The sequence below is a fragment of the Wolbachia endosymbiont (group A) of Brachyopa scutellaris genome (assembly GCF_964026995.1).
Lineage (GTDB): Bacteria > Pseudomonadota > Alphaproteobacteria > Rickettsiales > Anaplasmataceae > Wolbachia > Wolbachia pipientis.
Window position 1 is genome coordinate 519,045 of record NZ_OZ034720.1, and the last position, 115,343, is coordinate 634,387.

Annotated in this window: 117 protein-coding genes, 3 tRNA genes and 8 pseudogenes (1 of these 128 only partly in view); 82 read left to right on the forward strand and 46 right to left on the reverse strand. The window is 35.8% G+C overall.

The features are described from left to right. Positions 1-71 precede the first annotated feature (71 nt). On the forward strand, positions 72-503 hold the full coding sequence (locus tag AAGD93_RS02570) for a transposase (RefSeq protein ID WP_341819785.1): 432 nt from the start codon (positions 72-74) through the stop codon (positions 501-503). Positions 504-578: 75 nt separating this feature from the next. Further along, positions 579-1,952, forward strand: a complete 1,374-nt coding sequence (gene lpdA, locus AAGD93_RS02575; protein WP_065094779.1) for a dihydrolipoyl dehydrogenase — start codon at positions 579-581, stop codon at positions 1,950-1,952. Between the two features lie 5 nt (positions 1,953-1,957). On the opposite strand, the gene AAGD93_RS02580 is transcribed toward lpdA, so the two are convergent. Further along, positions 1,958-2,350, reverse strand: coding sequence for a hypothetical protein (locus AAGD93_RS02580; protein WP_006279962.1), 393 nt, complete (start codon positions 2,348-2,350; stop codon positions 1,958-1,960). 69 nt (positions 2,351-2,419) lie between these two features. Between AAGD93_RS02580 and murG the strand changes: the two genes are divergently transcribed. Then, positions 2,420-3,451: an undecaprenyldiphospho-muramoylpentapeptide beta-N-acetylglucosaminyltransferase gene (gene murG / locus AAGD93_RS02585; protein WP_341819786.1), complete on the forward strand. Its 1,032-nt coding sequence runs from the start codon at positions 2,420-2,422 to the stop codon at positions 3,449-3,451. Here murG and gshB read toward each other — a convergent pair. Then, entirely contained in the window at positions 3,444-4,364 is a 921-nt protein-coding gene (gene gshB / locus AAGD93_RS02590; protein WP_341819787.1) for a glutathione synthase, read from the reverse strand. The genes murG and gshB overlap by 8 nt on opposite strands. A 60-nt stretch (positions 4,365-4,424) precedes the next feature. Beyond that, positions 4,425-5,021 carry a BON domain-containing protein gene (locus AAGD93_RS02595; RefSeq protein WP_006279461.1) on the reverse strand — a complete coding sequence of 199 codons (597 nt, stop codon included), beginning with the start codon at positions 5,019-5,021 and terminating at the stop codon, positions 4,425-4,427. 140 nt (positions 5,022-5,161) lie between these two features. Here AAGD93_RS02595 and AAGD93_RS02600 point away from each other — a divergent pair. From AAGD93_RS02600 to lon, 5 genes are all read left to right on the forward strand, one after another. Continuing rightward, positions 5,162-5,243 (forward strand) — tRNA-Leu (locus AAGD93_RS02600). A gap of 158 nt (positions 5,244-5,401) precedes the next feature. Beyond that, positions 5,402-6,736: a trigger factor gene (gene tig / locus AAGD93_RS02605; protein ID WP_341819894.1), complete on the forward strand. Its 1,335-nt coding sequence runs from the start codon at positions 5,402-5,404 to the stop codon at positions 6,734-6,736. 11 nt (positions 6,737-6,747) lie between these two features. Next, positions 6,748-7,374 carry an ATP-dependent Clp endopeptidase proteolytic subunit ClpP gene (clpP, locus tag AAGD93_RS02610; RefSeq protein ID WP_006280254.1) on the forward strand — a complete coding sequence of 209 codons (627 nt, stop codon included), beginning with the start codon at positions 6,748-6,750 and terminating at the stop codon, positions 7,372-7,374. Next, positions 7,374-8,651, forward strand: coding sequence for an ATP-dependent Clp protease ATP-binding subunit ClpX (gene clpX, locus AAGD93_RS02615; RefSeq protein ID WP_341819788.1), 1,278 nt, complete (start codon positions 7,374-7,376; stop codon positions 8,649-8,651). Before clpP ends, clpX begins: the two co-directional genes overlap by 1 nt. Before the next feature lie 15 nt (positions 8,652-8,666). Further along, positions 8,667-11,120 (forward strand): endopeptidase La, encoded by a 2,454-nt coding sequence (lon, locus tag AAGD93_RS02620; protein ID WP_341819789.1) that lies wholly within the window; start codon positions 8,667-8,669, stop codon positions 11,118-11,120. Here lon and AAGD93_RS02625 read toward each other — a convergent pair. Next, a pseudogene (locus AAGD93_RS02625) lies at positions 11,117-11,682 on the reverse strand (ABC transporter ATP-binding protein); the annotation flags it as partial. The gene lon and the pseudogene AAGD93_RS02625 sit on opposite strands and share 4 nt — an antisense overlap. Positions 11,683-11,743: 61 nt before the next feature. Between AAGD93_RS02625 and AAGD93_RS02630 the strand changes: the two are divergent. Continuing rightward, a protein-coding gene (locus tag AAGD93_RS02630) for an IS630 family transposase (RefSeq protein WP_341819790.1) occupies positions 11,744-12,603 on the forward strand; the annotation gives its coding sequence in 2 pieces (ribosomal slippage) (positions 11,744-12,068 and positions 12,068-12,603; 861 coding nt in all). Between the two features lie 25 nt (positions 12,604-12,628). On the opposite strand, the gene AAGD93_RS02635 is transcribed toward AAGD93_RS02630, so the two are convergent. From AAGD93_RS02635 to AAGD93_RS02645, 3 genes are all read right to left on the reverse strand, one after another. After that, entirely contained in the window at positions 12,629-13,390 is a 762-nt protein-coding gene (locus AAGD93_RS02635; RefSeq protein WP_341819791.1) for an ABC transporter ATP-binding protein, read from the reverse strand. Positions 13,391-13,405: 15 nt separating this feature from the next. Next, positions 13,406-14,265 (reverse strand): IS630 family transposase gene (locus AAGD93_RS02640; protein ID WP_341819792.1). Its coding sequence is split into 2 segments (ribosomal slippage): positions 13,406-13,941 and positions 13,941-14,265, totalling 861 coding nucleotides; the frame shifts between segments, so codons are not numbered across the junction. Positions 14,266-14,362: 97 nt separating this feature from the next. Then, positions 14,363-14,809 (reverse strand): ABC transporter transmembrane domain-containing protein, encoded by a 447-nt coding sequence (locus AAGD93_RS02645; protein WP_341819793.1) that lies wholly within the window; start codon positions 14,807-14,809, stop codon positions 14,363-14,365. Positions 14,810-14,994: 185 nt separating this feature from the next. Between AAGD93_RS02645 and AAGD93_RS02650 the strand changes: the two genes are divergently transcribed. From AAGD93_RS02650 to AAGD93_RS02685, 8 genes are all read left to right on the forward strand, one after another. Continuing rightward, positions 14,995-16,290 (forward strand): Na+/H+ antiporter NhaC family protein, encoded by a 1,296-nt coding sequence (locus AAGD93_RS02650; protein ID WP_341819794.1) that lies wholly within the window; start codon positions 14,995-14,997, stop codon positions 16,288-16,290. Between the two features lie 34 nt (positions 16,291-16,324). Next, positions 16,325-17,575, forward strand: a complete 1,251-nt coding sequence (locus AAGD93_RS02655; protein WP_341819895.1) for a cbb3-type cytochrome c oxidase subunit I — start codon at positions 16,325-16,327, stop codon at positions 17,573-17,575. A gap of 604 nt (positions 17,576-18,179) precedes the next feature. Continuing rightward, the gene (locus AAGD93_RS02660) at positions 18,180-18,386 is read left to right on the forward strand and encodes a hypothetical protein (protein WP_341819796.1); all 207 of its coding nucleotides are present in this window, start codon (positions 18,180-18,182) and stop codon (positions 18,384-18,386) included. Between the two features lie 18 nt (positions 18,387-18,404). Next, a complete protein-coding gene (locus AAGD93_RS02665; protein ID WP_010962507.1) occupies positions 18,405-18,638 on the forward strand; it encodes a hypothetical protein in 234 nt (77 codons plus the stop codon). A gap of 60 nt (positions 18,639-18,698) precedes the next feature. After that, positions 18,699-20,438: a single-stranded-DNA-specific exonuclease RecJ gene (gene recJ / locus AAGD93_RS02670; protein ID WP_341819797.1), complete on the forward strand. Its 1,740-nt coding sequence runs from the start codon at positions 18,699-18,701 to the stop codon at positions 20,436-20,438. Between the two features lie 118 nt (positions 20,439-20,556). Beyond that, the gene (locus AAGD93_RS02675; protein WP_341819579.1) at positions 20,557-20,850 is read left to right on the forward strand and encodes a transposase; all 294 of its coding nucleotides are present in this window, start codon (positions 20,557-20,559) and stop codon (positions 20,848-20,850) included. Between the two features lie 147 nt (positions 20,851-20,997). Further along, positions 20,998-21,294, forward strand: a complete 297-nt coding sequence (locus AAGD93_RS02680) for an IS3 family transposase (protein ID WP_341819896.1) — start codon at positions 20,998-21,000, stop codon at positions 21,292-21,294. Positions 21,295-21,297: 3 nt separating this feature from the next. Next, positions 21,298-21,462 carry a DDE-type integrase/transposase/recombinase gene (locus AAGD93_RS02685; RefSeq protein WP_264705614.1) on the forward strand — a complete coding sequence of 55 codons (165 nt, stop codon included), beginning with the start codon at positions 21,298-21,300 and terminating at the stop codon, positions 21,460-21,462. A gap of 89 nt (positions 21,463-21,551) precedes the next feature. Here AAGD93_RS02685 and AAGD93_RS02690 read toward each other — a convergent pair. Beyond that, positions 21,552-22,411 (reverse strand): IS630 family transposase gene (locus AAGD93_RS02690; protein WP_341819798.1). Its coding sequence is split into 2 segments (ribosomal slippage): positions 21,552-22,087 and positions 22,087-22,411, totalling 861 coding nucleotides; the frame shifts between segments, so codons are not numbered across the junction. Between the two features lie 49 nt (positions 22,412-22,460). Between AAGD93_RS02690 and AAGD93_RS02695 the strand changes: the two genes are divergently transcribed. Then, positions 22,461-22,619: an IS3 family transposase gene (locus AAGD93_RS02695; protein WP_341819799.1), complete on the forward strand. Its 159-nt coding sequence runs from the start codon at positions 22,461-22,463 to the stop codon at positions 22,617-22,619. Here the strand turns inward: AAGD93_RS02695 and AAGD93_RS02700 are convergent. Further along, positions 22,617-22,979, reverse strand: a pseudogene (locus tag AAGD93_RS02700) (transposase); the annotation flags it as partial. The gene AAGD93_RS02695 and the pseudogene AAGD93_RS02700 sit on opposite strands and share 3 nt — an antisense overlap. Positions 22,980-23,204: 225 nt before the next feature. Next, positions 23,205-24,011 (reverse strand): YgfZ/GcvT domain-containing protein, encoded by an 807-nt coding sequence (locus tag AAGD93_RS02705; RefSeq protein ID WP_182319069.1) that lies wholly within the window; start codon positions 24,009-24,011, stop codon positions 23,205-23,207. Between the two features lie 167 nt (positions 24,012-24,178). On the opposite strand from AAGD93_RS02705, the gene AAGD93_RS02710 reads away from it, so the two are divergent. The 7 genes from AAGD93_RS02710 to AAGD93_RS02740 all read left to right on the forward strand — a co-directional run bounded on the left by AAGD93_RS02710 (position 24,179) and on the right by AAGD93_RS02740 (position 32,267). Next, positions 24,179-24,460 carry a co-chaperone GroES gene (locus AAGD93_RS02710; protein ID WP_173862895.1) on the forward strand — a complete coding sequence of 94 codons (282 nt, stop codon included), beginning with the start codon at positions 24,179-24,181 and terminating at the stop codon, positions 24,458-24,460. 100 nt (positions 24,461-24,560) lie between these two features. Next, positions 24,561-26,210: a chaperonin GroEL gene (gene groL / locus AAGD93_RS02715; protein ID WP_341819800.1), complete on the forward strand. Its 1,650-nt coding sequence runs from the start codon at positions 24,561-24,563 to the stop codon at positions 26,208-26,210. Between the two features lie 682 nt (positions 26,211-26,892). Continuing rightward, complete coding sequence (locus tag AAGD93_RS02720) at positions 26,893-27,051, forward strand: hypothetical protein (RefSeq protein WP_341819801.1); 159 nt, start codon at positions 26,893-26,895, stop codon at positions 27,049-27,051. A 45-nt stretch (positions 27,052-27,096) separates the two neighbouring features. Then, on the forward strand, positions 27,097-27,396 hold the full coding sequence (locus AAGD93_RS02725) for a protein-disulfide reductase DsbD domain-containing protein (protein WP_341819897.1): 300 nt from the start codon (positions 27,097-27,099) through the stop codon (positions 27,394-27,396). Between the two features lie 502 nt (positions 27,397-27,898). Continuing rightward, a complete protein-coding gene (locus AAGD93_RS02730) occupies positions 27,899-29,242 on the forward strand; it encodes an alanine:cation symporter family protein (protein WP_341819802.1) in 1,344 nt (447 codons plus the stop codon). A gap of 35 nt (positions 29,243-29,277) precedes the next feature. Then, a complete protein-coding gene (locus tag AAGD93_RS02735) occupies positions 29,278-29,436 on the forward strand; it encodes a hypothetical protein (RefSeq protein ID WP_153296804.1) in 159 nt (52 codons plus the stop codon). A 152-nt stretch (positions 29,437-29,588) separates the two neighbouring features. Then, the gene (locus AAGD93_RS02740; RefSeq protein ID WP_341819803.1) at positions 29,589-32,267 is read left to right on the forward strand and encodes a hypothetical protein; all 2,679 of its coding nucleotides are present in this window, start codon (positions 29,589-29,591) and stop codon (positions 32,265-32,267) included. Here AAGD93_RS02740 and AAGD93_RS02745 read toward each other — a convergent pair. The 6 genes and pseudogenes from AAGD93_RS02745 to AAGD93_RS02770 form a co-directional block, all read right to left on the reverse strand. After that, entirely contained in the window at positions 32,259-32,855 is a 597-nt protein-coding gene (locus tag AAGD93_RS02745) for a Maf family nucleotide pyrophosphatase (RefSeq protein ID WP_341819804.1), read from the reverse strand. The two genes, AAGD93_RS02740 and AAGD93_RS02745, sit on opposite strands and share 9 nt — an antisense overlap. Beyond that, entirely contained in the window at positions 32,833-33,096 is a 264-nt protein-coding gene (gene infA / locus AAGD93_RS02750; RefSeq protein WP_007550159.1) for a translation initiation factor IF-1, read from the reverse strand. Before infA ends, AAGD93_RS02745 begins: the two co-directional genes overlap by 23 nt. A gap of 112 nt (positions 33,097-33,208) precedes the next feature. Continuing rightward, on the reverse strand, positions 33,209-35,686 hold the full coding sequence (locus tag AAGD93_RS02755; RefSeq protein WP_341819805.1) for a hypothetical protein: 2,478 nt from the start codon (positions 35,684-35,686) through the stop codon (positions 33,209-33,211). Positions 35,687-35,937: 251 nt separating this feature from the next. Beyond that, positions 35,938-36,666, reverse strand: a pseudogene (locus AAGD93_RS02760) (IS5 family transposase). A gap of 103 nt (positions 36,667-36,769) precedes the next feature. After that, positions 36,770-38,047, reverse strand: a complete 1,278-nt coding sequence (locus AAGD93_RS02765) for an adenylosuccinate synthase (protein WP_341819898.1) — start codon at positions 38,045-38,047, stop codon at positions 36,770-36,772. A 176-nt stretch (positions 38,048-38,223) separates the two neighbouring features. Continuing rightward, a protein-coding gene (locus AAGD93_RS02770; protein WP_341819116.1) for an IS630 family transposase occupies positions 38,224-39,083 on the reverse strand; the annotation gives its coding sequence in 2 pieces (ribosomal slippage) (positions 38,224-38,759 and positions 38,759-39,083; 861 coding nt in all). Positions 39,084-39,179: 96 nt separating this feature from the next. Here AAGD93_RS02770 and AAGD93_RS02775 point away from each other — a divergent pair. From AAGD93_RS02775 to AAGD93_RS02785, 3 genes and pseudogenes are all read left to right on the forward strand, one after another. After that, the gene (locus tag AAGD93_RS02775; RefSeq protein WP_341819806.1) at positions 39,180-40,589 is read left to right on the forward strand and encodes a hypothetical protein; all 1,410 of its coding nucleotides are present in this window, start codon (positions 39,180-39,182) and stop codon (positions 40,587-40,589) included. A 59-nt stretch (positions 40,590-40,648) separates the two neighbouring features. After that, positions 40,649-41,508 (forward strand): IS630 family transposase gene (locus AAGD93_RS02780; RefSeq protein WP_341819807.1). Its coding sequence is split into 2 segments (ribosomal slippage): positions 40,649-40,973 and positions 40,973-41,508, totalling 861 coding nucleotides; the frame shifts between segments, so codons are not numbered across the junction. A gap of 27 nt (positions 41,509-41,535) precedes the next feature. Beyond that, a pseudogene (locus AAGD93_RS02785) lies at positions 41,536-41,736 on the forward strand (hypothetical protein); the annotation flags it as partial. On the opposite strand, the gene AAGD93_RS02790 reads toward AAGD93_RS02785, so the two are convergent. Together AAGD93_RS02790 and ccmC are read right to left on the reverse strand one after the other, a co-directional pair. After that, positions 41,690-42,016, reverse strand: a complete 327-nt coding sequence (locus AAGD93_RS02790; RefSeq protein ID WP_015589103.1) for a hypothetical protein — start codon at positions 42,014-42,016, stop codon at positions 41,690-41,692. The pseudogene AAGD93_RS02785 and the gene AAGD93_RS02790 sit on opposite strands and share 47 nt — an antisense overlap. A gap of 26 nt (positions 42,017-42,042) precedes the next feature. Next, positions 42,043-42,753: a heme ABC transporter permease CcmC gene (gene ccmC, locus AAGD93_RS02795; protein ID WP_065095173.1), complete on the reverse strand. Its 711-nt coding sequence runs from the start codon at positions 42,751-42,753 to the stop codon at positions 42,043-42,045. A gap of 150 nt (positions 42,754-42,903) precedes the next feature. On the opposite strand from ccmC, the gene AAGD93_RS02800 reads away from it, so the two are divergent. Genes AAGD93_RS02800 through AAGD93_RS02810 form a run of 3 tightly spaced genes read left to right on the forward strand, consistent with a single transcriptional unit; the run spans position 42,904 to position 44,276 of the window. Next, the gene (locus AAGD93_RS02800) at positions 42,904-43,734 is read left to right on the forward strand and encodes a pyruvate, water dikinase regulatory protein (RefSeq protein WP_065095172.1); all 831 of its coding nucleotides are present in this window, start codon (positions 42,904-42,906) and stop codon (positions 43,732-43,734) included. 49 nt (positions 43,735-43,783) lie between these two features. Next, the gene (gene ykgO, locus AAGD93_RS02805) at positions 43,784-43,912 is read left to right on the forward strand and encodes a type B 50S ribosomal protein L36 (RefSeq protein ID WP_341819808.1); all 129 of its coding nucleotides are present in this window, start codon (positions 43,784-43,786) and stop codon (positions 43,910-43,912) included. A 49-nt stretch (positions 43,913-43,961) separates the two neighbouring features. Beyond that, a complete protein-coding gene (locus AAGD93_RS02810) occupies positions 43,962-44,276 on the forward strand; it encodes an FtsB family cell division protein (RefSeq protein WP_010962526.1) in 315 nt (104 codons plus the stop codon). Positions 44,277-44,695: 419 nt separating this feature from the next. Here AAGD93_RS02810 and AAGD93_RS02815 read toward each other — a convergent pair. Further along, positions 44,696-44,851 (reverse strand): annotated as a pseudogene (locus AAGD93_RS02815) (IS4 family transposase); the annotation flags it as partial. Between the two features lie 63 nt (positions 44,852-44,914). On the opposite strand from AAGD93_RS02815, the gene AAGD93_RS02820 reads away from it, so the two are divergent. Beyond that, a protein-coding gene (locus tag AAGD93_RS02820; RefSeq protein ID WP_341819182.1) for an IS630 family transposase occupies positions 44,915-45,774 on the forward strand; the annotation gives its coding sequence in 2 pieces (ribosomal slippage) (positions 44,915-45,239 and positions 45,239-45,774; 861 coding nt in all). A gap of 36 nt (positions 45,775-45,810) precedes the next feature. Here AAGD93_RS02820 and AAGD93_RS02825 read toward each other — a convergent pair. Next, positions 45,811-46,746, reverse strand: a pseudogene (locus tag AAGD93_RS02825) (IS4 family transposase); the annotation flags it as partial. 81 nt (positions 46,747-46,827) lie between these two features. On the opposite strand from AAGD93_RS02825, the pseudogene AAGD93_RS02830 reads away from it, so the two are divergent. Continuing rightward, positions 46,828-47,067, forward strand: a pseudogene (locus AAGD93_RS02830) (IS66 family transposase); the annotation flags it as partial. A gap of 28 nt (positions 47,068-47,095) precedes the next feature. Here AAGD93_RS02830 and AAGD93_RS02835 read toward each other — a convergent pair. Continuing rightward, a protein-coding gene (locus AAGD93_RS02835) for an IS630 family transposase (RefSeq protein ID WP_264705388.1) occupies positions 47,096-47,955 on the reverse strand; the annotation gives its coding sequence in 2 pieces (ribosomal slippage) (positions 47,096-47,631 and positions 47,631-47,955; 861 coding nt in all). A 61-nt stretch (positions 47,956-48,016) separates the two neighbouring features. Here AAGD93_RS02835 and AAGD93_RS02840 point away from each other — a divergent pair. Next, a pseudogene (locus AAGD93_RS02840) lies at positions 48,017-48,548 on the forward strand (IS66 family transposase); the annotation flags it as partial. 36 nt (positions 48,549-48,584) lie between these two features. Here the strand turns inward: AAGD93_RS02840 and AAGD93_RS02845 are convergent. The 3 genes from AAGD93_RS02845 to dnaG form a co-directional block, all read right to left on the reverse strand. Beyond that, the gene (locus tag AAGD93_RS02845; protein WP_341819809.1) at positions 48,585-49,667 is read right to left on the reverse strand and encodes an efflux RND transporter periplasmic adaptor subunit; all 1,083 of its coding nucleotides are present in this window, start codon (positions 49,665-49,667) and stop codon (positions 48,585-48,587) included. A gap of 209 nt (positions 49,668-49,876) precedes the next feature. Then, positions 49,877-50,959 carry a Fic family protein gene (locus tag AAGD93_RS02850; RefSeq protein WP_341819810.1) on the reverse strand — a complete coding sequence of 361 codons (1,083 nt, stop codon included), beginning with the start codon at positions 50,957-50,959 and terminating at the stop codon, positions 49,877-49,879. A gap of 237 nt (positions 50,960-51,196) precedes the next feature. After that, positions 51,197-52,936: a DNA primase gene (gene dnaG, locus AAGD93_RS02855; RefSeq protein ID WP_341819811.1), complete on the reverse strand. Its 1,740-nt coding sequence runs from the start codon at positions 52,934-52,936 to the stop codon at positions 51,197-51,199. A gap of 222 nt (positions 52,937-53,158) precedes the next feature. On the opposite strand from dnaG, the gene AAGD93_RS02860 reads away from it, so the two are divergent. Together AAGD93_RS02860 and ubiG are read left to right on the forward strand one after the other, a co-directional pair. After that, complete coding sequence (locus AAGD93_RS02860; RefSeq protein WP_341819812.1) at positions 53,159-53,527, forward strand: hypothetical protein; 369 nt, start codon at positions 53,159-53,161, stop codon at positions 53,525-53,527. A 98-nt stretch (positions 53,528-53,625) separates the two neighbouring features. After that, the gene (gene ubiG / locus AAGD93_RS02865) at positions 53,626-54,801 is read left to right on the forward strand and encodes a bifunctional 2-polyprenyl-6-hydroxyphenol methylase/3-demethylubiquinol 3-O-methyltransferase UbiG (protein WP_341819813.1); all 1,176 of its coding nucleotides are present in this window, start codon (positions 53,626-53,628) and stop codon (positions 54,799-54,801) included. Positions 54,802-54,812: 11 nt separating this feature from the next. On the opposite strand, the gene AAGD93_RS07640 is transcribed toward ubiG, so the two are convergent. Further along, complete coding sequence (locus tag AAGD93_RS07640) at positions 54,813-55,265, reverse strand: TrbC/VirB2 family protein (protein WP_410529891.1); 453 nt, start codon at positions 55,263-55,265, stop codon at positions 54,813-54,815. 157 nt (positions 55,266-55,422) lie between these two features. Between AAGD93_RS07640 and metG the strand changes: the two genes are divergently transcribed. Next, positions 55,423-57,060 carry a methionine--tRNA ligase gene (gene metG / locus AAGD93_RS02875; protein ID WP_264374186.1) on the forward strand — a complete coding sequence of 546 codons (1,638 nt, stop codon included), beginning with the start codon at positions 55,423-55,425 and terminating at the stop codon, positions 57,058-57,060. Between the two features lie 73 nt (positions 57,061-57,133). Here the strand turns inward: metG and AAGD93_RS02880 are convergent, their stop codons facing one another. Further along, positions 57,134-58,291 carry a hypothetical protein gene (locus tag AAGD93_RS02880; protein ID WP_341819814.1) on the reverse strand — a complete coding sequence of 386 codons (1,158 nt, stop codon included), beginning with the start codon at positions 58,289-58,291 and terminating at the stop codon, positions 57,134-57,136. 114 nt (positions 58,292-58,405) lie between these two features. Next, positions 58,406-59,857, reverse strand: coding sequence for a replicative DNA helicase (locus tag AAGD93_RS02885; RefSeq protein ID WP_064124936.1), 1,452 nt, complete (start codon positions 59,855-59,857; stop codon positions 58,406-58,408). A gap of 114 nt (positions 59,858-59,971) precedes the next feature. On the opposite strand from AAGD93_RS02885, the gene AAGD93_RS02890 reads away from it, so the two are divergent. The 7 genes from AAGD93_RS02890 (at position 59,972) to AAGD93_RS02920 (ending at position 64,499) form a co-directional block, all read left to right on the forward strand. Further along, a tRNA-Leu gene (locus AAGD93_RS02890) sits at positions 59,972-60,054 on the forward strand. A gap of 24 nt (positions 60,055-60,078) precedes the next feature. Continuing rightward, positions 60,079-60,675 (forward strand): RDD family protein, encoded by a 597-nt coding sequence (locus tag AAGD93_RS02895; RefSeq protein ID WP_341819815.1) that lies wholly within the window; start codon positions 60,079-60,081, stop codon positions 60,673-60,675. A 142-nt stretch (positions 60,676-60,817) separates the two neighbouring features. Continuing rightward, positions 60,818-61,048, forward strand: a complete 231-nt coding sequence (locus AAGD93_RS02900) for a hypothetical protein (protein WP_341819816.1) — start codon at positions 60,818-60,820, stop codon at positions 61,046-61,048. Further along, the gene (locus AAGD93_RS02905) at positions 61,020-61,556 is read left to right on the forward strand and encodes a RadC family protein (protein WP_341819817.1); all 537 of its coding nucleotides are present in this window, start codon (positions 61,020-61,022) and stop codon (positions 61,554-61,556) included. Before AAGD93_RS02900 ends, AAGD93_RS02905 begins: the two co-directional genes overlap by 29 nt. A 352-nt stretch (positions 61,557-61,908) precedes the next feature. Further along, positions 61,909-63,969 carry a recombinase family protein gene (locus tag AAGD93_RS02910; RefSeq protein WP_341819818.1) on the forward strand — a complete coding sequence of 687 codons (2,061 nt, stop codon included), beginning with the start codon at positions 61,909-61,911 and terminating at the stop codon, positions 63,967-63,969. Between the two features lie 63 nt (positions 63,970-64,032). Further along, positions 64,033-64,149: a JAB domain-containing protein gene (locus tag AAGD93_RS02915; protein WP_410529897.1), complete on the forward strand. Its 117-nt coding sequence runs from the start codon at positions 64,033-64,035 to the stop codon at positions 64,147-64,149. Between the two features lie 161 nt (positions 64,150-64,310). Further along, positions 64,311-64,499 (forward strand): hypothetical protein, encoded by a 189-nt coding sequence (locus AAGD93_RS02920; RefSeq protein WP_341819819.1) that lies wholly within the window; start codon positions 64,311-64,313, stop codon positions 64,497-64,499. 39 nt (positions 64,500-64,538) lie between these two features. Here AAGD93_RS02920 and AAGD93_RS02925 read toward each other — a convergent pair whose 3' ends face one another. Beyond that, positions 64,539-68,147 carry a UvrD-helicase domain-containing protein gene (locus tag AAGD93_RS02925; protein WP_341819820.1) on the reverse strand — a complete coding sequence of 1,203 codons (3,609 nt, stop codon included), beginning with the start codon at positions 68,145-68,147 and terminating at the stop codon, positions 64,539-64,541. 81 nt (positions 68,148-68,228) lie between these two features. Here AAGD93_RS02925 and AAGD93_RS02930 point away from each other — a divergent pair, with 81 nt between their 5' ends. The 13 genes from AAGD93_RS02930 (at position 68,229) to AAGD93_RS07645 (ending at position 75,872) form a co-directional block, all read left to right on the forward strand. After that, on the forward strand, positions 68,229-69,095 hold the full coding sequence (locus AAGD93_RS02930) for a 4-(cytidine 5'-diphospho)-2-C-methyl-D-erythritol kinase (RefSeq protein WP_341819821.1): 867 nt from the start codon (positions 68,229-68,231) through the stop codon (positions 69,093-69,095). A 4-nt stretch (positions 69,096-69,099) separates the two neighbouring features. Continuing rightward, a complete protein-coding gene (locus AAGD93_RS02935) occupies positions 69,100-69,456 on the forward strand; it encodes an Mth938-like domain-containing protein (protein WP_174516000.1) in 357 nt (118 codons plus the stop codon). 1 nt (position 69,457) lies between these two features. Beyond that, positions 69,458-70,267: a metal ABC transporter permease gene (locus AAGD93_RS02940; protein ID WP_264718789.1), complete on the forward strand. Its 810-nt coding sequence runs from the start codon at positions 69,458-69,460 to the stop codon at positions 70,265-70,267. A 124-nt stretch (positions 70,268-70,391) separates the two neighbouring features. Continuing rightward, complete coding sequence (locus tag AAGD93_RS02945; protein ID WP_341819822.1) at positions 70,392-70,577, forward strand: hypothetical protein; 186 nt, start codon at positions 70,392-70,394, stop codon at positions 70,575-70,577. 5 nt (positions 70,578-70,582) lie between these two features. Further along, complete coding sequence (gene holA / locus AAGD93_RS02950; RefSeq protein ID WP_341819823.1) at positions 70,583-71,575, forward strand: DNA polymerase III subunit delta; 993 nt, start codon at positions 70,583-70,585, stop codon at positions 71,573-71,575. A 169-nt stretch (positions 71,576-71,744) separates the two neighbouring features. Beyond that, positions 71,745-72,779 (forward strand): Fic family protein, encoded by a 1,035-nt coding sequence (locus AAGD93_RS02955; protein WP_209472855.1) that lies wholly within the window; start codon positions 71,745-71,747, stop codon positions 72,777-72,779. 29 nt (positions 72,780-72,808) lie between these two features. Beyond that, positions 72,809-73,039, forward strand: a complete 231-nt coding sequence (locus AAGD93_RS02960; RefSeq protein ID WP_341819824.1) for a hypothetical protein — start codon at positions 72,809-72,811, stop codon at positions 73,037-73,039. A gap of 154 nt (positions 73,040-73,193) precedes the next feature. Further along, the gene (gene dapB / locus AAGD93_RS02965) at positions 73,194-73,979 is read left to right on the forward strand and encodes a 4-hydroxy-tetrahydrodipicolinate reductase (RefSeq protein ID WP_010962542.1); all 786 of its coding nucleotides are present in this window, start codon (positions 73,194-73,196) and stop codon (positions 73,977-73,979) included. Continuing rightward, on the forward strand, positions 73,976-74,734 hold the full coding sequence (gene pstB, locus AAGD93_RS02970) for a phosphate ABC transporter ATP-binding protein PstB (RefSeq protein ID WP_006280935.1): 759 nt from the start codon (positions 73,976-73,978) through the stop codon (positions 74,732-74,734). Before dapB ends, pstB begins: the two co-directional genes overlap by 4 nt. A gap of 78 nt (positions 74,735-74,812) precedes the next feature. Next, the gene (locus AAGD93_RS02975; RefSeq protein ID WP_341819579.1) at positions 74,813-75,106 is read left to right on the forward strand and encodes a transposase; all 294 of its coding nucleotides are present in this window, start codon (positions 74,813-74,815) and stop codon (positions 75,104-75,106) included. A 147-nt stretch (positions 75,107-75,253) separates the two neighbouring features. Continuing rightward, positions 75,254-75,550 carry an IS3 family transposase gene (locus AAGD93_RS02980; protein WP_341819899.1) on the forward strand — a complete coding sequence of 99 codons (297 nt, stop codon included), beginning with the start codon at positions 75,254-75,256 and terminating at the stop codon, positions 75,548-75,550. Between the two features lie 3 nt (positions 75,551-75,553). Then, a complete protein-coding gene (locus AAGD93_RS02985; RefSeq protein ID WP_010082071.1) occupies positions 75,554-75,715 on the forward strand; it encodes a DDE-type integrase/transposase/recombinase in 162 nt (53 codons plus the stop codon). Then, entirely contained in the window at positions 75,708-75,872 is a 165-nt protein-coding gene (locus tag AAGD93_RS07645; protein ID WP_010082072.1) for an IS3 family transposase, read from the forward strand. The genes AAGD93_RS02985 and AAGD93_RS07645 overlap by 8 nt, the downstream gene beginning before the upstream one ends. A 179-nt stretch (positions 75,873-76,051) precedes the next feature. On the opposite strand, the gene prfB is transcribed toward AAGD93_RS07645, so the two are convergent. Next, a protein-coding gene (gene prfB / locus AAGD93_RS02990) for a peptide chain release factor 2 (RefSeq protein WP_141456981.1) occupies positions 76,052-77,156 on the reverse strand; the annotation gives its coding sequence in 2 pieces (ribosomal slippage) (positions 76,052-77,080 and positions 77,082-77,156; 1,104 coding nt in all). A 153-nt stretch (positions 77,157-77,309) separates the two neighbouring features. Here prfB and mgtE point away from each other — a divergent pair. Beyond that, positions 77,310-78,680, forward strand: coding sequence for a magnesium transporter (gene mgtE, locus AAGD93_RS02995; RefSeq protein WP_341819825.1), 1,371 nt, complete (start codon positions 77,310-77,312; stop codon positions 78,678-78,680). Here mgtE and AAGD93_RS03000 read toward each other — a convergent pair. Both AAGD93_RS03000 and AAGD93_RS03005 read right to left on the reverse strand, forming a co-directional pair. Next, a complete protein-coding gene (locus tag AAGD93_RS03000) occupies positions 78,655-78,894 on the reverse strand; it encodes a hypothetical protein (RefSeq protein ID WP_341819826.1) in 240 nt (79 codons plus the stop codon). The two genes, mgtE and AAGD93_RS03000, sit on opposite strands and share 26 nt — an antisense overlap. 181 nt (positions 78,895-79,075) lie before the next feature. Next, positions 79,076-80,536, reverse strand: coding sequence for a TrkH family potassium uptake protein (locus tag AAGD93_RS03005; RefSeq protein WP_341819827.1), 1,461 nt, complete (start codon positions 80,534-80,536; stop codon positions 79,076-79,078). A 141-nt stretch (positions 80,537-80,677) separates the two neighbouring features. Between AAGD93_RS03005 and AAGD93_RS03010 the strand changes: the two genes are divergently transcribed. Continuing rightward, positions 80,678-81,799 (forward strand): hypothetical protein, encoded by a 1,122-nt coding sequence (locus AAGD93_RS03010; protein WP_341819828.1) that lies wholly within the window; start codon positions 80,678-80,680, stop codon positions 81,797-81,799. A gap of 72 nt (positions 81,800-81,871) precedes the next feature. On the opposite strand, the gene AAGD93_RS03015 is transcribed toward AAGD93_RS03010, so the two are convergent. From AAGD93_RS03015 to AAGD93_RS03025, 3 genes are all read right to left on the reverse strand, one after another. After that, on the reverse strand, positions 81,872-82,888 hold the full coding sequence (locus AAGD93_RS03015) for a substrate-binding domain-containing protein (protein ID WP_341819829.1): 1,017 nt from the start codon (positions 82,886-82,888) through the stop codon (positions 81,872-81,874). Between the two features lie 102 nt (positions 82,889-82,990). Further along, positions 82,991-83,170: a hypothetical protein gene (locus AAGD93_RS03020; protein ID WP_341819830.1), complete on the reverse strand. Its 180-nt coding sequence runs from the start codon at positions 83,168-83,170 to the stop codon at positions 82,991-82,993. A 14-nt stretch (positions 83,171-83,184) separates the two neighbouring features. Then, the gene (locus AAGD93_RS03025) at positions 83,185-83,415 is read right to left on the reverse strand and encodes a hypothetical protein (RefSeq protein WP_341819831.1); all 231 of its coding nucleotides are present in this window, start codon (positions 83,413-83,415) and stop codon (positions 83,185-83,187) included. A gap of 99 nt (positions 83,416-83,514) precedes the next feature. Between AAGD93_RS03025 and dcd the strand changes: the two genes are divergently transcribed. From dcd to AAGD93_RS03040, 3 genes are all read left to right on the forward strand, one after another. Further along, complete coding sequence (gene dcd, locus AAGD93_RS03030; RefSeq protein WP_006280485.1) at positions 83,515-84,072, forward strand: dCTP deaminase; 558 nt, start codon at positions 83,515-83,517, stop codon at positions 84,070-84,072. 417 nt (positions 84,073-84,489) lie between these two features. After that, positions 84,490-87,705: a glycoside hydrolase TIM-barrel-like domain-containing protein gene (locus AAGD93_RS03035; protein ID WP_341819832.1), complete on the forward strand. Its 3,216-nt coding sequence runs from the start codon at positions 84,490-84,492 to the stop codon at positions 87,703-87,705. A gap of 57 nt (positions 87,706-87,762) precedes the next feature. Next, entirely contained in the window at positions 87,763-88,578 is an 816-nt protein-coding gene (locus AAGD93_RS03040) for a hypothetical protein (protein ID WP_341819833.1), read from the forward strand. Here the strand turns inward: AAGD93_RS03040 and AAGD93_RS03045 are convergent. Further along, positions 88,556-88,705 carry a hypothetical protein gene (locus AAGD93_RS03045; protein WP_265034296.1) on the reverse strand — a complete coding sequence of 50 codons (150 nt, stop codon included), beginning with the start codon at positions 88,703-88,705 and terminating at the stop codon, positions 88,556-88,558. The genes AAGD93_RS03040 and AAGD93_RS03045 overlap by 23 nt on opposite strands. A gap of 275 nt (positions 88,706-88,980) precedes the next feature. Between AAGD93_RS03045 and AAGD93_RS03050 the strand changes: the two genes are divergently transcribed. Both AAGD93_RS03050 and AAGD93_RS03055 read left to right on the forward strand, forming a co-directional pair. After that, on the forward strand, positions 88,981-90,171 hold the full coding sequence (locus tag AAGD93_RS03050) for a multidrug effflux MFS transporter (protein ID WP_341819900.1): 1,191 nt from the start codon (positions 88,981-88,983) through the stop codon (positions 90,169-90,171). 112 nt (positions 90,172-90,283) lie between these two features. Continuing rightward, the gene (locus AAGD93_RS03055; RefSeq protein WP_341819834.1) at positions 90,284-92,494 is read left to right on the forward strand and encodes an ankyrin repeat domain-containing protein; all 2,211 of its coding nucleotides are present in this window, start codon (positions 90,284-90,286) and stop codon (positions 92,492-92,494) included. 326 nt (positions 92,495-92,820) lie between these two features. Here AAGD93_RS03055 and AAGD93_RS03060 read toward each other — a convergent pair whose 3' ends face one another. Both AAGD93_RS03060 and tkt read right to left on the reverse strand, forming a co-directional pair. Beyond that, entirely contained in the window at positions 92,821-92,973 is a 153-nt protein-coding gene (locus AAGD93_RS03060) for a hypothetical protein (RefSeq protein WP_341819835.1), read from the reverse strand. A gap of 17 nt (positions 92,974-92,990) precedes the next feature. Further along, positions 92,991-95,063 carry a transketolase gene (tkt, locus tag AAGD93_RS03065; protein WP_341819836.1) on the reverse strand — a complete coding sequence of 691 codons (2,073 nt, stop codon included), beginning with the start codon at positions 95,061-95,063 and terminating at the stop codon, positions 92,991-92,993. A 105-nt stretch (positions 95,064-95,168) separates the two neighbouring features. Between tkt and rpsD the strand changes: the two genes are divergently transcribed. The 3 genes from rpsD (at position 95,169) to iscX (ending at position 96,110) form a co-directional block, all read left to right on the forward strand. Further along, entirely contained in the window at positions 95,169-95,783 is a 615-nt protein-coding gene (rpsD, locus tag AAGD93_RS03070) for a 30S ribosomal protein S4 (RefSeq protein WP_010962555.1), read from the forward strand. Between the two features lie 9 nt (positions 95,784-95,792). Then, a tRNA-Leu gene (locus AAGD93_RS03075) sits at positions 95,793-95,879 on the forward strand. A 30-nt stretch (positions 95,880-95,909) separates the two neighbouring features. After that, the gene (iscX, locus tag AAGD93_RS03080) at positions 95,910-96,110 is read left to right on the forward strand and encodes a Fe-S cluster assembly protein IscX (RefSeq protein ID WP_341819837.1); all 201 of its coding nucleotides are present in this window, start codon (positions 95,910-95,912) and stop codon (positions 96,108-96,110) included. 242 nt (positions 96,111-96,352) lie between these two features. Here iscX and AAGD93_RS03085 read toward each other — a convergent pair whose 3' ends face one another. Then, entirely contained in the window at positions 96,353-96,586 is a 234-nt protein-coding gene (locus AAGD93_RS03085) for a WPE palindromic element domain-containing protein (protein WP_341819838.1), read from the reverse strand. On the opposite strand from AAGD93_RS03085, the gene AAGD93_RS03090 reads away from it, so the two are divergent. From AAGD93_RS03090 to AAGD93_RS03120, 7 genes are all read left to right on the forward strand, one after another. Beyond that, positions 96,564-96,734 (forward strand): hypothetical protein, encoded by a 171-nt coding sequence (locus AAGD93_RS03090; protein ID WP_341819839.1) that lies wholly within the window; start codon positions 96,564-96,566, stop codon positions 96,732-96,734. The two genes, AAGD93_RS03085 and AAGD93_RS03090, sit on opposite strands and share 23 nt — an antisense overlap. 160 nt (positions 96,735-96,894) lie before the next feature. Then, complete coding sequence (locus AAGD93_RS03095) at positions 96,895-97,236, forward strand: DUF721 domain-containing protein (RefSeq protein WP_064125521.1); 342 nt, start codon at positions 96,895-96,897, stop codon at positions 97,234-97,236. 37 nt (positions 97,237-97,273) lie between these two features. After that, positions 97,274-97,588: a 50S ribosomal protein L28 gene (rpmB, locus tag AAGD93_RS03100; RefSeq protein WP_006279619.1), complete on the forward strand. Its 315-nt coding sequence runs from the start codon at positions 97,274-97,276 to the stop codon at positions 97,586-97,588. Continuing rightward, positions 97,581-98,444 carry a lipoyl synthase gene (lipA, locus tag AAGD93_RS03105; protein ID WP_264702646.1) on the forward strand — a complete coding sequence of 288 codons (864 nt, stop codon included), beginning with the start codon at positions 97,581-97,583 and terminating at the stop codon, positions 98,442-98,444. The genes rpmB and lipA overlap by 8 nt, the downstream gene beginning before the upstream one ends. A 60-nt stretch (positions 98,445-98,504) precedes the next feature. Beyond that, positions 98,505-99,221 carry a bifunctional demethylmenaquinone methyltransferase/2-methoxy-6-polyprenyl-1,4-benzoquinol methylase UbiE gene (ubiE, locus tag AAGD93_RS03110; protein ID WP_341819840.1) on the forward strand — a complete coding sequence of 239 codons (717 nt, stop codon included), beginning with the start codon at positions 98,505-98,507 and terminating at the stop codon, positions 99,219-99,221. Beyond that, on the forward strand, positions 99,218-100,336 hold the full coding sequence (locus tag AAGD93_RS03115; protein WP_341819841.1) for an FtsW/RodA/SpoVE family cell cycle protein: 1,119 nt from the start codon (positions 99,218-99,220) through the stop codon (positions 100,334-100,336). The genes ubiE and AAGD93_RS03115 overlap by 4 nt, the downstream gene beginning before the upstream one ends. 68 nt (positions 100,337-100,404) lie before the next feature. Beyond that, a complete protein-coding gene (locus AAGD93_RS03120) occupies positions 100,405-102,111 on the forward strand; it encodes an ABC transporter ATP-binding protein (RefSeq protein WP_341819842.1) in 1,707 nt (568 codons plus the stop codon). A gap of 129 nt (positions 102,112-102,240) precedes the next feature. Here AAGD93_RS03120 and AAGD93_RS03125 read toward each other — a convergent pair whose 3' ends face one another. Then, positions 102,241-102,366, reverse strand: a complete 126-nt coding sequence (locus AAGD93_RS03125; RefSeq protein WP_256469370.1) for a hypothetical protein — start codon at positions 102,364-102,366, stop codon at positions 102,241-102,243. A 614-nt stretch (positions 102,367-102,980) separates the two neighbouring features. Further along, a protein-coding gene (locus tag AAGD93_RS03130; protein WP_341819843.1) for an IS630 family transposase occupies positions 102,981-103,840 on the reverse strand; the annotation gives its coding sequence in 2 pieces (ribosomal slippage) (positions 102,981-103,516 and positions 103,516-103,840; 861 coding nt in all). Positions 103,841-103,889: 49 nt separating this feature from the next. On the opposite strand from AAGD93_RS03130, the gene AAGD93_RS03135 reads away from it, so the two are divergent. The 7 genes from AAGD93_RS03135 to AAGD93_RS03165 all read left to right on the forward strand — a co-directional run bounded on the left by AAGD93_RS03135 (position 103,890) and on the right by AAGD93_RS03165 (position 109,251). Beyond that, positions 103,890-104,336, forward strand: coding sequence for a hypothetical protein (locus AAGD93_RS03135; RefSeq protein WP_341819844.1), 447 nt, complete (start codon positions 103,890-103,892; stop codon positions 104,334-104,336). Positions 104,337-104,422: 86 nt separating this feature from the next. Then, complete coding sequence (locus tag AAGD93_RS03140) at positions 104,423-105,280, forward strand: hypothetical protein (RefSeq protein ID WP_341819846.1); 858 nt, start codon at positions 104,423-104,425, stop codon at positions 105,278-105,280. A gap of 95 nt (positions 105,281-105,375) precedes the next feature. Continuing rightward, entirely contained in the window at positions 105,376-107,082 is a 1,707-nt protein-coding gene (argS, locus tag AAGD93_RS03145; protein WP_341819847.1) for an arginine--tRNA ligase, read from the forward strand. Positions 107,083-107,176: 94 nt separating this feature from the next. Further along, positions 107,177-107,401 carry a hypothetical protein gene (locus tag AAGD93_RS03150; RefSeq protein WP_010962565.1) on the forward strand — a complete coding sequence of 75 codons (225 nt, stop codon included), beginning with the start codon at positions 107,177-107,179 and terminating at the stop codon, positions 107,399-107,401. After that, positions 107,379-107,681, forward strand: a complete 303-nt coding sequence (locus AAGD93_RS03155) for a type II toxin-antitoxin system RelE/ParE family toxin (protein WP_341819848.1) — start codon at positions 107,379-107,381, stop codon at positions 107,679-107,681. Before AAGD93_RS03150 ends, AAGD93_RS03155 begins: the two co-directional genes overlap by 23 nt. Positions 107,682-108,007: 326 nt before the next feature. Then, entirely contained in the window at positions 108,008-108,163 is a 156-nt protein-coding gene (locus AAGD93_RS03160) for a hypothetical protein (protein ID WP_167513690.1), read from the forward strand. Positions 108,164-108,391: 228 nt separating this feature from the next. Continuing rightward, a protein-coding gene (locus tag AAGD93_RS03165; RefSeq protein ID WP_341819182.1) for an IS630 family transposase occupies positions 108,392-109,251 on the forward strand; the annotation gives its coding sequence in 2 pieces (ribosomal slippage) (positions 108,392-108,716 and positions 108,716-109,251; 861 coding nt in all). Between the two features lie 367 nt (positions 109,252-109,618). Here the strand turns inward: AAGD93_RS03165 and AAGD93_RS03170 are convergent. After that, positions 109,619-110,914 (reverse strand): Na+/H+ antiporter NhaC family protein, encoded by a 1,296-nt coding sequence (locus tag AAGD93_RS03170; protein ID WP_341819849.1) that lies wholly within the window; start codon positions 110,912-110,914, stop codon positions 109,619-109,621. Positions 110,915-111,117: 203 nt separating this feature from the next. Here AAGD93_RS03170 and AAGD93_RS03175 point away from each other — a divergent pair, with 203 nt between their 5' ends. Then, entirely contained in the window at positions 111,118-111,285 is a 168-nt protein-coding gene (locus AAGD93_RS03175; RefSeq protein ID WP_341819850.1) for a hypothetical protein, read from the forward strand. 336 nt (positions 111,286-111,621) lie between these two features. Here AAGD93_RS03175 and AAGD93_RS03180 read toward each other — a convergent pair whose 3' ends face one another. The 5 genes from AAGD93_RS03180 to AAGD93_RS03200 all read right to left on the reverse strand — a co-directional run. Then, positions 111,622-113,424 carry a recombinase family protein gene (locus AAGD93_RS03180; RefSeq protein WP_341819851.1) on the reverse strand — a complete coding sequence of 601 codons (1,803 nt, stop codon included), beginning with the start codon at positions 113,422-113,424 and terminating at the stop codon, positions 111,622-111,624. Then, complete coding sequence (locus AAGD93_RS03185) at positions 113,333-113,608, reverse strand: hypothetical protein (RefSeq protein WP_017532679.1); 276 nt, start codon at positions 113,606-113,608, stop codon at positions 113,333-113,335. Before AAGD93_RS03185 ends, AAGD93_RS03180 begins: the two co-directional genes overlap by 92 nt. Positions 113,609-113,714: 106 nt before the next feature. Next, positions 113,715-114,185, reverse strand: a complete 471-nt coding sequence (locus AAGD93_RS03190) for an ankyrin repeat domain-containing protein (RefSeq protein WP_264954074.1) — start codon at positions 114,183-114,185, stop codon at positions 113,715-113,717. 38 nt (positions 114,186-114,223) lie between these two features. Continuing rightward, on the reverse strand, positions 114,224-114,934 hold the full coding sequence (locus AAGD93_RS03195; RefSeq protein WP_341819852.1) for an ankyrin repeat domain-containing protein: 711 nt from the start codon (positions 114,932-114,934) through the stop codon (positions 114,224-114,226). Between the two features lie 168 nt (positions 114,935-115,102). Continuing rightward, positions 115,103-115,343 carry the 3' end of a phage tail protein gene (locus AAGD93_RS03200; RefSeq protein WP_135352803.1) on the reverse strand. Its footprint extends 920 nt past the window's final position, so 241 of the gene's 1,161 nt are visible here — the last part of the coding sequence; the start codon falls outside the window, past its right edge; its stop codon occupies positions 115,103-115,105.

Consider the following 115,343-nt stretch of genomic DNA (forward strand, 5'->3'; position numbering starts at 1 on the left):
GTCGCCTGCAAAGTGCGACGGGAAAAGCTAGAGAATACATAGAAAGACAGATAGGGTTTGCTGAAAAACAATTGAAAGAAATTAGGCAAGACATAGAAGACACAATAGATTCTGACCCTGAATTGAAAGGAAAAAATGAGCTTTTAATCAGCTATAAAGGTATTGGGTCAAAGACGGCGAGCATTCTACTGACAGAGGTGCCTGAGCTTGGTAGATTAGAGAATAGAGAAATTGCATGCTTAGTTGGAGTTGCACCTAAAACTAGTGAAAGTGGAAGAAAAGTTGGCAAAGCTCAAATCAAAGGAGGCAGGTTTTATGCAAGGAAAGCACTATACATGTCAGCTCTTGTTGCTATGCGCCACAACAGAAAAATGAAAGCGTTTTATCAGCGTTTGGTTGATTCTGGCAAAGCTGCTAAGGTTGCATTAGTTGCTGTCATGAGAAAAATTATCGTTTGTTTAAATGCCATGATAAAAAATAACAACTTTTATCTTGACTCTTAAGACGGTAGATGACAGACCATTGATTGTATGGGTTCCATCTGTTATATATAATCTTTTTGAATACGAAGAAAACTGATGAATGAGTATGATATTACGGTTATAGGTAGCGGTCCTGGTGGTTATATAGCGGCAATTAGGGCGGCACAGCTTGGGTTTAAAACTGCAATTGTGGAAAAAGAAAAAAATTTAGGCGGTATATGCTTAAATTGGGGATGTATACCAACAAAATCACTGCTTAGAGCATCTGAGGTTTATAGGCTAATAAAAAGATCAAAAGAGTTTGGTATAGAAGTAAAGGGAGCGAATTTTGATATACAATCAATAGTGAAATACTCAAGAAACGTTGTTGATAAATTGTCAAGCGGTGTTGCATATTTGATGAAAAAAAATAATATCAAAGTTCATCAAGGTTTTGGTAAACTTGCAGGCAATAGTACTATAAAAGTCGTTAGCGATAAGGAAGAACAAGAAATTGTTTCCAAGCATATCATTTTAGCAACAGGCGTGAGGGCACGGAATCTGCCTGGAATAGAGGCAGATGGAGATTTAATATGGAATGCGCAGCACGCTATGACTCCAGAGAGATTACCAAAATCGCTACTAATTGTAGGGTCTGGTGCAATTGGAATAGAATTTGCAAGTTTTTATAGTACTTTGGGGGTTGATGTAACAATCATAGAGATAAAGAGCACTATTTTGCCGCTGGAGGATAAGGACATTTCAGATTTAGCACAAGAAATATTCACAAAACAGGGGATAGAAATATATACAAGCAGTAGCGTAAAAGCTCTTACTAAAAGTAAAGACTCTGCTCAAGTGCTACTAAGTAGTGGTGAGAGCAAAGAATTTGAGAGGGTGATTGTTGCGGTTGGAATTCAAGCAAATATTGAAAATATAGGTTTAGAAAATACAAAAATTAAATTAAGCCCTTCTGGCTTTATTGAAACGAATGAATGGTATGAAACTAGTGAATCAAATGTGTATGCAATAGGTGATGTAGCTGGACCACCATGTTTAGCACATAAAGCGAGCCATGAAGCCGTGATCTGCATTGAAAAGATTGCTGGTAAAAATGCTCATGCGTTAAAAAAAGAATGCATACCAAATTGCACTTATTCTCATCCACAAATAGCGAGCATCGGCCTTACTGAGGAACAGGCAATAAAAGGTGGGTATGATATAAAAATAGGAAAATTTCACTCTAACTTTAATGGTAAGTCTGTTGCACTCAGTGAAACTGAAGGGTTAGTGAAAACGATTATAGATAAAAAAACCGGAGAAATTCTGGGTAGCCACATGATAGGTGCAGAAGTAACGGAGTTAATTAGCAATTTTGCTCTTGCAAAGCAACTAGAAGGAACAGACTTCGACATAAAATCTACGATTTTTCCTCATCCAACCATTTCAGAGATGATACATGAATCAGTGCTTGCTGCAGATGTTAAATAGTTGAACTAACGTTCCATCGTTTTAGAGTTGTCAATGTCTTGAGTAGTAGTTTGATTAGGCACTTTAGTTTCAATAGATTGATTACCACCAGCATCAGAATTCTGTAACTCTTCTTTCAATCCCTTAGCTGCTTCTTTAACTTCAAGCTTTGCCTTTGGATGAAGATCTTCTGGGCCTTTTCCTTTAGTATCCAAACCTTGTTGTAGATTAGTGCTTTTCATTTTATTATGCTGCTCGTGCTCAGGTAGGTCAACGACCGAATTGAAAAGAATTTTTATTATATTTTTTAGCAGTTCTAAAAAACCTCCGCTTCTGCCTTCTCTTTGTTCTTGAGGTTTATTTTTCTCATTAGGTTCTTTTTTACTATTACTTTTAGGCATTTTTAACTCAACTATCATAACGCTTAATAAAATTCTACGTGCAAATTGTTAAATAACAGTTAACAATCTAGGATTTATTATTTACAGATGGATATTATTTTAGCAACAGGTGGCACAGGTGGGCATATCTTTCCGGCCATAGCTTTAGCAAAAGCACTAAAGACACAAGGATACAATTGCATATTATTCACTGATAAAAAAACAAATAAAAATACCGACATAGAAAGCTACACCTTACCATTACGTAGACCAAGCAGCAACAAATTTAAGTTTTTCCTTTTCTTGATATACAGCTCTATGTTAGCACTGTATCAAGTAAGAAAATTAAAACCAAAATCGGTCATTGGTTTTGGTAGCTATGCTTCTTTTCCAACTCTTCTTGCAGCAAGAGTTCTTTCTATACCTATAATTTTACATGAACAAAACACAGTTTTAGGGAGAGTAAATAGATTCTTTTTCAAGAGTGCAAAATTAATTGCAACCAGCTTTCCGGAGACTAAATATGCAGAGGGCAATAAATGTATTTTTACAGGAAATTTTGTTGATATAAAAGCACAGAGCCATTCTAGCACTGAGAAAATCCTAAATATATTGGTCATAGCAGGCAGCCAAGGTGCAAATTTTTTTGATGATGTAGTAAGCAGCGTAATTTGTGATTTACCTATTAAAATGAAAAAGAAAATTAGAGTGACGCAGCAATGTACGAAGAAAAATGTAAACAAGGTCAAAAGTCTATACAAAAGTGAAAAGATCGATTGTGAATTGAGTGAATTTTTTGATGATATGGAGAATAGACTGGCCGATGCTCACTTGGTAATTAGCAGAGCAGGAGCAACTTCAATAGCAGAGATCACTCTTGCTAGGCGTTCTGCTATATATATTCCTTACCCTTACTCAAAAGATAATCACCAATTTTATAACGCAAAATATATTGAAGACTCGAGAGCAGCTATAATAGTTGAGCAGAATAGTGAAGCAAAAAAAAATCTAACAGAGGTACTATTTGATCTATTAAATAATTCTCAAAAATTGCGTGATATGACCAATAGTACAGAAAAAACAGGGATAAAGAATGGGACTACTGAGTTTGTTAAGGTGATTGTTCACAGGTTTAGTTGAGGCTGCTTGCTTTTTCTTCAAACATGTCCCAAAGATCCTTTTCTAGCGATATATTATACAATTTATTGATATAAACTACTCCCGTGGGTGAAGTTGTGTTAATTTCGAGCAGGAAGTCATCTATAATATCAATACCAACAAATATTAGCCCTCTTTTCTTTAATTCAGGACCAATTTTGTTACATATTTCATTGTTTCTATCGTTCATTTGAGCGGGCTCAAAACTTGCTCCAAGTCGCATGTTTGTTCTGATCTCTCCACTGATTTTTGGAATTCGTTTCATTACACCAATTGGTTGGCCATAAAGTAGCAATATTCTTTTATCTTTATCTATGTTTTTACAAAATGATTGTGCAATCACAGGGCATTCGTATTTTGCTATCATGAGATCCACTACTACTTGAATACTATTCTCATCTTGTATTCTTATCACATCGTTTCCTCCATAACTATACAATGGCTTCAGAATAATATCTTGATAGTTGTAGTAGAAATCTCTAATCATTGATATATTTTCAGTAATCAAAGTTGGCGGAATTAGCTCTGGAAATAATGAAGTTATCAATTTTTCAGGACAATTTCTTATTTCTGTTGGATTGTTAATTACCAATGCGCTGGTTTTTTCTAAGATATATGTTGTTGTAATATAACGCATATCAAAGGGTGGATCCTGTCTGATAAATATGATGTCCATTTCATTCAAGTTGATTGCTACATCCTCTTTAGAGATAAAACTAAAATCATCAACGCTGACTTTCTGAGCCAGAGCAATTGGATGGTTTAGCTTTAGTGCTAAATTGTTAGGAGCATAGACAAAAACTTCGTGCTTCCTCCTTTGTGCTTCCTTTATTAGCACGAATGTAGTGTCAGTTTCAAAATTTATATTTTCATCCATCTGAAAGGCAATTTTCATTTATGTTCTCTACCTATTGTCACAACTGTACAAATGTTATAATTTGAAAGCGATTTTTGCCTAATGGCGTAACTTACTGTACCTGTATCGTACATAACTTACAACTTGTTTTACTCCCTTTACTTTTCTTGCAATTGCTATTACAGCTTTTAATTCCGCTTTATTTTGGGCTATACCCATCAAATAAACAACTCTATCAACCGTATTAACGCTATAATTAATTGACTTAATATTTCTTTTTCCCAGGAGTCTTGTTCTTATTTCCGCTGTTATCATGCCATCTACAGTGGTGTCTAGCATGGAAGCCATTTGAATTGGTATTACTCTTATTTCATTTATCACTTCTTTAATTTCTTTTTGCTGCCAAGCTATTTTTTCTGCTGTAAGTTGTTTTTCAGGAGTGTCAACACTTCCAATGAGCAATACTCTTCCTTCACTTACTTTAACCTTTATGGATGAAAATAGCCCATGTTTTAAGAGCCCCTTATTAATTCTGATGACCATAGTCGTATCATCAATGATATTTCCCAAGGATTTGTCCTGCATTGTTATTGCTGTTGCTGTCGCTGTAGCCACCACACCACCTATTATAAGGGTTGTGCAACCACTTTGTGTAATCAAAAAAATTGCGAGTAAGAAGCTTGTTATTAATCTCATTATTGATTTTCATGGTTTAGAGCTTTCATTAAGAAATGTTAATAAGCTTTTTTGATTGTGTAAATACCATAAATTAAGTAAGACTTTAAACCTTGAATATTTTTAATGGAATACCTATAATAGGGTACTGAAAATTTCTTGCGGATATGGCGGAATTGGTAGACGTGCCAGGTTTAGGTCCTGGTGAGCTTGCTCGTGGGGGTTCAAGTCCCTCTATCCGCACTTTAAAGTCATGTAACTTAGGTTTTAAGGGAAAATTTATAATCACTAAATACACTTTTGTTTGTATAAAAACCTGTTCTTAAGGATTGTGTTTAACTTAAATTCTGGTAAAATGACTCTATTAAGATATGAATTAAAATGTTAATAAATGAATTATGATGTCTAATAATATACCTCAAAATACAGTCGAAGTAAGTAGCGTATATACCTACAAAGAGCTTAGTATAGATAAACTAAAGTATGAGTATGAAATCACAGTTGGTAGTGATTATATAAAACAAAAGGTAAATTCCAGGTTGCAAGAGATAGCAGAAAATGCAAAATCACCTGGATTTAGGGCTGGAAAGATGCCCTATGACCTTGTTGTTGCAAATTATAAAAACGAGGCTTTGGAATATGTGATAAATAATACAATTGATTATTGCTCAAGTGATTTGATGAAAAAATTTGAAGTCAAGTCTCACATTTATCCTAAGGTTGATGTTATATCATTACCAGATCTGGGCAAAGAAAATGAGGAGGGCAATTTTGTATACAAGCTATCTTTTGAGTCGATGCCTGAAGTACCGATGATAGATCTTGACAAAATAAACTTAAAGAAATTTGAAGCAAAGATTGAAGAGGAAGATATAAAAGAATTTATTGATTCTATTAAAACAAAGTTCCCCAATTTCGCCTCTGTTGATGATGCTTCTTATCAAGCGAAAGATGGGGATAAATTGATAATTGATTTTGAAGGGCGGATTAGGAATAAACTCTTTCAGGGTGGAAGTAGCAAAAATTTTGCCGTTAATTTAGGGTCTGGCACATTTATTAATGGTTTTGAAGATCAATTAACTGGTATGAAAAAGGGAGAAACAAAGGACTTTAAGTTGCAATTTCCTGAAAATTACCAAGCCATTTCCCTTGCAGGACAGGAAGCTGATTTTTCTGTGCGAGTTAATGAGATTCAAGTTGCCAAAGATTTTGAAAATGATGATGAAATAGCTAGGAGTATTGGGTTTAAAGATTATTCTTTGCTAATAAATCATGCAAAAAAAATGATTGGTGATCAGTGCACCGAAATGAGAAATCTCTTAATTAAAAAGGAGCTGTTTGATTATTTGGATGCTAATTATAGTTTTGATTTACCCACAGACATAGTAAAACAGGAGCAACAAAGAATGGAAGGAGAATTGGGTGCTCAAAATGATTCTCGTAAAGAAGCTGAAAAACGTGTAAAGCTTGCTATGTTATTTATGAAATTTAGTGCAGAACATAAAATATCATTAACTCAAAATGATGTTTTGAGTGTTATTGTAAATCAATATGTCAGTAAAGATGTGCAATTTGACAGAGTACTTAAGCATTTTGAATCAAATAAACAATTTCAAGAATTAGTTAGAGGGCAAGCGCTTGAGTATAAAGTGACAGATTATATAATAGAAAAAGTTAGTAAAGAAGAGCAGATTGTTTCTGTGAAAGAATTAAAGGAATTATTTGATAATATTTAATAGGAAAAGGTATGACTCTTATACCAATTGTAGTTGAACAAACTAGTCGCGGTGAGCGCGCTTATGACATATATTCAAGACTAGTGAAAGAAAGAATAATTTTTGTAACAGGTCCTATTGAAGACAATATGGCCAGTGTAATAGTAGCACAGCTTTTATTTTTAGAATCGGAAAATCCCGATAAAGACATTTGTATGTACATCAACTCACCAGGTGGTGTTGTAACTGCTGGTTTGTCGATCTACGATACAATGCAGTATATAAACCCAGACGTTTCAACTTTATGTATAGGTCAAGCTGCGTCTATGGGTTCTTTATTGCTTGCAGCTGGTACAAAAGGTAAGCGCTACTCTCTACCTCATTCAAGAATTATGATACATCAGCCATCTGGTGGTTATCATGGTCAAGCAACTGATATAGAAATACATGCTAATGAAATTTTGCGGGTTAAGAAAAAACTAAATCAAATTTATGAAAAACATACTGGAAATTCACTGAAGAAAATTGAAGGAATGATGGAAAGAGATAAATTCATGGATCCTGAAGAAGCAAGGAAAATTGGCTTAATTGACAGGGTGATAGCTGAGCGTACAGATATTGAAATTGAAAATATTAAAGTTAAACAAAAGGTGGGTTAATGGATAACAATAATGATTTACACTACTGTTCTTTTTGCAACAAGGCGCAAGATGAAGTAGATAAATTGATTACTAACTCTTCGGATGGTTTAAAGGTGTTTATTTGTAATGAGTGCATAGAATTATCCCATAAAGCAATAAGTCAAAAGAAAGATAGATCTTTTAATTCAGATCATATATCTGATATGAAGCTATTACTAAAGAAACCTGAGGATATAAAAAACTTTCTCAGCAAGCATGTTGTAGGTCAAGAACACGCGCAACACGTTTTATCTGTAGCTATGTATAACCATTGTCAATCCATGGTACAATTTCATGCTATAAGTGATATTGAAATCGAGAAGTCAAATATAATGCTTATTGGTCCCACTGGTTCTGGTAAGACTTTGCTAGCCAAAACACTTGCTAAAGTTTCAGATGTGCCATTTGCTATGGCTGATGCGACAACTTTAACTGAGGCAGGTTATGTGGGTGATGATGTAGAAAGCGTGTTGTCGCGTTTATTACAAGCTGCAAATTATGACGTTGTAAAAGCACAGCGTGGTATAGTGTTTATAGATGAAATAGACAAGATTACAAGAAAATCTGAAAGCACTTCAATAACCCGTGACGTTTCAGGTGAAGGGGTCCAGCAAGCTCTGCTTAAGATTATGGAGGGTACAGTTGCTTATGTTCCGCCACAAGGAGGGCGAAAACACCCACAACAAGAGTTTATACAAGTGGATACTAGTAACATACTGTTTATTTGTGGAGGAGCTTTTGAAGGCCTCGATAAAATTATTGAAGCGAGAAAAAAGGGAACGTCAGTTGGCTTTGGAGCAGATATAAGTCAGTCTAAAGAGCAAAAGAAAAAGAATGCTTTACATGATGTTCAACCTGAAGATTTAATCAAATTCGGTTTAATACCCGAATTTGTAGGGCGGGTTCCAATAACTGCTGTTTTAGATGAGCTGGATCATGAAGATTTAATACATGTGTTGACAGAGCCAAGGAATGCACTAATAAAACAGTACAAAGCATTGCTTGCGTTTAGCAAAGTAAACCTCGAGTTTTCAGATGAAGCAATATCAGCTATTGCTAAAAAGGCTATAAGCTACAAGACAGGTGCAAGAATGTTACGTGCTATCTTGGAGTCACTTTTGCTTGACATTATGTATACATCTGGAAACGGAGGCTTTGAAGGTAGCACTATAGTAATCACTAAGAAAATGGTAGAATTAGGAAAAGCAACGGTTAATCATAATAACAATGGCAATGTTATAACGGTTAATGATTAATTTGAGGCATATATTATGAACATTGAACGTGCTGTAAGCTCTAGTTTTACTGCATTGCCAGTATTACCTTTAAGAGATGTAGTAATTTTTCCAAATATAATGGTGCCTTTATTCATAGGCAGAGAAAAATCTGTTAATGTACTAGAGTATGCAATAAGTAGTAGTAATCACCAAAATGAGATTTTTCTTGTAGCACAGAAAGATGGCTCTGTTGATAATCCAGAGCCTGAAGATCTTTATGAAGTAGGTGTGTTAGCAAGCATTGTACAACCGTTAATAAAATTACCTGACAATGCAGTAAAAGTTATAATCCGGGGGATAAGAAGGGGAAGAGTTGTAGAATATATTAGCTCTCATACTTTATTACAAGCCAGGGTAGAGTTAGACAATCATTATAAAGAAGATGAAGACAATATTGATTTAGAAGCTTTAAGGCGGTCTGTTGTAGACGCGTTCGATAGCTGGTGTAAGCTAAACAAGAAAAATCAACCCGAGGTTGCCATTAACTCCATTGATCAAATCAAAGAAGTTGATCAACTTGTAGACACAGTAGCTTCACATTTAAATATAAAAGTATCAGATAAACAAAGTATACTTGAGGCTTATGACCCAGAAGAGCGTTTAAAAAAAGCTTTTGCTTTTATTGAGAGAGAAATGAGTATTTTGAACGCACAAAACCGTTTATATAAGACAATTAAATCGCAAGTTGAAAGCACTCAGAAAGTTTACTACCTTAACGAGCAATTGAAAGCTATACAGAAAGAATTAGGCGAATTTGAGAATGGTGATGAAGGGAATATACTCAATGAATTTGAAAAAAAGATAAATGAAACAAAGCTTTCTCAGGAAGCAAGAGAGAAAGCTATAACTGATTTGAAGAGATACAAGAAAATGAATCCCATTTCTCCTGAAGCTACAGTTATATCTAGTTACTTGCATTGGTTGCTTGAGTTGCCATGGGGAAAGTACAAAGATGCAAAAATTAACTTAAATGCAGCTAAGAAAATCTTAGATGAAAATCATTATGGCATAGAGAAAGTAAAAGATAGAATAATAGAATTTTTAGCGGTATTAAAAAGAGTAAAAGAGATAAAAGGTCCTATACTTTGCTTAGTTGGACCGCCAGGTGTTGGTAAAACTTCTTTAGCTAAGTCTATGGCAAGAGCAGTAGGAAGAGATTTTGTTCGCATAGCTCTTGGTGGTGTGCGTGATGAGTCTGAGATACGAGGGCATAGGAAAACTTATATTGGCTCAATGCCTGGTAAAATCATTCAACACATGAAAAAAGCTAATTCATGCAACTCGCTTTTTCTGCTTGATGAAATAGATAAGATGGGTTCTGATTCGCGTGGCGATCCTGCATCTGCATTACTTGAGGTTTTAGATACTGAGCACAATAAACACTTTACGGATCATTACTTGGAAGTTGAGTTTGATCTTTCAAGTGTAATGTTTGTAGCTACGGCAAACAGCTTAAATTTACCACATCCTTTGCGTGATAGGATGGAAATTATACAATTGTCCGGGTATACTGAAGATGAAAAAATCAGTATTGCTACACACCACCTTATTCCGAAGTTAAAGAAGGAGCATGGTTTGTATCAGAAGGAATGGGACATAACTAATGAGGCGTTATACGAGTTGATACGTTTATATACACGTGAAAGTGGTGTGCGGAGTATGGAAAGGGAGCTTGCAAAGCTCATGAGAAAGGCAGTTAAAGAAATATTGACTGATAAAAATAAGAAAATATCCGTAGGGGTTGACAATTTACAAGATTATTTAGGGGTACGTAAATATACCTTTGGCATTGCGGAAAATGAGAGTTTAGTAGGAATAGTAACTGGGCTCGCCTATACTGAAACAGGTGGTGATATTTTGATGATAGAATCAGTCCTAATTCCGGGCAAGGGAGAAATAAAATACACAGGAAAGCTTGGAGAGGTTATGCAAGAATCTATAAAAGCTGCGTATAGTTATATTCGATCAAATTGTTTGTTTTTTGGTATAAAGCCCGAAAAATTCCAAAATAATGATATACATTTACATGTACCTGAGGGTGCGGTACCAAAAGATGGCCCTTCTGCTGGCGGCGCGGTATGTACGTCTATTGTTTCTCTTATGACGAATATGCCAGTTAACAAAAATGTTGCTATGACAGGCGAAGTGACATTGCGTGGTAGAGTTTTAGCTATTGGGGGCTTAAGAGAAAAATTGCTTGCAGCGCTCAGAGGATCAATCAAAACTGTGATTATACCAAGTGAAAATGAGAAAGATATGCAAGAGATTCCGGCAAGCATCAAAGAGGGGATCAACGTAGTTTTTGCTAAGAATATTGATGAAGTTATGAAAGTTGCTTTAATGCACCCTACTACTCCAATTGATGGTGATGATAATCAAAATAGTGTGCCTTCCTCTATAGAAAGTAAAGATGATACTTTTCCTATGTCGGAAACATTGAAGCATTAGATTAAAAAAATATTATCAATCTCCATTTCTCTTTTATCCGGCAAAAATCCACCAACTTGCGCATTCCATAGGGCCTTATACATTCCGTTTTATCGAGAAGTTCCTGATGCGTGCCATCTTCTAAAATCTTACCTTGATCAAACACTAAAATGCGATCCATATGCAAAAGCGTAGATAGGCGGTGGGCTATTACTATTGTAGTTTTATCTTGCATCAACTCCCATAGAGATTCTTGAATATTACTTTCAGTCACAGAATCAAGTTGTGATGTTGCTTCATCCAGAATTAAGATAGGAGCATTTTTTAAAATAGCTCTTGCAATTGCAATACGCTGCCTTTGCCCTCCTGAAAGTTTCACACCTCTTTCTCCAACAAGAGACTCATAACCTTGGGGTAATTTTGAAATAAACTCATGAGCATGTGCTTTTTTTGCCGCTTCAATTACTTCATCATCGCTAGCATCTGTTTTTCCATAGCGAATGTTTTCCATCAAAGTTCTATGAAAAAGCGATGGATCTTGCGGAATCATGCCAATATTTTTGTGTAAAGAATCCTGGGTTATAGCTCTTTCCATAAAAGTCCGGATGTGATAGGATAAGGATAGATGATGATAAGGAGGTTGAATGCCAGCAGCATATAGTTATGATTTAAGAAAAAAAGCAATGGAAGTGCTAGACGAAGGAGAAAGCAGAGAAACAGTGGCAGCAAGATTTAAGATTGGACGAACTACTTTATGGGAGTGGCAGCAAAGAAGAAAAGAAACAGGAGACTTTCAATCAAAAAAACTTGGAAATGGGGGTTACAATCACAAAATTACCGACTGGGATACCTTTGCCAAATTTGCCAGAGAACACGGAGGAAAGACTCTATCGGAAATGGCTAAACTTTGGAACAACGTTAGTATCCAAACGATCTATCGAGCCCTTAAAAAAATTGGATTTACGCGCAAAAAAAGACATATGGATACAAGGAAAGAAACGAAGAAAAATGTGCTGAATTTTTGAAAATTATAGCGACAAAAGAACCTAAAAACTTAGTGTATATAGATGAGTCTGGCATTGATAACACCGAAGACTACCCCTACGGATATTGCCAGAAAGGACAGCGGTTTTATGCCTTAAAATCTGGAAAGAAAACTCAACGAATCAGTATGGTTGCAGCCTTAAGTGGAAGAAAGATAGTTGTTCCGTTAACCTTTGAAGGCCACTGTAATATGGATGTTTTTAATGGATGGTTTGAGCAATTTTTGACACCGATCTTGGAACCTGGACAGACTGTCATTCTTGACAATGCTACTTTTCATAAGTCTGATAAGATTATCGAGCTTGCTAAAGGGGTTGGTGCAGAAATTTTGTATCTGCCGCCTTATTCTCCAGATTTCAACAAAATTGAGCATCATTGGTTTGCTATAAAAAAAAGAGCCAGGAAAAACATTCCTCTATTCGAATCCTTTCGTCGTGCTGTTGATTCTGCCTTCCTATGACCTGTTCGGACTATTATGAGAAATGCTATACATTGCGAATATCTTGTCCATCAATTAAAATTTTTCCAGATTTTATGTCATAAAGCCTAAGAATCAGGTTTACAAATGTTGATTTACCACCACCAGAATAACCAACAAGTCCTACTTTTTGACCAGGTTTAATTATTATGGATTTGTTTTCAAATATTGGTTCTGCATCTTTATAATGAAAATGAACTTTATCAAAACTAATTTCCCCCTTTTTAACGACCAGATCTGCTGCATTTGGCTGATCTTGGATTTCAGGGATTGAAGTAATTGTTCTCAAAGCTTGAGTAATCCTTCCCCATGACTTAGAGAATTGTGAGAAATCTTTAGCTATCATCCAAAGAAAATTAGCTATTGCTATATTAACAGTAAGAACAAAAGCAAAATCTCCAGCAGTAATTGACCCTTGCCCTCTTCCTTTAATTAGGAAATATAAATTAAGTATTTGCATGATTAGAAATAAGAAGCCATAGAAAGTAAAAATCCACGTATACAGCCACTGAAGTCTTTGCTCTGCTTTAACAGCCTCGCTATGAGTAGCTCGCAAAGATAATCTTTCTTGGTATTTGCTGGCAAATAACCTTACAGACATGATATTTGAGAAGACATCTACCATTTTACCAGTAATGCTTGAGCCAAGCTCTGACCATGCATCTGCAAGACGCGTTACCTTTCCTGCAAGTAAGAGGGAAGACAGAACAAATAATGTAGACCAAGTCAACATCAATAAAGCAAAATTAATATTTATAGCATTTCTCATAATAGTCCGAACAGGTCATAGGAAGGCAGAATCAACAGCACGACGAAAGGATTCGAATAGAGGAATGTTTTTCCTGGCTCTGTTTTTTATAGCAAACCAATGATGCTCAATTTTGTTGAAATCTGGAGAATAAGGCGGCAGATACAAAATTTCTGCACCAACCCCTTTAGCAAGCTCGATAATCTTATCAGACTTATGAAAAGTAGCATTGTCAAGAATGACAGTCTGTCCAGGTTCCAAGATCGGTGTCAAAAATTGCTCAAACCATCCATTAAAAACATCCATATTACAGTGGCCTTCAAAGGTTAACGGAACAATTATCTTTCTTCCACTTAAGGCTGCAACCATACTGATTCGTTGAGTTTTCTTTCCAGATTTTAAGGCATAAAACCGCTGTCCTTTCTGGCAATATCCGTAGGGGTAGTCTTCGGTGTTATCAATGCCAGACTCATCTATATACAATAAGTTTTTAGGTTCTTTTGTCGCTATAATTTTCAAAAATTCAGCACGTTTTTCTTCGTTTCTTTCCTTGTATCCATATGTCTTTTTTTGCGCGTAAATCCAATTTTTTTAAGGGCTCGATAGATCGTTTGGATACTAACGTTGTTCCAAAGTTTAGCCATTTCCGATAGAGTCTTTCCTCCGTGTTCTCTGGCAAATTTGGCAAAGGTATCCCAGTCGGTAATTTTGTGATTGTAACCCCCATTTCCAAGTTTTTTTGATTGAAAGTCTCCTGTTTCTTTTCTTCTTTGCTGCCACTCCCATAAAGTAGTTCGTCCAATCTTAAATCTTGCTGCCACTGTTTCTCTGCTTTCTCCTTCGTCTAGCGCTTCCATTGCTTTTTTTCTTAAATCATAACTATATGCTGCTGGCATTCAACCTCCTTATCATCATCTATCCTTATCCTATCACATCCGGACTTTTATGAAAAGAGCTATACTTGCCATAAAAAGTAAATTGCGATACTAAGCGCTAATGCACGACCCATGACCCTGTCAGCCATAATTTGCATGATATCTGGAATATAATTTGTAAATCATTAACCTTGTTAGCAAGACTGCCGGAGAAGTTATTTTGATAGTAGCTATTATCCTGATTTAATAATATGGCAATACTCGATTCAACAATGTTTTTACGGAGATTAGGGATCATCTTAATTTCAAAAAAATAGTTGTATAATCTATTCATACACTCAAGTAAAAATAGTATTAGTACATAGGATATAGCAGGAGTTGCTATGCTACGAAAAAGATCATCTGCACTGATACGATCTATAATAACTTTTATTAAATATGGATTAAAGGAAATATCGATAGCCCAGACTAATGCTGTCAGTAATACTATCCCAATATGAAACAGAAATGGACGCAGCATTTTCAAGATGAAAGATACAACCTGCTTTGTTGTTATGTCATTCATATTTTTTACTTATTCTATCTCCCAGTTTTATTCAAGTAGATGATATATTATAATAGTCCTTTTCATGGAAACCTTTTCTGGTAGATTGCTTTCTAGAAAAACCTTGGTCAAGGTGCTAACTGTGGTTTATAATAATATAAATCATATCATAGTTGATTTGCGTTTATCAGAGCTGGAGTAGAGGTATGTTTTATCTTACAAATTTTTTGCCTATTTTACTGTTCCTATTTCTTTTTGTAGGAAGTGGTATATATTTTACTGTTCTTGGCGTGTCAAATGCTTTTTATCAGTTATCTCCACTGGTAGCCATTGCTCCTGCCATAGCTCTGGGCTGGGTTTTATACAAGGGCAATACTGAAGAAAAAATGTATGCCTTTCTAGATGGGGTAAGAGATCGTAATATTATCACTATGTGTATCATTTTCTTACTTGCAGGTGCATTCAGTGAAGTAACTAAAGCAATCGGTAGTGCTGATGCCACAGTTAATTTGGCTCTTTCATTTATACCAACACAATTTTTACTCATAGGATTATTTTTTGTAGCAGCTTTCATCTCCACTGCTATTGGTACATCAATGGGCACCATTGCAACAATTGCTCCTATTGCAGTTGAACTGACACAAGCTGGGATTTCTCCTTCCTTAGGAGTTGCAACCGTTGTAGGAGGAGCAATGTTTGGTGACAATTTATCTATTATCTCTGATACTACAATTGCATCTGTGATGTCTCAAAAGGCTGATATAAAGAAAAAATTAAAACTGAATGCAAAAGTGGCACTAATTGCTTCTATATTCACAATAATTATATTATTTTATAGCTCAAGCAATAGTGCTGCTATTTCAGTTAAGGAGTATTCTTTATTGCTTGTGACTCCTTACATAATACTTATATTGCTTGCAAACTTTGGAATAAATGTATTGACGGCATTGGTTTTAAGCATAACTTTTGCTGGAATCATTGGATTTATAAATAACAACAATTATGGTTTATTGTTTTTAAGCCAAAACATCACTAAGGGGTTTATGAGTATGCATGAAATTATGCTACTGTCATTGATGGTTGGCGGGCTTTCAGGACTGGTAGGTAAAAATTCTAAGGAGTTTGCAGATAAACTTTCATCTTGGGTTATGATACAACGTGGTGGACAAAAAACTGCGCAATTATTTATTGCAAAAATAGTCAGCATATTTGATATTTTACTTGCAAATAATACCATCGCTATAATTTTTAGCGGTGAAATTGCTAGAGATATTGCTAAGAAATATGAAATACCGCCTCACTATAGTGCAGCATGGCTAGGCATATTTTCTTGTGTATTTCAAGGATTAATACCGTATGGCGCTCAATTGCTTTTGGCTAGCACTATTGCTGGAGTTTCACCTTTGGCAGTCGTGCCACACGTATACTATTGCTATGTTTTAGGTATTATTGCAGTGTTATATATTGTATTGAACAAAATTGAGAAAAAAGATTGTGCTTAATATACAAGACAACGCTCCGCTCTGTAGAAAATGGATGTTCTTGGCAGTATGTGCTCTTGCTTGCTCTGGGTTACTGTCAATAATTGTTATTTTTCTACGATTGCCTTTTATCTCCTCTCTTGTTCCTTCTGCACAATATATTTTTGATAATGCGCTGGTAATACACGTGAACTTGTCAATTTTAGTGTGGATGTGCTCTATAATATCTCTGCTCTTTATCATAAACCTACAAAATACCAATAGTTGGTTTAACTTTTCATGGGTTCTATCAACCCTTTCGATGCTGCTCATGTTTATATCCGCATTCGTTCCAAATACTGAAGTTATCAAAAGTAACTATATTCCCGTATTACAAAACAAATTATTTTTACTTGGACTCAGTTTATTTATTGCCAGTATATTAGTAAATACAATGCTAGCATACACATCAAAAAAAGAGGTTTCATTTCTCTCTGTTGGGCAAATTGGGCTAGTTATTATACTTGTATCGTCATTTCTTTGCTTTGTTTTAGCATATAATAATATGCCTCCAGGTCTATATCACTCAGATAATAATTTATTTTACGAATATCTCTTTTGGGGAGGCGGACATTTATTGCAGTTTGCTTTTACTCAAGGAATGTTTTTAGTCTATTTAATGATCAGTGATGTTAGTTTAGCTTCAAGCAATAAAATTACTATTTTACCACTATTTATAAACACGATTTTAGCTGTAGGTGCACCGTTTGTATATTTTGTTTATCCAGTTGATAGTGCCAAGTTAATACAGTTTTTTACTTGGCATATGAGGATTGCTGGAGCAGTTTTGCCGTGCTTTTTGATAATATTAGTGTGCTACAACATCAGAACTTTTATTAATGATAAAAGCAACTATTTATTACATTCATTTTTGTTGTTCACTTATGGAGATGTGCTCGGAGTGTTGACTATTGAAGGGAATGTCACCATTCCTGCTCATTATCACGGTTCTGTAGTTGGGATCACTATAGCTTTTATGAATTTCATTTATTGGCTGTTACCCAAATTAAACTTTAAAGAGGTAAAAAACTCCATGGTAAGATTACAGATTTATGCCTACAGTGTAGGGCATTTTCTCCATATTACTGCCCTTGTTTGGCTTGGTGGGTATGGTGCTTTAAGGAAGGTTGCAGATCTGCCAAGTATTTCATCAATGTTAGCACGCACGTGCTTCATTATAGGTGGCGCTATATCAGTTGTTGGTGGAATGTTGTTCGTAATAATTGTGCTTTTACATCTGTTAAAAGGCAAAGCGCGTACCAACTGACCCATAGAAACGAAAAAACTTACTTGACAAACTCCGCCAGCCCCCTTATCATGAAACTGAAGCTATTTATTTATCTTCGCAATCTGTGCAGGTTAATGACAAAAAACTTAGGGTATTTGGCGTCTCATGTTTAATTTTTCGCACTACGTGCATCGCATGTCTTTAAAAATTTCTGGGTTTTTACCTATATAAGCCGAAACGCGCTTACAAAGCGTTTAAGACAGCAAAAAACGTCAAATTGATAAGGGAGAATTTGAATGCTAGCTACTACGGGGTTTCTTTGCCTTTTTTCCTGCTTAGTAAATTTCTTAAACACTTGCGGTGTAGGTTAGTTGCAAGTTAAAAGCAGCTAAATCGCTCTTAATCAAGCGTTTTAGAATAAAAAAAACGCCGATATTTTAGTACATAGTAAATAGCCAACCACCACGGGGCTTCTTTTGCCTTTTTTTTCATTTGGTAAATTTCTTAATATTTATGGCTAAACGACAATCGTCATCCCGCTACTTGTTAGCGGGATCTAGAGATACCGCGGCGGTATGACGTAGGACTGCTGTCATTCCAGTGCTCCTTTTTTTGTCATCCGAGTAGCTGACACTGTCCTCCTTTGTCATCCCAGTGCCCAGACAGTGGGATCCAGCATTTCACGCAATCCCATCAAGAACGTTGTATTTTACATAACACTTTTATGCTTACCAACTTAATAAAATTCCTGGATCCCAGTGTCAAGCACTGGAATGACAAAAAAAGGAGCACTGGGATGACAGGAGAGGGAGGCTACTTGGATGACATCATAGGGAGGCTACTTGGATGACATCATAGGGGCACTGGGATGACACCATTCTTTTTCCTGGATCCAAATAGTCAAGGCACTGGAATGACAAAAAAAGGAGGCACTGGAACGACAAAGTGGAGTGTCTGCTTCTGTCATCCTATGATAGCTAAAAAGACCTGGTCACGCGCTGGAATGACACCGAAGGGGCTACTGCCCTCTTGGATGGAGACCAGTGTCAGCTACTTAGATGATACCTTTTTTCTACTTAGTTTAGGTTATGCAGAAGTCTAATACAATTATAGAACAAGCTTAAAAATTCTGGTAAAGTAGTTTTATTTACAAAGAAAGAATATGCTACTTGAAATTGAAAAGCGCAGCATAACAAATGCATTGTGGAAGTTGCAAGAAGCAGATCAAAGGCAAATCTTAACTCTTACACAGAGATTTGAGTTACCAGAAATATTAGCAAGAATATTGGTTACTCGTGGTGTTAACATAGAAAATGCAAGCGACTTCTTATATCCACTAATCAGATCGCTATTACCAGATCCCTTTCACCTTCTTGATATGGATAAAGCTGTTTCTCGTATAATACGGGCAATAAAAAATGATGAAAACCTTGCAATATTTGGTGACTATGATGTTGATGGTGCAACGTCGTCAGCATTGATTAACAGGTACCTGAGAGCAATCGATATACACTCTATAATCTACATTCCAGATCGTGTTGATGAGGGCTATGGATTAAACACAGATGCTTTATTACAACTTAAAAAGAATGGAATTGATTTATGTATTTCCGTTGATTGTGGTACGCTTGCATATCAACCAATAGAAGATGCAAAGGCTTTTGGTCTTGATATTATAGTTGTTGACCATCACCTTGGTACGGAAAAATTACCAAGCGCCGTAGCAGTTGTGAATCCAAACCGCCTTGATGAGAGCTCTCCTTATAATAACCTAGCAGCAGTTGGAGTGTCATTTCTGCTAATTGTTGCTCTTAATAAAAGCCTACGTGAGCAAGGATTTTTTACCAACAAAAAAGAACCAGATTTATTTGATCTGTTGGATTTGGTTGCCCTGGGAACTGTCTGTGATGTTATGCAGATCACAGGCCTCAATAGAGCACTTGTCTCACAAGGATTAAAAGTTATGTCAACAAGAAAAAACGTTGGCTTGCGTGTTTTATTTGATGCTTTGGGAATCCTTGAAAAATCAAGTGTTTCTCGATTAGGGTTTAGTATTGGGCCATGCATAAATGCTGGAGGAAGAATTGGAGAAGCATCGCTTGGTGCAAGGTTGCTTTCCACCGATGATGATGAAGAGGCACATTCAATCGCGCTAAAATTAATAGATTTGAATAATGCAAGAAAAGTGTTAGAAAATGAGGCTCTCTTGGAAGCTACAGCACAAGCGGAAAAGTCTGCCCAATCAGGTGCGAATTTTATAATGATAAGTGGCAATTGGCACCAGGGAATAATTGGTATAATTGCATCAAGGCTAAAGGAGCAGTTTCACTTGCCAACAGTAGTGATATCTTTAAATAATGGAATAGGAAAAGCAAGCTGTAGATCAATTTTGGGAGTTGATATCGGTGCTGCAGTCCTTTCCGCAAAGTTTATAAATTTGATTATTGAAGGTGGTGGCCATAGTATGGCGGCAGGATTTTCAATTAAAGAAGACAAAATAAATGATTTGCATGATTTTTTTACTGAAAGATTTTCAAACTCTATAAATGAGAAAACTTTAAAAGCTGATAGTATAGTAACTGCTAAAGCAATAAATTTGTCTTTATGGAATCAATTGCAACGCTTGGGACCATTTGGAGTTGGAAATCCTGAACCAAGGTTTATTATCCAAGGAGCAAAGATAAGAAAGCCTGAAGTTATAGGAGTTGACCATATAAAATGTTTTATTGCTGATGATAATGTTATGGTAAGAGCTATTGCATTTCGTTCTGCAAATACTCATCTTGGCTCTGCTATCATGCAGGGTAATGTGAAAGCTATTTTGGGTAAAATCTCTATGAATTACTGGAATGGCAATGAATTTGTACAATTTTTAATAGAAGATGTATTGACCATTAGTTGAGTGTATCTGTTCAGCAGAGTGGCAAAATAGGTAGACAAGATAAACTGACCTTACCCAGAAAAAGTGGAGAGAAAGAAAAGAGTTTTTTTGGGTAAAATAAAATTTTGGAGGATTAGAAATGGTAAGAGAATATACAGCAGAATTCAAATTGGAAGCTGTTAAACTGGCAAATGAACAAAGAAAGGCAGGTCAAACAATTACAAAAATAGCAAAGGATTTAGGAATAAAGGGTGGTTTATTAGGAAAATGGATAAAGAAACACAACGAAAAAAAGTCGGCAGCAGATGCATTTCCAGGTAGAGGTAACATGGCTCCTTACGACAAAGAGAGGTTTGATTTACAAAGAGAGTTAGCAAGAGTAACAAGGGAAAGAGACATTAAAAAAAAAGCCCTGGCCAGTCAAAAAGAGTAAAATATTTTTTTATAAAAGAGCATAGTAACTGCTATAAAGTACAGGAATTATGTAGGATTTTTTGCTAGTGGCTACTATAAGTGGACCACAAGAAAAATAAGCAGTAGAGAATCAGCAAATAAAGAGCTACTCGCAGCTATTCAAAAAATATATCAAGTTTCTAAATGTAGATATGGAGCTCCTAAAATTCATGCTGAATTGAAGGCTTTGGGTAAAAGTTGCAATTTGAAAACGGTGCAAAGTATTATGCAGAAAAATGACATCAGTGCTATACTGAGAAGAAAGTTTAAAATTAAAAAACAACAAATAGATAATAGAGCTGTAGCTCCCAATATACTAGATCAAAACTTTGTTGTTGATCAACCAAATAAAGTATGGGATTACTTACATCAAAACCAAGGAGGGATGGCTATATTTGGCAGCAATAATTCTCACGTATGGTAGTTAATGAGTAGTGCAATAAATAAACAATTGGTTATGAACTCTTTATTAATGGCCGTTAACAAGCGTAAACCTGCCAAAAATCTACTATTACATAGTGATCAAGGTTCACAATATACTTCGCAAGGTTATCAATATCTCTTATCCATAAAAAACATAGATGAGTCATAAAGGTTGTTGTTACGACAATTCTGTTGTGGAAAGCTTCTTCAGTTCTCTAAAAAGGGAGTTATAGCATTTCTCATAATAGTCCGAACAGGTCATAGGAAGGCAGAATCAACAGCACGACGAAAGGATTCGAATAGAGGAATGTTTTTCCTGGCTCTGTTTTTTATAGCAAACCAATGATGCTCAATTTTGTTGAAATCTGGAGAATAAGGCGGCAGATACAAAATTTCTGCACCAACCCCTTTAGCAAGCTCGATAATCTTATCAGACTTATGAAAAGTAGCATTGTCAAGAATGACAGTCTGTCCAGGTTCCAAGATCGGTGTCAAAAATTGCTCAAACCATCCATTAAAAACATCCATATTACAGTGGCCTTCAAAGGTTAACGGAACAATTATCTTTCTTCCACTTAAGGCTGCAACCATACTGATTCGTTGAGTTTTCTTTCCAGATTTTAAGGCATAAAACCGCTGTCCTTTCTGGCAATATCCGTAGGGGTAGTCTTCGGTGTTATCAATGCCAGACTCATCTATATACACTAAGTTTTTAGGTTCTTTTGTCGCTATAATTTTCAAAAATTCAGCACGTTTTTCTTCGTTTCTTTCCTTGTATCCATATGTCTTTTTTTGCGCGTAAATCCAATTTTTTTAAGGGCTCGATAGATCGTTTGGATACTAACGTTGTTCCAAAGTTTAGCCATTTCCGATAGAGTCTTTCCTCCGTGTTCTCTGGCAAATTTGGCAAAGGTATCCCAGTCGGTAATTTTGTGATTGTAACCCCCATTTCCAAGTTTTTTTGATTGAAAGTCTCCTGTTTCTTTTCTTCTTTGCTGCCACTCCCATAAAGTAGTTCGTCCAATCTTAAATCTTGCTGCCACTGTTTCTCTGCTTTCTCCTTCGTCTAGCACTTCCATTGCTTTTTTTCTTAAATCATAACTATATGCTGCTGGCATTCAACCTCCTTATCATCATCTATCCTTATCCTATCACATCCGGACTTTTATGGAAAGAGCTATACCAATAGACACCTCTCGGCACTCTAAACAGCATATCAAAACTGCTATATTTGAATATATAGAAATTTTTTATAACAAACAACGTAGACACTCCACTATTAACTATTGCATTCCTGAGCATTTTGATTCATCATTCTCTTTGTGAAAAACATTCCAAACTTTCTCTCCACTTTTTCTGGGTAAGGTCAGTTTGCCTTTTTTTGACTATTTGGGGTTCAAAGCTTCCCTCCCTATCTCTAGGCGTCAAAAGCTCAAATGAACCTGCACTTGTCCGTAAAGTCTTTCCATTTCTCCCATTTCTTCGATTATTCTCTTCACTTTCAGCTAATAAGTGATTTTCTATTTCACCTTCCAAACTTGCCTCCAGCAGCTTTTTTATAAATGGTGTAAATGCTCCATCCCTTCCTGTCAACGGCCTTCCTTCTCGTATAGACGACAGGATATTTGTTTCTAATTCTTTATAATCTACCAATCCGGTAATTCTGTTTACTATTTTTTGACTCATTGTCAAACCTCCATTTTTTTATATCAATTTATTACTTTTTTTTCGGTTTGACAGACTTTTTTGAACATTCCCGGAAATGCAGAAAAAAAATGTTCAACATTATATCAGGAGTCCTTGTCGTTTTAATCTGCACAGATTGCGAAGTTAAATGAAATAGCTTCACTGTTATGATAAGGGCGCTGGCGAAGGGTGTCAAGCAAGTTTTTCGTTTCTATATGTGCTACCTTAAGACTTCAACGTCTTAACGCACCTAACTCCATCTGCATATAAATTTGCATGGCTCTTTCCAGTATTAAGCAATGCAAATCCAATGTTGTCTACACTAGAGCGCAGTTCCCCTATTTCCTCATTGTTTTCATTTGTCACTTTAGTGCCAATATCTGGAAGTGCGTTATCCCCCTCAACAAGGTAAAGTTTTCTTCTGAATATTTCTTGTCTGCTCATTCGATTTACGACTTCCTGACCTATATAACACCCCTTATTAAAGCTTATACCGTTTACTTTATCGATTAAAAATTGCAGCGGAAACGATGAATTCTGCACCATATCTTTCGCTCCATCTGGAACGAGATTTTGAATTCTGACTTTTTCATACTGAGTAAAATCCCCAACCGGCTCTTTTATTTCATCTTTATGTATGATCCTCATTCCTAGCAGCTTGTGCCTTGGATCTTGAAAAATAACTTGTGACTTACCACTACACTCCGCCAACTTAGTATTAAACAAAACTCCAACCTTATATAGTGCACTAATGTCTTTAATTTTCACTTTCAAATAAGTTTTAAGCAAATCCAGTTTCTCGATTATTTGCTGCAAGTGCATGTTTTCGCACTCCAAGAGGGTGTATTTACCATATTCAATAAGAAAAAAATCATATAGATATTTTCCCTGAGGGCTAAGCAATAAAGAGTAAATGGCTTTTTGGCTATCCAACTTATTAATATCATTGGTTATAATACCCTGCAGAAAATCTCTAGTGTCAGGACCATATAGCACTATCACACCACGACTTAAAAATGGTATATAACTCATGAAATCTCTATAAATAAATCTAAATTCTATTATATAACATTAGGCTCTTTTAGAAACTGCTTTTGGCGTGCATATTTTACAAGCTCCAGCCCTTGAAATCTAACTTACGAGTATATATATATAAACTTATAAGTTAATTTGTTGATGAGGAAAAACAAATGTCAAGTATAAGTTTAAATGTATTAGATGATAGCGTGCTGATCAAGCCTATTAGCGAAGAAAAGCAAGGTGGAATTGTGCTTCCATCAAGTGCTGAAAAGAAACCTACTAAAGGTGAAGTTATAGCAATTGGTGAAGGTTCACGCAATTCAAGTGGCGAACGCGTAACTTTAACTGTGAAAGCTGGTGATAAAGTGTTCTATCGCCAATGGGCTGGTACAGAAATAGAACATAATAATGAGAAGCTTATCGTGATGAAGGAATCCGATATACTTGCTGTCATTAAGTAGCAGTCTTTATTTTACTAAACTGAAACAAAGCGCAACATAGCGCATTGTAAATGATTTTATTATAGTTTTCTAAGTTTTTTATTAACAAGAGGTGATAAAAATGACTAATGTAGTAGTATCAGGTGAGCAGTTGCAAGAAGCCTTTCGTGAAGTTGCAGCAATAGTGGATTCAACGGTAGCAATAACTGCAGGACCTAGAGGAAAAACAGTAGGGATTAATAAGCCCTATGGAGCACCAGAAATTACAAAAGATGGTTATAAGGTGATGAAGGGTATCAAGCCTGAAAAACCATTAAACGCTGCGATAGCAAGCATCTTTGCACAAAGTTGTTCTCAATGTAACGACAAAGTTGGTGATGGTACAACAACGTGCTCAATACTAACTAGCAACATGATAATGGAAGCTTCAAAATCAATTGCTGCTGGAAACGATCGTGTTGGTATTAAAAACGGAATACAGAAGGCAAAAGATGTAATATTAAAGGAAATTGCGTCAATGTCTCGTACAATTTCTCTAGAGAAAATAGACGAAGTGGCACAAGTTGCAATAATCTCTGCAAATGGTGATAAGGATATAGGTAACAGTATCGCTGATTCCGTGAAAAAAGTTGGAAAAGAGGGTGTAATAACTGTTGAAGAGAGTAAAGGTTCAAAAGAGTTAGAAGTTGAGCTGACTACTGGCATGCAATTTGATCGCGGTTATCTCTCTCCGTATTTTATTACAAATAATGAAAAAATGATCGTGGAGCTTGATAATCCTTATCTATTAATTACAGAGAAAAAATTAAATATTATTCAGCCTTTACTTCCTATTCTTGAAGCTATTGTTAAATCTGGTAAACCTTTGGTTATTATTGCAGAGGATATCGAAGGTGAAGCATTAAGCACTTTAGTTATCAATAAATTGCGTGGTGGTTTAAAAGTTGCTGCAGTAAAAGCTCCAGGTTTTGGTGACAGAAGAAAGGAGATGCTCGAAGACATAGCAACTTTAACTGGTGCTAAGTACGTCATAAAAGATGAACTTGGAATCAAGATGGAAGATCTCACGCTTGATGATCTTGGTACGGCTAAAAATGTTAAAATTACTAAAGATAATACCACAGTTGTCAGCGAAAATAGCGATTCTGACAGTGTGAAAGCTAGAATCGAGCAGATTAAATCTCAAATTGAAACTTCAACTTCTGATTATGATAAAGAAAAGCTAAGAGAACGTTTAGCGAAATTATCAGGTGGCGTTGCTGTGCTCAAAGTTGGTGGAGCAACTGAAGTGGAAGTTAAAGAACGTAGAGATAGAGTCGAAGATGCGCTGCATGCAACAAGAGCTGCAATTGAAGAAGGTATAGTTCCAGGTGGTGGGGTTGCGCTTCTTTATGCTTCATCTGTTCTCGACAAATTAAAAGGTGCAAGTGACGAGGAACAAATAGGCATAAACATTATCAAGAAAGTTCTCAGTGCTCCAATTAGAAGGTTAGTCAAAAATGCTGGTCTTGAATCTGCTGTTATAATTGACTATTTGATTAAGCAGAATGATAAAGAGCTTATATACAACGTTGAGGCTATGAATTATGCTAATGCGTTTACAGCTGGTGTGATTGATCCAGCAAAAGTGGTTCGTATCGCTTTTGAAACAGCGGTATCTGTTGCGAGTGTGCTGATAACTACTGAATCTATGATAGTTGATGTACCAAGCAAAGAAAATGCTTCATCTCCTATGGGTCCAGGAGAAATGAGTGGCATGGGTGGATTCTAAGTAGAATGAAACCGTGGAGCAATTGCTCCACGGTAGTTCCAAAAAATCTCACATTTTACTATTCGTTAAAGGTAATACGTTTGGTGCAGAAATGCACTACTGTTTGCATCCGTTTCACTCCTTTATATTGTGGTTGTCTAATAACAAAAAGGCAGCATAAGAAAACTATAACCCCTAGTATATTTATACTATAGCTGACCCAAGCAACACGTCATACCGCGATTCATTCCACAACTGTACGAACATTACAATATGGCACATAGTAAACGATGTCATGAAAGTAGCTGACACTGGAATTCAGGAAAAAGGATGATGTCATTCCAGTGCTTGACACTGGAATCCAGCATTTCCATAATCATCAAAACATTGTATTTTAACAAAAAACAGCTATTTTTATGCTTGCCAACTTAATAAAATTCCTGGATCCCAGTGTCAAGCACTGGGATGACACCCTCCTTATGGGCCAAAATCACAATGTTCGTACAGTTGTGGATTCATTCGCGGTATCTCGGCATAGATTCCGCTAACAAGTAGCGGAATGACGAATTTGTCGTTTTTCAGATTGTCGTAAGTCAGTTTAGCTATAGCATAATGCTATATTAATAAATAATCTATATAATACTATTAAATATAATAATTAAAATCTAAATTACTTTCTCTATAAAAGGAGAAATTTACCTTAATGAAAATACATATATATTTAATATTGTTTTTATTTTTTTCTTGCACTCAACTATATGCTGACGAGGAAATTGCAAAATTTGATTTACTTATTGGCGAGATAAATGAAGCAAGCTTCACTCTTAAAGGTGCAATAAAGGTTACAGTAGAACCAGGCTGACACATATATTATAAAGATCCTGGAGATTTTGGCCTTCCCACGTCTATTAGTTACAAAGGTAATGCATCAGATATAAATATTCACTGGCCTATTCCAAAGGAACATAAAGATAAAGTAGGGAGAGAGACGTTTGTAAGTAACGTATATGAGGATATGGTATTATTTCCCTTTAAGATGAATATATTTTTAAATCAAGGGTATATTGACCTTAACTTCCATATAAATTATGCGATATGTAAAGATAGGTGCATCCCTAAAAATGTTGAGATAAAAATCAGGCAACCATTAAAGGATTTTATAGATTCTGATATCAATAAACTTATAAATGAGTGGTATGAAAAATAGAGTTCTCATGGAGTAGGTGTCATTCCAGCGCGTGACACTGGAATCTCATTTACTTTTTTGTTCACTATGTGAGGAACTTGGGCCTACAAGTATATAAACATAATGGTTTCGCATAAAAAATTTAGATCCCAGTGTCACGCACTAACTGTACGAACATTGAGATATAAGAGTAATTTGTACCAAGAAAAAAGATGTCATCCCAGTGCCCAGACACTGGGATCCAGATTGGACACTAAGTTGGTGAGTATAAAAGTAGCTAACCTTATGTTAAAACACAATATTTTTGGTGAGGGGTTGCATTAAAAGCTGGATTCCAGTGTCAAGCACTGGAATGACATCGTCTTAACATTGTACCATATTACAATGTTCGTACAGTTATGTGTCACGCACTGGGATGACAAGAAAAGGTTTCTAGAATGACGGAAACGAAGTCATACATAGAAAATAGGTTAGGTATTTTCAATTTTTGTTGTATACTCAAATAAAAATCTCACTTTTACAGATGGATACAGTAAAGTTTGTTTTATTACTGCCAACAATATTACTCATGCTAGTTGCTGGTGTTTACCTATCGATTAAACTAAAATGGCTACAGGTATTTAGATTACCATACGCCCTTTCACTCCTTGGAGCTAAAAAAGGAGAAAATAAATTTTCTTCTATAGCCGCTCTGTTTACAATTTTAGGGGGAAATTTAGGAGTAGGAAATATTTCAGGAACTGCTGTTGCTCTAAAAACCGGAGGACCGGGCTCTATTTTATGGATGGCAATAATTATTGTTATCACTTCTGTGATAAAATATGTCACTTGTTATCTAAGTATAAAAACCAGAAAGGAAAAGAACGAACGGTTTATAGGTGGCCCTGTAGCCTACATGACTGATGCGTTTAACTCTAGGAAGGCCACAATTGTCTTTCTAGTTATCATGATGATGGTTTCAATAACAGTTGGTAACCTTGTTCAGGTAAATTCTCTATCAATACCACTTAATATGATAGATGTGCCTGTAGTTGTTGGTGGCATTGTAATGGCCATAATATTTTTTGTTGTTGCAGCTCTCAGCTTAAAAAAAATTAAAATTTTTATATCGGCTATGATACCGATAATGACGGTAAGTTACCTCACACTTTGCGGTATCATATTATTTAAATTTAGTGAAAATATTCTTCCTTCTCTAAAACTAATAACAAGCAGTTTTTTTACAACCAGTAGCTTTAACTCTGGTTTATCTCTAGGTTTGATTCTAGAAATGTTGACTATTATTCAAGTCGGAACTTTGCGAGGTATTTTTGCAACAGATATAGGGCTTGGCCTTGAAGGAATCGTACATTCTTCAATTGTTCCTAAGAAAAATAATAATAAATTTATTATTGAGCAGAGTCTAATTACGATAATATCGCCTTTTATAGTTGCGTTTATAGTGTTTATTACAACAATGGTACTGCTTGTCACAGATTCTTGGGTCACTGATTTAGAGAGCACTAACATGTGCATATTTGCTTTTAGAAAGGCAATGAATTGGCCTTGTATTGACTATTTAATTATGGCCATAATGTTTTGTTTTGCTTTTACTACTATTTTTACTTGGTTTTTTTGCTCAAAACAGACAATACGCTATGTGTCTATGGATAATAAATACACTAAAATCTGGATTGTAATTTTTACCATGATCATTCCGCTTGGTGCGATAGGTAAAGTCCGGTTGCTATGGGATGTTGCTGATATCTCGATTGCTGCTTTGTTGTTTATCAACATACTCGCTATACTCAAGCTAACCTCTCAAGATCCAGAAGTGTTTACTATGAGTAGCAGATATTTGAAGTTGCAAAAACAGAGCTATAGCTAAAGCAATTTAGGCTATGCAGATGTTGTGATATAAGAGTGATTTCCGCCAAGAAGGATGTCATCCCAGTGCCCAGACACTGGGATCCAGGAATCTTGATTGGCACTAAGTTAGTGAGCATAAAAGTAGCTAATCTTATGTTAAAACACAACATTTTTGATGGGGTTCGTGAAAGGCTGGATTCCAGACTGGAATGACAACTTAAATCGTTTGATGTTACCATAAAATAGCTTGTGTCATCACATTAGTAACACAACCTTCCTTAATAAAAATTCAACCAATGCTTGTGATAATTATATTAGCTAGTATTAGCTAGAACTAAAGGCAGAGGGTTATTAGTGAGGGATATATGGGCACTAACGATACACAACAAGAACACATTTATAATGAGCGCATTCAAGAAATTTTTCCTTTATTTGATAAAATAAAAAAGGAAGACGACCCAATTTATAATGCTAGAGTTGATTTTAACACAGTAAAGTTTTTAACAAAACACGCCAACTGGAATTGGGACGAAGAAGAAAACAAAGATAAAGCATATGGAGTTATTCTTCAGAAATGCGACAAGACAAAGAAAGCTGGACAAGAGCTTGAAAGTGAAGTTAAAGAAAGGTTGAAAGAGTATGTTGATGATGTTGCAGGAGTTTCAATATACGGTAATCACGCAAGTATTACACTGGGAGATAACAAAAAAGAGTTTAAAATTAGCGAATTTTTAAATAGTGATTTTTGTGAGAAGAATGAAATCTCGGGATTTTCAACATTGCATAGTGATGGAAAGAGCGGAATGCATGGTTTTGTTGCCGAGGAAGAAGGGAAAAAAATAAGACATTATGTCGTAACTGATGGTTCATATGAAATGACTTTAAAGTGGTATGCGGAGGGGAAGGAATGTAAGATCAAAATTAAGATTGATGCTAACGGTGTAGACCTTGTTAAAGGTGATGATTTTTCTCTAGAACGGTTAGAAGTAAACAGAGATGTAAAAATAGGTGGTTTATTCTTGCATGAAATACAATTCAGGGAGAAAGGACAAGGAAAAGCGAATGAGATGCAACATAATAAAGACAGTAACGAGCTATCATCTGAAACTACAACAAGAATTGATGTTAATAGAGGTGTTAGCGTTCAAGCTACTGATATAACTCAAAAAAAAGAAGACCACCATTCACATTTTGGACTACAATCTAACAGCAGAAGGCAGTCTTACGATAGCGGAATTGGAAAAGATTTTGACGATAAAATTAATTCTCAGGAGGCTAAAGAAAAGCGTGAGCTTAGACAAGCAGCACGAGAAGCAAATTCGGGAGGTCAAGTTTATAACCTACAATCGCTTTTTGAGGAGAATCCTCAGAACAAAAAAACTCCTCCGCCACTTCCACCTAGAACTAGTTCACTACCACCTGAAAAAGGTGTTTTCGATGAGCAAGGGGGAGCCAAATCTGGAAGCCAAAAACCAGATGACTTGCGCGAAAATGAGCAAACACCTAATAATCAGCAAAAAGGTGCAACTTCTGATTCTTCAGATAGTTCTACTTTCACCAAGTCTGTAAGCCACAATCAAGATAATAGGCAAGAAGATGAACGGTATGACAATCCTACATTTGGACATGCTGTACCTGGAAGCCAAAAACCAGATAGAAGTGAGCAAACACCTAATGATCAGCAACAACCTAAAACCCAGCAACAAGAAGGAAATAGCAAAGGCGATCTGTTACAAGACATCAGAAATTTCAAGAAAAACAACTTACGGCACATTGATGTTGATGATAGAAAAGCATCAATTGCAGGAAGTAGAAAAAATAACCCATCACCGTTAGAGACATTAAAGGACAGAATTCCTTATTCATCTTCTCCAGATAACAGTGATAACCAAGATGCTAGTGATGCTAAGTGGAAAGAAAGTGAACAGCCGCTCTCTGCTACAGCACTCAATAATAAAAGTGACTCGGGCTATTCATCTCCAACTCATGACAATAATGAACAATCTCAAGTAAATCCTGAACAGTTAAAGAAGAGCTTAGAGAACATTGAACAAAGTGATCAAACTCCACCTGAAAATCTTCTTAAAGAAATCAGAGATAGATCACAGCAGGATAATAGAGGATTAAGGCAAGTTGATCCTACTGATAAACTGTCACAAGATAAAGAAGATGGATTGCAAAAAGACGATTTAGCAGATGTAAAAATAGTGGAAGGTCCAACTGTTAGTGTCTCTGCTTCAACACCAAATAGTATAAGTGATTCAGGCTATATATCTCCAACTAATAGTGATAGTAAATCTCAAACAGATTTAAAACAGGTAGGAAGGAAATTAGAAGAACATATTAGACAAAGTAATCTAACTCTATTTGAAGAACTTAAAAATACATTAGGTCAAGAAAATCTCGGGTTAAAACCAGCTGATCAGAGTCAGATTAGCGAAGAAACTAAAAAACGCTTGAGAGAAGTTGGGTTGCTAAAAGACAGCTCAACAGACATAAAAGCAAACGATTCGGGCTATTCATCTCCAACTCATGCCAATCATGAACAATCTCAAGTAAATCCTGAACAGTTAAAGAAGAGCTTAGAAAACATTGAACCAAAAGAAATCGGAGATACGAGTGAGTTAAAAGGAGCATTGGGAAACCCGGATAAAGGGTTAAGAGAACCGGCACAACAGGCTACTAAAGAAAATATTCCTAAAGATTCATTCTCAGAAAACATTTTAGAAAAGATAGGAGAAGGTAAACAATATGACCCTATACGTAAGTGGTTAGAAAAAACAGTGGCAGAACGAGAAAATAATGACACTAATCCAACTGTAGATAAAAATAGCGAACTATATAAATTACTAGAGAAAGATGAAGCACAACTGAAAGCTGGAGTAATAGAAGAAGAAAGAGGAGATACTTTAACAGAACACACTGATGGTTATGATCGCAATAGAATTGCATTAGCTAACAGAAATAAAAGACCACTAGATTGGGCTAAACAGGTTGCTGAGTCACAACAAAAAAAAGATACTAATAAAGGTATTTCAATATAAATTGAAGTTAAAATAATTGCTTAGCAAACAATAGGTTTCATGTAATGGTAACCCTATAACGGAAGAGTAGGAGCCGCGTAAGAACAATACGAACACTCCAGCTAGGCCTTGTATATTGCATCCCCCCGCCCTATTTTTCCACTCTTCTGATGCTAAATAATACTTAATTTCTTGTTCACTGAGACGTTTAAATTTCACTATTGTAACCACAGTCCTGATATGTTGTTTAGATCGATCGGGAGTTAATAGACATACACTGGTGTATACTCTATGCCTTCTTCCTGATAACAAGCGGATACATTTTTCTGCTTGCTCAACGTTTTCAGCTTTGAGCAATATCCTTCTACCACAAGCAACAACTGTATCAACACCAAGCACAAAGTAATTTGGATTTGAGCTTTGTATTTTCTCCGCTTTACTTTTTGCCATACGGATTGAGTAATCCTTCGGAAGTTCCTTTTTTAAAGGGGCTTCATCTATATCTGCTGGCAAAATTAAACCTGGCTCAATGTTTATTTGTTTTAGTAAAGCTATACGCCTTTTCGATGATGAAGCAAGAATAAGATTATTTAGAGATCGTTCTGTCACTTGTACCTTTAAGCCTTCTAATGATCCTACCCTTTCTCGCATTCCTATCGTAGATGCTCATCTCAACTAACACCCTATCCCCTATAATGATGCGTATTTTACTTCTTCTCACTTTCCCTGATACATGACAGATAATCTCATGTTCATTGTCCAGTTTCACTCTAAATTCTGCTGCAGGTAGTAAAGCAGTTACTGCCCCTTCCACTTCAAAAATTGTTTTCGATTTCTCGTCTTTTATCATATGTTATATTATAATTTAATAATCTTTTTTAGTCTACTATAGATTTTAAATTATTATCAACACAAAAGACCTTTTGCGCCCCACTTAAGTTGCAACTTAACCCCAACCATCTTCACAATGATACCCTACCTACGTTTCTACTCTCTGCCACCTTCTCAATAGAACTTATAGGACTTATGTTGAAAGATAAATCATTATCACAATTTTCTTCATCGCTATCAAGTCCACTATCAACGCTTAAAGATCTGAGTAATGTTGTCTTCTCTCTCAGTGGAACATAAGACTCATTATCAACGCTTGAAGATTTGGATAACCTTTTCTTCTGTCGTGGAGCATTACCAGACTCATTAGAAATTTCTTCCGTTAATTGATTGTTGAAGCTCCTTTGTTCATCAGCACGAATTTTTTCTTCCAGTCCATCAAGCATTCCTACCAATTCATCACCCCATTCATTTTCTTCTTCTAATAATTGTTTACACTTTTCTTTCTCACGCTCTAGCTCGTTTCTTAACTCTTCGACTTTATCTTCATCTTTAGTGAGTTCAAGTGTAAGCACCTTATCTCCTGGAAATTCCTCGTACTCGTTTTCTAGCTCTTCAATGTTGAGTTTTAGTCTCTCTTCTCCAAGTGTATCTTGTAAATCGCTATCCTGCCTATCTGATTCTTTAATCTTTTGCTCAATTTCTACTTGTACCTTATATTCCTGATCTAATTCTCTTAGCTGATCTTTCAAGCGCTCTTTCTGCTGGCGTCGTTCAACCATTATCTGTTCCGCATCTTCTCGTGCTTGATTTAGCTCTTTTTCCAAATTCTTCTTTCCTGCATTAACAATTTTCAGCTCTTCCTTTAGCTTTCTTTTTTCTTCATATACACTTTTAAGTTCTTGTACTTTCCCTTGTAGCTCTTTTAACACACCTGCTAATTCTTCATTTTTTTGTGCCAGTTCAGTTTGCAATTCCGTGTTTTTTTGCTCCTCTTTTTCAAACCTGTCTTGTAAATTGCTATTCTGCTTCTCTAACTTTACAATTGTTTGATTAGCTTCTGCTTGGGTTGTTTCTAGTTTCTCCTGTAGTCGCTGATTTTCTTGTATTAATTCATGATGCTTTTTATTTATCACTTGCAACCCTGCTTCTATTTCTTGCTTCAATTCAACAGCTTCTTTTTTCAAATTTGACATTTCTTGCTTCAATTCAACGTTTTTTTCGGACAGCATCTGATTATTTAAAATCAATTCATCCATTTGTTGTGAAGCAAATTCTGTCTGAGTTCCAGTGTGCTGTAAATTGACTTCCGTTTTAGTTTCGATTTGTTGTGAAGCAAATTCTGTTTGAGTTTCAGTGTGTTGTAAATTGACTTCCGTTTGAGTTGATGCATTGCTATTAATAGAAGGAGGAAGGCTATTGTCAGCATCAACTTTAGGGTCTAATTCCCCCTCTGGTTCCTCGCGATAGGCCGCTATAGACTCATTTTGAAAATTATTATTAGCAGTAGGTACAACATCAGCAGCCTTACCCTTTTCTAGTACAGCATCATATAAGGAGAGACTTTGAATATATAATTCATCATTTTGCTTTATCAATTCTAAGATCTCATCCGATAGCACAAAATCTTCATCATTAAATTTTAGTACTTCAGTTATGCCATCGCTACTCACATTCATAATCATGGTACACATTTCGGATCCATCCTTTACAGGCCAAGTGCTTTTCATTTCATAATATGCGCCCTCTTTAAATTCATAATATCTTTCCTTACCTTTCCGATGAGCGTGTATTTCATATTTTTTATTGCAATAGATATTCAGCTCTTTAATATCTTTCTCTTGCCGTAAAATATCACTAATCCTGGTTGGCTCACTTCTATTGTAATTAATAAGATTGATATTCAAAACTCTATGAGTGTTATCAGTTTCTGTGTAATAAGCTCGAAACTCTACGCCTTTCTCTCCAAGATATTTACTTGCAGCTTCTTTTCCCTGCTCTGCCAACTTTATGCATTTATCTATATCTTCCTTAAAGCTCTTATTAGCAGACTCTGTTACTGCTTTATCTATGTACGTTTTTTTAAAATCTCCATCATTTATTAGGTCATAAAAACTCCACTTATCCCCAAAAGCCCTCTGCACGTAAGTGAAATTCTTTTTTTCCTTTAGTTTTCCTAAGAACCACACCTTTTCTTTCAGATTTTTCAGTTGAAAGCTTACCCTTGCCTTTACACTAGAGTTTTTGGCAGGAATACTAACTTCTTCTAATTCTTTAAGTAATTTATTATTTTTTATAATTGAGGAGCAAAACTTTACAATAGCAGAATTTGCAAACGAAGGATCTTTTTTTATACCTTCATCAATAATTTCTTTAAAACGTGCAAATTGAGGTAGAACATAAAAATTGATTATTTCTTTTTCTGATCTTGTTTTATTAGCATAAGAGATATCACCTAATTGTGAATATAACTCTTTTAATGTATAGTAGATAAGCGTAGAGTAATAAACCTCCCTATTCAGTGAAGTTGGTCCAATACACTTTTCAAGTTGATCACTTGTTTTTCCTGCCTCTGCTGTTTTTTCTTCCTTAGCCAAACTTCCAATCATAATACGCCTCCTTAACTATATTTATATTATACTAATTAACATATATTAAAAAAAATCAAACTGTATAACCTCGTTCTACACTAACTTTTATGATTACTTGATTGTGTAAAAATAACTGCAAGTGTTAAACTTGAGCTTTTATTTTTCATTATACATTTCTTACTACATGTTTATACTGCTGTCTTGCATAATAGACTATTCGAAGTTACACAAGTATTTTTTTTATTAGATAAGAGTTAGTAAGAGCCTGTTCATAATTTTTTCAGAAGTAAGGCAGTGAAAGCCAGAACTACCATTTGTAGGCTAGTATTGAGTTTTCGCTCACAATTTTTCCACAATCTTCTACATTTTTCTAACCAAGCAAAAGATCGCTCCACAACCCATCTTTTGGGCAATACAACAAAGGAACGTAATTCATTTCTTTTGATCACTTCAACGGTTGCACCAATAATCGTTTTTATTTGAGTTACAAAATTCTCTCCAGTATAGCCTGCATCAACCAGTACATTCTTAACTCCCGAGAGGTTTTCTTTTGCATTTTCGACCATTCTCACAGCACTGCTACGGTCAGTTATCTCTGCTGTTGTTGTATAAATTGCATGCTTGCGTATCTACTGCAATACGGCCCTGAAATCTTCTTGCCTGCATCATAGCTTCAGCAGTATCTGCATTTTTTATACTCTGTGCATCAATTATGCAGAAGCTTTTCCGACCATTGTTTTGTCGCAATTATTTTTTTTTAATACCAGCTCCAGAACACTTTCTTTATTTGCATCTGGTTTTTCACTCCACTTCTTAAAATAGTCGTAACAATTGCGCCATTTTGGGAACTCTTTTGATACCATTCTCCACTGGCAACCACTTTTTAACACGTATAACACTCCACAAAATACATCATGTAAATCAAGTGTTCTTGGTTTTGTCTTCTTTCTGCAAGATTCCAGATCTGCTACAATAATCTCAAACTTTTCTCGACTTATGTCACTTGGTTATAAACTTCGCATATCCTACTTTATATACTTTATCCTCTCACTTTATCTCTTTTTTGAGATTACGTACAGGCTCTAAGATACAAAGACGTTTTCAGAAATCTTTAAGCTTAATAACATCTTCTCTATTTGGACTAGTTGAAATTAGATGAATTGGTACGCCTATTAATTTTTCTAACCTGTCTATATATTTTATTAAATTAGTAGGCAATGCTTTAATCAACCTTTTACCTTGAGTGTTTTCTTTCCAGCCAGGAAACTCTTCATATATTGGCTTTAATTTCTCTTGTATTGAATGTGATGCGGGTAAATAATCATACATTTTCCCGCTGTACTTGTAATCAGTGCATATTTTAATTGTATCAAAAGAATCAAGCACATCTAATTTGGTTAATACAATGCTTGAAACTCCAGAAAGTTGCGCAGCCTGGCGCACTAGAACTGCGTCAAACCATCCGCAGCGCCTTCTTCTATTGCTCACTGTTCCAAGTTCCTTACCTATAGTAAACAAGCTATCTCCTACTTCATTTTTCTGCTCAGTAGGAAATGGGCCATTGCCCACTCTTGTTGTATAAGCTTTTATCACACCAATAATGTAAGCATTGGAGGATAACCCTGAGCCTGTTATTGCTTGCGATGCTACAGTATTACTTGAAGTAACAAAAGGGTAAGTTCCGTGGTCGATATCTAAAAATGCGCCTTGGGCACCTTCAAATATTATTTTCTTACCTTCTTTCATCAAGTCATTTAATATCTTCCACACAGGTTTTTTATATGAAAGAATTTTTTCTGAAATCTCTTGAATTTCCTTTAATATTTCTTCTTTTTTAACTACCTGGTAGTTAAGGCCTTTCCTGATAGCATTGTGGTAATTCAAAAGAGTATCCAATCTTTTATTGAGCTCATCTGCGTTTTCTAAGTCACAAAGGCGTATAGCTCTCCTCCCAACTTTATCTTCATAACATGGTCCTATCCCTTTATTTGTTGTACCAATTTTGTGATTTCCATTTAAATCTTCAAATAGCTTTTCCTTGTCCTTATGTACGCTAAGTATTAATGGACAGCTCTCAGATACCATCAAGTTGTTATAGTTTACGTCTATTCCTTTAACTTTCAATGACTCTATTTCTGAGATTAGAGCGTGTGAATCAAGAGCAACGCCATTTCCTATGATAGATATTTTGCCTGGCCTCAAAACAGCAGAGGGCAGTAAATTTAATTTATAAACCTCATCATCTACTACTATAGTGTGCCCTGCATTATTTCCTCCCTGAAATCTCACAACTACATCTGCATTCTCAGAAAGATAATCTACTATTTTACCCTTGCCTTCGTCACCCCATTGCAGACCAACAATTACAATGTTATTCATCATTATTTTCTAGATTAATACATAAATATTAATGCAGTACGCTACAAATGGAAAGAGAAATCTACGCCTTTCCTACACCTCTTAAATAAAGAAATATACTGTCGATTTTCTTAATATATTACCAAATTATTCATCATTATATGATATATAGCATTTCTCATAATAGTCCGAACAGGTCATAGGAAGGCAGAATCAACAGCACGACGAAAGGATTCGAATAGAGGAATGTTTTTCCTGGCTCTGTTTTTTATAGCAAACCAATGATGCTCAATTTTGTTGAAATCTGGAGAATAAGGCGGCAGATACAAAATTTCTGCACCAACCCCTTTAGCAAGCTCGATAATCTTATCAGACTTATGAAAAGTAGCATTGTCAAGAATGACAGTCTGTCCAGGTTCCAAGATCGGTGTCAAAAATTGCTCAAACCATCCATTAAAAACATCCATATTACAGTGGCCTTCAAAGGTTAACGGAACAACTATCTTTCTTCCACTTAAGGCTGCAACCATACTGATTCGTTGAGTTTTCTTTCCAGATTTTAAGGCATAAAACCGCTGTCCTTTCTGGCAATATCCGTAGGGGTAGTCTTCGGTGTTATCAATGCCAGACTCATCTATATACACTAAGTTTTTAGGTTCTTTTGTCGCTATAATTTTCAAAAATTCAGCACGTTTTTCTTCGTTTCTTTCCTTGTATCCATATGTCTTTTTTTGCGCGTAAATCCAATTTTTTTAAGGGCTCGATAGATCGTTTGGATACTAACGTTGTTCCAAAGTTTAGCCATTTCCGATAGAGTCTTTCCTCCGTGTTCTCTGGCAAATTTGGCAAAGGTATCCCAGTCGGTAATTTTGTGATTGTAACCCCCATTTCCAAGTTTTTTTGATTGAAAGTCTCCTGTTTCTTTTCTTCTTTGCTGCCACTCCCATAAAGTAGTTCGTCCAATCTTAAATCTTGCTGCCACTGTTTCTCTGCTTTCTCCTTCGTCTAGCACTTCCATTGCTTTTTTTCTTAAATCATAACTATATGCTGCTGGCATTCAACCTCCTTATCATCATCTATCCTTATCCTATCACATCCGGACTTTTATGGAAAGAGCTATAACTTACAGCATATTTACAGTAAGGTGTTATTTATGAAAGAGACAAAAGGAAAAAATAATAAGAGTCCAGTAGTTAGATTAAAGGCCACAGCTAAAGAGTTCAATTTTAGTAAATTAAGAGCAGATCAAGATAATAAATTAGCGAATTCCGGTGAAACAATGTTCTTAGATTTTCAAAGGATGAATTTTATTATTAACGGAAAAGAAATAGATAAAAATCTTATTATTGCATTTAAGGAAGGAGCTAAGCACCGCAGAAGCGAACTTTTTAATAGTGATGATATATATAATGACGAAATATTTAACAAAAAAGGAACAAGAGAAATAGATACGGATCGTGGCAAAGCTTTTGTTGCTTCAGTACTCGAAGATATTGAGAAAGAGCTTGTAAGTGACGCATTGGGTGAGCTGTGGAAAAATCACTGCGAAGATCCCAAAACTACTGATCATCAAAAAACTGATTCATATAAGAAAGAATTTGAAGAATTTTACAATGCTGGCCAAAGGTATATCCATCTATTACCAACAGAGAAAGATGAAAACAAGGATTACCGTTCCTTTGCAAAAGAAGTTTTCAAAAAAATGTTCAGATACGCTGGGGCAGAAGTTCCAAGTGATGCTATTTTAGAAGAGCTAGTTACCAATTGTAATCAAGCAGGGTATGAGGCTGCTCCATTTATACAAACCCAACTTGCACTTGGACAGTCGTTCATAGTAGAAAATCCTAAAAAAGTAATAAACATTGATTGTGCTAACCAAAATAATGTGAGAATTAGATCTGATATGAGGCTACCAATACTCTCTGTTAAAAATCAAGTTATGCATGGCGATAAGATATGTAATCTGCCCAGTTCATTGGAATTTACAATTGAATCTCACAATGGTGAAGACTTTGTAACATACAGAGATGGTAAATTGTCACTTACTATTCCTAAAGAGTTAAAAAATTATAAAGATAATGGCAAGAGCTTGTTTGACATTATTAAAGAATATTTTCAGAAATTCTGTGCAAAATTAGGATTTAAAGCTGAGACAAAAATACAAATAGAGCATGGCTTCGGTGCTCAAAGTAACTATTTAGATGGTACAATATCAACCACAGGATCAGATGCAAATGAAGAATTTATCAATCTTTTAAGCGAAAATCTCAGAAAGAGGTTATTGGGGTCAGGAGTTGCTCTAGAAGATGAAGATGTTGATGATATTGTTGAAGTCAGAGTATCTACCGTTATAGATCTATTGAGTGATTATGCTAAATTGGAAGATAATAAAGAACACAGAGAGTTATTAATAAGTAAAGTAGCAGATAATTTAGGACTTTCCACTCAAGATAAAACAGCACCAGAAGTATTGATGGAATTAGGCTCTTTACCTTCTTTGATAAAAGGTCAGGTTAATCATAATCAAGTGCAGTCTGTTGTAAATACTTTTATTAAGTTATAGCTCTTTCCATAAAAGTCCGGATGTGATAGGATAAGGATAGATGATGATAAGGAGGTTGAATGCCAGCAGCATATAGTTATGATTTAAGAAAAAAAGGAATGGAAGCGCTAGACGAAGGAGAAAGCAGAGAAACAGTGGCAGCAAGATTTAAGATTGGACGAACTACTTTATGGGAGTGGCAGCAAAGAAGAAAAGAAACAGGAGACTTTCAATCAAAAAAACTTGGAAATGGGGGTTACAATCACAAAATTACCGACTGGGATACCTTTGCCAAATTTGCCAGAGAACACGGAGGAAAGACTCTATCGGAAATGGCTAAACTTTGGAACAACGTTAGTATCCAAACGATCTATCGAGCCCTTAAAAAAATTGGATTTACGCGCAAAAAAAGACATATGGATACAAGGAAAGAAACGAAGAAAAACGTGCTGAATTTTTGAAAATTATAGCGACAAAAGAACCTAAAAACTTAGTGTATATAGATGAGTCTGGCATTGATAACACCGAAGACTACCCCTACGGATATTGCCAGAAAGGACAGCGGTTTTATGCCTTAAAATCTGGAAAGAAAACTCAACGAATCAGTATGGTTGCAGCCTTAAGTGGAAGAAAGATAGTTGTTCCGTTAACCTTTGAAGGCCACTGTAATATGGATGTTTTTAATGGATGGTTTGAGCAATTTTTGACACCGATCTTGGAACCTGGACAGACTGTCATTCTTGACAATGCTACTTTTCATAAGTCTGATAAGATTATCGAGCTTGCTAAAGGGGTTGGTGCAGAAATTTTGTATCTGCTGCCTTATTCTCCAGATTTCAACAAAATTGAGCATAATTGGTTTGCTATAAAAAAAAGAGCCAGGAAAAACATTCCTCTATTCGAATCCTTTCGTCGTGCTGTTGATTCTGCCTTCCTATGACCTGTTCGGACTATTATGAGAAATGCTATAATTATTGAAGGGAAAAGCGAAGTATACAAAAAAGGAGGTGCGATTAATGCAATTGATGCAATTCATAAGGAGATAGATAAGGCAATTGTTGAGCAAGAAAAAAAAGCAACCAACAAACAAGATATAGAAAATGATAAATGGACAGATAGAATCAAAAAACAGAATTATTCTGCGGAATCACATGAACATTTACCTTAAAGATATTAGTAGGCTCTTTAAATATTTTAGAGTTCATGGTTGCAACGGTTGCTATTTTACAGCGCACCTCATCGTAAAAACTACGTGCCGTTGCATCATATGTTTCAAGAACGTTGGTAAAATGTTCAAGTTGATCTCGATTCAATACCTGATCTATTCTAGTTAGTTGGTCATTGCTGCTTTTAAAATTAGTTAGATCACATAACATAGCACGTTCTTCAGTTTCAGCAGGCAAGTATTTAAAGTGACCAAAGATATTTTGCCTAATTTTCTCTAGCATATTTACCTGTATACTTACAAAGCTACCTAATACCGCATACTGATTTCTCTCTTTATCTTATATAAATTAATTAAGTAAAGTGAATACAGTATCCACACTACTAAAAAAAATGTGGCACAAAACATAAACATTGCAACCAGTGGCAACAGCAGGGAACTTTCTATTGCTATTCCACCTTTTCTCAAAATGCTTGCTGGCTGATGGAGAGTGGACCATAAATTCACGGAAAATTTTACTATAGGAATATTTATAGCACTAAAGATGGCAAATACTGCTGCTGATTTTTCTGCCCTCGCTTCATTATCAAAAGCGCTCCACAATGAAAGGTAGCCAACATATAGGAAAAGTAAAATCAGCATTGAAGTAAGTCTTGCATCCCATACCCACCAAGTGCCCCAGGTTCCTTTTCCCCAGATGCTGCCTGTGATTAAACATATTGCCGAAAAGACTGTCCCTGCAGGAGCAGCAGCATGTGCCAAGACACTAGCAATGCTATTGTTCCATACCAATGAAATGAAACTGAGTGATGCAATTAATCCATATATTCCAAGAGCAAGCCATGCAGAAGGCACATGAATGTACATGATTCGTACAATTTCTCCTTGTTTATAATCTTCTGGAGAGAAGAATAACGCCAAAGACATTCCAATTAAAAAACATGCGAAACAAATAACCCCAAGCCAAGGTAGAGCTTTCTTAGAAAAATAAGAGAAATTTGTAGGCTTTAATAAAAACATTCGTTTTGAGAATAATTGTGTTAAGAATTTACCAATTAGTTTGAGTTTTATCAACAGGATAGTTTTTCTATATTTACGTAGGTCAACAAATTAGCATAATTTCAGTAGCAGATTGCTAGCCATTATTTTTAGTATAACACTATATAAAACATGACCATTAAAAAGCTTAATCTACACTTAGTATCAGATTCAAGTGGTGAAACTGTTATATCAGTTGCAAAATCAGCTCTGAAACACTTTCGTTCTATAGAAACGATCGAATATGTTTGGTCTTTTGTGAAAAAAGAGGAGCAGATTGACAAAATTCTGGAGGAAATTAATAGGAAAAGTGATGAGCATAATTTTGTTATATGCACTATTACTGATGATGAGCTAAGAAAATATTTAAAAGATAACTGTATAAAGTTGAAAATTCCCTATAGAGCAATATTATCACATATTATTAGAGAAATTTCGTCCTATCTTGAAATTGAAAAAGACGAAAAGCTTGACTTGCATACTGAGATAAATAACGAATATTTTCAGCGCATTGAGGCAATAAACTACACTATTAATCATGATGATGGACAAAATATTCAAGATATTGATAAAGCAGATATAATTTTGGTTGGAGTTTCACGTACATCAAAATCTCCCACCAGTACGTATTTAGCTTACCGAGGCTATAAAGTTGCAAATATTCCTTTTGTTAGTGGAGTACCCTTTTATGTTGACTTGGCAAAATTAAAAAATAAACTAACGATAGGGGTAACAATAGACGTAAGTAGGCTAATAGAAATACGCAAAAATAGACTTACTTCAATTAACAACGAAGATAACAATATATATGCTAACCCTGAGAAAGTAGAAAAGGAAATTAAAGAAGCAGAGGAACTATTTAAGCAGAATAACTGGCCAATTATTGATGTCACGCAAAAGTCAATCGAAGAAGTATCAGCAACAATTATACAGTATTTTAATAAAATGTTATCAATTGACTAACTCTTGATAAGTGATTATAATGTAAAGTAATTTAATTCTTACTATAGATATGAAAGTCAAAGGGTCGCTAAAATCTCATCGTAACAGAGATAAAAATTGTAAAGTTGTGAAAAGGGGTGGTAAGATTTACATTATAAATAAGGTAAAGCCAAGGTATAAAGCGCGTCAAGGTTCTTAGCTTTTTGTTCACCTTTTCATGTTATATATTTTTTATATGTGAAAGTACGGTGCTTATATCTAAAAAGAAGCAAAAGTTACTGTGTTTAAGCGCAGCCTTACTCATTTCTTCCCTTACATTATATTTCAGCATTAGCACAATTACAGGTAAACGTGGCTTATTGACGTTAATCGATTTAAAAAAAGAAATCGAGTACAATAAACTTTTGCTAAAGGATGTCTCTTCTGAAAAGGAAAAGTTGGACAACAAAGTATTTGGCTTATATGAAAAAAGTTTAGATTTAGATCTGCTTGATGAGCAAGCAAAAAATGCTTTAGGTTATGTGAACCCTAATGAACTTATGGTTGTTCTTGACGTGGAATAGCAGTAGAGATCTCCCTACGTCATACCGCCGCGGCGCTAACACGTAGCGGGATGACGGTTTTTCAAATTGTTGGTAAATCTAAGTCAGTTTAGCTATATTGTCTCTCACACCGCTTAGCTGAACAGACAATGGCGTCAACTTAAGGAAAAATATCAGCGATAGTGTATAAAATTTCTCTCTAAATTTTTTATCATTAAATTATCCAAAGAGTGCAAGGGACAGCACTTTTGTTTCTATTTTATTGCAACAAAAAAGTTTAAAATGTGTCTTTTTTAGGTGAGGCATGCAAAAAGGAAAAGATCTTATCTTACAAATTAAAAATGCAATATACTCGAAAACTTTTCAGAAAATCCATTGTGTTGAGTTTTACACGAACAAGAAAACTCCTTTCTTTCTCTCCACTTTTTCTGGGTAAGGTCAATAATGCTCATGACTGTTAAATACCTCATTAATCTTTCTGCTGTTCCAAGTCTACATTCCTCAACTTTGAGACCAGATTTTAAAATCTTATGCAATATCTCTATTTTCCATCTCAAACAATACCAACTAACTTTTTCAACAGCTTCTTCAAAAGTATAGCTCTTTCCATAAAAGTCCGGATGTGATAGGATAAGGATAGATGATGATAAGGAGGTTGAATGCCAGCAGCATATAGTTATGATTTAAGAAAAAAAGGAATGGAAGCGCTAGACGAAGGAGAAAGCAGAGAAACAGTGGCAGCAAGATTTAAGATTGGACGAACTACTTTATGGGAGTGGCAGCAAAGAAGAAAAGAAACAGGAGACTTTCAATCAAAAAAACTTGGAAATGGGGGTTACAATCACAAAATTACCGACTGGGATACCTTTGCCAAATTTGCCAGAGAACACGGAGGAAAGACTCTATCGGAAATGGCTAAACTTTGGAACAACGTTAGTATCCAAACGATCTATCGAGCCCTTAAAAAAATTGGATTTACGCGCAAAAAAAGACATATGGATACAAGGAAAGAAACGAAGAAAAACGTGCTGAATTTTTGAAAATTATAGCGACAAAAGAACCTAAAAACTTAGTGTATATAGATGAGTCTGGCATTGATAACACCGAAGACTACCCCTACGGATATTGCCAGAAAGGACAGCGGTTTTATGCCTTAAAATCTGGAAAGAAAACTCAACGAATCAGTATGGTTGCAGCCTTAAGTGGAAGAAAGATAGTTGTTCCGTTAACCTTTGAAGGCCACTGTAATATGGATGTTTTTAATGGATGGTTTGAGCAATTTTTGACACCGATCTTGGAACCTGGACAGACTGTCATTCTTGACAATGCTACTTTTCATAAGTCTGATAAGATTATCGAGCTTGCTAAAGGGGTTGGTGCAGAAATTTTGTATCTGCCGCCTTATTCTCCAGATTTCAACAAAATTGAGCATCATTGGTTTGCTATAAAAAACAGAGCCAGGAAAAACATTCCTCTATTCGAATCCTTTCGTCGTGCTGTTGATTCTGCCTTCCTATGACCTGTTCGGACTATTATGAGAAATGCTATACTGACCGGAAAAAAGCATCCACTCTAGAGGACTTGCTTCGGGAGGAGAGTTTTTTTCAACAACATGAATTGCGTGAAGTTGTAGACTGAATAATGCTGTCGGTTTATATTTTATGTGACCTTCTTTACATTTTATATGGCCTTCATGTGATAAATTTTCCGAATCTAATTTCTAAAAACGCTGTCCTTTTTTGCTTGTTATCTCTAGCAGGGATTTCAACTTCTACTTTTCCAGCGCAAGGGAGACCTTGGATAAATGACCATAATTTTTGCTTGTTCCTGGTATGCATGAATTTTTTATTTACATTTCTGTTGTGGCAAGCTCTTACTAAAATTTCTGAGTTAAGATTATGTGCAAGTTCAAAAAAATCATGCATATCTGCTTCTCTGTCACATACAGTTATAGCTTCGGTTTGGGCCAGATCTATAATATTATTTGTTTTCTTTAAACTTTCTAGCCATTTCATACTTTCTTTATCCTCAATATGAACATTGTTACGATGGCTCTTTAGTCTTTTTTCTTCTTCAGAAATGAGTTGCCTCGAGTAAATCTTTTGATCCAGTATTCCCAGCTTCCGTACTAACAGCAAGGGCTGTATGCATTACTGCTCCTTTTCCAGCAATAGTTCCCAATCCGCTTATGGCTTGAGTATGAAATATAAGTTGTATCTTGAATCACAAGAATTCTTTTATGAGCTTTTGTTCTTTCAACTGTTTTATCAATGTGTGAAGCTAGAATATCGACTTCTTTTACGTTCTCATTTTGAAAAAAACGATATGCTGCTTTTGCTTCTGACCAACTTCCGCATGCCTCATTAATTGAGCTTTCAGGTAAACTTATCAAACTGTCAGCAATATTTACTAATCGGTCAGTTAATCTTTTATCTCCAAGTACAGCATCTCCAAATTCATTTTTAGCCCATTCATTACTCTCGTTTGCCATTTTTATACCCTCAATATTTGCAAACTCTAATATTGTAATACTTTATTTATAAGTACATTTATATTTGTGGGTAATAGTAAGATATCAAATAGTGAACATAGAGTTGCATCAAAATGTAAGGAAATGTATGAGAAAATAGAGCAAGAAGTAAGTACAAGTAAGGTTCTGCATGTTGACGAAACCAGTCACTATAATAAAGGTAAACTCGGTTGGTGTTGGATGTTTGCTAGCAATGAAGCTAGTTTTATAAAATTAACGGACTCAAGAGGAATGAAAGTTTTAAAAAATAGTGCGTTTTGCAATCGTAATAGTTTGGTAGTATAGCATTTCTCATAATAGTCCGAACAGGTCATAGGAAGGCAGAATCAACAGCACGACGAAAGGATTCGAATAGAGGAATGTTTTTCCTGGCTCTGTTTTTTATAGCAAACCAATGATGCTCAATTTTGTTGAAATCTGGAGAATAAGGCGGCAGATACAAAATTTCTGCACCAACCCCTTTAGCAAGCTCGATAATCTTATCAGACTTATGAAAAGTAGCATTGTCAAGAATGACAGTCTGTCCAGGTTCCAAGATCGGTGTCAAAAATTGCTCAAACCATCCATTAAAAACATCCATATTACAGTGGCCTTCAAAGGTTAACGGAACAACTATCTTTCTTCCACTTAAGGCTGCAACCATACTGATTCGTTGAGTTTTCTTTCCAGATTTTAAGGCATAAAACCGCTGTCCTTTCTGGCAATATCCGTAGGGGTAGTCTTCGGTGTTATCAATGCCAGACTCATCTATATACACTAAGTTTTTAGGTTCTTTTGTCGCTATAATTTTCAAAAATTCAGCACGTTTTTCTTCGTTTCTTTCCTTGTATCCATATGTCTTTTTTTGCGCGTAAATCCAATTTTTTTAAGGGCTCGATAGATCGTTTGGATACTAACGTTGTTCCAAAGTTTAGCCATTTCCGATAGAGTCTTTCCTCCGTGTTCTCTGGCAAATTTGGCAAAGGTATCCCAGTCGGTAATTTTGTGATTGTAACCCCCATTTCCAAGTTTTTTTGATTGAAAGTCTCCTGTTTCTTTTCTTCTTTGCTGCCACTCCCATAAAGTAGTTCGTCCAATCTTAAATCTTGCTGCCACTGTTTCTCTGCTTTCTCCTTCGTCTAGCGCTTCCATTGCTTTTTTTCTTAAATCATAACTATATGCTGCTGGCATTCAACCTCCTTATCATCATCTATCCTTATCCTATCACATCCGGACTTTTATGGAAAGAGCTATAACTGACAGGTATGCAGCATACAATTACTTTGCTGATAAAAACAGGCAAATCTGTTGGGCGCATTTATCAAGAGATTTTGAAAGATTAGCGCATAGTTGGAATATTGAAGTTAAAGTTCTCGGCTGTTACTTAAGAAATGTAGCTACTGAATTATTTGCACTAAAAAAGGCTTTGCTAAAAAATGAAATAGATGTTTTTAGATTTGCCAGACGTGCCAGAAAATTGCGAAAACGTACATGGTATTACTTGAAGGAGATATTCCACTTACCTGAAGCAATTGGAGCTTCTCGAGTTGCAAAAAATATTTTGAAATCTGAAAGAATGATGTGGAAATTTTTAGATGACCCAGAAAATATTCCGCTGACAAATAACCACGCTGAACGGCAAATTTGGCATTATGTCGTTTATCGCAAAAATTCATATTTTACCCAATCGAAGCGGGGAAATGCATTCCTTGAACGGATAATTTCGTTATACTTGACATGGAAACAAAGGGCCTTTTCACAATCTCCTATCTATCGTTTCTTAAACCACTCTGCTGAACGGATACAAAGGATCTTATGTCTTAAACCTTATCACCAGGCTTAACAAATAGGTGGCCCAATACTATTAACTTTATGGATTTACCTTCGTTATTTGCTACTATCCAAACCCCATCGCTCTCATGATCAACAATTTCTATTGGTGCAAATACTACATAATTATTATCATCAACAATCTTTATTCCAAGAGCACCTTCGTCACTTAAGCTCAGGGCTGAAGAAGGAACTTTATATGCAAATCTTTCGCCTGAAGGTAGCCTTACGTTGGCAGTTAGTCCCTGCAAGGATATCATTTTATTATTAGTTACCTTTACTTCTACCCTATAAGACCCAGTTTTAGGCTCAGCAATTTTACTAATAAAACTTACTTCACCTGCCAATTCTTTTCCGTCCAGCAAATTAATTTGAGCTGTGCTGCCTAGCTCTATTTTATTTACTTCATTTTCCGAAACGTATAACACTACAAGAATTTGATCGAAATTAACCACGTCAGCTATTTTTTGCCCAGCATTAACAAAATCCCCTTCGTTTGCATTGATTTTATCAATATAACCATCTATAGGAGATGTGACTGCAGTATTTTCTAAATCCAATTCTAGCCTTTTTAGGTCAGCTTTTGCACTTTGTAACGCAGTAAAAGCTGCTTCTACTTGTATTTGTGCCCCATAGCCTTTTTTATTCAGTTTGTGAGAGGAATCATACTCAATTTCACGCTGCTTTAATAAAGCTTTGGCTTTCTGAGCTTGCTCAATCCTGTCATAATCTTCTATCTTTAACACTACATCATCTCTTTTTACCTTTTCACCATCAGGTAAATAAATAGCAATAATCTTACCACTTATTTTTGAGACAAGGCTAGCTCTATGTAAGGGATTTACTGTACCAGAAAAATTTAAATATATAGTGCGGTTTTGCGGCGCACATTCTTGAGTTTTTACTGAAAAGCTACTAGTTGCATTATCACTATGAACCGCCTGATCTTTTTTTAAAAATGCACTGCTGATAAAAAACAGTAGAATAAAAGCAATACTGGAAATGATGATTACTTTATTTCTCATCTTTAAACAATAGAATTTGTTAACTAATTTTGTTAGAAACAACTGCATAAATTTTCGAATCAGAAATGTAAGTATAATACATGCACCATTGTCACTCCATAAATAATTTTATATGAGAACAAACACAAGATTTTCCTACAATAAGTAAGTTTTTTATTGCAAAAATGCAATTTTTAATCGAATAAAAATGTAAAATTGCAAATAAAGTTGTGCATAAAACTGGATTTAAAAAAATCTCGAAAAACATACTAAAACTTTTAAATAATAACTTTATATCTAGTGGCTTTGCCTTCTCCAAGACGCTGTAAGTATTTCATCCCTAGCAGTTTCTTTGTAATTGCCTCTACTGTTCTTGGAGGAAATCCTAGAGCTTCTATAGCATCTTTTCTACTAAATTCTTTATCTGCAAGGCTAAGTGCCCACTCCCAGAAGAATAATTGTTTTCTTGATAATAAATATTCAGTATTCTCCCTCTCAAGAATATAATGCGCCTCATTTGCTTGCGTTTTGAGCACATTAAGAAAAAATATTAACCATAGGGAAATATCTTCTTTGCCACTTTTCCAGCTACTTTGTGTTTTATTAAGCGCTAAATAGCAATCAAGTTTGTTAGTTTCAATTATCTTTTCATGCGATACAATAGATACAAAATCATAACCCTGCTGCAACAGCATTAAATTAGTCATCAATCTACTAGTTCTGCCATTCCCATCTTGAAAAGGGTGTATTGCCAGATACTCAAAAACAAAGTTAGCAACAATAATAAGAGGATGCTTAAATTTATTATTTAAGGACCAGTGATACCAATCAATAAGCTCTTGTACTTCCTTTCTAACAAGGTAAGGTGGTGTGGGATCAAAAATTATACCAACAACTTTTCCATTCTGATCTTTTGCCTCAACTCTATTAGAACTTGCTTTGTATTTTCCTCTATGATACAAATCTTTTTCACTATAAAGTAGCATCTGGTTGTTAATGTGCAATATTGATGACTTACTAATTGGAATATCCGTATAATCATGAAATATTAGTTTAAGCATTTCTAAGTAGCCAGCAATTTCTTGCTCATCTCTATTTTTAAATTTTTTGACACGTAGGTTTTTATATAGATCCTCAACTTCTTTATCGGTTAGACGATTTCCTTCAATACGGTTAGAAGCGCCAGAAGATGTAACAATAACTGAATGAGTTAATCTTTCAATTGTTTGTGGTAGTAGTTTTTTCGTTATCTGCCAGCTATTTTTAACACTATCAACTGCAGTAATTAACTCGTACACTTGCTCAATTACAGGTCCTTCTAGGTTGAGACGTGTACTAAGACGAAAATTCTTCCAGTTCATATTCTTCTCACATGCATATTATGTGAGATAATGTGAGATAATGTGATAAAAGTCAATAGTAAGCTTTATATGCATAGCAGAGCTAACTACAAAAATTATACATTTTCAAGTGATCCTAACCATATCAAAAACTACAGGGCAAAGCTGTTGGAGGAAGGCTTAATTAGTTAAAAATTTCAATCTTATGTAAAATATTGTCTTATTTTGTAATTTTCTTGTTGACTAACGAGACGATATCTACTTTTCAATAAACTCCATTTGCATTTCTTGTATACTACTTTCTATTTGCTCTATTTGTTCTATTAACCTTTCTTCTAAGTCAAGATTACCGCTCAGCCTCGCTTCGGTTCTTTCTTTTCGTAATGCATTTAATTCTTTTAGTAACACTATATTATTCCACACAATTTCTGCAGATTTTCTCTCGTTCAGTTGGCTATTTAGTACGCTAGTTTTTTCAAATACATACTTTATAACGTTAAACTGCTTCAATTCTTGCTCTTTATCGAGTTTGCTTCTATTATTTGTTACATCAATTATACGCTGTTGTAATCTTTTCATCTCATTGGTAAATTCAAAATGAGAAAATTGCTCAAAAAATATAGGACGGTTCAAGATTTCAGGAAATTCTACGGCTATACGCAAAATTATGGCCTGATTTTGCTCTGCTTCAATTAGCTCTGGAGATTTATTATGAAGATACTCACCTTTTGTTGCTCCAGTTTTACTATTAAAAATCTGTTTTTTGAAGCTACTTCTTAGTTCACTAGCCTTATTGTAAAAATAATCTCTGTAATACCTTCTAATACTGCTGTTGCTAATAGTATTTACATATTCCATGAACTTGTGCTCAAGAATTGAATATTTTTCCGGAGCAAGTTTTTCATAATTTTGCAAATTGCTATCGATTATGTGATGCCATAAATATTCAGAATGCAGTTTTGTTGAATGGTCAAGAGCAGTCAACACGTCTTCTTTCTTGTATGCCAGTTCGTTACATATATCGTATGGATCTTTATTACTTGGCAAAGTCACAAACTTTAACGTGTATCCAGGCTCTAATATTGGCAGAGCAAGTTCTGCAACTCGAGTAGCAGCATGACGTCCAGCACTATCGCCATCCATACAGATGGAGATTTCTTTAGCAAATCTCCATAGATTTTTTATCTGTTCTGCAGAAATTGCGGTACCAAGCGGAGCAACTGCATTACTAATTCCTGCTTGATGTAGCGCTATAGCGTCCATATATCCTTCAACAACGAGTATGTGCTGTTTTTTACGTATTTCGCTTAAAGCAAAGTTTAATCCGTATAAATTCTCCCTCTTCTTGAAGAGCTGACTCTCTGGGCTATTTAAATATTTCGGCTGTTGCTCAGAATTCAGCGCACGTCCGCCAAAACCAATAACTTTCCCTGCAATGTTGTATATAGGAAATATCAGCCGGTCATAAAAATAATCATGAAAATTTTTGTTTACTAATCCAATATCAATTAAAATTTTGTCTTCAATACCTGAAGAGTTTAAATACTCTTTCAAACCAGAGCTTGGTGCATAACCTATCTTAAATTTATCTATGATTTTAGGTGAAATCTTACGCTGCTTTAAATAATCTACAACATTTTGATTTTTTTGTGCAAACCAATTTGCAGCTAAATCAAGCGCTAAAAATAGTTTATTGTCCTCTTTTGTAATACTAAGACTTTTGGGCAGTTCAACACCTGTAACCGATGCTAATCTTTCCAATGCTTCTTTAAAGCTTAATCCTTCAGTTTGTGAAATAAATTCAAATGCATCACCACTAGCTAAGCAACCAAAACAGTAATATAACCCCTTAGTATTGCTCACCGAAAAAGATGGGGTTTTTTCGTTATGAAATGGACAGAGCCCAAAAAAACTATCTCCTCTTTTTATTAGCCTGACTTTTTTACCTACTATGTCAGATAATAATAATTTTGATTTTATAATATCTATATGATCCATCTTGTTAAATTAGTAGCAGGATAAAAATTATATAGAATTTATACACATCTGACTCGAAATTTATTTCTATAACTAAAGCAATTCAGATTTACCGATAATTTGGTAAGCTATGAACTCGTCATTCCGCTGCATGTTAGCGGAATCTATGCTGAGATACCGCGAATGAATTCATAACTGTACGAACATTCATTTTTAAAGGTAAACTGTACAGCGAATGGTGTCATGCAAGTAGCTGACACTGGAATCCAGCTTTTCGGTAATTTTATCGAAAATGTTTGCTCGTTTACAATCAATTTTCCTGGATCCCAGTGTCTGGGCACTGGGATGACACCCTACTTAACCGTCATACCGCAATTCATTCCACAACTGTACGAACGTTGCAATGTGACACGATGTTGCATAATAAATGATGTCATTCCAGTGCGTGACACTGGAATCCAGTTCTTATTATACAGCTATCTGGTGTACTTATTTAAAATTAAGTTTTCTGGATCTCAGTGCCAAAGCACTGGGATGACACCCTTCCTGGCGGAGATTATTCTCAAATCACAATGTTCGTACAGTTGTGGAATGAATTGCGGTATGACGTAGGAAAACCTTAGCTATAGCTTTAGAACTCCCAAAAGGTCAGAAGCATTGAATGACTTGACAGAAAGTTCAAACCCATATAAAATGTCCTTATTTCTTATATGTTAGATGTAATATCAATTGCTTCAGATCATGCTGGTTATGAATTAAAATCAGAAATAAAATCCTACCTGGAAACCCTAGGTTATAGAGTGGTAGATCAAGGCTGCACTGCTAAGCAAAAGTGTGTAGATTACCCAAACTATGCTGTTAAAGTTGTAGAAGATATAACAAGCAAAAAAGCAAATTATGGGATATTAATTTGTGGTACAGGTTTGGGCATGAGTACTGTGGCAAATCGTTTTGAAGGAATCTACGCTGCTTTATGTAACAGTGTTGAGATCGCAAAATTAGCTCGCGAGCATGGCAACGCAAATGTACTGTGTCTTGGTGCAGGGTTTACTGCGAGTGGATTAGCAAAAGACATAGTCAAACAATTCCTCGAAACAGAATTTTCAAAAGAAAGCAGACATAAAAAACGCCTTGATAAACTCAGTAATATAACCTCTAAGAAAAAAAAAACAAAAACTTATAACGAAGATGAAATATCAAAATTCGCTAAAATGGCAGGCCAGTGGTGGGATGAGAACGGCAAATTCAAACCATTGCACATGATGAATCCTGTTAGAGTATCTTACATTATTGAGAAAATAAAAGAGTTAAAAAAATGCGATTTAAAAGAATTATCATTGCTTGATGTTGGATGCGGTGGTGGCATTTTGTCAGAGTCAATGGCACGCGTTGGCATTAACGTTGTGGGAATAGATGTATGTGAAGAAAACATAAAAGTAGCGCATTCACATGCAAAAAAAGTAGGGTTAAATATAGAATATATACACACCAGCATTGAAGAGCTAAGCAATGACAAGAAGTACGACGTGGTTCTGTTGATGGAAGTAGTTGAACATGTGGATAATTTAGAGCTTTTCATGAAAAAAGCGATAGAACTGCTAAAACCGGAGGGGTTAATCTTTATATCCACAATAAATAGAACTATTAAATCCTTTTGTCTTGCAATAATTGGTGCAGAGTACATATTAAATTGGCTGCCAAAAGGTACACATAACTGGAATAAATTTCTCAAGCCGTCAGAAATTGCAAATCACTTAAGAGAAAATAATGTAACGCTGCAAAACATGGCTGGCATGGAGTATAACGTAATAAAACGTGAGTGGAATTTAACTAAAGGCGTGGATGTTAATTATATACTCTGTGGTTTGTTAGATTTAACTCTATAAAAGCACCATTTTCACTTCCAATACTTTGAAGGATCCTGACCAGGTTTACTACATGTGCCCCAACTATTGACCACCCAGCCATTAGGACAACATCCTTGAATCCCGTTTCTCCTAGGGCCACAACGATCACGACCTATGTATTCATATCCAGGAGCAGCAACACACTTTCCATTATTCAATGTTTGTCTCTCATCAAGACAACAAACTTCTTTTTCTGTTACCTTTGTTACAATTTGAGGAGCACCAAAAAACACAGCAACAAACATACCCAGTGCGAAAAGTGCAGGCCAAGGCATTCTGCCAAATATTGCAAGTAAGCTTGAACCAATTATTACCACTGTAATCATTGGTCCACCTATTCCATGAACGTAACCTATTACATTACACATTACATCTGTTGCTCCATCAGCGTGTGCATCAAATGCATAGAAAACTATAAATAGAATTACAAGAAAATTTCTCATTGTTCTTTCAATAATCATGCCTGATTGTTTCTTATTTTAATAAAATTTCAGTAAATAGCTTTTTTCAAAAATTATGCTTAACCCAATCAATATTTATTTATTACTGCCTTTTTAATACTATAATTAACTCAGTTGATTTTTATCAAAATGCTAAACCATGGAACAATTCGAGAACTTTTACATCACCACGCCAGTATATTACGTAAACGATAAGCCCCATATTGGTCATGCATACACTTCTCTCTTGTGTGACGTGGTGGCAAGGTTCATGAAACTAGCTGGGAAAAATGTCAAATTTACCACCGGTACAGATGAACATGGACAAAAAATAGAAAAAGCAGCTAAAGCAAAGGAAATGCAGCCAAAAGAATTTACAGATGAAGTGAGCGTTTCATTTAAAGAATTGGCTAAGTTCATGAATTTTGAGTATGACGATTTTATTCGCACTACGGAGGAACGTCACAAAAAAGCAGTGATAGCTTTATGGAATAGACTTGAAGAGAGAGGACAAATATATTTGGATTCCTATTCGGGTTGGTATTCAGTTCGTGATGAAGCATTTTATCAGGAGTCAGAGCTGATAGATGGCAAAGCACCAACAGGTGCTGAGGTCCAGTGGATAAAAGAAGAGAGTTACTTTTTTCGCTTATCAAACTGGCAAGAAAAATTACTGGAACTCTATAAAAATCAGCCAAGTTTTATCTTTCCTGAGAGCAGAAGAAATGAAGTGATATCGTTTGTAAGATCAGGGCTCATTGACCTCTCAATCTCTCGCACTAGTTTTAACTGGGGAATAAAAGTACCAGGTAATGACAAACACGTAATCTATGTCTGGATAGATGCATTAACCAATTATCTTACATCAATAGGTTTCCCTAGTACTGAAGGTGAGGAATATAAGAGGTTTTGGGCAGAACCAGAAACACAGATTCCAGTGTCAAGCACTGGAATGACACCAAACCAAGGGAAAACGCAGATTCCAGTGTCAAGCGCTGCAAACCTAGCTGACAACTCTTTCAACGTTCATGTAATCGGTAAAGACATATTGCGCTTTCATGCTGTATATTGGCCAGCGATTCTCCTTGCAGCAGACCTGCCACTGCCAAAACAAATTGCAGTTCATGGTTGGTGGTTGAACGAGGGAGAGAAAATATCCAAGTCCCTTGGTAATGTCATAGATCCAATTGGCCTCGCTCAAGAGTTTGGTGTTGATCAGCTACGCTATTTTCTCCTCAGGGAAGCAAGCTTCGGCCAAGATGGCAACTTTAGTAAGAAAAATATGATCAGCCGGATAAATTCAGAACTGGCAAACAACATAGGCAATTTAGTACAAAGAACAATTTCATTTTTACACAAGCAATGTTCTGGAATTGTACCAACAATCGATCAAAGCCTACTTAAAGGTGAAGAAAGTCTTCCAGGTTGCAAAGCTATACTCGATCAAGTGATGAATCACCTATCAAAGTATGAATTTAACCATATCATACTTCTAATCATCAACATCTCTTCTGAAGCAAATGCCTACATAGACAAAAGTGCACCCTGGACACTAAGCAAAACTGACAGAGAGCGCATGAATTTAGTAATTTACAAGTTACTGGAATATATCAGGATAATAGGCATTTTATTGCAGCCAATTGTCCCGAGGTCAGCGGAAATGATACTTGATCAACTGCAAATCCCGAAAGAGCAACAAGATTTAAAATCTCTGTGCAACGCATGCGTAAGCTTAGGCATTACGCTGCCTAAACCTACGCCGGTTTTTTTGAGGGTTGATGCTAAAGAGGAGAAATAGTGTAAAAACTATTTCTCCTGGATGGGATTATCTTTAGTTAACAACGGTGCACACCGCTGTCTACATATTCAAGTTAGGTGGCAAGTGCCTTAGTTACTTTAGCAAAATATGGTTTAGTAACATCAGCATCTATCACTACTACTTCAGTCATTGCCGACTTAACCTTTCCTAGGCTCCATGCAAACCAGCCTTGACCATTTTCTTCTTTAGTTGGCTGACTTTCTGGGCTAGAAATCTCAGTACCTTTTTCATCACCAGATTCTGCATCATAAAATACATCCTGATCCTCAGAAAGACTCATTAAATAACTTTTAGCAGCATCAACATTTAAATGATCAGGTTGCTTAGGAACGTTATCAATATTTAAATAATCCAAACTATTAGCTCGTTGCTTTTGCTCACTGGAAAGAACCTCAAGATTTAAATAATCCAAACGAGTTAGTTCTTGCATGCTAGGTTTAGATCCATCTTCACGCTTAAACTGCTCTTCCGGACTAGAAACCTTAGTACCATAAATCCTACTGTACAAGCTGCTTCCAACGCTGTTAAGTGCTCCTCTTACAGATGCAATTGACGCATCATAAGTATTTTTCAAGCCACCTCCAATACCACTAAGTGTTCCTTTTGTAGACTCAGTTGATGGCACATAATTATCGTAAGCATATTTGCCAGAATACAAGACACCATTAACTGCTTCTTTTGCAAACCAAACAGCGCTATTAACTGTTCCTTTTGCAAGCTGAACAGTGCCATCAGCAATTGCCACTTTTAATTTGTCTTCTTCTATCTTTTTATTTTTTTCAGCTAGTTGAGTTTTTTGCTCAGAACTTTTCTGCTTTTGAGTGCGTACTTGATCTTTTAACTTAGAATTTTCTTCCTCTTGAGCTTCTACTTTATTTTTTAACTTAGAATTTTCTTCCTCTTTAGCTTTTACTTCCGCTTCTTTTTTAGCTAGTTGAGTTTTTTGCCCAGAAATTGTTTGCTCTTGAGCTTTCATTTTATTTTTTAACTCAGAATTTGTTTTGTTCTCACTAATTGCTTTATACGAAAGTGCAATAGTTACAACAGAAAACACAGCATAACCAATAATAAATGGCAGGCCAACACTTAATGCTGCAACTGGAGCTAAGAAACCAATATAAGGAGCTGCAGCAAACACTCCAGATGCTAATAAAGTGAAAGTAGCCAGAGTTCCAGCTATATAATAGGGTACATTGTTTTTATTCATCATCTCACGTATTATAAAATATAATACCATTATAAAAGGATTTTTAAGAAGTTGTCAAGCTGTCTTTACATAAAAAAAATAATTGATAAACTTGGGAACAAGAAGATTGCTGCCAAGCTATGAACTATGCCTTTCCGTGTAATCTTTAAATGCACCTCTGTTAGAGTCAAAATATAGCTTCACACTGCCAATTGGTCCATTTCTCTGCTTTGCAATAATGAGCTCTGCAATGTTTCTAATTTTTTCCATTTTCTCTTGCCATTCCCGATGTTTATTGTTTCCTTCATTTGGCTGTTTTCTTAGTTCATAATACTCTTCTCTATAGAGAAACATTACTATATCTGCGTCTTGCTCTATGCTCCCTGAATCACGTAAATCAGAAAGTTGTGGTTTTTTATCATCCCTCTGCTCAACAGAACGAGAGAGCTGAGATAGTGCAACAATGGGAATATTTAGCTCCTTTGCAATTGCTTTCAAACCCTGCGTCACTTCCGAGATTTCTTGCACTCTATTTTCATTACTCCTTTTTGTTGTTCCTCTGATTAGCTGCAAATAATCAATGAATACCACTTCTACATTATATAATTGATACAGCAAGCGTATTCTGGTGCGAAGGGCACTAATTGATAGCGCAGGGGTGTCATCTATGATGAAAGGCAGTTCAGATAATTCTGTACTAGTATTGATAAATTCATGCAATTCAAAATCACTAATTCTCCCGGTTAATGCCTTATAATAACTAATCCCTGAATCTATAGTGATCAGCCTTGCAGTTAATTGCTCTGCTGACATTTCAAGCGAGAAAAACGCTACATAGTGTTGCTTATCTGCTCTTTTTTGCAACATCTTACAAGCATTAAGTGCGATGTTTAGCGCCAATGCTGTTTTTCCCATAGAAGGCCTTGCAGCTAAAATTAATAAATCAGATTTTTGTAGACCACCAAGAAGCTGATTTAGATCTTGAAGTCCGGTTGTAACGCCTAGCGCTTCTGGATTATTTTTCAGTGTGCTGATCTTCTCAACTACATCTTTAATTGAACTTGCAAGTTTTATATATGTTTTCTCACCTTGTTTTTTTACTGCCAAATTGAACAATTTTGTCATTGCTTGTTCAATTTGCGCCTGTGCAGGATTTTCAATATCGTAGTTGTAGCTATCACCAACTATTTCTTGCCCGAGCTTAATTAAACATCTCCTTAAGTAAGTATCACGGATTATTCTAGTCAAACTATAGATATCAAGCGCAATACTTGCCTTTGCTGCAAGCTTTGCTAAGTACTCTACCCCACCACATTCGGTAAATGCTTTGTCGTGCTCAAAAAACATCTTGAGGCTCAGTTCATTGGCAATTATGCCATGTTTCCTGGTTTTGGATATTTGCGTAAAAATACTTTGATGTAATGGATCATAGAAATTCTCCGCTGTGATTGTGTCTTCAACCGCATCACAGATTCTATTATCACGAATCATTGCACCAATAAGCATCTGTTCAGCTTCTAGATTATGCGGTAATTTACATATTTCCTTGTCTACACTTCTTGAACCCAAGAGACTAGCTAATTCATTCATTTTAAGTTTTGAGAGTAACTGTTGATTATTGTAGAATATTTAGTCCTCATTTGAAAGATGTAAAGGCAAAAAAATTTGACTAATTCCGTGTTGCCTATAGCATTAAAACTTAATGCCCCTGTGGTGGAATGGTAGACACGGCAGACTCAAAATCTGTTGCTTGCAAAAGCATGCTGGTTCAAGTCCGGCCAGGGGCACGTTAAATATTGGAAAGTGTATATATGTTACATAAATTTTTTGATCGTTTATTTTCTATTTTTTCTTCTATAAATGTTATTCAAAAGGTAAAGAAAGATGAAAATGGGATATGTTATGTAACGGGCCTCAGGCGCTATATATCAGTATTGCTTGATTTAATTATTATCGTTTTGTTCTTGCAGTTTTGCAGCCAAGCCTTAAATCAGCTCTTTATGAACTCAGAGGATAGCAAAATATTAAGTCAAATTGCTGCAAAATCCCCAATGCAAGCACCACTGTCTGCGGAAGAAAAGACAACGCAGAGTAGACTTATAAAATTACTAATCCTAAATCAAATAGTCCAGTTTATTATGCTCTTTTGCTATGTAATATATATGTGGTTAAGGTTTGCTGCTACACCTGGAAAACTATTACTTGGGCTTAGAGTTGTGGATGCACAAACTTTCGAAAAGATAACTTTAAGACAAGCAACAAAGAGATTTTTTTCCTTTATATTGTCAGTTGCACCATTATTCTTGGGCTTTTTATGGTCAAATTTCAACAAACGCTGTCAAACTTGGCACGATAAGATCGCAGGCACAGTGGTTGTCACGAGTAAAAGCCTTAGAAGGCAGAGCTAAAAACTACTTGACACCCTTCGCCAGCCCCTTTATCATGATACTGAAGGTATTCATTTATCTTCAATCTGTGCAGATTAAACGACAACAGTATTACGTATTGGCGTCTTATTTTTAATTTTTTGCACTATGTGCACGCACTGGGATGACACCTCTGGGCACTGCCGTCGTAAAGGAACCAGTGTCAGCTACTCGGATGACAAAGGAGGACAGTGTCTCAGCTACTTTCATGACACCATTTGCTGTCTTTAAAAATGAATGTTCTTACAATTGTGTGTCATGCGCTTTATTAAATATTTTACTTAAAAATCTAATTTCTTATTATACAAGAGATAAGCAATTCATTGATGATGAAAAATTACAAAAAGGGGCATAGAAAGCGCCTAAGAGAGAAAATTATTTTAGATAATGGACAATCATTACTTGATTATGAAGTTTTAGAGCACATTTTATATTCAGCATATAGTAGAATTGATGTAAAACCGGTGGCAAAGAGTTTGATAGAAAGTTTTGGCAGCTTAAATAAAGTTTTTAATGCTGACCTGGAAGCGCTGCAAAACGTTGATGGTGTCAGCAATGCAGCGATATCTGCCATCTTTTGTGTAAAACAAGCCTTTGTTCATTCTGCAAGAGAAGAAATAAAAAACCTGCCTGTAATCGATAACTGGGAAAAATTGCTTGATTATTTAAGAATAAGTATAGGAAGCCTCAATAAGGAAAATTTTCGTGTCATCTATATGAATAAAAAGTATCGTCTAATAGCGGAAGACCTGCAAAATATTGGTACAGTAGATCAAACTCCTCTTTATGTCAGAGAGATCATCAAGCGCGCACTTTTGATTGGTTCAACATCCATTGTAATATCTCACGATCAACCACCTTAATACCCCATTCAACAACCAAAAAGAGATTACAGTTACAGATCCAACTCATCCGCTATTTGGCAGAACTTTTCCTATATCCTTTATCAGTTCAAGAGCCCATTGTAGTAGTAATGTATATGTTATTCATCGTAATAACATAATTCTGCGTATCCCGTTTCTTGCTACCAACTTAGCCAGTAAGCAAGATTTTCTCACAAGTAAATTAACATGGGATTCATTATACGAATTTGTTTCTTTAGCAAAGGAGTATAAATTATGCCATGTAAACCAAATAGAGTGTGGAAAAAAATGCCGCAATGTCTCAAATCAGAAATTTTAGAAAACATATTATTAGTGTCCAAAGAGGTCATCCATGAATACATCAGAGCTAATTACAGCACAACATTTAACACGCGAAGCGATAATTTACATAAGACAATCAACACCTCATCAAGCACTGAGCAATCAAGAAAGTTTGGAGTTACAGTATGCGCTGAAACAAAGAGCAATTGATCTTGGGTGGAAAGCTGATAATATTGTTGTTATTGATAATGATCTCGGCTTAACAGGTGCTAGTGCTGAAAAGCGTGAAGGGTATAAAGAGATTCTCGCTAAAGTCACTTTATCAAAGGTAGGGATTATCCTATCATATGATGTGACTCGTTTGTCACGTAATTGTTCTGATTGGTATCCGTTATTGGATATATGTGGCTATAAACAGTGTTTGATAGCTGATCGGGATGGTGTGTATGACCCTGGTACTATTAATGGTCGGTTATTACTTGGTCTGAAAGGTCAGCTTGCTGAAATGGAGTTATCTACTATAAGAGCCAGACTAAATGCTGGACTAGTAAATAAGGCAACCAGAGGAGATTTAGCCTTATCTCTTCCAGTGGGTTTCGTTCGTAACATTGATGATTCCGTGAGTAAGGATCCTAACCTTGAAGTTCAGCAGCATATTAAGCTTGTTTTTGACACTTTTCTAGAAAAACGAACAGCAGCACAAGTTGTAAGGTATTTTAACAATAACCAACTTACCATTCCTAGGTATGACAATTTTAAAGAAGTGCATTGGAAAAAGCCAACTTTTGACGCAATTATCTCAATGCTCAAAAACCCTGCTTATGCTGGAGCATTTGCTTATGGTCGTTCTTGTACTACGCGTCAAAAACTATCTTCTGCTAATAAAACAACAAAAAGACTACCAATGGAAGAATGGAAAGTTCTAATTAAAGATAAATACCCAGCTTACATAGATTGGGAAACCTTTACAAAGATTCAGATCATACTTAAAGATAATCATGCGGACTACCGTCGCTGTAGAACACGTGGAATAGCTAGACCAGGTGCAGCATTATTACATGGAATAATCTATTGTGGAGAATGTGGACACAAAATGATAGTACAGTATAAAGGAGGAAACCATTATAAATGCAGTTACCAACACCAACGTGATCTTTCCCCTTCATGTCAGTTTTTACCGGCTGATATTATTGATAATGAAGTAGTTCCTAAATTTTTTGCAGCACTTAGTCAAATTGAGCTAGATGCTTATACTAAGGCTATTAACTCGCAGCTACAATCTGAACAAGAAATTAATAAAGCTCATTTACAACAATTAGAACGCTTAAGATACCAAGTAAGATTGGCAGAACGACAATTTAATCAAGTTGATCCTGACAATCGTCTTGTAGCTGCAGAACTTGAAAGACGTTGGGAACAGGCATTGAATGAACTCAAGCAAGCGGAAATTACATTTGAATGTCAGTATCCAAGTAAACCGACTCCTCAATTATCCGAGGAACTGAAAACAATATTTTTAGATGTAGGTAAGAAACTACCTGAAATTTGGCATAAGTCGGTTCTGTCACGTCAGCAAAGAAAATCTTTTATTCGTTGTCTGATTGATAAGGTAGTAGCACACCGAATCAGGCGTGATTGCTTGCAGATACGTATTGTATGGCATGGTAGAGAAACTACCACTTTCCATGTTCCTATTCCAGTAAGCTCCTTTCGTGCATTAACTACTGCAACAGAAATGGAGCAATCTATAATAAAGTTAAGTAAAGAGGGTAAAACGGATATAGAAATTGCCAAGTACTTAGAAACACAAGGGTATCGTTCTCCCTCACAATCAAAGAATATTGTTTTAGAAAATACAGTAAAAAATATTCGGTTAAAAAATAATATTATGCGAAAAAAGGAGCAATCACACCCCATTAAAGTGCCTGGCTACCTTACTATTTCACAAATTGCAAAGATCCTTGAAGTTTCCAGGCAGTGGCTTTACGATAGAATAAGGAGAGGTAAAATAAAAATACAAAAAGACTATAGCAAAACCAGAGGCAAGTATTTATTTGAAGATACACCAGAAACTGTTAGAACCCTTATGGATTTTAAAAATGGTAAACTCAACAACCCAAATTTTTTATAGGAGTATCAATATGTATAATCGCACAATCATCCAAGCGGAGATACACAACCTTCAAATAGCGATATATCTCTCACTAGACAACTAGCAGAAGCTTGCCAAAGTATAGGAATAGAATTAATAGATCACATTATTATTACATTCAGTAGCTATTTTAGTTTCAAGGAAAATAGGTTGTTGTGAAAGCCTTTATAGCTACAGTAACTTAGATTTACCGACAATCGTCATTCCGCTACGTGTTAGCGGCTAAGAGATACCGTGACGGGATGACGTAGGGGTTGCCGAGAACTTGTCATTCCAGTGCTTGACACTGGAATCCAGTTTTCTTTACAAATTCACCAAAAGTGCTTCATTCTATAACGCAAAACCCATACTCACCAAACTCAATGTATTACTTGCAATTAAGTTTTCTGGATCCCAGTGCCACGCACTGGGATGACAAGAAAGAGGGCACTGGAATAACAGGAGAAGAAGGCACTGGAATGACGAATTTGTCGTTTTTTAAATTGGTTGCTAAACCAGAATTACTTTAGCTGTAGATTCTTTTACCGCACTCTTGCAATCAAGTTTCATCAAAAGTCAGATTGCAGAGTTAAATCTTCCACCCAAATAACCACGCACTCTACTTGCTTGTTTGGATATATTTCTTGTACTAAGGTTTTATAGGTCAACATTTGCTTTTTTATTTCATTTAATGAGGAAACAGAAACGTTACGGTGTGACTTGTAGTCAATTATGATTGCTTTATCTTGCGTTATGCATAGCCTATCTAGTCGTACTAATACTGACTTACCATCAATTGTTCCACTCAGTGTAATCTCTGATTTGCCTTCCAAGTCAAACAAATAGCCATATTTTTCATTAAAGGCTAATATTTTACTGTAAATTTCATCCTTATCTTCACTGATGTTATCAAGGTATTTTCTGACCCAATTTTTTCTCCTTTCTTTTTCTATCTTGGGCATATACTGCAATATGCTGTGAATAATCAGGCCTCTTGCATAACCATCTGTCATCCCAATGCTCCTTGTTGTCATTCCAGCACTCTCATCTGTCATTCCAATACCCCTATCTGTCATTCTAATACCCCTATTTGTCATTCCAGTGCTTGACACTGGGATCCAGGCCTTTTTTTCTCCAGGTTCCAGCGTCACGCGCTGGAATGACGAAAGAGAGTGCTGAAATGATACCGAAGAGTGAGCTGACACTTGTTCTCCTTCTTTTTTACTGGATCCCAGTGTCAAGCACTGGGATGACAGGGGAGGACGCTGGGATGACAGGGGAGGACGCTGGGATGACAGGGGAGGACGCTGGGATGACAGGAAAGGGTGTTGGAATGACGAAAGAGGACGCTGGGATGACACCGAAGAGTGGGCTAAAGCTGGTGGAAGGGAAATGACCGGAACGTCAAAGTAATCACGTTTTTTATAAATGTAAGGGTAGTTTGCGTTCACACATAGCACTTCAACTTTTTCTTTAAATATTGGCTGTAAGTATGCTTGTTTCTTTTCATATGATGTTCCATACTGAGTGATTAGATCATACCAAGAGCCCTTTTGCACTGGCTCTTTACTTAAGATGTATAACTCATCTTCAGCACGCGTGAGTGCTACGTATAATAAACGCAAATATTCATTATAATCCTCTAGTTTTTTCTCTCTTTTTACTTGATCGCAATAAGCGTTGTTGTTTTTTCCACACCAAAATGGCACTTCTGTTCCATCAAAGATAATGCTTTCACTGTTTCTTGGCACTGTGTTTGTATCAACCAAAAATACTATGGGAGCTTGCAGACCTTTTGATTTATGAATTGTCATTATTCGCACAGCATTGCGTTCTGATTGCATATCATTCTTAATCTCCGGGTTATTCTCCTTGATCCACTGAACAAACGCTTGAAGAGATGGGTTTTCAAATTGCAACATAAGGTTCATAAATTCGTCTAGAACCTCGAAGCACTCAAGACCTAGCCTTGCAGCAAATTTTTTCTTACCTGTACGCAGTACATGCGTGAATAATGTAAGAGGGGATTCTGTGCGAGATAAGTTAATAAGATAGTTTAATTCACTGTAGATAACCACAGAATAATCGTGAATTCTTTCCCATAGTGAATGCTCTTTACGGTCATATGCAATGTTAAATAAATCATCCTCGGTAAAATTGAATAACGGTGATTTTAAAGCATTTGCAAGAGCTAAATCATTTGCTGGAAGGAGCAAAAACTCAGCCAAAGCTATTAAGTCCTGCACGGCTATATAGTCCATAATTCTAAAATAATCTCGGCCTACAACTGGCACGTTTGCTTTTTTAAGTTCGCTTATTATGTAATCAACTAACACGTTTCGTTGTCGTACCAGAACCATAATGTCTCTTGGTTCTATATGGCGATCTTTAGCAACTAAAATCCGCCCTTCGTTTAACCAATTGTGAATTCTGTTGGCTATTGTTTGAGCAAGTAATCGATCTGCTATTGTATAACCTTCCTTGCATGTCAGAGGAATTTGTAAAGCTTGCTGTTCTTTCTCTTTGCGCCTTGGTAACGCTGGCCAAATTTCAATATATCCTTGGTCATTTTCTCTATGTGGAACATGTTTTATTTCATTATCATTAAAAGATATTTCTGCGCGGAAGTTATTAAATATTCTATCTACAAGCATCAAAACTTCTGGAGTTGAACGAAATGACTTTTCAAGTTGGCATGATATCCAATTTCTACCACCAGTTTTCGTATGAAAGTATTGTTGCATATAGTTGAATAGATGGGGATTTGCTCCTTGAAATCTGTATATGGATTGTTTTACGTCACCAACAACAAATAAGGTTCGCTTTTCATCATTACCGGCAAAAAATTCATCGCAGAGATTTGTTATAATTTTCCACTGACTGATGCTATTGTCTTGTGCCTCGTCAACAAGGATGTGATCTATTTTTTGATCTAAGTTAAACAATACCCAATCTTTATGATCTGGGTCGCTGAGAAGATTTGTTGCTAAGTCAATTATATCATTGTAGTCAAGCAGTGCATTTTTTGATTTTTCGCTACTGTATAGATCAACATATACTTTAAATATACCAAGTAAGCTACTGGTTCTCTTGAATATTTGATAAGAGTTCATGTCTCTTATATGAGTAAACACTACATTCTGAACGTTCTCTATTATTTGCTCTGCATCTTTGAATTTCTCCAAAATACTTTTTGTTGCAATGGATGATATGCTCTTTTTTTCGTGCGATTCTGATTTGAGAAATACCTTGGCTAGGTTTTCTATTTTGGTGTCATTCCACTTTATTCCGGTGTCATCCGAATAGCTGACACTGGTTCTTTTTTTCTGGATTCCAGTGTCAAGCACTGGAATGACAGTAGAATAAAGTATTTCACTATAACTCTGATCTCTTTTACTGCCTTCACTTAATATCTCGGCTAGTCTTCCCACGTGCTCAATTGTTTCACTCTGTAAGTCATGAATTTCATCTGGGGAGCTCAATTTATCTTTGATATATTTCGAATCATTTGCTGACATCGATCTTTTTACACATAAAGTATAAAGCAAATCGCGTAATTTATTTTCATCAATTTCAGTTGCAATAAGATTGATATCATCCTGCACAGTTTCGTTATGAAGCACTTTATTGAATATGATGGGATGTAATTCTTTGCATTCGCTCAGCGTGCAATTTGGGGCGATGCCAGCTTCTATGGGAAAGCTGGAAATTAATTTGTAACAGAAAGCGTGTATGGTTTGTATAGTTAGACCAAGATTTTCCAGTTCAGAGAAAAGCCTTCTTGCTCTTGTTAAGTGACGATCAAGTGCTTCATTTTTTCTGGATCCCTCCGTTATCCCAGCACTCTCCTTTGTCATCCCAGTGCTTGACACTGGGATCCATTCTTTTTTTTTACTGGATTCCAGCGTCACGCACTGGAATGACATCGGAAAGAAATCTAGTTGTTCTAGATCTGCTGCCAACACACTCTCTGAGCATATTGCCCACTTACTGAGTATGCTGTGAATGCGATTCTCCATCTCGTTTGCTGCAGCATTGGTGAACGTTAAGCAGAGAATATTTCTTTTGTTTTCTAATAAAAGTCTCAATACCCTGTCTATTAAGATTTTTGTTTTGCCTGTACCAGCAGATGCATTTACCCACACAGAGAAATTAGGATTTATGGCATTTGATCTCATCAGAAGTGCGAAAACCTTATAAAAGTTGACTAGAATAGCATTATACATATAATGTAAAAATAATCTTAGTGAAGATATATAATGAAAAGTTTTTGTGTAAAGGCGCCTGCAAAAATCAATCTTTTTTTGCATGTTGTAGACAAAAAAGAAACAGGGTATCACTTGATTGAAGGTTTATTTGTCTTTGCTAATCTCTCTAATTTTTTGGAAATAAAAGTAGGTGAGAAGGATTCTAGATACGATAACTCTACAGTTGAATTTATAAACTCCGAGTCTAAAATAAATAACCAATATAACACTGTAATGAAAGCGGTTAATCTGCTGCTTAGGCATGCTCCTGTACGCACTAAAGTCACTGTAAAGGTTGTAAAAAACATACCAATTGCTGCAGGACTTGGTAGCGGATCCTCAGATGCTGGAGCTGTGGTACGTACGCTAGGGAAGCTGTGGAAGATTGATAGGACGATTTTAAATGAAATAGCCTTAAACGTTGGCGCTGATGTTCCCGCAAGTGTAGATAGCAAGCCTGTTTTTGTTAGAGGTATTGGTGAAGAATTGTGCCACATAAAAAAGTTCTCTTTACCCACGAATGTGGTGCTTGTGAAACCGAAAAAAAAGTTTTTGAGTACACCAGAGGTATTTTCCAAACATGAAGGAAAATTTTCTGAGCCAATTAAATGGAGCGATGACGCTGAAAAGGATTTGTTGAAGCTTCTTAAAGAGACGAGAAACGATCTTCAAGAAATAGCAATAAGCCTTGTACCTGAAATTAAGGATGTGATATCAACACTTGAGTCACAAGAAGGCTCTATACTTTCTCGCATGTCAGGCAGTGGTGTAGCATGTTTTGGAATATTCGATAGTGAGGAAAATGCAAAAGCTGCTGCAGTTAATATCGGAAAAAAGCAACCAGAATGGTGGGTATGTGACACTCAATTAATAGTTTGACTTTATGCCCTTAATTTCCGAGAATAAAAATCTTATAAATGGTTACAGGGAAGGAAAATTTTTGGTAAACAATCAAGAATATTATGGCTCAATTATAATTTTTCCTGAAAAGGTGATAAAATTGAAAGAAAGTGATATAAACAGCAAGGAGTATTTTGAATCTTTTTTAACAGAGGAAATAGAAATTTTGTTAATAGGTACTGGTAAAACACGCAATATACTAAGTTCTTCAGTGAAGTCCTATCTTATGGAACAAAAAGGTTTAAATTTTGAATTTATGACAACAGGTTCTGCATGCAGAACCCATAATATTCTGATATCCGAAGATAGATTTGTTGTCAGTTATCTAATAGCCATATAGCATGTTTGAAATGTTTACCCAGGATTTTTTCATCAACAGTCTAGTTGCAGTAGTCGTAATTAGCCTAGTAACAGGCGCTTTAGGATCGTTTATGATATGGCAAAGGTTATCTTATCTTGGTGATAGTTTGTCCCATTCTTCATTGCTTGGTATTGCACTTGCTTTGATCTTTAAGATTAGCCCATCGCTTAGCATAATGCTCATTGCAATTACATTTGCTATACTACTTTCTCTTAATTTTAACAGATTATATTCTGCTGATACGATATTGAACATTGTTACCAATGTAGTTTTATCATCGAGTTTAATACTTATGTCTTTTCTTCCATCTGGCAATAATAGTATTATTAGCTCACTGTTTGGTGATATATTAACGCTCGATCAAAGTGATATAGTATTGATTTTTTTAACCTCTGCAGTAGTTACTTTGATATTAATATTTAGATGGCGTTATTGGTTAATGATTTCAATTAATCAAGATTTAGCAGTAGTTGAAAAAATTAATGTTACCTTTGTTAGACTAGAATTTTTAATCACTCTTGCTATATTTATAGCAATTGCTGCCCAACTAATAGGAATATTACTCATTGCTGCATTTTTGCTAATACCAGCAGCATCTGCAAGGCTCATCTCGAAAACTCCAATGCAGATGATTATTGTTGCAACAGTTTTTTCTGTAATCTCTGGGATATCGGGTCTCATGTTATCTGCAAGTTTTGATTTGTTAACTGGACCTGCAATTATACTTGTTGCAGCCGTATATTTAATTATCGCTTATTTTATAAGGCTAGTATTAAGCAGGTTGGCTTAATTTTAATCTCGAATGTTAATAATTTTGTAATATACTCATTATAAAACATCACTATCTTAGCACAATTTGCTATATTATTGTTTATGTGCTAATGATAAGCTGTTAGTTTTATGGAGTAAGCAATATGAGCGAAGAAGGATTTTTTTCTAAATATATAATACAACCTATGAAAAATTTTTACAATAAGTGTGCTTCTTTTTGGAGGAAGGATGCGTCAGATGATGTAGCAGGTGATGCGCATAATATTGTACAAGAAAGCTCAGAGTCTTTGGATACTCATGTACAGTCAAATGAGAATGATATCATATAGATAGCATGAGGGTCACACCATCCAAAGTTAAAAAATTCCTAGAGAAACCTGATGCTTTAAGTGGTGTGTTAATTCATGGAAGTGATAACAGTAGGGTTGGTTTTTATGTACAAGAAATAATTGCTAATTTGGATGAGTATTCAGTTCAGGTGATGGATTTTGCAATAGTGAATAAGTCACCCAGTTTACTGTTTTCTGAATTGGCAAACATTTCGATGTTTACCAGCAAAAAATTAATTAAGCTGATAAATGTGAGTGGAGGTATATCCAAAGAGTTAAAAAACGTATTGGATTATAACGCAAGTGGTCACTATGTAATGATGGTAGCAAGTGATCTTCCATATAATTCTGCGACTAAAAGTTATATGGAGAGTTCAAAAATTTTTGGTGTGATTGCTTGCTATAAGGACAGCAACAGCAATCTTTATGACATTATATCAAGTTACTTAAAACAAAATGATATAAAATGCACAAATGAGATAATCTACCATTTGCAATCTTACTTTAATCATAGCAAGCTGCCTATATGTTCAGAACTTGAGAAGTTAGTTTTATACTTAGGGGAGAGAAAAGACCTAAAACTTACTGATATAGAATTATGCTTTTCAACTTCCGGCAACGACTATGCTACACTTGATGATCTATGCTCTGCCATAGCAAGTAAAGATATGTCGCGTTTCATTAGAATTTCTGATGCATTGATATCGCAAGAAAATTTTTCACCGATAGCACTAATTCGCATTATATCAAATTATTTCCTACGCCTTGAAACCGTTTTGCTGTCAGTGCAAGGTGGAATGAGTGAGCAGGCTGCGATTGATCAGCTAAGCCCTCCATTGTTTTTTAAACAATTGCAGAGTTTTAAATCTCATTTGAAAAGTTTGCAACTTTCAGAACTTAAGAAGATCTTGGAAAAATTGATAAGCTTAGAAGTTACCTGTAAAAAAACTGATTTAGATCATAAAATGATTTTTCAACATGCACTGACGGGTAGCTGACTACTCGGATCCAGCCTTTCTTATAATTTCATCAAAATGTTGTATTTTAACATAAAATAGCTGCTTTTATGCCTACCAAAATTCATTCTTTAGTGTGTGTCTCACAAGTATTCTTTGCTAATAGGATATTTTCGAATATAATTGAATATAACTAGATAAAAATACAGATATGTTTGACATTTCAAAAATTGTAATAACACCTGAAATGTTAAAATTAGTTGCTGAAATTGATGAATTTAAAGGAGCATGGCAATTGTTTGGTAATTTAGCTCCAGAACGTTTACAAATGCTCAAGAAAATTGCAACAATTGAAAGTATTGGTTCTTCTACTCGTATTGAAGGGGCAAGATTATCAGACCGTGAAGTTGAGCAATTACTATCCAAACTTGATACACGCTCATTTCGTTCTCTAGATGAACGAGAAATAGCCGGATATGCGTATGTGTGTGAAGAAGTATTTCAAAACTTTAACAAGATGCCATTTACAGAAAACACTATAAAACAGTTTCACATCTGGCTTTTACAATTTTCATATAAAGATCAAAGGCACATGGGAGAATATAAAAAATTCCCCAATCATGTTGAAGCGTTTGATGAATCTGGAAAAAGCTTGGGCATAGTTTTTGAAACAGCCTCTCCATTTGAGACAGCAACACAAATGCAAGAACTTATTTATTGGACTAGCCAGCAATTAGAGGTGAAATCGTTACACCCTCTATTAATTATTGGCATTTTTATAGTTACTTTTTTAGCTATTCATCCCTTCCAGGATGGAAATGGCAGATTATCACGCATTCTCACAACTTTCTTGTTACTAAAGTTAGGGTATATCTATGTACCTTACAGTTCCCTTGAAAGTAATAAGGAGAGTTACTACTTAGCTTTGCGTCGTACTCAACAATCCTTGAAGACGAGCAGCTATGATTTTAATCCATGGCTTATATTCTTTTTAAGGTCACTACAAAAGCAAAAATTTCATCTTGAACAAAAGGTGTCACATGAAAAAGTGTTAAATCTCTATTTACCACCACTTTCTGCTAAAGTATTAGCACTACTCAGCAAACATGGACGTCTTACAATTAAGGATTTGGAAAATATTACTAAAGCAAACTGCAATACCTTAAAGAAGCACGTATCTAATCTCGTAAAGAGTAATCACATCACTCAGCATGGAAAAGGCAAAGCAACCTGGTATGTAATATAGAGCTCAATAGGATATGTATTCATTTTGAATTGTTAAATTATTCAGCTATAGAATATAGATCACAGCTGTACAAACATTGTAGTTTGAGCCCACTAGATCCCAGTGCCCTATTCTTGTCATCCCAGTACCTTCTCCTGTCATCCCAGTGCCCAGACACTGGGATCCAGAAAAGTTTGCTTGTAAGCAAGCAAACTAGCATAGAAAGTGGTTACAACGTTTTCGATGAGATTGCAGAAAGGCTAGATTCCAGACTGGAATGACATCGTTCACTATGTACCATATTGCAATAGTTGTGGTCAAGGCACTGGGATCTGGTAGACCCAAATTGCAGTGTTCGTACAGCTATAGAATATAGATCAGAAGTGACAGAGCTTAAAAAAAGGCCTAACATTCTTAATAAACGTAAAAAGCTTTATGAAAATCAGAGTTGGAGTAATAGGCTGCTTAGGCAGAATGGGCAAAAAAATACTCAATGAATTAATTACAAATACCAAAGTGGAAATAGCAGGTGCTGTTGCCCGTTCAGGCAGTAAGTACATAGATTCAGATATTGGACCAATTATAGCCAATCTAGGAATTAAAGTTACAAGTTCTATTAGTGGCATATTTGAGTCATCTGACGTTGTAATAGATTTTACAACTAAAGAATGTATGTTAGACTGCCTTAAAGCAGCTGTAAAATTTAAAACACCGCTGGTTAGTGGCACAACTGGAATAGAAGGTGTCGATTTGAAAGAATATGCTGCTGAAGTTCCAATATTATGGTCAGCAAATATGAGTGTTGGGGTTAATGTGTTGCTGAAATTGGTAAAAAAAGCTGCTGAGCTTTTAGGTAATGAATATGACGTTGAGATTTGGGAAATGCATCATAACTTAAAAAAGGATTCACCATCTGGAACAGCTATAGAACTTGGCAAAACAATTGCTAACGCTTCAAAAGTGGATTTTCAGTCCAATCAATATTTACATAGTGGTTCAAACATAAGGAAAAAGGGGGGAATAGGTTTTGCAGTATCTCGTGGAGGTGGAGTAATAGGAGATCACAGCGTGATGTTTGTTAATTCTGATGAACGGATAGAACTAAACCACAAAGCAATTGATCGCACAACATTTGCTAGAGGAGCTGTTCAAGCAGCAGTATGGCTATACGAAAATAAAAGAGAAATTCCGGGGCTCTATTCAATGCAGGATGTGATATGAGCAATACACGTGCCTCTGTTAAAGATTTAAATCTCTGGTACGGCTCTAAGCAAGTTTTATTCGATATAAATTTGAATATTTATAAAAGAAAAGTTACTACTTTTATCGGACCATCCGGGTGCGGTAAATCAACATTTTTGCGTTGTTTTAATCGTATGAATGACTATGTACCAGGTTGCAAAACTGTTGGTGAATTAGATATCGATGGGCTGGGTGATATATATTCACGCGATATGGATGTTGTACTACTTAGAGCAAAAGTTGGTATGGTATTTCAAAAGCCAAATCCTTTTCCAAAATCAATATATGATAATGTTGCTTGTGGGCCAAAATTGCATGGTATGGCGAAGGATAAGCAAAAATTGAATGAGATGGTGGAAAATAGTTTAACCAAGGTTGGTTTATGGGAAGAATTGAAGGACAGATTGCAAGATAGCGCACTCAATTTATCCGGTGGCCAACAACAGAGGCTATGCATCGCTCGCGCAATTGCAGTGAAGCCAACTATTTTATTAATGGATGAACCGTGCTCTGCTCTTGATCCAATGGCAACCAATGCAATCGAAAATCTTATACAAGAGCTGAAATTAAGATTTACTATAATTATGGTGACTCATTCAATGAAGCAAGCTAAAAAGTTATCTGATAGTGTAATTTTCTTTCATAATGGCAGAATTGTTGAGTCTGGAAGCACTCAAGAAATATTCGAAAATGCTCAATCTCCCTTAACAAAGGAGTATATCCTGGATCATTAAATTTCTGACCTTACCCAGAAAAAGTGGAGAGAAAGAAAAGAGTTTTTTTGGGTAAAATAAAATTTTGGAGGATTAGAAATGGTAAGAGAATATACAGCAGAATTCAAATTGGAAGCTGTTAAACTGGCAAATGAACAAAGAAAGGCAGGTCAAACAATTACAAAAATAGCAAAGGATTTAGGAATAAAGGGTGGTTTATTAGGAAAATGGATAAAGAAACACAACGAAAAAAAGTCGGCAGCAGATGCATTTCCAGGTAGAGGTAACATGGCTCCTTACGACAAAGAGAGGTTTGATTTACAAAGAGAGTTAGCAAGAGTAACAAGGGAAAGAGACATTAAAAAAAAAGCCCTGGCCAGTCAAAAAGAGTAAAATATTTTTTTATAAAAGAGCATAGTAACTGCTATAAAGTACAGGAATTATGTAGGATTTTCTGCTAGTGGCTACTATAAGTGGACCACAAGAAAAATAAGCAGTAGAGAATCAGCAAATAAAGAGCTACTCGCAGCTATTCAAAAAATATATCAAGTTTCTAAATGTAGATATGGAGCTCCTAAAATTCATGCTGAATTGAAGGCTTTGGGTAAAAGTTGCAATTTGAAAACGGTGCAAAGTATTATGCAGAAAAATGACATCAGGGCTATACTGAGAAGAAAGTTTAAAATTAAAAAACAACAAACAGATAATAGAGCTGTAGCTCCCAATGTACTAGATCAAAACTTTATTGTTGATCAACCAAATAAAGTATGGGATTACTTACATCAAAACCAAGGAGGGATGGCTATATTTGGCAGCAATAATTCTCACGTATGGTAGTTAATGAGTAGTGCAATAAATAAACAATTGGTTATGAACTCTTTATTAATGGCCATTAATAGGCGTAAACCTGTTAAAAATCTACTGCTGCACAGTGACCAAGGTTCACAATATACTGCGCAAGGGTATCAATATCTCTTAGCTGTAAAGAATATAGATGAGTAATAAAGGCTGTTGTTACGACAATTCTGTTGCAGAAAGCTTCTTTAGCTCATTGAAAAGAGAAATACTTATTGATACTTCACAACACTCTGCTCAACAAACTAGAACTGCAATATTTGAATACATAGAAATTTTTTATAACAAACAACGTCACTATTAACTATTGCATTCCAGAACAATTTGATGCATCATTCTTTTTGTAAAAAACATTCCAAACTTTCTCTCCACTTTTTCTGGGTAAGGTCACTTTTCCACTGATCATATTTAATCGCCATAACTTTACTCCTACTTTAACAATATTTTAATTATCATATATTATGGCAAGAAAGTCAACCCTACCTAATTTTGCTTAGTGAGCACACTAACTATGAAACAATCTATATTACCATCAAAAACAGAATTTATATTGCCCACTTCATGTCCAGTTCTTAAATCCTTCACCATTTGATATGGATGCATAACGTACGATCTGATCTGATTGCCCCAGCCTATATCGCATTTTTTACCATATTCTTCAGCCATTTTCTGTTCTTTTTTTTCCAGTTCAATTTGGTATAAACGTCCTTTAAGTAATTTTAACGCCTCATCTTTATTTCTGTGTTGAGAACGACCATTTTGGCATTGAACTACAACACCAGTTGGAATATGCGTAATGCGTACTGCACTTTCAGTTTTGTTCACATGCTGACCGCCTGCTCCGGAAGCACGGTAGGTGTCGATCTTTAGATCCTTTTCATCCACAGCAATATCAATTGAATCTTCGATCACTGGAGTTACTCCTACACTTGCAAAACTGGTATGACGTTTACCATTTGCATCAAATGGCGATATTCTAACCAGCCTGTGAATTCCACTTTCACTTTTTGCCCACCCATAAGCTTTTTCTCCAACGATTTTTATCATTGCAGACTTTATACCAACTGACTCTCCTTCTAATTTTTCTACAACTTCAACTTTAAAGTTGTGATAAATTTCTGCCCACCTTATATACATGCGCATCAGCATTTCAGCCCAATCATTGCTCTCGGTTCCGCCAGCTCCTGAGTGGATTTCTAAAAAGCAGTTATTATTATCTGCTTCACCAGTAAATAAGGACTCTGTTTCTTTATACTTGATTAATTTCTCTAGCTTAGCTAATTCATTTTCAACTTCAGAGAAAAATTCTTCATCATTTTCATCAATAGCAGACTTCATTAAGCTGATGGCATCGTTGTAATCGCTTTCCAGCTTTAAAAACGACTCTACGTCATTCTTAATTTTAGAACGTTCTTTTAAAACTTCTTGTGCTTTTTGGTTATCTTGCCATAGGTCATCATTGGACGCTTGGGAGTCAAGCTCTTCAAGGCGCAACTTTAATTTTTCTATGTCAAAGACACCTCCTGATAAGAGAAATACTTTTATTTAAGCTTTGAAAGTGTTCAAGAATTTCTGGATAAGTTTTCATTATACTTTAGATTTTAATATATTTACTATCAATAACAATAACAGTAAACAAAATAGAAATTTAACCATATGATAGTTAATTTAAATAATTTCATTATACTTTAATGTTTAAGGAAATCAAGCGCGTATATTTATTAAAAAATAAGGTAAAGTAATGAATATTAAAATAAGTTCTCATTATGGTTTAGACAAAAAGGCTATTGATGACTTAATAGAGTCACTTGATAACGATGAGCTAGAGAATGTTCGTAATATTGTAAAAACGATAGATAGCGTTCAGTTAGCTTATTTTTTATCTACTTCAATCAGTGATCACAGGGAGAAATTAGTTAATATCCTCGATCAACATTTGTTAAGTGATGCCCTAGTGCATGTAGTGCCAGATTTACAAGTAGAGATCATAGAAACATTGGGAATAGAAAATACAGCAAAGTTACTAATGCTCCTTGATGTAGAAGATATAGTAACCATAGTGAAAGATTTAGATAGAAAGTCTGTAGAAAATATACTTTACTATTTGCCCAGCAAAACTCAGAAATCGGTAGAGGAGTTGCTATCATATCCAGAAGAAAGTGCAGGAAGGTTAATACATAAAGATATGGTTATAGCTCCATATTATTGGACAATAAATCAACTGACAGAATTTGTGTGCAACTATAAAAAAATACCAGAAAAATTTCACCAGATATTCATTATCAACTCAAAATTAGAGCCTATAGGCAGTGTTAATTTAAATAAGGTAATATCTCACTCAGGAGACACAATAATAAAAGAGATAATGGATCATGACATAAAAATCATTAAAACTGGAATAGACCAAGAGGAAGTAGCAAGAATATTTAAAGATTACTCTCTATTATCGGCTCCGGTAGTAAATAAGAATGGTAAAATTATTGGTGTGATCTTAATTGAAGATGTGATAAAAGTTGTTCAACAAGAAACAGAAGAGGATGTACTCAAAATAAGCGGTGTATCTTCTAAAGCCGATATAAATGCCCCTATACATAAAACTATAATTAAAAGGCTACCTTGGTTACTGTTTAACCTCTTAGCTGCAACAATGTGTTCCATAGTAGTTGGCTTTTTCGATGATGTAATAAAAAGTTTTATAGTACTACCAATAATCATGCCGATAATTGCATCAATGAGCGGAAATGCAGGATCCCAAACAGTAACGCTAACCATCCGGGCAATCGCAACAAAATATCTAACTGAGCAAAATGCAAAAAGAATACTGATGAAAGAATTTTTAATAGGTCTTATAAACGGGGTGATCTTATCTACTATTTCATTAGTAGTGTTAGCAATAAGGTTTCACAACTTCAAAGTGGAGATGATTTTTGTGGTCTCCATGATTATGATGTCAATTATTGCAACGTTCATCGGAACTTTCATTCCTATAATGCTTCATCGCTTAAAGTCTGACCCTGCCGTTTCTTCTTCAATCCTAACATCGGCAACAACTGATATTCTCTCAGCTTTTATATTTCTTGGTTTAGCTACGATCTTTTTATTAAACAGTTGACACTATCTATAGCTATACCGCGATTTATTCCATAGCTGTACGAACATTCATTTTTAAAGGTAAACTGTACAGCGAATGGTGTCATTCCAGTGCTCCTTTTTTTGTCATCCCAGTGCTTGACACTGGGATCCAGAAAAGTTTGCTTGTGAACAAGCAAACTAGTATGGAAAGTAGCTGATCTTACACTAAATGAATGTTTTTGATGAGGTTGCATAGAAGCTGGATTCCAGTGTCAAGCACTGGAATGACATCGTTTACTATGTGCCATATTGCAATGTTTGTACAGTTGTAGATTTATTCGCGGTATAGATTCCGCTAACGAGTAGCGGAATGACGGTTTTTCAAATTGTCGTAAGTCAGTTTAGCTATAATATCAAATTTCACAACTTCACCAACTATTTCTTTCTATTAAATAAGAATAAATTGCCTATACAAAAATAGATTGGCAATATTTCAAGTCTGCCAAGCAGCATTAAAAACGATAGAAATAATTTTACTTCATTACTGAAAGAGGAATAATTACCCGAAGGACCTATTAAATTACTAAATCCCGGGCCAGAGTTTGTAAGCGTTGCAGAGACTGAGCTGGTGCTAGTTATAAAGTCTGCATTGCTTAAGTAAGACATCACTATTGATGAAATGGTAAACGTTAACATGAAAATTGCAAAAAATATAAAGACAGAATGAACTTCATCATTCTCCAGAATTTTTCCATTGAATTTTACTCCATTGTCTGCATCAGGGTTTAATAAAAGGTAAAAGTAATTTCTTATAGACCTTAAAAGAACAATCAAGCGGAAGATTTTGACACCACCACTTGAAGAACCACTACATCCACCAACAAAGGTGAGAAAAAAAGCTAAGACTGAAATGAAACTCCAATCTATATGATTACAGATTGCATAACCAGTTGACGTAATTAAAGAGGTGATGGTAAATGTGCTGCATCTAAATGATAATGACACTCCTAAATCAACATTTTTATACAACCAAAAACAAGCAAATAAAGATGAAACAATAGCTATCTTAAAAAAGTAAGAGACCTGCTCATCATAGCAAATGTCTAACCGTCTTATGATTTTTAAATAGCTAAGAAAAGGCAGAGAACCCAAAATCATAAAAACGATCGTTATGGCTTCTAGTATGGGATTATTATAGTGCCCTATAGAATCATTATAGTTAGCAAATCCACCAGTTGATACAGCGGACATTCCGTGACATATTGCATCAAATAGTGGCATACCAGCTAGATAATAGGAAAATATGCATAACAAAATTAAGCCATAATATATTGCCGTAACATGAATTACTACGCTTCGCGTGTTCGGCAACTTCCTTTTGGTAGCATCTGAATATTCAGAATAAAGTAAATTATTTAGGCTGAGAATCTTGAGCATAGGAAACACTGCAATTCCTATAGTTATTACACCAAAACCCCCCATGCCATGCAGCATTGCTCTCCACAGCAGTATTCCCGGAGATTGCTTTTCAATATCATTAAATATAGTTGCTCCTGTGGTTGTGATGCCAGATATCGTTTCAAATAATGCATCAACATAGCTCAGATTATCAAAATAGAAAGGAATAGCTGCAAACAGAGACAAGGCAATCCAGGTGCAACTAGTAATCGCAAAAATTGCTGGCATTCCATGCAATCTACTCAATTTACCGAACAAAATAAAAGTTACGCCAGATGTGCAGGTAATTATGAATCCAGTGAGGAAATTTTTCCATTTGTAGCTGAGACATTTATTAGTAATAGCAGGAATAAGCATTGCTAAGCTAAACAGCAATAGGAATATTCCCACAATAAATACAATTGAACGCAAATTTTGTAAACGTTGATGATTTTTCATAGAGTTACTTCCTCGCTATACAAAGCCATAAAAGCTACTCTAACGTCAAGCATTTTGTTGGCCTTTATTAACAGTTATTAACAATATACTTGATTTACTTGTAAATATATGTGATAATTAAATTTTTATTAGAGGTAAGATATGGTTGAATTAACTAATGCACAAGAAGAAATTCTAGGTTCATTAAGACAGGCAGTCTGGAATGGCAATTTTCAAGAAGTCCAGAACGTACTCGACAATAATGAACATAATGATATACAAGCAGTTTTGAGCCACGAGGAGACTTTGACTAGTGACAAAGGTACCATTTTAAATGATGTTATTGGCTGTACTAAAACTAGCGTTAACACTAAAGTAGGGATCATTGAACTAATTTGGCAGAAAGCTGATCAAAAAACTCGTGATTTTTTGTGTTGTAGTACAATAGATAATTTTCGAAGATTTGGCAGTTATAACATACCTGCTCTTAAAACAGTTATTCAAGAAATGGAAGAGCACAAGAGGGTAATGGATTATGTAAATAACTTCCATGTAGTATGTACATCTCTTGATTCTAATGGCAATATTAACTGGAAACACATTGAAGAAGCATTCGACTATGGTGACGATCAGGAGAAAGTTTTTACACGTTTAGTGGGACAAAGCTCTAATAAAAATCTCTTGAGGGAAAATGTATTCTCGGATTCTGAAGAAGTAGAAGAAGCAGAAGTAGTAAAAGTGATAAAATTCCTTGAACTTTTCTACCAAAAAACTCCTGAGAAGTTTCGTCAATCCCTTTTTGGGCTTTCTGATAACAACACAGGTGGTTTTACGTTTTTGCTTCGCAATGGCCTAGAAAATTTTAAAGACCAACCGGAATTATACAAATTGTTCAACGACTTTATTCAAAAAGTTGACAATGACCTCAATGAACATGTGTCCGAAAAGCTTATAAAAGAACAAGCAAGAGAAGATGCAGAGTATATACGGAAATTAAAAGAACAAGAAACCGGAACCCCAGAAAAGAACGATACAAACTTCTTGAGTAAACACAAAGGGAAAATTGCTCTAGGCGTTGTTGGACTATGCGTAGTTGGTGCTATTGCAGCCTATGTGCTGGCATATCCTGTAGTTGCATTAGTTTTAGAAGTTTCAGCAGTTTCAGCATTGGCTGTACTAGCTTATATTGGAGGAGTTTGTGAGAAATCAGAAAGTCCAAATACGAAAAGTTTGAACCCGGTTGTTTCTGGGTGTTGCAACAACGCAGAACTGCCTAATCAGTAATCCATTGTCATCCCAGCGCGCCGCGCTGGGTCTGACTACGCTAGAACAAAGAATATAAAAGAAACGTTGCCGTCACGTGATATCATAAACCTTTGCTGAAGCTTTCTTTATATCTTCACTTGAAAGTGGAATTAGACCAAGCCTAGATAGGTACCCATCTTCAATGCCGATCGAATCTATAATTTCTTTTATGAATTCTCTTAATCCATCAACAGTATCCAGGTGTTCTTTCTTTATGTAAAGGTATAGAGGTCTTGCTAATATATATTTTCCCGATGATATATTTTCGTAAGTTGGCTCAATTCCTGCAATTGTGCTCCCTTGTATTTTATCTTGATTCCTCATTAAAAAGCTAAAACTAAATATCCCTAAGGCATTCTTGTTACTTTTCAATTTTTGTATTATTATGTTTTCATTAATTCCAACTTCTATATACCTTCCGTCATCCCTTATATTACCACATGCTTTCTTTCTTTCTTCCTGATTTTTGTAATTCTCTTTGAAAATTCTTGAGTTCATGCATGAATATTGATCAAGCATAATAGAATTAACCAAAGTTTCGTATGTGCCTGTATTTTGATGTGGACCATAAATTTCAATTTCTGTTTTTGGTAAGGCTTGATTTACATCAGACCAAAACTTCTTATTATTTTTTACTAATTTATCATTTTCTTGAGAATATGCAGATAAAGTTTCAAATAAGTCCTTCTTTGTGAAATCAAATCTATGGCTTTGATTTGAATTTGCAATGACAATTCCATCATAGCCAATGATGATCTCTATCACTTCATTAATTTTATTTCTTTTACATAGTTCTCTTTCTACTTCCTTCATAGGGCGAGATGAAGTGGTGATGTCTGGCGTGTCTTCCCCTATTCCTGAGCAAAACATTTTGAACCCTGATCCACTTCCTATTGATTCCACAACTGGAGTCTTAAAAGGGAATACACGATTGAACTCCTCGGCTATAAACGAGATAAAAGGAAAAACAGTTGAAGATCCAACAATTCTGATGTATTTCCTGGCATCAGCATTTGATAGCGGCGTGAATAATACGAATACAAAAATCAGGAGAAAGTTTCTAAGCATTATTTTTAGTTAAGAACATAAATCTAATTATTGTAACAAAAAATCAAACTGAAAAGCTTTAATTTTCTCTTGTGATTGACCTATAGCTAATCCAATTGACCGCTATTTCAATTGCATGAACATTGTAACAATGGTGTCTGCAAGCAGCTTACTGTACGAACATTGTGATTTGAGAGCAATTTTCACTAGGAGGATGTCATCCCAGTGCCCAGACACTGGGATCCAGTTCTTATTACCTGGTAAGTTTTCTGGATTCCAGACTGGAATGACATCGTTTACCATGTACAATTTGTTAGTTAATAATCCATTGTCATCCCAGCGTCATGCGCATAACTGTACGAACATTGTGATTTGAGAGCAATTTCCACTAGGAGGATGTCATCCCAGTGCCCAGACACTGGGATCCAGTTCTTATTACCTGGTAAGTTTTCTGGATTCCAGACTGGAATGACATCGTTTACCATGTACAATTTGTTAGTTAATAATCCATTGTCATCCCAGCGCCATGCGCATAACTGTACGAACATTGTGATTTGATACAAGCTACTTGCATGACAAAAGCTACAGTTTACATTTAAATTTTATTTTATATTATTGTAAGTATTACACAACTTTAAGGAACAGTTATGGCAGTTATGCCAGATAAATGGATAAGAGAAAAAGCTGAAAATTTTGGAATGATAGAACCTTTTGTGAATCACAAAAGCAGCAAAGGTGTTATATCTTTCGGACTATCATCTTATGGTTACGATGCAAGAGTGGATAATAAATTTAAAATTTTTACTAACGTTAATTCAGCTATCGTGGACCCTAAAAATTTTTCTGAGAATAGTTTTATAGATAAAGAAACAGACGTATGCATAATTCCACCAAATAGCTTTGTGCTTGCAAGCACAGTGGAATATTTTCGTATACCAAGGAATGTACTGGTCATTTGTGTTGGTAAATCAACTTACGCAAGGTGTGGAATTATAGTAAACGTTACTCCCTTAGAACCTGGATGGGAAGGTCATGTCACACTCGAATTCTCAAACACCACTCCACTTCCTGCAAAAATTTACGCTAATGAAGGCGCATGCCAATTCGTATTTTTAAGCGGCGAAAGTGAGTGTGAGAAATCATATGATGATATGAAAGGAAAATATATGAATCAGCATGGTATCACTTTGCCGCTGGTGAAGTGATTGCCATGAGAGTGGTAATTTTTCACTTCCGCACTTTTTCATTGTTGCTTACAATAATTATAGCTACACCATGTGCTTTTCTTAATTAAAAACTTCAATTATTAATTGTAAGTTACTGAATTTCTTATCATAGCATCTGTCATCCAAGTAGCCCCTTTCTTGTCATCCCAGTGCCTTGACTACTTGGATCCAGCTTTCTATGTGACCTCATCAAAAATGTTTATTTTTCAGCCATTTTTATACTTATCAACTCAGTGTGCTTGTTTACAATTAAAATTCCTGGATCCCAGTGTCAAGCACTGGGATGACAAAGGAGGAAGCACTGGGATGACAAGGTTATAGGTGTCATCCAAGTAGCGTGACACTTGGATCTTTTCTCAACAATTTCAAAAAAATCTATCAAAAAGGAGGATTATCATGTCCACAATAATTTTATCATCAATTTTTGGTCAAGCAGGCAGCATTTTTGGGCCAATTGGCCGGATTATCGGCTCAGAACTTGGTGCTCTTCTTGGTGCACAGCTAGATGGGGCAATGTTCGGCCTTGAAGCCGAGCAAAAAGTAACGCATGGGGCAAGGCTAAAAAATCTGCAAGTTCAAACCTCAACCTACGGCAGAACGATCCCAATTATCTATGGCACTGCTCGTGTTGCAGGGAATATTATTTGGGCACAGCCAATAAAAGAAGAGGCGATAACCACCAAAAGTAAAATTGGAAGAGGTATGAACGTTACATATAATTACTATGCAACGCTTGCAATTGCGATCTGCAAGGGGAAAGTAGAAAAATTAAACAGAATCTGGGCAGATACAACATCACTTAGCTTTGATGAAATAGATTATACTTTTTACAGCGGCAGAGAAGACCAAAATCCTGATCCATTCATATCATCAATTGAAGGTGAGAAGAATGTACCAGCTTATAGGGGAATATCTTACATAGTTATCAAGAATTTTCCTTTAGCAGACTATAACAATCGCGTCCCGATATTTACATTTGAAGTGCGAACTGCATTAAAACCCAGTGGATTTTCAATAGCAGAAAATATTCGGAATATCAATATAATACCAGGCTCAGGAGAGTTTGTATATGATACAAAAATACAGAAGAAAATCGCGCAAGAGAAAATAAGCAGCAACCAATATATCCCGTATGGACTGGCGCAAAGGGTAAATCACAACAACCACACTAAAAAGAGCGATGCAGTGCTTTCTTTGGATCAATTAAAGGGAGATTTACCAAATGTTGAGTGGGTATCGGTAGTAGTCAATTGGTTTGTGAATGATCTGAACATTAAAGATTGTAAAATATATCCTGCAGTTGAATTTCAAGATGATTCCGCAATATTACCTGATGATTGGCAAGTAGGGGATGTAACCAGAAATAATGCTCAGCTAATTTCAAAAGATGCGAGTGGAAACCCAAGGTATGGTGGCACAGTTAGTGATGCAGCGCTAATAAGATATATAGAAGAGCTGCATAGCAGAGGCTACAAGGTGATGCTCTATCCGATGCCCTTGCTTGACACAAAGAACAAAGAGTGGCGAGGAAAATTGAGCGGGACTCCTGGGGATATAAGTGATTTTTTTGAGAATCAATATAACAAATTTATAGAGCATTATGCAAGCATTGCCAAACAAACTAAAGTGGAAGGGTTTATCATCGGTTCTGAACTTGTGCGGCTTACCAAAATTAGAGATGAACAAGGTAATTACCCTGCCGTTATAGAGCTAGTTAAGCTTGCAAAGCGAATAAAACTTCAGCTTGGAAAAGAAGTAACGGTAACTTACGCTGCTGATTGGAGTGAATACCATTCATATGATGGTTGGTATAATATGGATGAACTGTGGTCTTCAGAGTACATCGACGTTGTTGGCATAGATGCTTATTTTCCACTGACTGATGGTCCAGAGCCTCCTTTTGGCTATTCTGCGGAAGATGTAATGGGTGGTTGGAGCAGTGGAGTGGGGTATGATTATTTCTATGATTACTCAAAGGGTGAGCCTGAAAGAGTAAAGTATAACGACAGCAGGTATGCGTGGAAAAACATAGCAAAATGGTGGAGTGAAACTCACATAAATCCAGGTGGTAGTAAAACGAAATGGCAACCAAAAATGAAAAAAATATGGTTTACTGAGTATGGATTTCCCAGTATGAACGGCTGCACTAATGAGCCAAATGTGTTTGTTGATAAAGGCAGCATAGAGAGCAAATATCCACGATATTCAAACGGAGAGGTGAGCTTTCTTTCGCAAAAAATTGCAATTGAAGGAACGCTAAAGAAGTGGCAAAGCTCGGAAATGGTAGAAAAAATGTTTCTCTGGGCGTGGGATGCAAGGCCATTTCCTTATTTCCCCAATTTGTGTGATATGTGGACTGACTGCCATAATTGGCAGACAGGACATTGGATTCAGGGAAAGCTTTCACAGCTTAATATTTCCGATGTTTTATCGGATCTGTTACAAAAAACAGGTTTAAAAAGCGATCAGTTCGATACAAGCAACGTCAAAGGGTTATTGTCTGGGTATGTGATAAACGACCAGCAATCGGTACGTTCAATTATTAAAATGCTGCAAAGTTGCTATTTTTTTGATGTGGTTGAACAGGACTCTAAACTGAAATTTGTCCAAAAGGGCAGGGGAGTTATAACTGTAGTGCCAATTGGTGAAACGGTTTTCAGTAACAATTCAAAACTTGCTAATATCAGTCAATTAGATTTAAACAATAAAGTTAACATCGTTTACTTTAACCGCAATTTTGGCTATCCAATTGATGTTAAATACGCTGAGTTGCCAAAGCAAGGCACTGCTATAACAGTTGAAATACCGCTGATTATGGAGGAGGGGGAGGCGCAAAATATCGCTGAGGTTTTACTTTATTCTTCGTGGCAAGAGAGAAATATATACAATTTCAAGCTGCCGATAAAATATGCGTGGCTTGTGCCAAGTGATGTAATAACGATTTTAGACGGTGAGAAAAAGCATACGGTGAGAATTATAAAAACAAAATTTGAAAGCATGTCCATTCAAGTAAGCGGTGTTGGTTATGATCGCTCTATATATAAGCTCTCTTTTCCTTCAACAAGGTCACTTATGCTGAAGGAATACCCTCCTTCTCACATCAGCAAAACCATCATAGAAATGATAGATTTACCGCATATTAAAGGTAATAACGCAAGCTTTACTTTAATTAGTGAGGAAAAGAATTGGAAGGGAGCAACGCTCTTTATTTCGTACAACGATAAGGATTATAAGCCTATCGCAAGCACAAATAAGCAGTCTACTTACGGATATGTAATGGAATTAACAAATGAGGGAATTACAGTAGTGTTGCGTTTTGGTAAGCTGCGAGGAATTATCGATTCAAATTCAGCATTAATCGGAAAAGAGATAGTGAAATTCCATAGTGCTGAACTAATAGATAAAAATAAATATAAGCTTAGCAACCTAATCAGAGGACAAGAAGATACTAAAGAATATGATCATGCCACAGGTGAAAAATTTGTTCTACTTGATGATTCAATAATATCTTTCGAAGTGCAAATGGGGAAAAAGTTTTACCTAAAAGCAGTGACTTACGGTGACTCGCTGGAAAATACGGAAGTGAAAGTGATAAATTCATTTAGTAATTGAAATTTAATAAAGTAAGTGCTAGAATTAATATACAGGTATTAATGGTAGAGATATAACATGTCAAAGGAAATGGTCAATGCGTTGAAAGCTGAAGTGAAGAAGCTCAAATATGCTGATTTCAAAGCTAACACTTGGGACGAAGTAATTTCTGGTGAGGGAACATATAAGGATCTTAATAGAACACACGGCCTTGCTATTAACGGACAAAAAATAACTAATGAATTTATTAACAATCTGTATTCAAAACATAAAAATCTAATTCTACGGGATGAAAACGGAAAAGGGAATTATCGTCCATTTCTCAGACAAATTTTTACAGAAATGTTTAAACACGTTGGTGCAACAATTCCCAATAACTCTATTATTGAGGAGTTAATAAATAACTATTATCAGGGCGGATATACTCATTTTCTTCCTAATGATATGAGTCAAGCTCTTGGATCTTTTCATTTGTCAACGCAAAGCAGCTGTATGACAGGAGAGTATATTATGGATTGTCGTGAACCCAATTGTATAAAGCTTAGTTTTAGCATGAAATATACAAAAATGCTTAACTATGATGATTGTACATATATCGAAACACCAGGTTTTTGCAGTTCAGCGGAGTTTAAACTGAAATGTGAAGATAAAAATGTAACATATGAAGATGGTAAAGTACTTCTTACCATTCCTAAAGAGCTAAAAAACTACAAAGTAAGTGGTAAGAATTTGTTTGATGTTATTGTTGAATATTTTCAGAAGCTTTGCGAAAAATTGGGCTTTAAATTTGAGACAAAAGTGGAACATAGCCTTGGTGAACCACTAAAGGTAGTAAGTGAGGCAAATGTATCTTCTGTTGAAGACTTAAAGCTTAAAGTGAATAATCAAAGATAAGATATTGAAATTCGTGCTTTTTATGATTTGAGCTTAAGATTCCAGTGTCAAAGCACATAACTGTACGAACATTGTGATTTGAATCCACTAGGAGGGTGTCATCTAAGTAGCCTCCTTCTCCTGTCATCCCAGTGCCATGACTACTTGGATCCAGAAACTTAATTGCAAGTAAGTAAACTGCTTTGATGAAATTGTATAATGGAAACTAGATCCAAGTAGTCATGGCACTGGGATGACACCCTACTGGATAGAGCCTTCACAGGCTTTTTCTCGAATAGCTACTCTTAATTTCAGTAGTTAAATTAATATACTAATGAAAAAAATACATTATAATTAAGTATATTTAATCCAGTAAATCATTAAGTGAAAACAGCTCTTTCGCAAAATATCATCTCTCTTATTATGATATTGTCTGTAGCAATTGTCGATATGGCAACTGACCTATACTCAGTTGCACTACCAAGCATTGCCAATTATTTTAAAGTAGAAGGCAGTGTAGTGCAGCTTACAATTAGCTTGAATCTAGTTGGATTTGCGGTGTCTGGATTAATTTATGGTCCATTATCGGACCATTATGGTAGGCGTCCAATGATGCTGATTGGTATGACAATTTTTACTTTGGCAAGTGTCATGTGTTATATAGCCGACAGTATTGCGCTCTTGATACTAATTCGCTTCATACAAGGAACAGGGGCTGGTGTTGCAGGTGTTGTTGGGTATGCAGCAATAAGGGATATGTACTCGGGTAGTGAATACTCGAGAGTAATTTCAAAATTAAATATGGTTGTGGCACTCTCACCTGGAATAGCTCCAGTGGTGGGCAGTTATATAATTTCACATGGTTATCATTGGAAATTTTTGTTTTTTATTATGTCACTCGCAGCAATTGCTATACTTATTTTTATCTACTTTAAGTTACAAGAAACACTCACTGTAAGTAAAAATGAAACCAGTATAACTAACATAACTACTAATATCTTCAAGCAATATATATCAATATTTAGAAATTATCGTTTCCTTGGGTTTTCAGCCATTCATGGATTAACTTTCATGTGGCTTTGGGCATACATTGCTAACTACCCGTTCATATTTGAATCGATGGGCATTGAAGTACAGTATTTTGGCTACCTCATATCGATCATAGTCATATTTTACATAATTGGAAATTTAATTAATAGAAGGTATGTACCAAAAGTAGGGGTTAGCAAAATGCTAATAATAGGTTTGGTGTTACCGATAATATCCGATAGTTTATTGGTATATTTTTATTTCGCGGACAAGTTAAATATATTAATTCTTCAAACTGTTTGGATTCCAGCTAATATCGGACTTGCATTAATAATAAGCAATAACGTAACTTCTGCTTTAGAAACGATCAAAGGTATAGGGCTTGGTAGTGCAGTCCTCTCATTCTGCAATATGATGTTTGGGGCTATTGGAATATATATAGTAGGAAAATTTTTTCGCTATGGTATTTTACCAAATTTACTATTAACAATAGCATGCTCTACAATTGCAATTCTTATGTACAGCCGGCTCAAATATACTGAAAACATGGGGAATAGCCATTATTTACGTGATCCAGGAACATAGAGCTCATGGGTTATTAATGACTTTATCATGATAATATAATTTTACAGGGGGTGAGAGCTCATAGATTATTAACGACTTTATCATAACAATATAGTTTTACAGGAGGTATGGGATGAGCAATTCAAACAGAGATATAAATGCTGATTTGTTTTCTGCTCTTATAAAAGGTAGTACTAATGAAGTAAAGCGTCTAATAAGTGAAGGAGCAGATGTTAATGCAGTAGATGAAAATGGAAACACTCCTTTACATTGGGCTGCTATAAATGGCGATGCAGAGATAGTAAAGGATCTATTGGGCAAAGGAGCAAATGTTAATGCAGTAGGACCTACAAATCTGATTCCTCTACATTTTGCTGCTGAAAATGGCGATGCAGAGATAGTAAAGGATCTATTGGGCAAAGGAGCAAATGTTAATGCAATAGATGAACGTAACAGAACTCCTCTACATTTTGCTGCTGAAAAGGGCCATGCAGAGATAGTAAAAGATCTATTGGACAAAGGGGCAAATGTTAATGCAGAGGATGATAATGGAAATACTCCTTTAGGTTTAGCCGCTGATGAAGAAATAAAAACTCTATTGCAAAACGCAGAAAAAACTGATGATGTTAATCCAGTATTGCAAGATGATGAAGAAGAAAGCCAAGTTTCACAAAATGCTGATTTATTTGAGGCTATTAAAGGAGATAATATTAATGAAGTAAAGCGTCTAATAAGCGAAGGAGCAGATGTTAATGCATTAGATGGAAACCGATTTACTCCTTTACGGCATGCTATTGTCAAAGGAGACAAAGATATGGTCTCGCTTTTAATTGATAACAAAGCAGATGTTAATGCACAGTCTGAAACTGGACGCGCTCTTTTACATGTTGCTGTTGACGAAGCCAACAAAACGCAACCACTCGATACAAGCATAATAGAAGCTCTATTAAAAGTAGAAGGAATCAACGTTAATGCAGTAGATAAAGATAGAAAGACTCCTTTACATGAAGCTGCTAAAAGTTACAATCAGCAAATAGTAACAGTTCTATTAGAAGCAAAAGGAATTTATGTTACTCCACTAGATAATACTCGCAGCACTCCTTTAAATCTTGCCTCTCAACAAGGCAGGCAACATATAGTAAAAATTCTAGAAGAAACGCAAAAGGACATCGAAGCTTTGTATTCAGCCGTTAAAAGTGATAATTATGAGGAAGTTCAAAGTCTATTAAGTAAAAAAGTAAACGTTAATTCAATAGACAACGATGGAAAAACTCTTTTACATTTTGCTGCTATAAAGGGCAATGTAGAAATAGTAAGAGCTCTAATACAAACAGGGGCAGATGTTAATATAGCAGATAAAAATGGAAGGGTTCCTTTATTTGAAGCTGCTTTCTATGGTCATAAAGATGCAACTGAAGTTTTATTAAATAATGGAGCAAATGTTGATACAGTAATGGAATCACTTCTTCAGAGTATGATGGAATATAATTACAATAGTAGCCATAAAGATATAGTTAAAGCTTTATTAAACAAGGGAGCAAATGCTGATGCAGTAGATTCATATGGACATACTCTTTTGCATTGGGCTGCTAGAGAAGGTTATACGGATATAGCAGAACTTTTATTAGAAAAAGGAGCGAATGTTAATATACAAGATAACGATCTATGGACTCCTTTACATTTTGCTACAAAAAATAAAGTGTTTATGGGTTATGCAGATCGTCCAGCAAACGCCTCTGCGGAAACAGTAAAATTCTTAATAAAAAAAGGAGCAGATGTTAATATAGAAAATGAAGATGGAAATACTCCTTTCAAATTAGCCACTGATGAAGGAATAAAAACTCTATTGCAACCAGCAGAAAAATCTGATGATGGTTCAGCGGGTGGATCATCGACAGATAGTGAAGGGGGTCAAGAGGAAGAAAAACGAGTAGGTGATGATACTGAACTACAATCAGATAATAGCAAAGAAGGGGAAAAAACCAGCACCACCAGTGCAGAACAAGGAACTGGTGTAAGCAACGGTAGTCAACCTACGGGATCTACACAAAATAAGGGAGGACAAACCAGCACCACCAGTGCAGAACAAGGAACTGATGTACAAGACAACGATGTAGGTCCTGTTGCTTCCACAGAACCTGCACAAACAGAAGAACAGCCGAGCTCTTTTTTTGGTAGTTTGTTTAGTATACTTATGAAGCCTTTTTCATTAGTTGCATCATTTTTTGGTGGGTTTTTTTCATGGTTATTTTGTTTTGATGAGCCAACACAATCATCATCTGAATCTGACCAACCAGTTGTATTAGAATCACCAAGTAGTTCAGAAGGCAATGACATAATATAGCCAGAGGTTTACTAGATTCCAGCGTCACGCGCTGGAATGACATGGTGGTATGTATTCAAGTAGCTGACACTGGTTCCTTTATGACGCTGTCATCCTAGTATCTTCCCCTGTCATCCCAGTGCCCAGAGACTGGGATCCAGGAAACTTAACTTTAAATAAGTGGCTGCATAATAAAGACTAGATTCCAGTGTCAAGCACTGGAATGACACCCTTTTTGGGTCTTCTAAGTAGCCTATATGATGTCATCCCAGTGTCAAGCACTGGGATCCAGCTTTTTCATAATCATCAAAACGTTGTATTTTAACATAAAACGGCTACTTTTATGCTTACCAACTCAATAAAATTCCTGGATCCCAGTCTCTGGGCACTGGGATGACACCTCTGGGCACTGTCGTCATAAAGGAACCAGTGTCAAGCACTGGAATGACATCATTGGATAACGTCACGCGCTGGAATGACAAAGAAGAGTGGGCTTTCATATGGTTATGCAAGAAGTCTACTGAATGTAAACCAGTTTCTCACACACACATTTTACCACATGATCGGCGCTGATATTAAAATGCTCATAAAGTGTTTTATAAGGTGCTGATTCTCCGAAGCTTTTCATGCCAATAAATATACCGTTTGAACCTATGTATTTATGCCAACCCATTTCACTTCCGGCTTCAATTGCAACTTTAATGCTGTCATTATTTAATATTGCCGCTTTATATTCATCGCTTTGCTCGTCAAAAAGCCTCCAGCATGGCATAGAAACAATCCTTGTACCTATACCCTTTTCCTGCAATTTCTCCCTTGCTTCAACTGCAATTTCAACCTCGGACCCCGTAGCAAATATCGTCACTTTTAATTCTTTTGAACATTCACACAAAATATATGCACCAAACTTCGATAAATTAGCAGATTGATCGATATCAGAGTAGAACTTGCGCATGTAACTTACGTTTTGCCTTGAGAGCGCAAACAGTGCTGGAGATTCTTTCTTTTCGAGTGCAATGCTAACACACTCCAGAGTTTCAACTGCATCGGCTGGCCTAAAAACATATAGATTTGGTATAGCACGCAAAGAGGCTAAATGCTCTATTGGCTGATGAGTTGGGCCATCTTCTCCCACTCCAATTGAGTCGTGAGTCATGACATACATAACCTGCTGCCTCATCAGAGCTGAAAGACGTATAGCAGGACGACAATAGTCGGAAAATACCAAAAAAGTGCCGCCATAAGGAAGAATCGCGCCGTGAAGTGCCATACCATTCATACATGCTGCCATAGCGTGCTCTCTCACTCCATAGTGGACATAAGAGCCACTATAATTATTGCTATTTATTACCTGCATGTGCTTATATTTAGTGCAATTTGACCCAGTAAGATCAGCAGAACCGCCGATTAATTCCGGCATAGACTCAGTTAAAAGTTCCATTACTCTGCCGAAAGAAGATCGAGTAGCTTCGTTTGGCATTGTCTCGTGTATTTGTTTCTTCAGGTCAGCTAAAACACCAGCGATATTATCTGGTAGATGTTTATCTAACCGTCTTTGAAGTTCTGCATGATACCCTGTCATCCCAGCATTCTCTTCTGTCATCCCAGTACTCTCTCTTGTCATCCCAGTGCTTGACACTGGGATCCATTCTTTTTCTTCTTTCCTGGATTCCAGCGTCACGCGCTGGAATGACATCGTGTAGTTTTGTTTTGCTCTCTCAACAGTTTTGTTCCAGGCATTTTTCACATCTTCTGGTACATGGAATGGTTCATAATTCCAGTTTAATTTCTCTCTCATCTGTTTTATGTCTTCCTCCGAAAAAGCACCACTGTGAGCAGAGGATGTGCCAGCACGGCTTGAAAATTTTCCGATAATGGTTTTGCAGCAGATCATTGTAGGTTTACCAGACTTTTTTGCTTGCTCTATTGCAAAGGATATGGCATCAAAATCGTGGCCATCAATTTTGTCAACATTCCATCCATACGCTAAGAAGCGTTTCTCTACATCATCAGAGCAGGAAAGGCAAGTAGCGCCATCTATAGAGATATCATTATCATCAAAAAGAGCTATGAGCTTATTCAATTTAAGATGCCCAGCAAGTGATGCTACCTCATGGCTTATTCCTTCCATAAGACAGCCATCCCCTAGCATCACGTAAGTGTAGTGATTGATTCTGAATTGCTTTTTAAGGATTGATTCAGCAAGTGCCATGCCAACAGCAGCGGCAAACCCCTGACCGAGCGGGCCTGTTGTTGCCTCTACCCCGGAAGTCAAGCCGAACTCTGGATGACCTGGGGTCTTGGATCCCATTTGCCTGAAGTTTTTTAGCTCATCTATGCTAATATAACCTGTCAAATATAATATTGAGTATAGTAACATTGACCCATGGCCGTTTGATAAAACAAAGCGATCTCTATTGAACCATTTAGAATCATCAGGATTATGATTCAGATATTTAGCAAACAAAACAGTTGCAACATCTGCCATGCCAAGTGGCATACCTGGGTGCCCAGAGTTTGCTTTTTGTACTGCATCAATTGATAAAAAACGGATGGCGTTTGCCATAGATTCCAAAGGTAGATGATTCATAGAAAAACTTAAAAATAAAGTATAAAAGATTATACCAGCAAAAACAAGTTGACACTGAGTGCTAAAATCCTTAATAATCTAGAGTTGAATCGTGAGAGTTTTTATATGACAACTGTTATCACTAGAAAGTATAGGATTAGCCGTAGACTTGGTGTAAATTTATGGGGTAGAGCTAAAGACCCAGTAAACAAAAGGAAATACCCTCCAGGTCAACATGGTATTCTTGGATTCAAGAAGTTATCTGACTTTGGTAAGCAGTTTGCTGCACATAAGAAATTTAAGTTTTACTATGCGATTTCAAGTAAGCAGCTCAGACGTACATTTTTAGATGCTTATAACAGAAAGGGTTATACGGCTGATAATTTTATCGGTATCTTAGAATCGAGATTAAGTTCTGTTTTATACCACTCTGGTCTTGTTCCAACAATTTACTCAGCAAAGCAGCTCATATCTCATAAGCACGTTACAGTTAATGATAAGGTGGTTAACATATCGAGTTATCGAGTGAAGCCAGGTGATATAATAAAAATAAGAGAAAGGGCAGCAAAAATCCCTGTAGTAGTAGAGGCTGAACAAAAACAAGAGCGCAAGGCTCCGGATTATTTAGAAGCAGATAGTAAAGAGCATTCAGTGAAGTATTTGAGGTCACCTCAATATTCTGAGGTTCCTTATTCAGCAGACATGGAAGTCAATTTAGTAGTAGAGTTTTACTCTAGATAGATAAAAAAAGCCCGTGTGGCGGAATCGGTAGACGCAGCGGACTTAAAATCCGTGGGTTTTGCGACCTTGGGAGTTCAAGTCTCCCCATGGGCACCAATTTAACTTAGCAGATAAATACAAAAAAGTATGAAATGGCTTGATATAGAAGATATTGTAGAAGCTCTGGAGGAAAAATTTCCAGATGAGAATATAATTAGTGTCAGATTCACTGAGCTTAAAAAAAAGGTCTTGAGTTTAGAGGAATTTGATGATGATGAAAAACGCTGTAACGAAAAAATACTCGAAGCTATTCAAGCAGCTTGGATTGAGGAAAGATTAACCGCATAGCAATAAACCATACGCAAACGTGATTTCTATTACAATTTGCATATTGATTATGCTATTTTTTGGATCTAGCCTGGCAAGTTAATAATAATTTAACCAATTACAATTAAAACAGCTATAAGGTTAATTATGAGGCAAAACAAAAATTTTTGAATGGAACGACTTACTTGACAAGTGCTACGTTGAGATAAATTTTACATAAAAATACTGCTTTTATGGTGTGAGGCTAGAGGTTTGTAAAGCAGTTAGAAGGTTGTCATCCCAGTGTCAGCTACACAACTGTACGAACATTTATTTTTGTTAAACACAGCAAATGGTGTCATGCCAGTGCTTGACACTGGCATCCAGCTTTTGATCGAAAATGTTGTATAGTGCACAATCAATTTTTCTGGATCCCAGTGTCTGAGCACACAACTGTACGAACGTTGTAGTTTGGGAGCAATTCCCACCAGTGGGGTGTCATCCCAGTGCCCAGACACTGGGATCCAGCTTCTATGCAACTTAATTAAAAACGTTTATTTTAGCGTAAGACAACTACCTTTAGCTCATCAGCTCAGTTATAAGCAAAATTTCTGGATTCCAGACTGGAATGACACCATTTGCTGTGCAATTTACCTTCAAAAATGAATGTTCGTACAGCTATGTGTCTGAGCACTGGGATGACATCCTCCCTGGTGGACTCAAATTACAATGTTCGTGCAGTACGCACTGGAATGACAGGGCTTTAAGAAATCCAATGTAGTGGTAAACCTTACTTATTTAGTTATACTAGAAACAAAACAGAAAAATGCTCAAACACAGCGGTCCAAAAAAATTAAAGTCTATAATTGAAAACTATGCATTAAAATGCATGAAAAATAAGATTAGTAAAAATGAAATACGTCTGATTTTAAACTGGCGAAATATAGTAGGGAAAGAAATAGCAGAGTGTACAAAACCGAAAAAGATCTCATATGCACAGAATATAAATTCGGGTGTGTTGCATCTGGTAGTAACAAATGGCAGTAAAGCATTGGAAATTCAGCATATGATTTCTCTTATAATAGAAAAAATTACGATATTTTTTGGTTATAAAGCAGTATATGGTATAAAAATTAAGCAAGAGAGTATTGACTATTTGACTATATAAGGTAATCTAAGTACATAGAATAATTTGGTATATTGAAGTGAGTAGAGTTTGTGAATTAACAAATAGAAAAAAATCTTTTGGTAATAAGGTATCACATTCAAATCGTAAAACAAAGCGTACCTTTCTTTTAAATTTGCATAAGGTTACGTTAACAAGTGATATATTAAATAAAAAGTTTAGATTTCGTGTAGCAACAAGAACTTTGAGAACTATAGATTACAAAGGTGATTTAGATGCTTTTTTGCTCAACACAAGAACGATTAAACTAAGTGAGAAAGCGCAGAAGATAAAAAGAAGGTTGAAAAAAGTTTTAGTAAAGCAAGAGGTAGAGTTAGCCGTTTCAGATGCATAGTAAGCCTCCATGGCTCAGAGCAAAAGCTCCGACCGGTGAAGTATTCAATGAGACCTTAAACATCGTTAAACTGCATAACTTACATACGGTATGTGAAGAAGCTGCATGTCCAAATATTGGTGAATGTTGGAATAAACGTCACGCTACTGTGATGATTCTCGGTTCTGTTTGCACTCGTGCTTGTGCATTTTGCAACGTTGCAACTGGCATTCCTGATAAGTTAGACCCTCATGAGCCAGAAAATTTAGCAAAAGCGATAAAAAAGTTGAACTTGAAGCATGTTGTTATTACTTCTGTTGATCGTGATGATTTACCAGATGGTGGCGCAAATCAGTTTATACAGTGCATAGAAGAAATTAGAAAGATAACTTCAGAAACAACAATAGAGATTTTAACTCCTGATTTTTTGAATAAGAAAGGAGCATTTGAAGCAATTGCTGTTGCATCACCTGATGTCTATAACCACAATATTGAAACAGTGCCGAGATTGTATGCAAAAATAAGACCACGAGCTCGCTATTTTCATTCACTATATTTGCTGAAGATGGTAAAGCAGATTAATCCTAAAGTTTTCACAAAGTCAGGGCTTATGGTTGGTCTTGGAGAAACAAAAGAGGAAATATTTCAGGTTATGGACGATTTGCGCAGTGCTGAGGTTGATTTTATTACAATTGGTCAATATCTACAGCCAACTCCAAAACATGCAAAACTTGATAGGTATGTTACCCCAGAGGAATTTGAGCATTATAAATACGTTGCTTACTCCAAAGGTTTCTTAGTGGTTGCATCAAGCCCACTAACTCGGTCATCATACCACGCTGAAGAAGATTTTAACAGGCTTAAGGCTTGTCGTTGACATTTGCGTTAATTCAAATTAATTTTTACTAATTATAAAGGAGTTGAGCGACTTTACGTAATGTCTACTATAAAAATCAAGAAGAAATCGCAATTAGTTAAAGAGGTATTCGACTCCGTAGCAAATCGCTACGACACCATGAATGATATAATGAGCCTCGGAATGCACAGATTGTGGAAAGATAAAATGGTAAATAGTGTGCATTTTACAAAAAACTCTAAGGTTTTAGATGTTGCTGGAGGAACTGGAGATATAGCAATAAGAATAGTAAGAAAAGAGCCAAGTGCTAAGGTTACAGTATGTGACATAAATCAAAATATGCTAAGCAGAGGACGTGATAAAGCTATAAATTCAAACCAAATTAATTTTGATTGGGTATGTGCGAATGCAGAAAGTTTACCATTTGAAGACTCCGAATTTGATTATTGCACAATAGCTTTTGGCATTCGAAACGTTTCTGACCGCAAGAAGGCTTTAAATGAGGCGCACAGGGTATTAAAACCACATGGGAAATTTATCTGCTTAGAATTTGCCCCTATGCACTATCAAAATGAGATATTTACCAAACTTTATGACTTATATTCATTTAAAGTAATTCCTAAAATTGGCAGCATAGTTGCTAAAGACAAGAGTTCTTATGAATATTTAGTGAAGAGCATTAGAGAGTTTCCAACTCAGGCTGATTTTAAAATGGAAATTGAAGAGGTAGGCTTTAAGAATGTTGAGTTTCATAATATGAGCTATGGAATAGTGGCATTACACATTGGAACAAAATGAATATTAAACTCTGGTATAGAACGCTGGATTATTATCTCATCCTTCCAGTGTTTTTTTTGCTCACTATAAGCTTCATTCTTGTTTATTCAGCAAGCCCTGTAATTGCGCAGCGTCTTTTTCTACCACAGGATTATTTTATACGGCGCCATACAATTTATATAGTCCTGTCACTAATTACCTTGGTGACATTTTCTTTTCTCAACACAAGAACTATACTTAACCTCTCGTTCGCAGGTTTCATTTTATTTACTATTCTAGTAGCAATTGCGATAATACTTGGTATAGAGGTAAAAGGTGCGAAACGATGGTTACATATTGTCAAAATTTCTGTTCAACCATCTGAGTTCGTAAGGCCATTTTTTTCTGTTGTTATAGCTAGTATCTTGGCCAGCGAAATGAGGTTTAAAATGCACATATCAATCATAATATTTCTGTTAGTTTTTGTGTTGTTACTTTTGCAACCTGATTTCAGTATGTCCATGCTTTTAACATATTCTTTTATTGGTCAAATGTTTATTGCATGTATACCATTTTTATACTTTCTATGCATAATAGGAATGGCCACAACTGGAACTACAATAGCTTACTTATGCCTCCCACATATAAAGCAAAGGATTTACAATTTTGTCTTTTTTACGCAGCGCGATAACTTTCAAGTCACAAAATCATTAGAAGCATTCAAAAGAGGTCAATTAACTGGAGTTGGACCTGGTGAAGGTAGCGTAAAAACCTCTCTTCCTGATTGTCATACAGATTTTGTGTTTTCTGTTTTAGCAGAAGAATTTGGTTTGATTACGTGCTTAGCCACATTGATGTTATTTGGTATCATTTCTGCCCGCTTGCTTTACGTTGCATATAGGGAAAATGAATTATTTAATCTGTTAGTGATTCTCGGTATCTCAATGCAATTCATCACACAATTCATAATAAACATAGGGGTAACATTGAGTGTTTTTCCTACCACCGGCATAACCCTGCCGTTACTTAGCTATGGTGGTTCTTCTCTTTTATCTTCGAGCATCGCACTTGGCATAATGCTGTCTTTCAGTAGAAACGAAGCTATCGCATTAAAGTTTCGTGAGCGTGTTATGCTTGGAAGACATGCTGTAGACTAATGCCATACCTTTTCCCTTTCCCCTGAAACTAGAATCTATATACTTAACTTTAGAAACTTTAAAATACGATGCGATCTAATATTAGGCAGTTATTTTACTATATAAAGCCTAATCTATCTTATTTCATCATAGCTTTTATTGCAGTTTTATTTTCAGCCTTAACGATCCTCCTCTTTGGCAGAGGCTTAAACGATATAATTGATTCTGTCACAGAGCACGATTTTACTACCAAACTATTAGTTGCAATACTTATAGTTTTAGCCATTTCTCTCACTGCATTTACTCGGTTATATTTCATTGGCATTGGCAGCGAGAAAGTTATCGCAAGAATCAGATATGACTTATATAGCAGTATCACTAACTTGCAACCAAGTTTCTTTGAGAACACAGGCGTACAAGATGTTATCTCAGCGTTAGTTACTGATACATCTGTGTTGCAATCAATAATAAACAGCAGCTTACTAACCATATTACGAAATTTTGTGATTCTGATTGGTAGTGTTGCTATGTTATTGTATACAAATATACAACTAACTGCGTATGCAGCCGCAATAATACCTATACTACTCATTATCATGACCTCACTTGGAAAAAAAGTGCGTAGCTATGCACGCTTTGCCCAGGATAAATTAAGTGAGCTTGCGTCATTTAGTGAGGAAAATTTTAGATCTATAGTGACTATCAAATCGTTTGTACTCGAAGAAAATGAAAAAACCCGTTTTAAGGAGTATTTAAACTCAGTATCAAAATCATACGTAAAATTAGTACTCTTGCGTGCTATTCTAGTAACTCTAGTTATCACGTGTGTGATAGGTTCACTAGTTGTTTTGCTCTTTTTTGGTATTAAAGAAGTCTTAAGCAATAATATAACTATTGGAAAACTCTCCTCATTTGCGTTTTATTCAGCGCTCGCAGCAGGAGCTATAAATAATTTGAGCGGTAATATCAGTGATTTACAACGAGGTCTTGGAATAGTAGAGCGTTTATTTGAATTTAAAAATATGAAAAGCTCTATAGCAGATCCCGATGATCCTATAAAAATTTGTAGTGTTCAAAAGGGAATTTCGTTTAATGGTGTAACATTTTTTTATGCTGATAAGCCAGCATTAGATAACGTATCATTTTCTATAGAGGCAGGTCAAGCAGTATCAATTGTTGGACCATCTGGCAGTGGTAAAAGCACCATTTTAAAGCTTCTGCTCCGTTTTCATGATCCAAACAAAGGTAGCATTACTATCGATGGGCACAATATTAAGTCAATTGCGCTAAATGACCTCAGATCGTTGTTTGGCTTAGTGCCACAAGATCACATGATATTTTCTTGCTCAATAATGGAAAATATACTATATGGCAAACCAGGTGCCGAATATGAGGAAGTGAAGCAAGCAGCCATCAGCGCTTATGCAATGGAATTTATTGATAAGCTGCCTGACAAATTTGATACATTTGTAGGAAAAAGAGGATTAAAACTTTCTGAAGGACAAAAACAGCGTATTATAATAGCAAGAGCCATACTCAAAAACCCTCAGGTTTTAATACTGGATGAAGCAACCTCTGCCCTTGATTACAAAAGTGAGAACCTCGTGCAAAAAGCATTGAGCAAGTTAATGCAAAACAGAACAACAATCGTAATTACACACAGGCTATCAACCGCACTCAAGACTGACAAGATTATAGTAATTAATCATGGAAAAGTAGAAGAAGTAGGAACTCATGACTCTCTAATGAGTAAAGACGGGCTGTATGCAAAACTGGCGAAGATACAGTGGAATTGAAAGAAAATTTAAATCATACCGTTAGTTGATATGCTAGATTTATAATTAAAATTATTAAATTTTTAATCATTTTAATTTATAATAATCTCATAGTATTTTTTAAAGGATCATTATGGTTTATAATTATAGTCATTTACCAAAACTACCATGTACGGCTTTTAATTCGCCAGCATCAGTTTCACCAGCACCAGTATCGAACTGTGCACAAGCTTGTGCACCTGCATACGCACCTTGTGCTACTAATTCGTGCCACAATCATTTTAACTCATATCATAACTATTATGACACATGTCATAATCCTTGTGATGAATTTGGGTTTCTTTATTAGAAGATTGTTTTTAAACAACTCATAAACGCACGTCTAGCTATACGTGCTTCCAAGAGCACATGGGTGTTATTCAACCCATGTGTTTCATATTTTGTTTGAGAAGATAAGCAATTGTTATTCACAGTAACCATATATTACAATTTATTTCAGCAACACGACTAATTTGACTACTGACAGCTTCTTCTTGGAATCTTATCATTATTCTACCATAGTAAAACTTTTAACTCTAATACCTGCTACATTAAAGTCGTATTTTGAAATGTACTGTAAGTTAAGGATTTTGTATATGCTAATTTTAGCCTTAAAATTATTAAATCATTAACTTTTTTATCCTATAATAATCCAATAGTTGCTTTTTAAAGGATTTTTATGACTTACAATTTTTCTTCGTATCCACGTATGGATTCATGTACTCCTGTACGCACAGCTTGCATAACTGACCCACGGTACCATCATAACTTTGACCCACGTTGCCATAACCGCTTTGACTCGCGGCATGATGGACTCGAATTATAGCATTTCTCATAATAGTCCGAACAGGTCATAGGAAGGCAGAATCAACAGCACGACGAAAGGATTCGAATAGAGGAATGTTTTTCCTGGCTCTGTTTTTTATAGCAAACCAATGATGCTCAATTTTGTTGAAATCTGGAGAATAAGGCGGCAGATACAAAATTTCTGCACCAACCCCTTTAGCAAGCTCGATAATCTTATCAGACTTATGAAAAGTAGCATTGTCAAGAATGACAGTCTGTCCAGGTTCCAAGATCGGTGTCAAAAATTGCTCAAACCATCCATTAAAAACATCCATATTACAGTGGCCTTCAAAGGTTAACGGAACAATTATCTTTCTTCCACTTAAGGCTGCAACCATACTGATTCGTTGAGTTTTCTTTCCAGATTTTAAGGCATAAAACCGCTGTCCTTTCTGGCAATATCCGTAGGGGTAGTCTTCGGTGTTATCAATGCCAGACTCATCTATATACACTAAGTTTTTAGGTTCTTTTGTCGCTATAATTTTCAAAAATTCAGCACGTTTTTCTTCGTTTCTTTCCTTGTATCCATATGTCTTTTTTTGCGCGTAAATCCAATTTTTTTAAGGGCTCGATAGATCGTTTGGATACTAACGTTGTTCCAAAGTTTAGCCATTTCCGATAGAGTCTTTCCTCCGTGTTCTCTGGCAAATTTGGCAAAGGTATCCCAGTCGGTAATTTTGTGATTGTAACCCCCATTTCCAAGTTTTTTTGATTGAAAGTCTCCTGTTTCTTTTCTTCTTTGCTGCCACTCCCATAAAGTAGTTCGTCCAATCTTAAATCTTGCTGCCACTGTTTCTCTGCTTTCTCCTTCGTCTAGCGCTTCCATTGCTTTTTTTCTTAAATCATAACTATATGCTGCTGGCATTCAACCTCCTTATCATCATCTATCCTTATCCTATCACATCCGGACTTTTATGGAAAGAGCTATAAATATACAGCTCCCCGAATTCGATTTAAATATACCACCTTGTCCTGCTTGTCCTGATACTGTTTGTCCCCCTGCTCCTGCTTGTCCTGCTTGTCCCCCTTGTCCACAAGTTAAGCCTGAACCTGAATCTAAAACAATCGTTGATCTTTCAAAGCTTGTAACAACGGTCAATCCAATAACTGATGATATTATTGATATTGAGACCCAAAAGCCAACAGGCTACAAGTTTAAAGAATGTGCAGAAATTATTCAGAATGCTAAAAACAACCTTCAGGTTATAGATGGTAAACTTGTGGGCAGTTGTGAAAACAATTCTGTATGTGATAAATGTGTAGAAGTAATAAACTCTTCTATATTAGATGCAAAAAGTGCTGAAGCCTTTTTTTCTACCCACAATATGTCAGTGTTAGAAGGCACTGTTCATATTATATAAAAGTAATACAGTGTGTACATTGTTAGTACACACTTCCATCTTATGGTTAATTTTTTAATAATTTTATTTACTAATGGAGATATTTTATGCCAACGAATACTTTTTCTTGTCCGAATCAAAAAAATGCAAATCATGTACGTATATTGCCACTTGATACGTGCTATGTCAGTGATATGTTGAAAATTAATTTGTTCACAAAGTTGGATGATTGTAAAGTCAATAAGAGTAAGTTGATTTATGATAAATGTGGTAAAGATCTTAAGTGTAAGATTGATGATAAGACTATGAATGAACTGAAAAAATGTTTTAAGTTTGAGATTGATGATAAGACTAAAAATGAACTGAAAGAAAATATTAAGAATGAACTGGAGAAAGGTCTTAAGTTTGAGATTGATGATAAGAATAAGAATGAACTGAAAGAAAATATTAAGAATGAACTAGAGAAAGGTCTTAAGTTTGAGATTGACGATAAGACTAAGAATGAACTGAAAGAAAATATTAAGAATGAACTAGAGAAAGGTCTTAAGTTTGAGATTGACGATAAGACTAAGAATGAACTGAAAGAAAATATTAAGAATGAACTAGAGAAAGGTCTTAAATTTGAGATTGGTGATAAGACTAAGAATGAACTAAAAGAAAATATTAAGAATGAACTGGAGAAAAGTCTTAAGTGTGAAATTGATGACAAGACTAAGAATGAACTAAAAGAAAATATTAGGAATGAACTGGAGAAAAGTCTTAAGTTTGAGATTAGTGATAAGACTAAGAATGAACTGAAAGAAAATATTAAGAATGAACTAAAGAAAGAGAAAGAGCCTGATGATGTTAAAGAACCTGATGGTGTTAAAGAACCTGATGATGTTAAAGAACCTGATGCTGGTAATGATGGTTACAGCGAAGGTATGGCTTTCTCTTACCATGGTTACGGCAACGACTTAATATAAACTCTGATCCAGGAAGATAAAATAGTTAAGATAAACCTTCAACTAGTCCCACTTATTCGCTATATTGTTGGAGATTTTCATAGTTTTTCTAGTTGATGAACATTTTCAAGCAGGTTTCCTCTCTAATTTCCAGCAAATTAAACGAGTTGAAGCAAAGGGGTATTATAAGCACGAATGCAACAAACTTTATCGTAGAGCCTCCAAGCAATAGAGCGCATGGAGATATTTACACAAACATTGCCATGGTACTTGCAAAGCATGAAAAGAAGAATTCAGTTGAGATTGCAGGGATCTTAGCAGGAGAATTTAAATCTTTTGATGAAGTTGCAAAAGTGGAAATAGCAGGCCCTGGTTTCATCAACATGCACTTAAAAATAGAAGTGTGGCATGGAATTTTAAAACAAATAAATGAGCTAAAAACAGAGTTTGGCACCCTAGATATAGGGAACAATCAGGCCATTAATGTTGAATTTGTATCTGCAAATCCAACTGGTCCACTGCATATTGGTCATGCAAGAGGGGCAGTATTTGGTGACGTTTTGGCAAATTTATTGAAAAAAGTTGGTTATAAAGTTACTAAGGAATACTATATTAATGATGCTGGAGCGCAGATAGATACGCTAATTCGGTCAGTATATTTGCGGTATAAGGAAGCTCTGGGAGAAAAAATCAGCATCGAAAAAGGTTTATACCCAGGTGAATATTTAAAACCAATAGGGACTGGGCTGGCCAAAAAATATGGCGCAGAGCTTCTAGAAAAGCAAGATAATCAAGTGATTAGAGACTATACTTTAAGTTCTATCTTAGAAATCATAAAGGAAGACATGAACTTACTTGGAGTAAATCATGATGTTTTTACTTCAGAGTATGAGCTACAAAGAAGTGGCAAAATTGAAGAGAGTATAAAGATATTGTCTGACAAGGGTCTAGTGTATGAAGGGTACCTGGAGAAACCAAAAGGCAAAGAAAGCGAAAATTGGACTTCCAGAAAAGAGATGCTATTTCGCTCTACAAAATTTGGTGATGACGTTGACCGTGCATTGAAGAAAGAGGACGGCAGTTGGACTTATTTTGCCTCGGATATCGCTTACCATTTTGATAAGATATCGCGTGGTTTTAACAATATGATCGTAGAGCTTGGTAGTGACCACGGCGGTTATGTCAAAAGACTCAAAGCAGTCGTCTCTGCGCTCAGTGATGATCAAGCAAAAATAGAGGTAAAACTGCATAATATTGTGAATTTTTTCGAGAACGGCAAACCTGTTAAGATGTCCAAAAGATCAGGAAACTTCCTAACAGCAAGAGATGTAGTGGAAGAAGTTGGCAGGGACATAACTCGTTTTATAATGCTAACACGCAAGAATGATATGGTCTTGGACTTTGATTTTGCTAAAGTTAAAGAACAGTCAAAAGACAACCCTATTTTTTACGTGCAATATGCGCATGCTCGTGCTCATTCGTTAATGCGTAATGCTCCAAAAGAGCTCCCAACAGCAGATCCTTCACTTTTAAGGACAGGTGGAGAGTTCTTCCTCATAAAAACCTTAGCAAAGTGGCCAGATGTGGTAGAAATTGCAGCAAGGCTTTGTGAGCCACACAGAATTACTTTCTACTTACTTGAAGTTGCAGAAGCGTTTCACGTTTTATGGGGGTATGGCAAGAGTGATTTAAACATGCGTTTCATACTGGAAGACAACTTAAACCTCACCGCTGCAAGAATGTTTCTCGTGCAGGCCTTAGCACACGTCATCGCTTCTGGACTTTCTATCTTCAATATAGAGCCTTTGGAAGAGATGAGTTGATTTTTTTATGCAAGATTGTTTTTTCAACGAATAGAGAAGTTGACAAAATTAAGTAAAAATGTTATAGTTTATAGTAGTATTTTCTGGTTAATATATGGCTCACAGTCAAAAAAAGCTCAATGTTAATGTAAGTTTTGACAGTAAATTGGCTCAGTATCTTACAGAAATGGCAGAGACTCAAAATAAAACTATTCCTGAAGTTTTAGTAGATTTAGTGGAAGAAGAGTTCGAAGAAGATGTAGAGCTATCCAAAATAGCTGACGATCGCCTCTCTGAAGGTGAAGAAGAAGTAGAGGATGATGAAAACATCTGGAAATAAAACTTACACTATAAAATTCTTAAAAAATGTTGTTGAAAAAGAAATTCCAGCTCTTCCGGCAAAGATTAAATTAATGGTTCAGGAGGCCATAAAGAAACGCCTTACAGTTGATCCTTTTAATCTAGGAAAGCCTTTATGTCATAGCTTTAGAGGGCAATATAGGATAAGGGTTAGCAACTACCGTATAATTTACATCATAAATCATTCAGAACGTAAAGTACTTATTACTGCAGTGGGGTATAGAAAAAACATTTACAAACACAGAAGATTACACAATTAAAAATATAAGAAAGATCTCACCGCTGCAACTTGTCCAAGCCTTAGCACACGTCATTGCTTCTGGACTTTCTATCTTTAATATAGAGCCGTTAGAAGAAATGAGTTGATTTTTTTTTGTTACAATATGTAATGATCAAAATATTATTCAAAGTAGGGTAAAGTTATGACGATCAGTTTTAGGGAGTATTCAACTGTATTCACTGAAGTTGCGGAACAGACAGATTTAAATGGAAATAACATAATTGAAAGAATAAAAGGGCATTAGCATAGATCCCGCTAACAAGCAGCGGGATGACGGTTGTCAGGGTGTCAGGCTAGTACCTTCTCTTGTCATCCCAGTGCCCAGACACTGGGATCCAGAAAAGTTTGCTTGTGAACAAGCAAACTAGCATGGAAAGTGGTTACAACATTTTCGATGAGATTATATGGAAAACTGTATTCCAGTGTCAAGCACTGGAATACATCACAGGGGCACTGGAATGACACCCTTTACGGGCTCTTAAATTGCAACTATAAATGTTTAAGAAATTTACCAAATGAAAAAAAAGGCAAAAGAAGCCCCATGGTGGTTGGCTATTTACTATGTACTAAAATATCGGCGTTTTTTTTATTCTAAAACGCTTGATTAAGAGCGATTTAGCTGCTTTTATAGCTCTTTCCATAAAAGTCCGGATGTGATAGGATAAGGATAGATGATGATAAGGAGGTTGAATGCCAGCAGCATATAGTTATGATTTAAGAAAAAAAGGAATGGAAGCGCTAGACGAAGGAGAAAGCAGAGAAACAGTGGCAGCAAGATTTAAGATTGGACGAACTACTTTATGGGAGTGGCAGCAAAGAAGAAAAGAAACAGGAGACTTTCAATCAAAAAAACTTGGAAATGGGGGTTACAATCACAAAATTACCGACTGGGATACCTTTGCCAAATTTGCCAGAGAACACGGAGGAAAGACTCTATCGGAAATGGCTAAACTTTGGAACAACGTTAGTATCCAAACGATCTATCGAGCCCTTAAAAAAATTGGATTTACGCGCAAAAAAAGACATATGGATACAAGGAAAGAAACGAAGAAAAACGTGCTGAATTTTTGAAAATTATAGCGACAAAAGAACCTAAAAACTTAGTGTATATAGATGAGTCTGGCATTGATAACACCGAAGACTACCCCTACGGATATTGCCAGAAAGGACAGCGGTTTTATGCCTTAAAATCTGGAAAGAAAACTCAACGAATCAGTATGGTTGCAGCCTTAAGTGGAAGAAAGATAGTTGTTCCGTTAACCTTTGAAGGCCACTGTAATATGGATGTTTTTAATGGATGGTTTGAGCAATTTTTGACACCGATCTTGGAACCTGGACAGACTGTCATTCTTGACAATGCTACTTTTCATAAGTCTGATAAGATTATCGAGCTTGCTAAAGGGGTTGGTGCAGAAATTTTGTATCTGCCGCCTTATTCTCCAGATTTCAACAAAATTGAGCATCATTGGTTTGCTATAAAAAACAGAGCCAGGAAAAACATTCCTCTATTCGAATCCTTTCGTCGTGCTGTTGATTCTGCCTTCCTATGACCTGTTCGGACTATTATGAGAAATGCTATAACTTGCAACTAACCTACACCGCAAGTGTTTGAGAAATTTACTAAGCAGGAAAAAAGGCAAAGAATCCCCAGGGTAGCCAGTATTCAAATTCTCCCTTGTTCTATTTGACGTCTTTTGATGTCTTGAACAGCGCGTTTCGGCTTGTATAGCTAGAAGTTTTATAAAGACATGAGGTGCACATAGTGCAAAAAATTAAACATGAGACGCCAAATACGTTGAGTTTTTTTGTCATTTAATCTGTACAGAGAAGATAAATAAATAGCTTCAGTTTCATGATAAGGGGGTTGGCGAAGGGTGTCAAGTAATTCCGTTCCTTATGGGTAAAAAAAGAGAAACTCTAAGTTGCAGCCGCACAATATTTCTCTTTTCTGCTGTTGATGATTATTTCGCCTATTGTAACTGCCGCTAGAATAAAGCAATAATATACCTGTGTTAATAAAGAAATAGGTGATACAGAGGCGATGCTACCTGCTAGCAATAGTTGGGAACCATAAGGTAAGATACCTTTTGTAGCACAAGCAAAAACATCTAATAAGTATGCGCTGCGATGTGGCGCAATACTGTGTTTTTGTGCAAGCCTTTTTGCAATGCCACCACTTAGTAAAATAGCAATGGTATTATTGGCAACTAAGGTAGTAAACATAGACGCAATTCCTGCTATCACAAATTCAGCTTTAGTTTTTGTGATATTGCTTTCATCGATGAGTTTATGCAACGCTTTTTGACCTTGCTTGTACATTATATGGCTCAATCCACCGATAAATAGAGCAAATATCACTATTTCGTTTACTTTTTTGAAACCGTCATACACGTCATGAGGAAATTGAATGATAGCATAGTCAAAAAAAGTTATTCCTAGCACACCAGCAATAATTATGTTTATAGTTATTGTTACTAAAGTGGCGACTTCAAGCAGCCCCATGATTATTAAAAAAATGTAAGGAATAATTTTTATTATAGAATAATAATCTAAATTTGATATAGAAATAATTTTTGTACTATTTGAGGCAACTGCTAGGTAGATGAGTGTTATAATGCTGGCAATAAGTGCAACTTTAGAGTTCATTTTAAGTTTATCTTTTGCTGAAGCTTCCTGTGAAGAAACAGATGCAATGGTGGTATCAGATATCATCGAAAGGTTATCGCCAAACACGGCACCACCTACTACAGTTGCAGTTCCTATTTCGAGACCAAAAGCTCCACTTTTTGCCAGATTAACAGCTATAGGTACCATCAGCGCAACAACTCCCATAGATGTGCCAATTGCAGTTGAAATAAAAGCAGAAGCCAAAAATACTCCAGGCAGCAGTAATCTTGCTGGAAGGAAATTAAGAATTAAATTAGCAACAGTGTCTGCGCTACCGATTGATTGAGTCACCGCAGAAAATGCTCCAGAAAATAAAAAAATTAAACACATAGTAAGGGTGTTTTTGTCACCCATGCCCTTGATAACAGTATCGATGTTATGCTGAATTTTATTTGTACCACGTGAGACAGCAAAAAATAGTGCTGGTAATAAGCAGATTACTGGTGAAACCTGATGAAGTGGATTATCAGTTCCGATAAAAGAAAAATAAGCACCACTTCCAAGATACAAGATTAAAAAAATAATCAAGGGGACAAAAGCTGTCATTTTACTGTACCTAAAGTTATAACTATAACTAATTAAGTGGTTTTAAGCAAGTTTGGTTTTCACTAGTTCTACAGGAAGTCAATAGCAGAGTTTTAAACTTCATATTTAATCTACTAAATAAATAGCACATGTAGCTTATTGCTTGACAATAGGATCTAATTGTTGTCTAGATTCCAGCATCACGCGCACAACTGTACGAACATTTGTTTGCGAAGAAATGTTATAGCTGGTTTTGCCTCAAACACAAAGATGTCATCCGAGTAGCTGACTACTTGGATCCAGAAAATTTTGCTGCGAGTAAGCAAATTTGTTTGGTGAGCATAGAAAGTGGAATGTGTAAGCGCAGCCTCAACAGGGTGTCATCCAAGTAGCTGACTACTTGGATCCAGATTGGATACTGAGTTGGTGAGTATAAAAGTATAGCTAACGCGAGCTTTACGTCATACCGCCGCAGAATAATTAACCGTCATACCGCGATTCATTCGCAGTATCCCTTCGCGGTATCCCTTAGCCGCTAACAAGCAGCGGGATGACGAGCTTATCGTCATGCCACCGCGAACCGTCATGCCGTTGCGAACCGTCATACCGCGATTCATTCGCGGTATCTCTAGATCCCGCTAACAAGTAGCGGGATGACGGTTGTCGTTTAGCCATAAATATTTAAGAAATTTACTAAATGAAAAAAAGGCAAAGAAAACCCGTGCTAGTTATTCACTCTCTATTTTAAAATTTGACGTTGGGTGATGTCTTGAACAGCGCGTTTCAGCTTGTATAGGTAAAAACCTAGAAGTTTTATAAAGACATAAGGTGCACATAGTGCAAAAAATTAAACATGACACGCCAGATATACTAAGTTTTTTTGTCGTTTTATCTGCACAGACTGAAGATAAATAAATAGCTTCAGTTTCATGACGTCCAGTACAATGTTGCAAATTAAAAATCTCTCCATCCTGTGCTGGTTCTTCGATTCTAAACGCCACTTCTACCTGGTCATAACCAATCTGAATTCGTTCTACTAATGCTTTAATGATGCCACGCTTAGTTTGCCAATCTAGCTGTTCCAAATTAGATTTTACACTGGAATAAAGACTCTTTATACTGTTGATGATAAGGTTCATTCCCTTCTCTATCGCTTTTTGATCAACTACCTTTTTCTTCTCTTCTTCTATCCCTCTTAAGCGTTCCCTCATTCTTTTCATCGTCTGTTTAAATTCTTCCTCACTTATATATCCTTTATCTCCTACATTTTCTTGACTATAATAGTCTTCCATTAACTTTTCGATGCCTTGTTTTATTTGATTTTCTCTTCTTGCAAGCTTCTTATCTGATGATTCATCATTTTTATTTTCTGCAATTCTACGGTGATACTCATTTTTTATTATCTCTGGGTTTTTTAGTAAATTTTTCACCTTTTCCCATATAGCTGTTTCTAACATATCTGTACGGACCAATTTATTAGTACACTTCTCCCTACCATCAGTAATACGTATAGTACTACTACAGCGATAATAGCTAAACTTTTTTCCCTCAACTCCACATTGTGCACCACTATACGCATATCCACAGTTTTGACACACAACTAGACCTTGTAATAGGTATTTCTTTTTTCCTCCCTCTCTCTGCATCCTTGCTCTTTTTCTATTTTCATCCAGTTGCTTTTGTACTTTATTAAATAACCCTTCATCAACTATTTTTGGTACTGGTATATAAATCCAGCTGTCCTCATCTGTGCGACAGATAGAAATCTTTTGTTTATTTCTTTCTCTTTTTTCAACCCTCTTTAATTTACCAAACGCTGCTTGTCCTTTATATGCTGGATTTCTTAACACCTTCCAAATTATTATTGGACACCACACCTTCTTTCCAGTTCTTGTTCTAATTGACTTATCTCTTAGTCTACGTATCACTTCCCTTATACTTATTCTCTCTTGCCCTACCCACATGAATATCTGCTTTACTATTTTTGCTTCCTCTTCATTTATTTCAAACTTTGTCTTTTCTCTATCTACATGCTTTATACGATTATAACCAAAAGGTGCAATGCCAATTACACTTACACAGCCTTTTTTTGCTCTATGGAGTTTTCCCCTACGACTACGTTCCATAATCTTTGTACACTCATATTCTGCCACTAATCCTTGCATTCCCAATAACAATTTAGACTCTGGATTATTTTCAGTCTTATGATTTAAGAATATTACTTCTACTCCTGCTTTTTCAAATTCATCAAGTAGTATCATTTGATGTGCAGATTTTCTTGATAGTCGGTCAGGTGAATGAATATAAATTTTATCAATTTGATCTTCTCCTACTTTATCACGTAATGCATCTAAACCTTCACGTTCTAAACTCCACCCACTAAGCCCATCATCCTTAAATTCATACTCATTCAATAACTCATGCTTATCTGCAGCAATTCTATGCTTGAGCTCGGCAATTTGACTCTCTATTGTATTGTTCTGCGCTTGACTCTTCGATGAAACTCTTGCATATAAGGCCACTGTTATCATTTTTCTTTATCTCCTTTTCATTGTTTCTTTTTACCGCATACCTTAGTAACAGCTCATAGGCGTCTGCTAGATGTTGTTCCGCTAATTCATCTGGCTCGTATCGGCAAGTTAATGTTCTTTTTCTCATAGTTTCTCCTGCAAATGTTTTTGTAGTGCAAGGAGCCTTACCACTCCTTTTTTCCATCAATCCATTTACTCTTATGAAAAAGACCAACTTTTATCAGCTACAGCCTTCAAATTTGGTCTAGCCCTTCCTTTACCAACTGCTGTTGCGCTTTCTGATACGACTCTTATTTTTTTAACAAACTTTCCATTTTCTCTGTTTCTTTCTTTAATACCTCGGCTATTTCTTTGCTATTTTTCGCATAATCCATCGCTATCATTCCAAATTTATCCGCTTGCTCTATTTCTCCTCCAGCTTTTACCAGCTCCTCCACTATTTCTTTTTCACCTACCATGCACGCAAGGTGTAGAGGTATGCATTTATTTCCATATTCCTCAGCATTTACGTCTGCTCCTGATTTTATCAATTCCCTCACGATTTCTAGACGTTTCTCCGTTACCGCTAGGTGCAGTGCTGTGTATCCTTTCACATCTGCTGCATTCACATTCACTCCTTTTTCAACTAATAACTTCACTGTTTTTGCGTCTACTGCATAATGCAGAGCTGTTCTTTCCTTCTCGTCTCTTTCATAAATATTTTCATATGAGTTCTCTAATAATTCTTTTGCTGACTTATTAAATTTGCCAAGCTTTAACATAATCCACCTCACCTTTTCTTTAAATTTAAATCCCTCTTTTAAACCTTCCTTTTCGCTACCTCATCTATCATTTCGTTCACTTGGCTCATTATTTTGCTTGCTAAATTTTTACATTCTTCCTTTATCAGTGATTTGTCTCTCTTCCTTATTTCTTCTATCTCTATTATTTTTAACTCCGGCAAATAACTCCCATTCAACATGTCTGCTATTTCTCCCACTAGCCTCTCTATTCCATAGCATGTCAGTTCTCTATTTTTTATTACTCCTCCTTTTTCTCTCAAAAATTTGCTTGCCTTTTCACTTTCTTTGCTATCACACAGAGAATACTTTTCACTTTCCCAGATGTAATACATTGGTGTTGCACCATATTTATTCAGTTGATTAACTTCAGCTCCCGCTTTTACTAGCTCTTTTATTATTTCAACTCCTGCTCCTCCTATTTTGCATGCAGAGTGCAATGGCGTACATCCACTGACATATTGAGTGGCATTTACTTCTGCTCCTTCCCTTAGCAGCACTTTTACATTTTCTAAGCTTTTTGCAAATACTGCACAGTGTAGTGGTGTATAACCATTTTTATCTCTTGCATTTACCTCTGCCCCTTTTTTTATTAATAACCTCACTGTTGTGTAATCGGAGATTTCTAACGCTTGATGCAAGATCGTCTCTCCTTCTTCATTTCTTTTATTAATGTTTTTAAACCCGTTACTTGATACTTCTTTAAAAAACTTACTCTTGCTAAAACTCATTTCATACCTCACAAAATTAGCTTTTCTAGCGCCAGACAAATTTCTTATATTTACCTGCTGCTATTCAAGTCATGTCCTTTTTAGCATGAGAAAGCAAGTCCTTTTCTTTTTATTTCATACACTTTTACCTATTATTAATATAATATATGAGGATCTAAATATAAGTGCTTAACTTATTAGAGATATTATTCGACTATCTTTCCAACTTCTGTGCAAATGTCGATGTTCGTGCCACTTCAGTACTCCCGGGTAAAATACTAAAATGTGCTTTTCTAATTCGTGTATTGAGTCTTTTTGCTCTGAATCTAAATCGTTTTTATAGTAAACGTTGTGTTCTGCTAAAACATATTTTCTGACCTTCTGATCTGTATAATTTTCTACTTTATAGTTGTGAGTAACGCTAAATCTT

Bases quoted from the DNA above. Each gene is read 5' to 3' on its own strand.
- lpdA (WP_065094779.1), top strand. From the start codon at position 579: ATGAATGAGTATGATATTACGGTTATAGGTAGCGGTCCTGGTGGTTAT.
- AAGD93_RS02580 (WP_006279962.1), bottom strand. From the start codon at position 2,350: ATGATAGTTGAGTTAAAAATGCCTAAAAGTAATAGTAAAAAAGAACCT.
- murG (WP_341819786.1), top strand. From the start codon at position 2,420: ATGGATATTATTTTAGCAACAGGTGGCACAGGTGGGCATATCTTTCCG.
- gshB (WP_341819787.1), bottom strand. From the start codon at position 4,364: ATGAAAATTGCCTTTCAGATGGATGAAAATATAAATTTTGAAACTGAC.
- AAGD93_RS02595 (WP_006279461.1), bottom strand. From the start codon at position 5,021: ATGAGATTAATAACAAGCTTCTTACTCGCAATTTTTTTGATTACACAA.
- tig (WP_341819894.1), top strand. From the start codon at position 5,402: ATGTCTAATAATATACCTCAAAATACAGTCGAAGTAAGTAGCGTATAT.
- clpP (WP_006280254.1), top strand. From the start codon at position 6,748: ATGACTCTTATACCAATTGTAGTTGAACAAACTAGTCGCGGTGAGCGC.
- clpX (WP_341819788.1), top strand. From the start codon at position 7,374: ATGGATAACAATAATGATTTACACTACTGTTCTTTTTGCAACAAGGCG.
- lon (WP_341819789.1), top strand. From the start codon at position 8,667: ATGAACATTGAACGTGCTGTAAGCTCTAGTTTTACTGCATTGCCAGTA.
- AAGD93_RS02635 (WP_341819791.1), bottom strand. From the start codon at position 13,390: ATGAGAAATGCTATAAATATTAATTTTGCTTTATTGATGTTGACTTGG.
- AAGD93_RS02645 (WP_341819793.1), bottom strand. From the start codon at position 14,809: ATGAATGACATAACAACAAAGCAGGTTGTATCTTTCATCTTGAAAATG.
- AAGD93_RS02650 (WP_341819794.1), top strand. From the start codon at position 14,995: ATGTTTTATCTTACAAATTTTTTGCCTATTTTACTGTTCCTATTTCTT.
- AAGD93_RS02655 (WP_341819895.1), top strand. From the start codon at position 16,325: ATGTTCTTGGCAGTATGTGCTCTTGCTTGCTCTGGGTTACTGTCAATA.
- AAGD93_RS02665 (WP_010962507.1), top strand. From the start codon at position 18,405: ATGACACCATTCTTTTTCCTGGATCCAAATAGTCAAGGCACTGGAATG.
- recJ (WP_341819797.1), top strand. From the start codon at position 18,699: ATGCTACTTGAAATTGAAAAGCGCAGCATAACAAATGCATTGTGGAAG.
- AAGD93_RS02675 (WP_341819579.1), top strand. From the start codon at position 20,557: ATGGTAAGAGAATATACAGCAGAATTCAAATTGGAAGCTGTTAAACTG.
- AAGD93_RS02685 (WP_264705614.1), top strand. From the start codon at position 21,298: ATGAGTAGTGCAATAAATAAACAATTGGTTATGAACTCTTTATTAATG.
- AAGD93_RS02695 (WP_341819799.1), top strand. From the start codon at position 22,461: ATGGAAAGAGCTATACCAATAGACACCTCTCGGCACTCTAAACAGCAT.
- AAGD93_RS02705 (WP_182319069.1), bottom strand. From the start codon at position 24,011: ATGAGTTATATACCATTTTTAAGTCGTGGTGTGATAGTGCTATATGGT.
- groL (WP_341819800.1), top strand. From the start codon at position 24,561: ATGACTAATGTAGTAGTATCAGGTGAGCAGTTGCAAGAAGCCTTTCGT.
- AAGD93_RS02720 (WP_341819801.1), top strand. From the start codon at position 26,893: ATGAAAATACATATATATTTAATATTGTTTTTATTTTTTTCTTGCACT.
- AAGD93_RS02730 (WP_341819802.1), top strand. From the start codon at position 27,899: ATGGATACAGTAAAGTTTGTTTTATTACTGCCAACAATATTACTCATG.
- AAGD93_RS02740 (WP_341819803.1), top strand. From the start codon at position 29,589: ATGGGCACTAACGATACACAACAAGAACACATTTATAATGAGCGCATT.
- infA (WP_007550159.1), bottom strand. From the start codon at position 33,096: ATGATAAAAGACGAGAAATCGAAAACAATTTTTGAAGTGGAAGGGGCA.
- AAGD93_RS02755 (WP_341819805.1), bottom strand. From the start codon at position 35,686: ATGATTGGAAGTTTGGCTAAGGAAGAAAAAACAGCAGAGGCAGGAAAA.
- AAGD93_RS02765 (WP_341819898.1), bottom strand. From the start codon at position 38,047: ATGAATAACATTGTAATTGTTGGTCTGCAATGGGGTGACGAAGGCAAG.
- AAGD93_RS02775 (WP_341819806.1), top strand. From the start codon at position 39,180: ATGAAAGAGACAAAAGGAAAAAATAATAAGAGTCCAGTAGTTAGATTA.
- AAGD93_RS02790 (WP_015589103.1), bottom strand. From the start codon at position 42,016: ATGCTAGAGAAAATTAGGCAAAATATCTTTGGTCACTTTAAATACTTG.
- ccmC (WP_065095173.1), bottom strand. From the start codon at position 42,753: ATGTTTTTATTAAAGCCTACAAATTTCTCTTATTTTTCTAAGAAAGCT.
- AAGD93_RS02800 (WP_065095172.1), top strand. From the start codon at position 42,904: ATGACCATTAAAAAGCTTAATCTACACTTAGTATCAGATTCAAGTGGT.
- ykgO (WP_341819808.1), top strand. From the start codon at position 43,784: ATGAAAGTCAAAGGGTCGCTAAAATCTCATCGTAACAGAGATAAAAAT.
- AAGD93_RS02845 (WP_341819809.1), bottom strand. From the start codon at position 49,667: ATGCAGTTGTTTCTAACAAAATTAGTTAACAAATTCTATTGTTTAAAG.
- AAGD93_RS02850 (WP_341819810.1), bottom strand. From the start codon at position 50,959: ATGAACTGGAAGAATTTTCGTCTTAGTACACGTCTCAACCTAGAAGGA.
- dnaG (WP_341819811.1), bottom strand. From the start codon at position 52,936: ATGGATCATATAGATATTATAAAATCAAAATTATTATTATCTGACATA.
- AAGD93_RS02860 (WP_341819812.1), top strand. From the start codon at position 53,159: ATGCAAGTAGCTGACACTGGAATCCAGCTTTTCGGTAATTTTATCGAA.
- ubiG (WP_341819813.1), top strand. From the start codon at position 53,626: ATGTTAGATGTAATATCAATTGCTTCAGATCATGCTGGTTATGAATTA.
- AAGD93_RS07640 (WP_410529891.1), bottom strand. From the start codon at position 55,265: ATGAGAAATTTTCTTGTAATTCTATTTATAGTTTTCTATGCATTTGAT.
- metG (WP_264374186.1), top strand. From the start codon at position 55,423: ATGGAACAATTCGAGAACTTTTACATCACCACGCCAGTATATTACGTA.
- AAGD93_RS02880 (WP_341819814.1), bottom strand. From the start codon at position 58,291: ATGATGAATAAAAACAATGTACCCTATTATATAGCTGGAACTCTGGCT.
- AAGD93_RS02885 (WP_064124936.1), bottom strand. From the start codon at position 59,857: ATGAATGAATTAGCTAGTCTCTTGGGTTCAAGAAGTGTAGACAAGGAA.
- AAGD93_RS02895 (WP_341819815.1), top strand. From the start codon at position 60,079: ATGTTACATAAATTTTTTGATCGTTTATTTTCTATTTTTTCTTCTATA.
- AAGD93_RS02900 (WP_341819816.1), top strand. From the start codon at position 60,818: ATGACACCTCTGGGCACTGCCGTCGTAAAGGAACCAGTGTCAGCTACT.
- AAGD93_RS02905 (WP_341819817.1), top strand. From the start codon at position 61,020: ATGATGAAAAATTACAAAAAGGGGCATAGAAAGCGCCTAAGAGAGAAA.
- AAGD93_RS02910 (WP_341819818.1), top strand. From the start codon at position 61,909: ATGAATACATCAGAGCTAATTACAGCACAACATTTAACACGCGAAGCG.
- AAGD93_RS02925 (WP_341819820.1), bottom strand. From the start codon at position 68,147: ATGAGATCAAATGCCATAAATCCTAATTTCTCTGTGTGGGTAAATGCA.
- AAGD93_RS02930 (WP_341819821.1), top strand. From the start codon at position 68,229: ATGAAAAGTTTTTGTGTAAAGGCGCCTGCAAAAATCAATCTTTTTTTG.
- AAGD93_RS02935 (WP_174516000.1), top strand. From the start codon at position 69,100: ATGCCCTTAATTTCCGAGAATAAAAATCTTATAAATGGTTACAGGGAA.
- AAGD93_RS02940 (WP_264718789.1), top strand. From the start codon at position 69,458: ATGTTTGAAATGTTTACCCAGGATTTTTTCATCAACAGTCTAGTTGCA.
- AAGD93_RS02945 (WP_341819822.1), top strand. From the start codon at position 70,392: ATGAGCGAAGAAGGATTTTTTTCTAAATATATAATACAACCTATGAAA.
- holA (WP_341819823.1), top strand. From the start codon at position 70,583: ATGAGGGTCACACCATCCAAAGTTAAAAAATTCCTAGAGAAACCTGAT.
- AAGD93_RS02955 (WP_209472855.1), top strand. From the start codon at position 71,745: ATGTTTGACATTTCAAAAATTGTAATAACACCTGAAATGTTAAAATTA.
- dapB (WP_010962542.1), top strand. From the start codon at position 73,194: ATGAAAATCAGAGTTGGAGTAATAGGCTGCTTAGGCAGAATGGGCAAA.
- pstB (WP_006280935.1), top strand. From the start codon at position 73,976: ATGAGCAATACACGTGCCTCTGTTAAAGATTTAAATCTCTGGTACGGC.
- AAGD93_RS02975 (WP_341819579.1), top strand. From the start codon at position 74,813: ATGGTAAGAGAATATACAGCAGAATTCAAATTGGAAGCTGTTAAACTG.
- AAGD93_RS02985 (WP_010082071.1), top strand. From the start codon at position 75,554: ATGAGTAGTGCAATAAATAAACAATTGGTTATGAACTCTTTATTAATG.
- AAGD93_RS07645 (WP_010082072.1), top strand. From the start codon at position 75,708: ATGAGTAATAAAGGCTGTTGTTACGACAATTCTGTTGCAGAAAGCTTC.
- mgtE (WP_341819825.1), top strand. From the start codon at position 77,310: ATGAATATTAAAATAAGTTCTCATTATGGTTTAGACAAAAAGGCTATT.
- AAGD93_RS03000 (WP_341819826.1), bottom strand. From the start codon at position 78,894: ATGCAACCTCATCAAAAACATTCATTTAGTGTAAGATCAGCTACTTTC.
- AAGD93_RS03005 (WP_341819827.1), bottom strand. From the start codon at position 80,536: ATGAAAAATCATCAACGTTTACAAAATTTGCGTTCAATTGTATTTATT.
- AAGD93_RS03010 (WP_341819828.1), top strand. From the start codon at position 80,678: ATGGTTGAATTAACTAATGCACAAGAAGAAATTCTAGGTTCATTAAGA.
- AAGD93_RS03015 (WP_341819829.1), bottom strand. From the start codon at position 82,888: ATGCTTAGAAACTTTCTCCTGATTTTTGTATTCGTATTATTCACGCCG.
- AAGD93_RS03020 (WP_341819830.1), bottom strand. From the start codon at position 83,170: ATGGTAAACGATGTCATTCCAGTCTGGAATCCAGAAAACTTACCAGGT.
- AAGD93_RS03025 (WP_341819831.1), bottom strand. From the start codon at position 83,415: ATGTTCGTACAGTTATGCGCATGGCGCTGGGATGACAATGGATTATTA.
- dcd (WP_006280485.1), top strand. From the start codon at position 83,515: ATGGCAGTTATGCCAGATAAATGGATAAGAGAAAAAGCTGAAAATTTT.
- AAGD93_RS03035 (WP_341819832.1), top strand. From the start codon at position 84,490: ATGTCCACAATAATTTTATCATCAATTTTTGGTCAAGCAGGCAGCATT.
- AAGD93_RS03040 (WP_341819833.1), top strand. From the start codon at position 87,763: ATGTCAAAGGAAATGGTCAATGCGTTGAAAGCTGAAGTGAAGAAGCTC.
- AAGD93_RS03045 (WP_265034296.1), bottom strand. From the start codon at position 88,705: ATGACAGGAGAAGGAGGCTACTTAGATGACACCCTCCTAGTGGATTCA.
- AAGD93_RS03050 (WP_341819900.1), top strand. From the start codon at position 88,981: ATGATATTGTCTGTAGCAATTGTCGATATGGCAACTGACCTATACTCA.
- AAGD93_RS03055 (WP_341819834.1), top strand. From the start codon at position 90,284: ATGAGCAATTCAAACAGAGATATAAATGCTGATTTGTTTTCTGCTCTT.
- AAGD93_RS03060 (WP_341819835.1), bottom strand. From the start codon at position 92,973: ATGAAAGCCCACTCTTCTTTGTCATTCCAGCGCGTGACGTTATCCAAT.
- tkt (WP_341819836.1), bottom strand. From the start codon at position 95,063: ATGAATCATCTACCTTTGGAATCTATGGCAAACGCCATCCGTTTTTTA.
- rpsD (WP_010962555.1), top strand. From the start codon at position 95,169: ATGACAACTGTTATCACTAGAAAGTATAGGATTAGCCGTAGACTTGGT.
- iscX (WP_341819837.1), top strand. From the start codon at position 95,910: ATGAAATGGCTTGATATAGAAGATATTGTAGAAGCTCTGGAGGAAAAA.
- AAGD93_RS03095 (WP_064125521.1), top strand. From the start codon at position 96,895: ATGCTCAAACACAGCGGTCCAAAAAAATTAAAGTCTATAATTGAAAAC.
- lipA (WP_264702646.1), top strand. From the start codon at position 97,581: ATGCATAGTAAGCCTCCATGGCTCAGAGCAAAAGCTCCGACCGGTGAA.
- ubiE (WP_341819840.1), top strand. From the start codon at position 98,505: ATGTCTACTATAAAAATCAAGAAGAAATCGCAATTAGTTAAAGAGGTA.
- AAGD93_RS03115 (WP_341819841.1), top strand. From the start codon at position 99,218: ATGAATATTAAACTCTGGTATAGAACGCTGGATTATTATCTCATCCTT.
- AAGD93_RS03120 (WP_341819842.1), top strand. From the start codon at position 100,405: ATGCGATCTAATATTAGGCAGTTATTTTACTATATAAAGCCTAATCTA.
- AAGD93_RS03135 (WP_341819844.1), top strand. From the start codon at position 103,890: ATGGAAAGAGCTATAAATATACAGCTCCCCGAATTCGATTTAAATATA.
- AAGD93_RS03140 (WP_341819846.1), top strand. From the start codon at position 104,423: ATGCCAACGAATACTTTTTCTTGTCCGAATCAAAAAAATGCAAATCAT.
- argS (WP_341819847.1), top strand. From the start codon at position 105,376: ATGAACATTTTCAAGCAGGTTTCCTCTCTAATTTCCAGCAAATTAAAC.
- AAGD93_RS03150 (WP_010962565.1), top strand. From the start codon at position 107,177: ATGGCTCACAGTCAAAAAAAGCTCAATGTTAATGTAAGTTTTGACAGT.
- AAGD93_RS03155 (WP_341819848.1), top strand. From the start codon at position 107,379: ATGATGAAAACATCTGGAAATAAAACTTACACTATAAAATTCTTAAAA.
- AAGD93_RS03170 (WP_341819849.1), bottom strand. From the start codon at position 110,914: ATGACAGCTTTTGTCCCCTTGATTATTTTTTTAATCTTGTATCTTGGA.
- AAGD93_RS03180 (WP_341819851.1), bottom strand. From the start codon at position 113,424: ATGATAACAGTGGCCTTATATGCAAGAGTTTCATCGAAGAGTCAAGCG.
- AAGD93_RS03185 (WP_017532679.1), bottom strand. From the start codon at position 113,608: ATGGAAAAAAGGAGTGGTAAGGCTCCTTGCACTACAAAAACATTTGCA.
- AAGD93_RS03190 (WP_264954074.1), bottom strand. From the start codon at position 114,185: ATGTTAAAGCTTGGCAAATTTAATAAGTCAGCAAAAGAATTATTAGAG.
- AAGD93_RS03195 (WP_341819852.1), bottom strand. From the start codon at position 114,934: ATGAGTTTTAGCAAGAGTAAGTTTTTTAAAGAAGTATCAAGTAACGGG.